The organism is Vibrio sp. HB236076 (genome assembly GCF_040957575.1).
Classification (GTDB): domain Bacteria; phylum Pseudomonadota; class Gammaproteobacteria; order Enterobacterales; family Vibrionaceae; genus Vibrio.
In genome coordinates this window covers 2537550-2652892 of sequence record NZ_CP162601.1, presented here as the reverse complement: position 1 = coordinate 2652892, position 115343 = coordinate 2537550, and the positions used below count along the sequence as shown (strand labels likewise).

104 protein-coding genes, 19 tRNA genes, 2 rRNA genes and 1 other RNA gene (1 of these 126 only partly in view) are annotated in these 115343 nt (G+C 45.8%); 72 read left to right on the top strand and 54 right to left on the bottom strand.

Annotated features, from left to right (window positions below; genetic code table 11):
- The first annotated feature begins 11 nt into the window (after positions 1–11).
- From AB0763_RS11700 to AB0763_RS11685, 4 genes are all read left to right on the top strand, one after another.
- Positions 12–87, top strand: a tRNA-Ala gene (locus AB0763_RS11700).
- A gap of 324 nt (positions 88–411) precedes the next feature.
- Positions 412–3302: ribosomal RNA gene (locus AB0763_RS11695) — 23S ribosomal RNA — on the top strand.
- Between the two features lie 116 nt (positions 3303–3418).
- Positions 3419–3534 (top strand): 5S ribosomal RNA (rrf, locus tag AB0763_RS11690).
- A gap of 82 nt (positions 3535–3616) precedes the next feature.
- Positions 3617–3693, top strand: a tRNA-Asp gene (locus AB0763_RS11685).
- A gap of 1157 nt (positions 3694–4850) precedes the next feature.
- Here the strand turns inward: AB0763_RS11685 and AB0763_RS11680 are convergent.
- The 17 genes from AB0763_RS11680 to mutY all read right to left on the bottom strand — a co-directional run bounded on the left by AB0763_RS11680 (position 4851) and on the right by mutY (position 16492).
- Positions 4851–6950 (bottom strand): TonB-dependent siderophore receptor, encoded by a 2100-nt coding sequence (locus tag AB0763_RS11680; RefSeq protein ID WP_306100523.1) that lies wholly within the window; start codon positions 6948–6950, stop codon positions 4851–4853.
- Positions 6951–7109: 159 nt separating this feature from the next.
- Positions 7110–8270, bottom strand: a complete 1161-nt coding sequence (locus tag AB0763_RS11675) for a DUF1835 domain-containing protein (RefSeq protein ID WP_306100524.1) — start codon at positions 8268–8270, stop codon at positions 7110–7112.
- Between the two features lie 20 nt (positions 8271–8290).
- Positions 8291–8800, bottom strand: a complete 510-nt coding sequence (locus AB0763_RS11670; RefSeq protein WP_306100525.1) for a phosphatase PAP2 family protein — start codon at positions 8798–8800, stop codon at positions 8291–8293.
- A gap of 510 nt (positions 8801–9310) precedes the next feature.
- A tRNA-Asn gene (locus tag AB0763_RS11665) sits at positions 9311–9386 on the bottom strand.
- Positions 9387–9411: 25 nt separating this feature from the next.
- Positions 9412–9487: transfer RNA gene (locus AB0763_RS11660), tRNA-Thr, on the bottom strand.
- A gap of 37 nt (positions 9488–9524) precedes the next feature.
- Positions 9525–9600: transfer RNA gene (locus AB0763_RS11655), tRNA-Asn, on the bottom strand.
- Between the two features lie 26 nt (positions 9601–9626).
- Positions 9627–9702, bottom strand: a tRNA-Thr gene (locus AB0763_RS11650).
- A gap of 188 nt (positions 9703–9890) precedes the next feature.
- A tRNA-Phe gene (locus AB0763_RS11645) sits at positions 9891–9966 on the bottom strand.
- Positions 9967–10285: 319 nt separating this feature from the next.
- The gene (locus AB0763_RS11640) at positions 10286–12211 is read right to left on the bottom strand and encodes a monovalent cation:proton antiporter-2 (CPA2) family protein (protein WP_306100526.1); all 1926 of its coding nucleotides are present in this window, start codon (positions 12209–12211) and stop codon (positions 10286–10288) included.
- Entirely contained in the window at positions 12208–12825 is a 618-nt protein-coding gene (locus AB0763_RS11635) for an NAD(P)H-dependent oxidoreductase (protein WP_306100527.1), read from the bottom strand. The genes AB0763_RS11640 and AB0763_RS11635 overlap by 4 nt, the downstream gene beginning before the upstream one ends.
- 455 nt (positions 12826–13280) lie before the next feature.
- Positions 13281–13356, bottom strand: a tRNA-Asn gene (locus tag AB0763_RS11630).
- A gap of 175 nt (positions 13357–13531) precedes the next feature.
- Positions 13532–13607: transfer RNA gene (locus AB0763_RS11625), tRNA-Phe, on the bottom strand.
- 7 nt (positions 13608–13614) lie between these two features.
- A tRNA-Thr gene (locus tag AB0763_RS11620) sits at positions 13615–13690 on the bottom strand.
- Positions 13691–13766: 76 nt separating this feature from the next.
- Positions 13767–13842 (bottom strand) — tRNA-Phe (locus tag AB0763_RS11615).
- A gap of 127 nt (positions 13843–13969) precedes the next feature.
- On the bottom strand, positions 13970–15091 hold the full coding sequence (mltC, locus tag AB0763_RS11610) for a membrane-bound lytic murein transglycosylase MltC (RefSeq protein ID WP_306100528.1): 1122 nt from the start codon (positions 15089–15091) through the stop codon (positions 13970–13972).
- A 51-nt stretch (positions 15092–15142) separates the two neighbouring features.
- Complete coding sequence (locus AB0763_RS11605) at positions 15143–15415, bottom strand: oxidative damage protection protein (RefSeq protein WP_306100598.1); 273 nt, start codon at positions 15413–15415, stop codon at positions 15143–15145.
- Between the two features lie 9 nt (positions 15416–15424).
- Entirely contained in the window at positions 15425–16492 is a 1068-nt protein-coding gene (gene mutY / locus AB0763_RS11600; protein WP_306100529.1) for an A/G-specific adenine glycosylase, read from the bottom strand.
- Between the two features lie 182 nt (positions 16493–16674).
- On the opposite strand from mutY, the gene trmB reads away from it, so the two are divergent.
- The gene (gene trmB / locus AB0763_RS11595; RefSeq protein WP_306100530.1) at positions 16675–17394 is read left to right on the top strand and encodes a tRNA (guanosine(46)-N7)-methyltransferase TrmB; all 720 of its coding nucleotides are present in this window, start codon (positions 16675–16677) and stop codon (positions 17392–17394) included.
- Between the two features lie 93 nt (positions 17395–17487).
- Entirely contained in the window at positions 17488–18408 is a 921-nt protein-coding gene (gene glsB / locus AB0763_RS11590) for a glutaminase B (protein ID WP_306100531.1), read from the top strand.
- Positions 18409–18451: 43 nt separating this feature from the next.
- On the opposite strand, the gene AB0763_RS11585 is transcribed toward glsB, so the two are convergent.
- The 6 genes from AB0763_RS11585 to AB0763_RS11560 form a co-directional block, all read right to left on the bottom strand.
- Complete coding sequence (locus AB0763_RS11585) at positions 18452–20770, bottom strand: EAL domain-containing protein (RefSeq protein ID WP_306100532.1); 2319 nt, start codon at positions 20768–20770, stop codon at positions 18452–18454.
- Positions 20771–21029: 259 nt separating this feature from the next.
- Complete coding sequence (hemW, locus tag AB0763_RS11580) at positions 21030–22190, bottom strand: radical SAM family heme chaperone HemW (RefSeq protein ID WP_306100599.1); 1161 nt, start codon at positions 22188–22190, stop codon at positions 21030–21032.
- A gap of 1 nt (position 22191) precedes the next feature.
- Positions 22192–22794 (bottom strand): XTP/dITP diphosphatase, encoded by a 603-nt coding sequence (locus tag AB0763_RS11575; protein ID WP_306100533.1) that lies wholly within the window; start codon positions 22792–22794, stop codon positions 22192–22194.
- A 197-nt stretch (positions 22795–22991) separates the two neighbouring features.
- Positions 22992–23543 carry a YggT family protein gene (locus AB0763_RS11570; RefSeq protein ID WP_306100534.1) on the bottom strand — a complete coding sequence of 184 codons (552 nt, stop codon included), beginning with the start codon at positions 23541–23543 and terminating at the stop codon, positions 22992–22994.
- Between the two features lie 39 nt (positions 23544–23582).
- Positions 23583–24401, bottom strand: coding sequence for a pyrroline-5-carboxylate reductase (gene proC, locus AB0763_RS11565; RefSeq protein ID WP_306100535.1), 819 nt, complete (start codon positions 24399–24401; stop codon positions 23583–23585).
- Positions 24402–24445: 44 nt separating this feature from the next.
- Positions 24446–25147, bottom strand: a complete 702-nt coding sequence (locus AB0763_RS11560; RefSeq protein WP_306100536.1) for a YggS family pyridoxal phosphate-dependent enzyme — start codon at positions 25145–25147, stop codon at positions 24446–24448.
- Between the two features lie 23 nt (positions 25148–25170).
- On the opposite strand from AB0763_RS11560, the gene AB0763_RS11555 reads away from it, so the two are divergent.
- On the top strand, positions 25171–26193 hold the full coding sequence (locus AB0763_RS11555) for a type IV pilus twitching motility protein PilT (protein ID WP_306100537.1): 1023 nt from the start codon (positions 25171–25173) through the stop codon (positions 26191–26193).
- Between the two features lie 195 nt (positions 26194–26388).
- On the opposite strand, the gene ruvX is transcribed toward AB0763_RS11555, so the two are convergent.
- The 7 genes from ruvX to metK form a co-directional block, all read right to left on the bottom strand.
- Complete coding sequence (ruvX, locus tag AB0763_RS11550) at positions 26389–26811, bottom strand: Holliday junction resolvase RuvX (protein WP_306100538.1); 423 nt, start codon at positions 26809–26811, stop codon at positions 26389–26391.
- A gap of 49 nt (positions 26812–26860) precedes the next feature.
- Positions 26861–27424, bottom strand: a complete 564-nt coding sequence (locus AB0763_RS11545) for a YqgE/AlgH family protein (RefSeq protein WP_306100600.1) — start codon at positions 27422–27424, stop codon at positions 26861–26863.
- 61 nt (positions 27425–27485) lie between these two features.
- The gene (gene gshB / locus AB0763_RS11540; RefSeq protein ID WP_306100539.1) at positions 27486–28433 is read right to left on the bottom strand and encodes a glutathione synthase; all 948 of its coding nucleotides are present in this window, start codon (positions 28431–28433) and stop codon (positions 27486–27488) included.
- Between the two features lie 12 nt (positions 28434–28445).
- Complete coding sequence (gene rsmE, locus AB0763_RS11535) at positions 28446–29177, bottom strand: 16S rRNA (uracil(1498)-N(3))-methyltransferase (protein WP_306100540.1); 732 nt, start codon at positions 29175–29177, stop codon at positions 28446–28448.
- 98 nt (positions 29178–29275) lie between these two features.
- Positions 29276–30001: an endonuclease gene (locus AB0763_RS11530; RefSeq protein ID WP_306100541.1), complete on the bottom strand. Its 726-nt coding sequence runs from the start codon at positions 29999–30001 to the stop codon at positions 29276–29278.
- Positions 30002–30071: 70 nt separating this feature from the next.
- Positions 30072–30569 carry a SprT family zinc-dependent metalloprotease gene (locus AB0763_RS11525; RefSeq protein ID WP_306100542.1) on the bottom strand — a complete coding sequence of 166 codons (498 nt, stop codon included), beginning with the start codon at positions 30567–30569 and terminating at the stop codon, positions 30072–30074.
- A gap of 274 nt (positions 30570–30843) precedes the next feature.
- The gene (gene metK / locus AB0763_RS11520; protein ID WP_306100543.1) at positions 30844–31998 is read right to left on the bottom strand and encodes a methionine adenosyltransferase; all 1155 of its coding nucleotides are present in this window, start codon (positions 31996–31998) and stop codon (positions 30844–30846) included.
- A gap of 400 nt (positions 31999–32398) precedes the next feature.
- Here metK and epd point away from each other — a divergent pair, with 400 nt between their 5' ends.
- The 4 genes from epd to mscS all read left to right on the top strand — a co-directional run bounded on the left by epd (position 32399) and on the right by mscS (position 37087).
- A complete protein-coding gene (gene epd, locus AB0763_RS11515) occupies positions 32399–33424 on the top strand; it encodes an erythrose-4-phosphate dehydrogenase (RefSeq protein ID WP_306100544.1) in 1026 nt (341 codons plus the stop codon).
- Between the two features lie 149 nt (positions 33425–33573).
- On the top strand, positions 33574–34737 hold the full coding sequence (locus tag AB0763_RS11510; protein WP_306100545.1) for a phosphoglycerate kinase: 1164 nt from the start codon (positions 33574–33576) through the stop codon (positions 34735–34737).
- A 233-nt stretch (positions 34738–34970) separates the two neighbouring features.
- The gene (fbaA, locus tag AB0763_RS11505; RefSeq protein ID WP_306100546.1) at positions 34971–36047 is read left to right on the top strand and encodes a class II fructose-bisphosphate aldolase; all 1077 of its coding nucleotides are present in this window, start codon (positions 34971–34973) and stop codon (positions 36045–36047) included.
- A 182-nt stretch (positions 36048–36229) separates the two neighbouring features.
- Positions 36230–37087, top strand: coding sequence for a small-conductance mechanosensitive channel MscS (gene mscS, locus AB0763_RS11500; protein WP_306100547.1), 858 nt, complete (start codon positions 36230–36232; stop codon positions 37085–37087).
- An 80-nt stretch (positions 37088–37167) separates the two neighbouring features.
- Here mscS and AB0763_RS11495 read toward each other — a convergent pair whose 3' ends face one another.
- Complete coding sequence (locus tag AB0763_RS11495; protein WP_306100548.1) at positions 37168–37794, bottom strand: LysE/ArgO family amino acid transporter; 627 nt, start codon at positions 37792–37794, stop codon at positions 37168–37170.
- 97 nt (positions 37795–37891) lie between these two features.
- Here AB0763_RS11495 and AB0763_RS11490 point away from each other — a divergent pair, with 97 nt between their 5' ends.
- Positions 37892–38794 carry a LysR family transcriptional regulator ArgP gene (locus AB0763_RS11490; RefSeq protein ID WP_306100549.1) on the top strand — a complete coding sequence of 301 codons (903 nt, stop codon included), beginning with the start codon at positions 37892–37894 and terminating at the stop codon, positions 38792–38794.
- Positions 38795–38909: 115 nt separating this feature from the next.
- A complete protein-coding gene (locus AB0763_RS11485) occupies positions 38910–39602 on the top strand; it encodes an SIMPL domain-containing protein (protein WP_306100601.1) in 693 nt (230 codons plus the stop codon).
- A 95-nt stretch (positions 39603–39697) separates the two neighbouring features.
- Here AB0763_RS11485 and serA read toward each other — a convergent pair whose 3' ends face one another.
- The 5 genes from serA to AB0763_RS11460 form a co-directional block, all read right to left on the bottom strand.
- The gene (gene serA, locus AB0763_RS11480; protein WP_306100550.1) at positions 39698–40927 is read right to left on the bottom strand and encodes a phosphoglycerate dehydrogenase; all 1230 of its coding nucleotides are present in this window, start codon (positions 40925–40927) and stop codon (positions 39698–39700) included.
- A 272-nt stretch (positions 40928–41199) separates the two neighbouring features.
- Positions 41200–41856: a ribose-5-phosphate isomerase RpiA gene (gene rpiA / locus AB0763_RS11475; RefSeq protein ID WP_306100551.1), complete on the bottom strand. Its 657-nt coding sequence runs from the start codon at positions 41854–41856 to the stop codon at positions 41200–41202.
- A 69-nt stretch (positions 41857–41925) separates the two neighbouring features.
- Positions 41926–42519: a 5-formyltetrahydrofolate cyclo-ligase gene (locus AB0763_RS11470; RefSeq protein ID WP_306100552.1), complete on the bottom strand. Its 594-nt coding sequence runs from the start codon at positions 42517–42519 to the stop codon at positions 41926–41928.
- 4 nt (positions 42520–42523) lie between these two features.
- Positions 42524–42707: non-coding RNA, 6S RNA (gene ssrS / locus AB0763_RS11465), on the bottom strand.
- Positions 42708–42712: 5 nt separating this feature from the next.
- A complete protein-coding gene (locus AB0763_RS11460) occupies positions 42713–43024 on the bottom strand; it encodes a cell division protein ZapA (protein WP_306100553.1) in 312 nt (103 codons plus the stop codon).
- Positions 43025–43262: 238 nt separating this feature from the next.
- Here AB0763_RS11460 and AB0763_RS11455 point away from each other — a divergent pair, with 238 nt between their 5' ends.
- The 3 genes from AB0763_RS11455 to AB0763_RS11445 are packed head-to-tail and all read left to right on the top strand — an operon-like array spanning position 43263 to position 46251.
- Positions 43263–43841 (top strand): UPF0149 family protein, encoded by a 579-nt coding sequence (locus AB0763_RS11455; protein ID WP_306100554.1) that lies wholly within the window; start codon positions 43263–43265, stop codon positions 43839–43841.
- 9 nt (positions 43842–43850) lie between these two features.
- Positions 43851–45023, top strand: a complete 1173-nt coding sequence (gene ubiH / locus AB0763_RS11450) for a 2-octaprenyl-6-methoxyphenyl hydroxylase (protein ID WP_306100555.1) — start codon at positions 43851–43853, stop codon at positions 45021–45023.
- A 16-nt stretch (positions 45024–45039) separates the two neighbouring features.
- Positions 45040–46251 (top strand): FAD-dependent 2-octaprenylphenol hydroxylase, encoded by a 1212-nt coding sequence (locus tag AB0763_RS11445; protein ID WP_306100556.1) that lies wholly within the window; start codon positions 45040–45042, stop codon positions 46249–46251.
- 48 nt (positions 46252–46299) lie between these two features.
- On the opposite strand, the gene AB0763_RS11440 is transcribed toward AB0763_RS11445, so the two are convergent.
- The 3 genes from AB0763_RS11440 to ygfZ all read right to left on the bottom strand — a co-directional run bounded on the left by AB0763_RS11440 (position 46300) and on the right by ygfZ (position 48509).
- Positions 46300–46509: a DUF1107 domain-containing protein gene (locus tag AB0763_RS11440; protein ID WP_306100557.1), complete on the bottom strand. Its 210-nt coding sequence runs from the start codon at positions 46507–46509 to the stop codon at positions 46300–46302.
- A gap of 570 nt (positions 46510–47079) precedes the next feature.
- Positions 47080–47544 carry an aminoacyl-tRNA deacylase gene (locus AB0763_RS11435; protein ID WP_306100558.1) on the bottom strand — a complete coding sequence of 155 codons (465 nt, stop codon included), beginning with the start codon at positions 47542–47544 and terminating at the stop codon, positions 47080–47082.
- Positions 47545–47546: 2 nt separating this feature from the next.
- Positions 47547–48509, bottom strand: coding sequence for a tRNA-modifying protein YgfZ (gene ygfZ / locus AB0763_RS11430; RefSeq protein ID WP_306100559.1), 963 nt, complete (start codon positions 48507–48509; stop codon positions 47547–47549).
- 160 nt (positions 48510–48669) lie between these two features.
- Here ygfZ and AB0763_RS11425 point away from each other — a divergent pair, with 160 nt between their 5' ends.
- Together AB0763_RS11425 and AB0763_RS11420 are read left to right on the top strand one after the other, a co-directional pair.
- A complete protein-coding gene (locus tag AB0763_RS11425; RefSeq protein ID WP_306100560.1) occupies positions 48670–48930 on the top strand; it encodes a succinate dehydrogenase assembly factor 2 in 261 nt (86 codons plus the stop codon).
- Positions 48914–49336: a protein YgfX gene (locus AB0763_RS11420; RefSeq protein ID WP_306100561.1), complete on the top strand. Its 423-nt coding sequence runs from the start codon at positions 48914–48916 to the stop codon at positions 49334–49336. The genes AB0763_RS11425 and AB0763_RS11420 overlap by 17 nt, the downstream gene beginning before the upstream one ends.
- Before the next feature lie 83 nt (positions 49337–49419).
- Here the strand turns inward: AB0763_RS11420 and nadB are convergent, their stop codons facing one another.
- On the bottom strand, positions 49420–51054 hold the full coding sequence (gene nadB, locus AB0763_RS11415) for an L-aspartate oxidase (protein ID WP_306100562.1): 1635 nt from the start codon (positions 51052–51054) through the stop codon (positions 49420–49422).
- A 354-nt stretch (positions 51055–51408) separates the two neighbouring features.
- Here nadB and rpoE point away from each other — a divergent pair, with 354 nt between their 5' ends.
- The 11 genes from rpoE (at position 51409) to acpS (ending at position 60462) form a co-directional block, all read left to right on the top strand.
- Entirely contained in the window at positions 51409–51987 is a 579-nt protein-coding gene (gene rpoE / locus AB0763_RS11410; protein ID WP_306100563.1) for an RNA polymerase sigma factor RpoE, read from the top strand.
- Positions 51988–52012: 25 nt separating this feature from the next.
- Positions 52013–52624: an RseA family anti-sigma factor gene (locus tag AB0763_RS11405; protein WP_306100564.1), complete on the top strand. Its 612-nt coding sequence runs from the start codon at positions 52013–52015 to the stop codon at positions 52622–52624.
- Positions 52621–53583 carry a sigma-E factor regulatory protein RseB gene (gene rseB / locus AB0763_RS11400; RefSeq protein WP_306100565.1) on the top strand — a complete coding sequence of 321 codons (963 nt, stop codon included), beginning with the start codon at positions 52621–52623 and terminating at the stop codon, positions 53581–53583. The genes AB0763_RS11405 and rseB overlap by 4 nt, the downstream gene beginning before the upstream one ends.
- Positions 53580–54050: a SoxR reducing system RseC family protein gene (locus tag AB0763_RS11395; RefSeq protein ID WP_306100566.1), complete on the top strand. Its 471-nt coding sequence runs from the start codon at positions 53580–53582 to the stop codon at positions 54048–54050. The genes rseB and AB0763_RS11395 overlap by 4 nt, the downstream gene beginning before the upstream one ends.
- Positions 54051–54160: 110 nt before the next feature.
- Positions 54161–55954 carry a translation elongation factor 4 gene (gene lepA / locus AB0763_RS11390; protein ID WP_306100567.1) on the top strand — a complete coding sequence of 598 codons (1794 nt, stop codon included), beginning with the start codon at positions 54161–54163 and terminating at the stop codon, positions 55952–55954.
- A gap of 87 nt (positions 55955–56041) precedes the next feature.
- Entirely contained in the window at positions 56042–56941 is a 900-nt protein-coding gene (lepB, locus tag AB0763_RS11385) for a signal peptidase I (protein ID WP_306100568.1), read from the top strand.
- 20 nt (positions 56942–56961) lie between these two features.
- Complete coding sequence (gene rnc, locus AB0763_RS11380) at positions 56962–57642, top strand: ribonuclease III (protein WP_306100569.1); 681 nt, start codon at positions 56962–56964, stop codon at positions 57640–57642.
- A complete protein-coding gene (gene era, locus AB0763_RS11375; protein ID WP_306100570.1) occupies positions 57632–58594 on the top strand; it encodes a GTPase Era in 963 nt (320 codons plus the stop codon). Before rnc ends, era begins: the two co-directional genes overlap by 11 nt.
- A gap of 28 nt (positions 58595–58622) precedes the next feature.
- Positions 58623–59348: a DNA repair protein RecO gene (gene recO, locus AB0763_RS11370; protein WP_306100571.1), complete on the top strand. Its 726-nt coding sequence runs from the start codon at positions 58623–58625 to the stop codon at positions 59346–59348.
- A complete protein-coding gene (gene pdxJ, locus AB0763_RS11365; protein WP_306100572.1) occupies positions 59345–60076 on the top strand; it encodes a pyridoxine 5'-phosphate synthase in 732 nt (243 codons plus the stop codon). The genes recO and pdxJ overlap by 4 nt, the downstream gene beginning before the upstream one ends.
- A 5-nt stretch (positions 60077–60081) precedes the next feature.
- Positions 60082–60462, top strand: a complete 381-nt coding sequence (acpS, locus tag AB0763_RS11360) for a holo-ACP synthase (protein ID WP_306100573.1) — start codon at positions 60082–60084, stop codon at positions 60460–60462.
- 71 nt (positions 60463–60533) lie between these two features.
- Here the strand turns inward: acpS and barA are convergent, their stop codons facing one another.
- Complete coding sequence (gene barA, locus AB0763_RS11355; protein WP_306100574.1) at positions 60534–63323, bottom strand: two-component sensor histidine kinase BarA; 2790 nt, start codon at positions 63321–63323, stop codon at positions 60534–60536.
- A 164-nt stretch (positions 63324–63487) separates the two neighbouring features.
- Between barA and rlmD the strand changes: the two genes are divergently transcribed.
- From rlmD to rpoS, 13 genes are all read left to right on the top strand, one after another.
- Positions 63488–64804, top strand: a complete 1317-nt coding sequence (gene rlmD, locus AB0763_RS11350; RefSeq protein ID WP_306100575.1) for a 23S rRNA (uracil(1939)-C(5))-methyltransferase RlmD — start codon at positions 63488–63490, stop codon at positions 64802–64804.
- A gap of 47 nt (positions 64805–64851) precedes the next feature.
- Positions 64852–67074 (top strand): GTP diphosphokinase, encoded by a 2223-nt coding sequence (gene relA / locus AB0763_RS11345; protein ID WP_306100576.1) that lies wholly within the window; start codon positions 64852–64854, stop codon positions 67072–67074.
- Positions 67075–67098: 24 nt separating this feature from the next.
- Positions 67099–67896 carry a nucleoside triphosphate pyrophosphohydrolase gene (gene mazG / locus AB0763_RS11340; protein WP_306100577.1) on the top strand — a complete coding sequence of 266 codons (798 nt, stop codon included), beginning with the start codon at positions 67099–67101 and terminating at the stop codon, positions 67894–67896.
- 173 nt (positions 67897–68069) lie between these two features.
- The gene (locus tag AB0763_RS11335) at positions 68070–69707 is read left to right on the top strand and encodes a CTP synthase (RefSeq protein WP_306100578.1); all 1638 of its coding nucleotides are present in this window, start codon (positions 68070–68072) and stop codon (positions 69705–69707) included.
- 76 nt (positions 69708–69783) lie between these two features.
- Positions 69784–71085, top strand: coding sequence for a phosphopyruvate hydratase (eno, locus tag AB0763_RS11330; protein WP_306100579.1), 1302 nt, complete (start codon positions 69784–69786; stop codon positions 71083–71085).
- A gap of 417 nt (positions 71086–71502) precedes the next feature.
- Entirely contained in the window at positions 71503–71784 is a 282-nt protein-coding gene (gene ftsB / locus AB0763_RS11325; protein ID WP_306100580.1) for a cell division protein FtsB, read from the top strand.
- On the top strand, positions 71781–72485 hold the full coding sequence (ispD, locus tag AB0763_RS11320; RefSeq protein ID WP_306100581.1) for a 2-C-methyl-D-erythritol 4-phosphate cytidylyltransferase: 705 nt from the start codon (positions 71781–71783) through the stop codon (positions 72483–72485). Before ftsB ends, ispD begins: the two co-directional genes overlap by 4 nt.
- Positions 72482–72967 (top strand): 2-C-methyl-D-erythritol 2,4-cyclodiphosphate synthase, encoded by a 486-nt coding sequence (gene ispF / locus AB0763_RS11315; protein ID WP_306100582.1) that lies wholly within the window; start codon positions 72482–72484, stop codon positions 72965–72967. The genes ispD and ispF overlap by 4 nt, the downstream gene beginning before the upstream one ends.
- Positions 72967–74001, top strand: a complete 1035-nt coding sequence (gene truD, locus AB0763_RS11310; protein ID WP_306100583.1) for a tRNA pseudouridine(13) synthase TruD — start codon at positions 72967–72969, stop codon at positions 73999–74001. Before ispF ends, truD begins: the two co-directional genes overlap by 1 nt.
- The gene (surE, locus tag AB0763_RS11305; protein WP_306100584.1) at positions 74001–74759 is read left to right on the top strand and encodes a 5'/3'-nucleotidase SurE; all 759 of its coding nucleotides are present in this window, start codon (positions 74001–74003) and stop codon (positions 74757–74759) included. Before truD ends, surE begins: the two co-directional genes overlap by 1 nt.
- On the top strand, positions 74759–75385 hold the full coding sequence (locus AB0763_RS11300) for a protein-L-isoaspartate(D-aspartate) O-methyltransferase (protein ID WP_306100585.1): 627 nt from the start codon (positions 74759–74761) through the stop codon (positions 75383–75385). The genes surE and AB0763_RS11300 overlap by 1 nt, the downstream gene beginning before the upstream one ends.
- 73 nt (positions 75386–75458) lie before the next feature.
- On the top strand, positions 75459–76325 hold the full coding sequence (locus AB0763_RS11295) for a peptidoglycan DD-metalloendopeptidase family protein (RefSeq protein WP_306100602.1): 867 nt from the start codon (positions 75459–75461) through the stop codon (positions 76323–76325).
- Positions 76326–76394: 69 nt separating this feature from the next.
- Complete coding sequence (gene rpoS / locus AB0763_RS11290) at positions 76395–77387, top strand: RNA polymerase sigma factor RpoS (RefSeq protein ID WP_306100586.1); 993 nt, start codon at positions 76395–76397, stop codon at positions 77385–77387.
- 78 nt (positions 77388–77465) lie between these two features.
- Here the strand turns inward: rpoS and mutS are convergent, their stop codons facing one another.
- The gene (gene mutS / locus AB0763_RS11285; protein WP_306100587.1) at positions 77466–80057 is read right to left on the bottom strand and encodes a DNA mismatch repair protein MutS; all 2592 of its coding nucleotides are present in this window, start codon (positions 80055–80057) and stop codon (positions 77466–77468) included.
- Between the two features lie 206 nt (positions 80058–80263).
- The gene (locus AB0763_RS11280; protein ID WP_306100588.1) at positions 80264–81736 is read right to left on the bottom strand and encodes a methyl-accepting chemotaxis protein; all 1473 of its coding nucleotides are present in this window, start codon (positions 81734–81736) and stop codon (positions 80264–80266) included.
- 288 nt (positions 81737–82024) lie between these two features.
- On the opposite strand from AB0763_RS11280, the gene AB0763_RS11275 reads away from it, so the two are divergent.
- From AB0763_RS11275 to recX, 3 genes are all read left to right on the top strand, one after another.
- Positions 82025–82534, top strand: a complete 510-nt coding sequence (locus AB0763_RS11275; protein ID WP_306100589.1) for a CinA family protein — start codon at positions 82025–82027, stop codon at positions 82532–82534.
- A 119-nt stretch (positions 82535–82653) separates the two neighbouring features.
- The gene (gene recA / locus AB0763_RS11270) at positions 82654–83703 is read left to right on the top strand and encodes a recombinase RecA (protein WP_306100590.1); all 1050 of its coding nucleotides are present in this window, start codon (positions 82654–82656) and stop codon (positions 83701–83703) included.
- Between the two features lie 162 nt (positions 83704–83865).
- On the top strand, positions 83866–84324 hold the full coding sequence (gene recX, locus AB0763_RS11265; protein ID WP_306100591.1) for a recombination regulator RecX: 459 nt from the start codon (positions 83866–83868) through the stop codon (positions 84322–84324).
- A gap of 40 nt (positions 84325–84364) precedes the next feature.
- Here recX and AB0763_RS11260 read toward each other — a convergent pair whose 3' ends face one another.
- The gene (locus AB0763_RS11260) at positions 84365–85591 is read right to left on the bottom strand and encodes an OFA family MFS transporter (RefSeq protein ID WP_306100592.1); all 1227 of its coding nucleotides are present in this window, start codon (positions 85589–85591) and stop codon (positions 84365–84367) included.
- A gap of 416 nt (positions 85592–86007) precedes the next feature.
- Between AB0763_RS11260 and alaS the strand changes: the two genes are divergently transcribed.
- The 19 genes from alaS to luxS all read left to right on the top strand — a co-directional run bounded on the left by alaS (position 86008) and on the right by luxS (position 99502).
- On the top strand, positions 86008–88596 hold the full coding sequence (alaS, locus tag AB0763_RS11255; protein WP_306100593.1) for an alanine--tRNA ligase: 2589 nt from the start codon (positions 86008–86010) through the stop codon (positions 88594–88596).
- 144 nt (positions 88597–88740) lie between these two features.
- Entirely contained in the window at positions 88741–89925 is a 1185-nt protein-coding gene (locus AB0763_RS11250) for an aspartate kinase (protein WP_306100594.1), read from the top strand.
- 114 nt (positions 89926–90039) lie between these two features.
- Positions 90040–90237, top strand: coding sequence for a carbon storage regulator CsrA (csrA, locus tag AB0763_RS11245; protein WP_004415691.1), 198 nt, complete (start codon positions 90040–90042; stop codon positions 90235–90237).
- A 247-nt stretch (positions 90238–90484) separates the two neighbouring features.
- A tRNA-Ser gene (locus tag AB0763_RS11240) sits at positions 90485–90577 on the top strand.
- Between the two features lie 22 nt (positions 90578–90599).
- A tRNA-Arg gene (locus AB0763_RS11235) sits at positions 90600–90676 on the top strand.
- A gap of 14 nt (positions 90677–90690) precedes the next feature.
- Positions 90691–90767 (top strand) — tRNA-Arg (locus AB0763_RS11230).
- Positions 90768–90823: 56 nt separating this feature from the next.
- Positions 90824–90900 (top strand) — tRNA-Arg (locus AB0763_RS11225).
- Positions 90901–90951: 51 nt separating this feature from the next.
- Positions 90952–91044: transfer RNA gene (locus AB0763_RS11220), tRNA-Ser, on the top strand.
- A 67-nt stretch (positions 91045–91111) separates the two neighbouring features.
- Positions 91112–91188, top strand: a tRNA-Arg gene (locus AB0763_RS11215).
- A gap of 58 nt (positions 91189–91246) precedes the next feature.
- Positions 91247–91323, top strand: a tRNA-Arg gene (locus AB0763_RS11210).
- Positions 91324–91381: 58 nt separating this feature from the next.
- Positions 91382–91458, top strand: a tRNA-Arg gene (locus AB0763_RS11205).
- A gap of 219 nt (positions 91459–91677) precedes the next feature.
- On the top strand, positions 91678–91929 hold the full coding sequence (locus AB0763_RS11200; protein ID WP_306100603.1) for an OadG family protein: 252 nt from the start codon (positions 91678–91680) through the stop codon (positions 91927–91929).
- Positions 91930–91933: 4 nt separating this feature from the next.
- Positions 91934–93736: a sodium-extruding oxaloacetate decarboxylase subunit alpha gene (oadA, locus tag AB0763_RS11195; protein WP_306100604.1), complete on the top strand. Its 1803-nt coding sequence runs from the start codon at positions 91934–91936 to the stop codon at positions 93734–93736.
- A gap of 16 nt (positions 93737–93752) precedes the next feature.
- The gene (locus AB0763_RS11190) at positions 93753–94886 is read left to right on the top strand and encodes a sodium ion-translocating decarboxylase subunit beta (RefSeq protein WP_306100605.1); all 1134 of its coding nucleotides are present in this window, start codon (positions 93753–93755) and stop codon (positions 94884–94886) included.
- A gap of 120 nt (positions 94887–95006) precedes the next feature.
- Positions 95007–95957 (top strand): NADP-dependent oxidoreductase, encoded by a 951-nt coding sequence (locus tag AB0763_RS11185; RefSeq protein ID WP_306100606.1) that lies wholly within the window; start codon positions 95007–95009, stop codon positions 95955–95957.
- A gap of 2 nt (positions 95958–95959) precedes the next feature.
- A complete protein-coding gene (locus AB0763_RS11180) occupies positions 95960–96385 on the top strand; it encodes a YqaA family protein (RefSeq protein ID WP_306100607.1) in 426 nt (141 codons plus the stop codon).
- Between the two features lie 394 nt (positions 96386–96779).
- Positions 96780–98348 carry a glutamate--cysteine ligase gene (gshA, locus tag AB0763_RS11175; protein ID WP_306100608.1) on the top strand — a complete coding sequence of 523 codons (1569 nt, stop codon included), beginning with the start codon at positions 96780–96782 and terminating at the stop codon, positions 98346–98348.
- Between the two features lie 20 nt (positions 98349–98368).
- On the top strand, positions 98369–98956 hold the full coding sequence (locus tag AB0763_RS11170) for a hypothetical protein (protein ID WP_306100609.1): 588 nt from the start codon (positions 98369–98371) through the stop codon (positions 98954–98956).
- Positions 98957–98983: 27 nt separating this feature from the next.
- Positions 98984–99502 carry an S-ribosylhomocysteine lyase gene (luxS, locus tag AB0763_RS11165; protein WP_306100610.1) on the top strand — a complete coding sequence of 173 codons (519 nt, stop codon included), beginning with the start codon at positions 98984–98986 and terminating at the stop codon, positions 99500–99502.
- 83 nt (positions 99503–99585) lie between these two features.
- Here luxS and AB0763_RS11160 read toward each other — a convergent pair whose 3' ends face one another.
- Together AB0763_RS11160 and AB0763_RS11155 are read right to left on the bottom strand one after the other, a co-directional pair.
- Entirely contained in the window at positions 99586–100869 is a 1284-nt protein-coding gene (locus AB0763_RS11160) for an HlyC/CorC family transporter (protein ID WP_306100611.1), read from the bottom strand.
- Positions 100870–100968: 99 nt separating this feature from the next.
- Positions 100969–101763 (bottom strand): inner membrane protein YpjD, encoded by a 795-nt coding sequence (locus AB0763_RS11155; RefSeq protein WP_306100612.1) that lies wholly within the window; start codon positions 101761–101763, stop codon positions 100969–100971.
- 215 nt (positions 101764–101978) lie between these two features.
- Here AB0763_RS11155 and ffh point away from each other — a divergent pair, with 215 nt between their 5' ends.
- The 5 genes from ffh to rplS all read left to right on the top strand — a co-directional run bounded on the left by ffh (position 101979) and on the right by rplS (position 105594).
- The gene (gene ffh, locus AB0763_RS11150; protein WP_306100613.1) at positions 101979–103361 is read left to right on the top strand and encodes a signal recognition particle protein; all 1383 of its coding nucleotides are present in this window, start codon (positions 101979–101981) and stop codon (positions 103359–103361) included.
- Between the two features lie 243 nt (positions 103362–103604).
- Complete coding sequence (rpsP, locus tag AB0763_RS11145) at positions 103605–103853, top strand: 30S ribosomal protein S16 (RefSeq protein ID WP_117233716.1); 249 nt, start codon at positions 103605–103607, stop codon at positions 103851–103853.
- Between the two features lie 21 nt (positions 103854–103874).
- A complete protein-coding gene (rimM, locus tag AB0763_RS11140; protein WP_306100614.1) occupies positions 103875–104429 on the top strand; it encodes a ribosome maturation factor RimM in 555 nt (184 codons plus the stop codon).
- Positions 104430–104455: 26 nt separating this feature from the next.
- Positions 104456–105199, top strand: a complete 744-nt coding sequence (gene trmD, locus AB0763_RS11135; RefSeq protein WP_306100615.1) for a tRNA (guanosine(37)-N1)-methyltransferase TrmD — start codon at positions 104456–104458, stop codon at positions 105197–105199.
- A 41-nt stretch (positions 105200–105240) separates the two neighbouring features.
- The gene (gene rplS, locus AB0763_RS11130) at positions 105241–105594 is read left to right on the top strand and encodes a 50S ribosomal protein L19 (protein ID WP_306100616.1); all 354 of its coding nucleotides are present in this window, start codon (positions 105241–105243) and stop codon (positions 105592–105594) included.
- Positions 105595–105717: 123 nt separating this feature from the next.
- Here the strand turns inward: rplS and yacG are convergent, their stop codons facing one another.
- From yacG to nadC, 8 genes are all read right to left on the bottom strand, one after another.
- Entirely contained in the window at positions 105718–105903 is a 186-nt protein-coding gene (yacG, locus tag AB0763_RS11125; protein ID WP_306100617.1) for a DNA gyrase inhibitor YacG, read from the bottom strand.
- An 18-nt stretch (positions 105904–105921) separates the two neighbouring features.
- Entirely contained in the window at positions 105922–106659 is a 738-nt protein-coding gene (zapD, locus tag AB0763_RS11120) for a cell division protein ZapD (protein ID WP_306100618.1), read from the bottom strand.
- A 27-nt stretch (positions 106660–106686) separates the two neighbouring features.
- Positions 106687–107301, bottom strand: coding sequence for a dephospho-CoA kinase (gene coaE, locus AB0763_RS11115; protein WP_306100619.1), 615 nt, complete (start codon positions 107299–107301; stop codon positions 106687–106689).
- A gap of 2 nt (positions 107302–107303) precedes the next feature.
- Positions 107304–108173 carry an A24 family peptidase gene (locus AB0763_RS11110; RefSeq protein ID WP_306100620.1) on the bottom strand — a complete coding sequence of 290 codons (870 nt, stop codon included), beginning with the start codon at positions 108171–108173 and terminating at the stop codon, positions 107304–107306.
- Positions 108174–108206: 33 nt separating this feature from the next.
- A complete protein-coding gene (locus tag AB0763_RS11105) occupies positions 108207–109421 on the bottom strand; it encodes a type II secretion system F family protein (protein WP_306100621.1) in 1215 nt (404 codons plus the stop codon).
- Positions 109418–110863, bottom strand: coding sequence for a GspE/PulE family protein (locus AB0763_RS11100; protein WP_306100622.1), 1446 nt, complete (start codon positions 110861–110863; stop codon positions 109418–109420). Before AB0763_RS11100 ends, AB0763_RS11105 begins: the two co-directional genes overlap by 4 nt.
- Positions 110863–111360 (bottom strand): pilin, encoded by a 498-nt coding sequence (locus tag AB0763_RS11095; protein ID WP_306100623.1) that lies wholly within the window; start codon positions 111358–111360, stop codon positions 110863–110865. The genes AB0763_RS11100 and AB0763_RS11095 overlap by 1 nt, the downstream gene beginning before the upstream one ends.
- Positions 111361–111512: 152 nt before the next feature.
- On the bottom strand, positions 111513–112403 hold the full coding sequence (nadC, locus tag AB0763_RS11090; RefSeq protein WP_306100624.1) for a carboxylating nicotinate-nucleotide diphosphorylase: 891 nt from the start codon (positions 112401–112403) through the stop codon (positions 111513–111515).
- A 93-nt stretch (positions 112404–112496) separates the two neighbouring features.
- Here nadC and ampD point away from each other — a divergent pair, with 93 nt between their 5' ends.
- The 3 genes from ampD to aceE all read left to right on the top strand — a co-directional run.
- On the top strand, positions 112497–113075 hold the full coding sequence (gene ampD, locus AB0763_RS11085; RefSeq protein ID WP_306100625.1) for a 1,6-anhydro-N-acetylmuramyl-L-alanine amidase AmpD: 579 nt from the start codon (positions 112497–112499) through the stop codon (positions 113073–113075).
- Positions 113076–113360: 285 nt separating this feature from the next.
- A complete protein-coding gene (gene pdhR / locus AB0763_RS11080) occupies positions 113361–114125 on the top strand; it encodes a pyruvate dehydrogenase complex transcriptional repressor PdhR (protein ID WP_306100626.1) in 765 nt (254 codons plus the stop codon).
- 53 nt (positions 114126–114178) lie between these two features.
- A protein-coding gene (gene aceE / locus AB0763_RS11075) for a pyruvate dehydrogenase (acetyl-transferring), homodimeric type (protein WP_306100627.1) crosses the window boundary here: on the top strand, positions 114179–115343 show its 5' end (the start). The gene runs 1496 nt beyond the window's last position; only the first 1165 of its 2661 coding nucleotides appear in the window; it begins with the start codon at positions 114179–114181; its stop codon lies off the right edge, out of view.

The window sequence follows — 115343 nt, the reverse complement described above, 5'->3', positions numbered from 1 at the left end:
TCGATTTCATTGGGGCTATAGCTCAGCTGGGAGAGCGCCTGCCTTGCACGCAGGAGGTCTGCGGTTCGATCCCGCATAGCTCCACCATCTTTAAACGCATTACTACTATGAGTAGAAATGAGTGTGTTTAAAAATGGTTTCTCTTTCATTAGAAAGACAATCATGCTCTTTAACAATTTGGAAAGCTGACAAAACAATCTCTTTGAGATTGTTTGTAAAAGTTCTCAATTATCTCTTTAAAGAGATAACCAACACACAATCAAGTGTTCTTGGGAAAGCATAGCGATATGTTTTCAAAATTGAGTCCGGCAATATCGAGTTCGTGACATGTATAAAAACACGAACACACCTTGGTGACTAACCGCTTTACTTGTAAAGCACATCAACTCAAAAGACTCTTTTGGGTTGTATGGTTAAGTGACTAAGCGTACACGGTGGATGCCTTGGCAGTCAGAGGCGATGAAGGACGTACTAACTTGCGATAAGCGTAGATAAGGCAGTAAGAGCCACTTGAGTCTACGATTTCCGAATGGGGAAACCCAGCTGCATAAGCAGTTATCATTGTGTGAATTCATAGCACAATGAGGCGAACCGGGGGAACTGAAACATCTAAGTACCCCGAGGAAAAGAAATCAACCGAGATTCTGGAAGTAGCGGCGAGCGAAACCGGATTAGCCCTTAAGCTTCTTATGCGTCAGGTGAAGTGTCTGGAAAGGCACGCGATACAGGGTGATAGCCCCGTAACCGACAGCGCATATTCAGTGAAATCGAGTAAGGCGGGACACGTGATATCCTGTCTGAACATGGGGGGACCATCCTCCAAGGCTAAATACTCCTGACTGACCGATAGTGAACCAGTACCGTGAGGGAAAGGCGAAAAGAACCCCTGTGAGGGGAGTGAAATAGAACCTGAAACCGTGTACGTACAAGCAGTAGGAGCAGGCTTTGTCCTGTGACTGCGTACCTTTTGTATAATGGGTCAGCGACTTATATTCAGTGGCAAGGTTAACCGTTTAGGGGAGCCGTAGGGAAACCGAGTCTTAACTGGGCGCTCAGTCTCTGGATATAGACCCGAAACCAGGTGATCTAGCCATGGGCAGGTTGAAGATTGAGTAACATCAATTGGAGGACCGAACCGACTAATGTTGAAAAATTAGCGGATGACTTGTGGCTAGGGGTGAAAGGCCAATCAAACCTGGAGATAGCTGGTTCTCCCCGAAAGCTATTTAGGTAGCGCCTCGGACGAATACTACTGGGGGTAGAGCACTGTTAAGGCTAGGGGGTCATCCCGACTTACCAACCCTTTGCAAACTCCGAATACCAGTAAGTACTATCCGGGAGACACACGGCGGGTGCTAACGTCCGTCGTGGAGAGGGAAACAACCCAGACCGCCAGCTAAGGTCCCAAATTATAGCTAAGTGGGAAACGATGTGGGAAGGCTTAGACAGCTAGGATGTTGGCTTAGAAGCAGCCATCATTTAAAGAAAGCGTAATAGCTCACTAGTCGAGTCGGCCTGCGCGGAAGATGTAACGGGGCTAAGCTATAAACCGAAGCTGCGGCAATACAGTTTACTGTATTGGGTAGGGGAGCGTTCTGTAAGCCGTTGAAGGTGAGTTGTAAAGCTTGCTGGAGGTATCAGAAGTGCGAATGCTGACATGAGTAACGATAATGGGGGTGAAAAACCTCCACGCCGGAAGACCAAGGGTTCCTGTCCAACGTTAATCGGGGCAGGGTAAGTCGACCCCTAAGGCGAGGCTGAAAAGCGTAGTCGATGGGAAACGGGTTAATATTCCCGTACTGCTTATAATTGCGATGGGGGGACGGAGAAGGCTAGGTGGGCCTGGCGATGGTTGTCCAGGTTCAAGTGCGTAGGCTAAGGAATTAGGTAAATCCGGTTCCTTATTAGGCCGAGACACGACGTCGAGTCACTACGGTGATGAAGTCATTGATGCCATGCTTCCAGGAAAAGCCTCTAAGCTTCAGATTATAAGCAATCGTACCCCAAACCGACACAGGTGGTCGGGTAGAGAATACCAAGGCGCTTGAGAGAACTCGGGTGAAGGAACTAGGCAAAATGGTACCGTAACTTCGGGAGAAGGTACGCTCTTGACGGTGAAGTCCCTTGCGGATGGAGCTATTAGGAGTCGCAGATACCAGGTGGCTGCAACTGTTTATTAAAAACACAGCACTGTGCAAAATCGTAAGATGACGTATACGGTGTGACGCCTGCCCGGTGCCGGAAGGTTAATTGATGGGGTTAGACTTAGGTCGACGCTCTTGATCGAAGCCCCGGTAAACGGCGGCCGTAACTATAACGGTCCTAAGGTAGCGAAATTCCTTGTCGGGTAAGTTCCGACCTGCACGAATGGCGTAATGATGGCCACGCTGTCTCCACCCGAGACTCAGTGAAATTGAAATCGCTGTGAAGATGCAGTGTACCCGCGGCTAGACGGAAAGACCCCGTGAACCTTTACTACAGCTTGGCACTGAACATTGACCCTACATGTGTAGGATAGGTGGGAGGCTTTGATGCATGGGCGCCAGTTCATGTGGAGCCATCCTTGAAATACCACCCTTGTAGTGTTGATGTTCTAACTTAGCCCCATTATCTGGGGTGAGGACAGTGCCTGGTGGGTAGTTTGACTGGGGCGGTCTCCTCCCAAAGTGTAACGGAGGAGCACGAAGGTGGGCTAATCACGGTTGGACATCGTGAGGTTAGTGCAATGGCATAAGCCCGCTTAACTGCGAGAATGACGGTTCGAGCAGGTGCGAAAGCAGGTCATAGTGATCCGGTGGTTCTGAATGGAAGGGCCATCGCTCAACGGATAAAAGGTACTCCGGGGATAACAGGCTGATACCGCCCAAGAGTTCATATCGACGGCGGTGTTTGGCACCTCGATGTCGGCTCATCACATCCTGGGGCTGAAGTCGGTCCCAAGGGTATGGCTGTTCGCCATTTAAAGTGGTACGCGAGCTGGGTTTAGAACGTCGTGAGACAGTTCGGTCCCTATCTGCCGTGGGCGTTGGAGAATTGAAAGGGGCTGCTCCTAGTACGAGAGGACCGGAGTGGACGAACCTCTGGTGTTCGGGTTGTGTCGCCAGACGCATTGCCCGGTAGCTAAGTTCGGAATCGATAACCGCTGAAAGCATCTAAGCGGGAAGCGAGCCTTGAGATGAGTTCTCCCTGGCGCTTAAAGCGTCCTAAAGGGTTGTTCGAGACTAGAACGTTGATAGGCAGGGTGTGTAAGCGTTGTGAGGCGTTGAGCTAACCTGTACTAATTGCCCGTGAGACTTAACCATACAACACCTAAAGGGTTTTTATCGGACTCGATAAAGAAACTTGATTGTGTCGAGAACACAAAACAGCTTTCCAGATTTAGTTATCTTGCCTGACGGCAAGATAACGCCATATTTTGCTTGGCGACCATAGCATTTTGGACCCACCTGATTCCATGCCGAACTCAGAAGTGAAACAAAATTGCGCCGATGGTAGTGCGGGGCTTCCCCATGTGAGAGTAGGACATCGCCAGGCTTTGATATTCCTTCTTGATGTATCAAGAAGACACAAGCTAAAGCATGTAAAGTAAGACTTTAGACTGTGAACAATTTGTAGTGGAGCGGTAGTTCAGTTGGTTAGAATACCGGCCTGTCACGCCGGGGGTCGCGGGTTCGAGTCCCGTCCGCTCCGCCACTTTTTAAGAAAGCCTGATTCGCAAGAGTCAGGCTTTTTTTTCGTTAACAGTAGTTCAAGCGGTAGTTCAGTTGGTTGCTATTATTTAGAACAAGCCGGCCTGTCACGCCGGGGGTCGCGGGTTCGAGTCCCGTCCGCTCCGCCACTTCTTTAAGAAAGCCTGATTCGCAAGAGTCAGGCTTTTTTTATTTCTAAAATAAGATCGCTGCGCTGCAAGATCGTTTCACTTCAAGGACGCTGCGCTCAAGTGGCAAGGTAAGATCAGTGTTGTACAGTGTAAAACAGTCCGCTTCGCTTAACACAGTGAAAGACAGGTCATGTGTTGAGACTGTCCTACACTGTGTTTCACTGTTTTATACTGTCTCATACTGTTTTAGTCTTAGGGTTTTCTTTTTACTTGGAACGAAGTGATCTTGTGACTTGAAGCGAAGCGATCTTGCCACTGTCTTTTACTGTGTTTCACTGTTTTATACTGTCTTATATTTTGGTTTTACCTAACTCAAATGGGGTCGGATTTGCGAAATAGACTGACTGACAGCGTCCTCTGTATTATGCGGATCCGACCCCTAGAAGTGATGAACCCAATAGGCAAAGAATGACTTTTAGTGTTGGTTGTCATCATGTACTGCAATGGTTAAGGTCAGTCTTTGTTCTTTGCCAAAGTGCGTTTCGAGTCAAGGGGTCGGATCCACAACAGTTAGGCGCAGAGGGTGAGTACTGCGATCCCGCGAATCCGACCCCAGGATGATTTCTTCCCACTCGTTTTTCTCAGGAACCCATCAATTTCTTGAACCACAGTGTAGGGCAGTGAAAGACAGATCGCTGCGCTCAACACAGTGTAAGACAGGTCATGTACTGAGATTGTCCTATAGTGTATGTCACTGTTTTATACTGTCTCATACTGTCTTTTACTGTTTTAGTTTTAGGGTTTTCTTTTTACTTGGAACGAAGTGATCTTGTGGCTTGAAGCGAAGCGATCTTGCTACTTTTCACGGGCTTTTGTCTTGCCATGATCTAAAAGCAAAAAGATCATGATGTTCTTTTTGGGTGACGAAACCTTTGAGAGCGCTATTTTATAGGCTTATCATTGGGTAAAGTTAGGCAATAAAAAAGGCAAAGTCGAAACTTTGCCTTTGATAGTGAAAAAGAAACGATACTTAGAAGCTATAAGCGGCTTTTAAGTAAATACGACGGCGTTCACCGACGATGGCTCCTGATTCTGTCGTAAATCCAGCAATGGCGTATTCTTTATCAAAGAGGTTTTTGACATTGGCTTGGAATTTCCAATCTTGCCATTGTGTTTGCCAAGACATATCGTAAACCGTGTAAGATTTGATGGTATTGTCATCACGGTCTTTTTGTTTACTGGCGTAGCTAGCACCAAATGCAATAGATGAGTCTAAAGCGGGAATCTCATGTCGCGTCCATACGCCGAGCTGATTATGTGGTGAATTAGACAGTGCTCGCGCCTCGTTTTCATTATCCGTCGTCGATAGGTCATTGTAGGTATAGCTGACATTGGCTACCCACAATGGTGTGATTTGAGCGAGAACGTCCATTTCAAAGCCTTGACTACGGATATCACCGATCGCGTAGATCAAGTCGTCATCATCGGTATACGCGATGTTTTCTTTAACGATATGGTACAACGCGGTATTGATATTAATACGGTTATCAAATAAGTAACTGCGTGCGCCAATTTCAATCTGTGTATTTTCTTCCGGGTCGAGTAACCCATCGGCAGCATCGACTTGGTCAGACGCATCTTGAGGGGTCATACCCAAGGAGTACGAGGTGTAAGGTTTAAACTGCGGATTGACTTCATAGGTGGCGCCAACGCGAGCAGAGTAGCCCCAATCGTGATAATACGCATTGTCACTGCCATCATCGTGATCAACCACTTTTTGTTCCATGAAATCAGCACGAGCACCAAAGACGAGGTTTAACTTATCCGTTGCCTGCCATTGATCTTGAGCGTAGATACCAGCTTGGTTGACGTCAGTAGAGCGATCGCGGTTAAGAGTTAACACATAGCTACTGATGTCATCATCATAAGCGGGATCTGACAAAGATAAGTAAGACGGACTTTCAGCACCGCTATCCGCGCTCGTTGTACCAGAGTAATAGAAGACTTCATCTTCGCTAGCAAAGTGATAGTCACTGCCAACTACCACGGTGTGAGCGCCGAAATCACCTACGAGATAAGAGCCAAGATCAATGCCTTTATAGTAGCGAACTTGATCTTGATAACGGCGAGAAACTGAGTCTACTTCTCCATCATCATCGGTATCGACCAGGGCTCTTGCTTGGTGGAATTTGATGGTTTCTTTTGTTTCATAAGCGCGAAAAGCAAAGTGGCTATCTAACCAATCATTAACCTCATGATCCACATGCGCTTGAACGATGTTTGCTTGGAATTTTTGGTAATCATCGGGTTCATTACTGCTCCAAGAGCTATCTGCTAAGAAGTTACCACTAGAGTCAATGGGTACACCACGCAAGCGCTCACCTAATTGATAGAAGTAGGAGTATTGAAGGGTTAATGTTGTGTAGTCATTGATATCCCAAGCGTAACCCACATCCAAGATTTGGTTTTCTTCTTCAACGTTATTGCGATAAGAGTCTTCGCCACTTGAGTAAAGGCCAATACGGTAACGTTGAGAGCCGTCCTCATTAGCAGGCCCCGAAGATTCAAAGCTGCCACTTAAGAAGTCTTTGTTCCCCCCGGTAATTTCTAAGGTCGTTTCTGGTGTGTAAGTCGGTTTTTTGGTGACGTAGTTGATGACCCCACCGGCTTCGCCCGCACCGTACAATGAACCTGAAGGCCCTTTCAGTACCTGCACTTGATCAATATTAAATAGCTGAGGAATAGTAAAGGTTCTGAAAGGATCGCCTTTTAAGCCATCGTAAAGCACTTCACTTTCTTGCTCAAAGCCACGGATTTTGACGATGCCGTAGTTAAAATACGAAACGCCAGACATAGAGCGGAAAAGATCGGTGACTTCATTCGCTGCTTGATCTTCAATTAAATCGTGCGTCAGGATCTGAATGGATTGTGGAGTTTGATCTATGGTGGTGACGGTGCGTGTGCCCAATGATGCTTCATTGGATTTGTAAAGTGTGAGCGCGCGTCCATGAACTTCAACAACATCGGTTTCTTGTTCGTTGTTTGACGTAGAATCTGCAGCGAAGACTTGAGGCGATAAAGCCAGTAGACCACAAGCCTGCATGGCGATGACGGATTTTTTCAATAACATAGCGATAAATAGTAATCAGAATAGATAAATTATCGCTATGATATGCTCAATGAGAATGAGTTACAATAAGGTTTTCAAGTTTAACTAATAGTTCAATTTAAAATGATCTAGTAAGCCTTTGGAATTATTATTAAAGTCAATTTATTGTTGTTGAGATAATTATTTATTAGGTAGAGAGGTCTGAACCATACTGTGAAGATCATTATGATCCCATGCCCAATGGCTCGTGGCAGATAAGTCGATACCACCGACCGAATAGGGTTCGATATCGAACGAATTGTCCTTTGGTGATTTTAGCTGGTAATAAGTCTCTTTTGAATGATGTTCGATGACTAAATGCGGCCATAAAGGCTTGATGCAGGCATGTAGCATCGTATCACCGAGGTAGGGCAGAGGATCTTTTTGTTGCCATTGGTCAAATAGTTGTGACCAGGTTAGGGGACGGGTGGCTTGTCTTAGGATATCGATGACTATGGTTTGTGTTTTGGTTAATCGTGAATCGCAATGTGGCAATTCTTGTAGATGCCTTTTGATTACGGCTTGTAGGTTAGGAAAGGCACTGGCTAAATCTTGTTGATAGAGTGCAATGAGAGGTTTGGGTGTATTTGCACAAAAGGCGGGCCAAATCTGCTGAGCCAGTGTTATATGTTGTTCTTGTAGTGGTTGTTTATGTTCACGCCACAAATAACGAAAAGCGTACCTTGGTAACTGACCTAAACCGATAAATCGTTGTAATCCTGGAAAGTGATTGACTTCAATATATTCAATTTCAATGGCCTGTTGTTTGGCAAAGTGAGTTAAGGCTTCAAGCCACATGAGTTGGTCGTAATTGTCGTGTTCAAGCCAAAATACCCGTCTGCGGTATCTCGGTGAGCAGAGTGTCTCTAGAGCCTGTCGTTGTTGACGTTGAATTTCTTTTTCTTGTTGTGCTTGAGTGCCGTTATCCACTTTTGGCAGCAGGTGTTTGCCAATAAAGTGAGCTCGTTGTAGATGGTGTTGACCCTCGTTATCACTTAAAGGCCCCATGCAAAGCGGATCAATCAAAGCAAGATAATCACCGACAAAGTCTGGTGGGGTAAAGTAGGGTTTAATATCAGTACCACAGCGAATGTGAAGGGTGTATGGGTCATCTAACGGCACATCAGGTGGCTGTTTATATTGGCTTAATTTGTGGCAGTGCTCTACGGCTTGTTGCCAAGAAGAAAAGCCCATTGATTCCAGCTTAAAAGTCGTCTCCTTTCCTTGCATTGGCTCGGATTGTCCAAAACTGACCTCAAAATGTTTTTTTAAAGTATCGAGTGTTAAATCAAAGGGATTCATGATATCACCTCAATCTTAATTCACCATTGATAGCTAAGGTTTAATCCCTGGCTATCACCATCACTCCAAGGTGAAACGGCGATGTTTACCCCTGCCGGTGACGTAAAGTAGACTCCGCTTAATACACCAATGGCTGCTCCTGCCAGTACATCGTGCCAATGATGTTTATTTTGTTTCACTCTTGCATAACCAACAAGACTTGCCAGTGTATAGCTAGGTAGCCCAATTTGCCATCCATAACGTTGTGAGAGTGTGGCGGCGGCAGCAAAGGCATTGGCAGTATGACTAGAAGGAAAACTGTCGAAATCACTTTTATCTGGCCTTTCTGCGGCTATGGAGTATTTTCCAACCCAGACCACGGCACCACTCGTGAGTAAGGTTAAACCCGCCTGTTGTAACCCTTGCCAGTCTTGATAGTACGTGGGCAGAGCCAATGAGGTCACCAGTAAGCCATCTGCGCCAATGTCACTGAATGTTCCCCAATCGGTTTTGGCGAAACAAGAGGTGGTGAGTCCGATGAGACTTGTCATTAATATGAGCTTTTTCAAGTTTTTACGTCCTTGTCCTTCCTTTTGACAACCATTCGAAACCCTTTGATTAGCTTTGCCAAGTTTTGCGCTGAATTTTTGTGAGCTATTGTTGAAAAATGATTTTAATTCAATGGCTTGTTGAATGGATTTAGCATGATGGATTTAATTTTTATATTGAATGTTTGACTTGAGAGGACAGGGCTGACTGGGGACCAAGTTGGGGGCGCCCAGCCCTGCGGCATGACTTTGGCACAAAGTCCGTTGCAGTAAGCGTATAAGTTGCAATTGAGTGACGTGATCTTTAGATATAAAAAAACCACTTCGAGGTGAAGTGGTTTTTTTAATGTGGCTCCCCCTGCGGGACTCAACGGGGGCGCCTAGCTGGGGGCGCCCAGCCCTGCGACATGACTTTGGCACAAAGTCTGTTGCAGTAAGTGTATAAGCTGCAATTGCGTGACGTTATCTTCAGATATAAAAAAACCACTTCGAGATGAAGTGGTTTTTTTAATGTGGCTCCCCCTGCGGGACTCGAACCTGCGACATACGGATTAACAGTCCGCCGTTCTACCAACTGAACTAAGGGGGAATAAACTGTTTTCTCAAAAGAGAAATGGTGCCGACTACCGGAATCGAACTGGTGACCTACTGATTACAAGTCAGTTGCTCTACCTACTGAGCTAAGTCGGCGCCGACGAACATAAGCGAATACTTACATTCTAAAAAGTGGCTCCCCCTGCGGGACTCGAACCTGCGACATACGGATTAACAGTCCGCCGTTCTACCAACTGAACTAAGGGGGAACAAATTGTTTTCTCAAAAAGAGAAATGGTGCCGACTACCGGAATCGAACTGGTGACCTACTGATTACAAGTCAGTTGCTCTACCTACTGAGCTAAGTCGGCACAAACCTTTTTTTTTGCGTTTTAACGCTTGTTGATGTTTTTTACAAAACTTAAAGTGTTGCTCTTTTTTAAAACACCAATCTAAAATATGGTGCCTCGAGGCGGAATAACGGGCCCGCCTAGGGCACTGACCGATGTTTTTCAACAAACTAAATACGTTGCTCTATCTTAAACACCAATCCTAAATATGGTGCCTCGAGGCGGAATCGAACCACCGACACGAGGATTTTCAATCCTCTGCTCTACCGACTGAGCTATCGAGGCAACGGGGTGTATTAAACGGTTTTTCGGTCTCTAGGTCAACACTAAAATACAAAAAAAAAATCGTTTGCTGATTTTCTGTGCGTAGTGTGGTGTTTTTATTCGTTTTACTTACAAAGTGACCGGATATTAAAGGCTATTTTGTATGGTGTTGATAGTTTAACAAGAAAAACTGCGCTTGATTGTTACTGTTAAGTAGTAAAAACACCGCTCTATTTACAATTATCAACGGGGGGATGACTAGGTGTTGTGCATGTCATTGGCTTTTCACTTGCTCCAACCGCCGCCGTTTGCTCTAAATCGGCTGTTGGAGCATTGTATTTTAATCACATTCTTGTTGTAGATCGTCAGCATAGCCTTTTGGTGGCGGTGTCCAGCCCCGCTCTGACCGAGCGAGTTTATCGTGACGATCTTTTTTCATTTCTTGCGCCATTTTCTCTTCTAGCTGAATAAAGAGTTGTAAAAAGTTATTGTCGTAACGCTCCTCACCGCTGTCTTGTTGCCAAGCTTGATAGAGTAAGTCTGACTTTTTAGTTTCAACTCTTTGGTAAGTGGATTTTTGTTGCTCGATGTAAAACGGGTGAATACCAAGCGCTGCCATTGTATGGCCGCCCATTTCTAGCGCAGAGTGATAGGTTTCAGATTCGATGATGTCTGCGCCTGCTTGTCTTAAACGGTAGCCATGACCTCGATCAAACGCTCTGGCAATAATAAAAACATCAGGGTAGGTATGCTTAACGTATTTAACTAATTCTACACTCGATTCTTGGTTATCGATGGCAACGACGAAGGCTGCGGCCTGTTCTATGCCCGCGGTGTGTAACATATCTGGCCTCGTCGCATCACCAAAATAAGCTCGAGTGCCAATTTTTCTCATGTTATCAACTTGGTTTGCTTGGTGGTCTAATACGACCGTATTGATGCCATTAGATACCAGTAATCGATTGATTATCTGACCAAATCGCCCAATACCAGCAATGATAACGGTTCCTGCTTCTTCGATATGGTCACTTTCTCTTTGATTATTTTTCCCTTCAACTCGCGGCAAGATCACTTTGTCAAAAAAGATAAACATCGCCGGTGTTAAAAACATCGATAAAGTGACCACTAATGCCAATTTTTGTGACAGAGCGAGAGGCAGCACATGATGCTGAGTGGAAAAGCTCAGTAATACAAAACCGAACTCACCGGCCTGAGCAAGACTTAATGTGAATAACCAACGATTACTTCCTTTGATGGCAAAGAGAAAACTTAACAGCAGTAGAACAAGGGCTTTGAGTAACATAACGCCGACAGTGAGGCCAATAATGACAAAAAAGTCATTGAATAAAAGAGAAAAATTAATACCTGCGCCGACAGTGATAAAAAACAACCCTAGCAATAACCCCTTAAACGGTTCGATATTAGACTCTAGCTCGTGGCGAAATTCGCTATTGGCTAATACCACACCGGCAAGGAAGGTACCTAATGCTGGTGAAAGACCGACTAAACTCATGAGTGCGGCAATGCCGATGACGAGCATTAATGCCGTCGCGGTAAAAATTTCTCTAAGCCCTGAACTGGCAACGTATTTGAGTAAGGGCCGAGAAAGGTAGTGACCACCTACGACGACGAGGGCGATGGCCGCGGTGATGACAATGCCGTAGGCCCAACCAGGAAGCCCGGCGACCAAGCTGAGCTCCTCATGATGAGAAGCGGCCGAGTCGACTGCCGTCTGAGCTTGTTCTACCAGCTCGGGGAGAGTGAGAAGGGGAATAAAGGCCAACATGGGGATCACGGCAATATCTTGAAATAACAATACAGAAAAAGCATTTTTCCCGCCTTCAGTACGGGTTAAGCCTTTTTCATTAAACGTTTGTAAAACGATTGCTGTTGAAGAAAGGGCAAAAATCAACCCAATTGCCAGTGCGATACTCCAGGTTTGTCCGCCATACATGGCGAGTATCATAATCACCAGGGTAGTGACAGAAACTTGTAACCCACCAAGGCCAATAAGGCGATTGCGCATGGCCCAAAGTACTTTGGGGTCTAACTCTAAACCAACCAAAAAGAGCATCATGACGACGCCAAACTCGGCAAAATGCTGGATCGTTGCTGTTTCTTCACCCACCAAGCCAATAATAGGGCCAATGACAACACCGGCAATCAAATAGCCTAGCACTGACCCCAGTCCTAGCTGTTTTGCTAAAGGGACGGCGATAACCGCCGCGATAAGATAAATAAAAGCCTGTAAAAATAGACTCGTCATAACGTTTCCTTGGCAAGTGCTGAGAGAGTGGGGGCGAGATCGGCGATAGGGCGTACTTGGTTAATATCCAGGGTGTTATCAACGAGCGACCTAAGCAGCAATTGATAGTTTTGTTTATGCTGGTTGAGTCGTTGTTCTTCAACAGCGGTACGAGCACCAAAGAGGGTGAGTGGGGCGATGTAAGTGATGCCGGTTAACGAGGCCATTTGTTCGATTGGCGCGAGGAGTTGACGGATGGTGAAGTGGTTATAGCCATGTGCCTGATAGGCTTCTTCTTTTCCTCCTGCCGATACCACACAAGTGAGTATTTTACCCGCTAGAGCATTGCCTTCAGTACCATAAGCAAAACCATATTCTAGAACTAAATCTTGCCATTCTTTTAAAATAGCCGGTGTGGAATACCAATAGAGTGGAAACTGGAAAACAATGACATCATGTTCTTTTAGTCGCTGTTGTTCTTTGTCGATGTTGATATTGAACTTTGGGTATTCTGCGTATAAATCGACACAGGTTACGCCCTCAATCTCTTGGGCAGCTTCAAATAGTGGCGTGTTGATTTCAGAACGGTGCTGAGAAGGGTGAGCAAAAAGAAGCAAGACTTTTTTGTTCTTCATAGGACCTCGAGAAGGGATTATCACAGGGTGATCATTCTTTTTTGATTGGTAAAAATGTAACCGATTTGAACGCTTCTCGCCAGTTGAATCTGTTTATAGCCTTTGCAAATAAATGGCCTAAATTGACTCTCTGTGTTGCGTTAATCGTGCTGTGTCGTGGGACTGGCTGGGTATTGATCTGTTAGGCAGCATGACTTTGGCACAAAGTCCGTTGCAGTAAGCGTATAAGCTGCAATTGAGTGACGTTATCTTTAGAGATAAAAAACACTTCGAGGTGAAATGTTTTTTAATGTAGCTCCCCCTGAGGGACTCAACGGGGGCGCCTAGCCGGGGCGCGCAGCCCTGCGACATGACTTTGGCACACAGTCCGTTGCAGTAAGTGTACAAGCTGCAATTGGGTGACGTTATTTTCAGATATAAAAAAACCACTTCGAGGTGAAGTGGTTTTTTTAATGTGGCTCCCCCTGCGGGACTCGAACCTGCGACATACGGATTAACAGTCCGCCGTTCTACCAACTGAACTAAGGGGGAATAATTTTAAGTCACAAGCTAGGCTATTAACACCAGTCTGGACTCTGATTAATGTTGATAACACCAATCTTAATAATGGTGCCTCGAGGCGGAATAACGGGCCCGCCTAGGGCACTGACCGATGTTTTTCAACGAAAGCAATAGACTCTTCTATCTTAAACACCAATTTTAATAATGGTGCCTCGAGGCGGAATCGAACCACCGACACGAGGATTTTCAATCCTCTGCTCTACCGACTGAGCTATCGAGGCAAATAAATGGTGCCGACTACCGGAATCGAACTGGTGACCTACTGATTACAAGTCAGTTGCTCTACCTACTGAGCTAAGTCGGCACACTTATATGCTTTTTGGTGCCTGCTTGAGGCACTGACGGATGTTTTTCATTAGCTAAAACACCAATCTTAAATATGGTGCCCGGAGGCGGAATCGAACCACCGACACGAGGATTTTCAATCCTCTGCTCTACCGACTGAGCTATCCGGGCAACGGAGCGCTATTAAACGGATTTTAGGCTCTACCGTCAACTGTTTTTTTGTTTTTTTTAATAAAAATGACTTGTTTGGCTGTTTTTTGCGCTCTTTGTGCGGTTTTTATTCTGTTTTGAGTGTGAGTTAAAATTCTTTTTTGAATTGCGTCACTTTTTCTAAATAACGACGAGATTCTCTATTAGGGTGTTTATGCGTTAATGCCCAAAATACCTGGCTAGGCGTTAACTGATTGAGTTGGTGAAATGCTTGAGTACGATTGCGATTGAATGTGTTAAGCACGCCGCCGGTTCCGCCGTTATAAGCGGAAATCATACTGTATTGAAGCGATAAAGGGTTTTTAACTGATTTGAGATAACGATTTTTCAGCAGATAAAAATACGCTGTTCCTGTGTCTATATTATTCTCCGGGTTAAATAAGTACTGCGGACTGGGTTGCCCACTGCGTTGCTTCACTAACTGAAAGACATCTCGCCCCGCGGTTTTAGGTACCACTTGCATGAGGCCATAAGCATTGGCCCAACTGACAGCGTAAGGGTTAAAACTACTTTCTGTTTTGATGATAGCAAAGATAAGATCTTCGGCTATGCCATACTTACTCGCCGCTCTGCGAACAAGGTTGGCGTATTGATATCGGCGGATCTCTGTCTGATTTTTCACCATGGACAGATCGACATAATAGGCCTTTTTAAAATCAACAAGCTTGGTTTTTAAGTGGTTGTCTATCAAATAGTCTGCAAATCGACTCGCTCGCCAACGCCACTGGATGGCTTGCCCATCTTGATCGAGTACTTGCTTGTAGAGAAAAGGTCGGCCTTTTAAGGTGATATCTTTAGAGGAAAATAAGTCGACTTGGGCTGGGTCATAGGGGGTGAGTAAAGTGGTGATTATCGCTTGTTTAAGATGATCTTTTGGTCGTGTTGAGGCGATGGTTTCAATGGTGATTTTACCTAGAGAAAAATTGACATCAGCGCGACTATTATAATCATCTATATATTTGACGTAATTGCGCTTACCTGCCAGCTTTAGTGAGTTTTGCCCCCATTTTTGTTTGATGTTACTTGAAAATTGCTGCATCAGATCATCTAAGGCCTTGGTATCTTTTTGATACTGGCCTGGCAGTTCGGCGAGGTTTTTGGCAAAGCGGTTGGTTGGCTCGTAGTTTATGGCGTATACACTCTCAACCATTTCACGACTACAGCCACTGAGAAATGTGCAAAAAACAAGCAATAAAAAGGGTGTTTTCATATCAGTTAGCAATAAAAAATGACACCCTTACGGATGTCATTAATGGGGATGCTACTCACTTGGAGGCGTATAGCCATCAATCTGTACATCCTGCCCTTCAAAAAGGAAGTTGACCATGTTTTCTTCGATCAACTTGCGATGTTCAGGATCCATCATATTGAGCTTCTTTTCGTTGATCAGCATGGTTTGTTTATGCTGCCACTCAGCCCAAGCTTGCTTGGAGATATTATCAAAAATACGTTTGCCCAATTCGCCAGGGTACAGTTGAAAGTCGAGCCCTTCAGCTTCTTTTTGTAATCGAGCGCAAAATACCATACGGCTCATCATGTCTCCTTAGTCGAATGACGTGTCATTCAAATGATAGTGTAAATTATCGAGTAACGATTTGACCGGTGCGGCCAAACCAATCGAGTTTGGTTGGGACAAGTTATACCAAAGTCCTTGGTTGGCTTCCATTACCATTGTTGGTTGAGTGGATAAATCCAACAAAATTGGCGTGATGTCGAGATGATAATGGCTAAAAGTATGGCGAAAGCTGATTAGAGTTTGTTTGCTTTGCACGTTTTGATCGCGAATGCCAAATTGATCTACGATGTGATCTATTGCAGATTCGTGGTGTTGCGGGAAGCAATAAAGCCCTCCCCAAATACCCAATTGCGGCCGTTGCTCGAGCCATACTTGACCTTGATAATGCAAGATGACAAACCAAGTTGCTTTGATGGGCTTTTCTTTTTTGGGTTTTTTACCTGGGTAATCAAGAGGGTTGCCTTGTGCTAAAGCCTCACAGTGATGGCTAACCGGGCACAAATTGCACTTAGGTCGACTGCGAGTACACACCATTGCGCCCATATCCATCATCGCTTGATTGTATTTGTCGACCTCAACTTCAGGTGTATGAGTTTCCGCAACTTGCCAAAGGGCATTTTCAACCGACTTTTGGCCCGGCCAGCCCTCAATGGCAAAACAACGAGCGAGGGTGCGTTTTACATTGCCATCTAATATGGCGTGTGGCTGCTTGTAAACGGACGATAAGATCGCAGCTGCAGTTGAGCGGCCAATACCCGGTAAAGCATTCATTTGCTCTATCTCTAGAGGGAATTCTCCTCCGTAGGTGCTGACGACGATTTTAGCCGCTTTGTGGAGGTTTCTCGCTCGGGCGTAATACCCTAATCCCGTCCAAAAGTGCAACACTTCATCTTGCTCTGCATCAGCGAGATCCTGGACGGTGGGAAAGCGTTCGAGAAAACGTTCAAAGTATGGAATCACGGTCGTTACTTGAGTTTGCTGTAACATTATTTCTGACAGCCAAACTCGATAGGCGTTTTTGTTTTGTTGCCATGGTAGGTGCTTGCGACCATAAGCGTCATACCAGGTTAAAATTGCTTTGGCAAAAGGCGTCACGACATGCTCTTTTAAATTATAATGATCGATATTGATAGGGGATACTGTATCAGGAAACCTCGATGTGAGCACAGGGTTAAAGTTAAGACTAATTTTTACTTTGATTGATGAGATAACACTTGCACCGATGGCAATTCTTTGGATAATTCCCCGCTCTGATTAATCAATGTGCAGGCAAAATCATGAGTGAAGTGACCACTAACGAATACACCGATGATGGTAAGTTGATCCGCAAAGTTCGCAGTTTTGTTCGTCGCGAGGGTCGTTTGACCAAAGGCCAAGAGGCTGCGATGAATGAATGTTGGCCAACCATGGGGATTGATTATCAAGCTCAGCTGCTCGATTGGCAACAGGTGTTTGGCAACGATAACCCTGTCGTATTAGAGATTGGTTTTGGCATGGGCGCGTCATTGGTAGAGATGGCGAAAAATGCACCAGAGAAAAACTTCATCGGAATCGAAGTCCACAGCCCTGGTGTGGGAGCGTGTTTATCTTCAGCGCGTGATGCAGGGGTTAAAAACCTCAGAGTCATGTGTCATGATGCCGTGGAAGTGTTTGCACATATGATCCCTGATAATAGTTTGCACACACTACAACTGTTCTTTCCAGATCCTTGGCATAAAAAACGTCACCACAAGCGCCGTATCGTCCAACTTGAGTTTGCTGAAATGGTTCGCCAAAAGCTGATTCCCGGGGAAGGGGTGTTCCATATGGCAACGGACTGGGAAAACTACGCAGAACATATGATTGAAGTGATGAACCAAGCCCCTGGTTATCACAATACAGCGACGGATGGGGATTATGTCCCGAGGCCTGAAGACCGACCTTTGACCAAGTTTGAGGCCAGAGGTCAGCGATTAGGTCACGGTGTTTGGGATATTAAATACCGCCGAGTCGAGTGATTTAATCGCGATTTGAATCTGAACAATAAGCCAACATCTCATGTTGGCTTTTTTCGCTCAGAGAGTCTGGACACATATTTTAGGAATGCACAAATGACGCCAAGTAATGCCTTATTAACCAATATTCTTGATGAAGTCAGGCCTTTGATAGGTCGTGGCAAGGTCGCTGATTATATTCCCGCATTGGCCCGAGTGGCGAATGACAAATTAGGTATTGCAATTTTTACCAATCAAGGTGAAGTCTTTTGTGCTGGTGATGCCCACGAAAGCTTTTCTATTCAGTCGATTTCTAAAGCCCTTAGTCTAACGTTAGCGATGCAAATCTATCGCAGTGATGAAATTTGGCATCGCGTTGGTAAAGAACCGTCTGGTCAAGCGTTTAACTCTTTGATTCAATTAGAAGTAGAAAAAGGCATTCCGCGTAATCCCTTTATTAATGCCGGGGCAATTGTTGTCGCTGATCTCCTCGCGAGCCGTTTGTCTGCACCGAGGCAAAGGCTGCTAGATTTTGTTCGTCAATTGGCTGCTCAAGAGCAAATTTGCTACGACAAAGTGGTGGCCGCCTCGGAAATGCAGCACAGCGATCGCAATGCGGCCATTGCTTATCTTATGCGCTCATTTGGTAATTTTGACAATGATGTGTTAACGGTACTGAATAACTACTTTCACGCCTGTGCACTAAAAATGAACTGTGTTGAATTAGCGAAAACATTCAGTTATTTGGCCAACAAGGGCCGTTCGGTGGTGACTGGTGAGCAGGTGGTTTCGGCCACGGAAAGCAAACAGCTCAATGCGCTGCTGGCCACCTGTGGGCTTTATGACGGTGCGGGTGAATTCGCCTACCGGGTTGGTATGCCAGGAAAGTCTGGGGTTGGCGGCGGTGTCATTGCGATTGTCCCCGGAGAAATGACGATTGCGGTTTGGTCTCCCGAGCTCGATCCGTCTGGTAACTCACTGGCAGGGACTCGAGCTTTAGAATTGTTATCGCAAAAAATTGGCCGTTCTATCTTCTAAAAAACGCACTAGAGTGAGGCGTTATTCATTGGATAACGCCTTATCATTTATTTGTTTTTACCGTTGAAAAATGGTTTTGTATCAGTTGATCCATCTCTAGCTTATCAATTGGTTTGCTAAAATAAAAACCTTGGTAGCGGTCGATGCCTAATTGGTTGAGTAAATTGAGCTGCTCTTTTTCTTCGACACCCTCAGAGACCACTCTAAGTTTAAAATTGCGCGCAAGATCAACGATTGATTTCACCATTAGGTGAGCATGGGCACTCTCGGTGACATCATTAATAAAAGAGCGGTCGATTTTAATTTCATCGATTGGCAAAGAACGCAAGTAATTGAGAGAGGAATAGCCAGTACCAAAATCATCTAATGAAACCGAGATTCCGTATTGTTTTAAGCGAGTCAGTTTTTCAGTCGCGTCATCAATGTCTTGAATGAGTACGGACTCGGTCACTTCAACAATCAGTTTACTGTGATCAATTTGGTGCTCTTCCACAAGTTCGATAAAATCTTCAACAAAATGCTTTTGCCAGATTTGCTTTGCGCTGAGATTCACGGCGAGCTCTAAATGCTCCGTTGTTGGGTTTTGCTGCCACTGTTTTAGTTGCTGACAAGCTTGGTTAATGACTTGGTCACCAATTAACAAAATAAGATTGCTTTCTTCAGCGATATTAATGAAAGAAAAAGGAGAGAGCACCCCTAACTCTGGATGCACCCATCGGACTAAGGCTTCTGCGCCAATAATGCGCTCTTGACCATCAAATTTGGGTTGTAAATAAATGGTGAATTCACTTCGGGTGATGGCTTTGTGCATCGACTTTTGTAATTCACTGGTTTGGTTGAACTCATTTTGCAGGGTAATATCACAAATTTTAACATTGTGCCCGCCTAAAGATTTTACGTGATACAGAGCCGTGTCAGCCAATTGGAGAATTTCTCCAGCGGTGTGTTGGTCAGACTTAAATACCACTCCACCAATACTCGCGGTGATGGCGTATTCAATACACAGTTGCTGAACTTTACTTGTTAAGCGGAACGTTTTTGAAATTTGGGCAATAATCTCATCGGCAAATGCTTGGGTTTGCGCTGTTGCTTGCTGTTGAGAATTCGATATTAAAGGCAGTACTGCAACAAACTCATCTCCGCCAAAGCGAGCAACAATCGTTTGATTCTCTGTCCTTTGTGCTAACACTTGAGTGATTCTTTGGGCGATATTTTGCAGTAACATATCCCCCATATGATGACCATAACTGTCATTGAGGAGTTTAAATCTGTCGAGATCAATAAACATCAATGCGCTATACGTGTTTTGTGCCACGCTGTCTTTGATGACTTGATTAAGTTCGATATCAAGCTTGACTCGGTTGATTAGGCCAGTTAATTGATCGTGGTAAGCGTAGTATTGTATTTTTTGTTGATTTTGTTTTTCATTGGTAATGTCTTGAACAATGCCGGCTAACCACAAGGGTTTATTGTCTTGGTCAAACTCAGCCACTTGACCGCGATCCCATACCCAAATGATATTTCCATCGGGCTTTTGCATTCTAAATTCAATATTATAAGGTCGGTTGTGCTTAACAAGTTCATCGAGTGCTTGAAAAACACTGGCTCTATCTTCGGCAAGAATACATTGTTCAAACTCTTGAAATGAGTTGTCACTGCGCTTGATACCCGTAATGGATTCCCACTGCGCGTTATGTAGGACTTCGTTGGTTTGCGTATTCCATTCCCAAAGGCCCTCTTGAGAGACATCGAGTACATGCTCAAGGCGTTTTTTATTGCGCTCTGCTTGCTCTTTCAGTTGGCTTATTTCTGTGATGTCTTTAGCAATGACTAAAATTTTGAGTTGTTTGTTGATATCGCGAAAAGGAATCTTAATGGAGTGAAAGCAGCGATGTTCACCCGTGTTAACATCGGTTGATGACTCATAGACATTTTCCTTTTCAAAGCGCGTCATAATGCCTTGTACATTATTTCTTAGAAAATCGGCTTGTTCTTTGTTGTGGGTAAAATCAAAGTCATCTTTGCCGACCATCGCTTCAGGGGTGGTTTGATAAAGGTCAGCAACGGTCTTGTTGCCGTAGAGAAACTTGCCGTCATAATCTTTAAACACCACCACATCCCCGACAGAGTCAAGTAAGGTTTGAGCAATTGACGTGTTTTGGTGAACATACCTTTGGATGGCAATGAGTAGAGAGAATGTTGAAACAGCAAAAAGCCCGCCAATAGTCATGACACTGGCTAAACTTGAAAATTCGATAGCAAAAGTAAGGTGGAGCCAAAATATGGCTACGACAGTGAAAGTTACTTGGAAGGCGGCGAGCCATTTAATCTTATGCCAAGAGAAGCCAAAAACATCGTACATCTATCATCCTTGCAAAGGGTCAAGCCTGAGGCTTGAGTAAAGAGTATTAGCGTAAGAAACACATATCATACCAGACAATTATGGATGCTGTTTTACAATAGTGAAAATGGTCCGCTTACAATTGTGACTTTGCTCTTTGTTCTATCAAGAAATTAGAAATGAGAAGATTTAATTTGTGATCTTGGTCTTTTTTTAGTGGCGAATAAATCAAGGCCATATCAATTATATTTTATTGATATGGCCAAGCGGCATCATTAGGTTAGGAATCTTTTAAAAAAGCCCCGACCACATCATTAAAAAACAATTTACCCTTTTGGGTGATTTGCCAAGTCTGCTCGCTTTGCACAAGGAATTGTTGTTGGATTAATGTGTCCATTATCGGTGTGATTGATGCTATGGGCAGCCCTGTTCTTTGACTAAACTCTTCTTTGGGACAAGGTTCGAGTAATCGAAAACGATTCATGAAATACTCAAACGCTCGGTCTTCTAGAGGGACACTGTGTTCTTGATCTCGATAAGGCTTTACCATGTTATTGTGAGCGGCAAGATAGCCTTTAGGGTGTTTTATTTTCGTGGTGCGAACGATGTCACCATCGGAAAAACTGATTTTTCCATGGGCACCACAACCAATGCCCAAATAATCGCCAAAACGCCAATAATTTAGGTTGTGTTGGCACTGATAGTTTTCTTTACTGTAGCCAGAAATCTCATATTGATGGTAACCAGCCGCGAGCAGTTTTTGATGGCCTTGCTCAAAAATATCCCACAACTGATCATCATCGGGTAAAACCGGCGTCTTGTAGTAGAACATGGTGTTCGGTTCGATGGTTAACTGATACCAAGACAAGTGAGGTGGATTGAGTGCGATCGCTTGATCGATATCCGCCATGGCTTCTGAGAGGGTCTGATCGGGCAGGCCGTGCATTAAATCGAGATTAAAACTATTTAAGCCAATTTTATGGGCTAATTGCGCAGCTTGAATGGCTTCTTGTTGGCCGTGAATTCTCCCTAACCGAGTGAGTTGATGTTCGTGAAAGCTTTGTACGCCAATAGAAATGCGAGTCACTCCTGCTTGGCGGTAACCGACAAATCGCTTTGCTTCTACCGTACCTGGATTGGCTTCCATGGTAATTTCTATCCCCGGGGTAAAGGGTAAGAGTTGCTCAATACCAGTGAGCAGTGAGGCGATACCCTGTGAAGAAATTAAACTCGGTGTACCACCTCCGATGAAGATGCTGTGTATTGGTCGCTCAATACGGTATCTTTCGATATCTTGTGATAAGTCTTCAAGCAGCGCTTCAATATATTGCGATTCCGGAATCGAATGTTTGAGCTCGTGCGAATTAAAATCACAATAAGGGCACTTTTGTACGCACCAAGGTATGTGGACGTAGAGGCTCAGTGGCGGTGGAGTTAGCATATTATCCAAGACGCTCTTGTTTCAATATATTAAAAAGTTGTTGCAATGCCTGACCGCGGTGGGAGTGGCGCTTTTTTTCTTCTGGGGACAGTTGGGCTGAAGCGCATTGTAACTCCGGCAGCCAAAAGACGGGGTCATAGCCAAATCCGTTGTCGCCTTGGCGTTCATGTAATATCTCACCTTGCCATTTGCCATGGCAAATAATTGGAGTTGGGTCATTTTCATGACGCATTAGGACTAAGACACAGTGAAAGCGCGCTGTGCGTTGACCCGAGGGAACGTCTTTCATCTGTGCGAGTAATTGATTAATGTTGTCCTCGTCACTTGCGTTTTCGCCAGCATAACGAGCGGAGTAAACGCCGGGAGCTCCGGCTAACGCATCGACTTCTAAACCGGAGTCATCGGCGATAGCGGCAAGGCCTGTTTCTTTGGCTGCATGGCGCGCTTTGATAATCGCATTTTCGACAAATGTACTTCCGGTTTCTTCGGCATCTGCCAAATTAAAGTCACTTTGCGCAATGACTTCAAAACCAAAATCACTTAAAAGAGATGACATTTCACGAACTTTGCCGGCATTACCAGTAGCCAGGACAATTTTACTCATAATAAACCTACTTGATTAACCACAGTGTTTCGACCCTTTGTTCGGCCTGCGAACAGTTTACCAGTTATAAAAGTCTGGAGTAAGCCTAAGGCAAGTTTTAACAAGGGCTAGGGGCGCATCGATATTTTTACCGTTGGCATTAAAAACAAAAAGCCATCAAACGATGGCTTTATGCTATTCACAAAATGGGGTTGTACTTACAACATACGCCACACAGGGAACCAACCACTGATTAAAATGTTGAGAAATTGCAGCACGATAAACAATACCAATACACTTAAATCCAAACCACCTAGTTCAGGAAGAACGCGTCGAATAGGGGCTAACAAAGGCTCGGTTAACTGGTGCATCACGTATTCCATCGGGCTGCGACCTTGGCTGACCCAGCTGAGGATAGCGCGAATTAACAAGACCCAGAACAACAAACTGCCCGCGGCTTTGGCCAGTGATAATACCCCCACAAACAACAGAGAAGGCGTGAGACTAAAACTGCCACCTGCGACCATCATCAATGCCGTAAACTTTAGGACTGAAAGCACATAAGCAAATAGGATGGTTGCCATGTCGATATTGCCAAGTGAAGGAATGAATCTTCTCAATGGCCCGACAATAGGTTGAGTCGCTTTCACGACAAATTGAGAAAACGGATTGTAAAAATCCGCTCGCGCTGCCTGCAGCCAAACTCGCAATATGACGACCATAATGTAAAGATCAAACAGAGTTTGTATTAAAAAACTCATCGCATTCATAGGTGACCCTTTTGTTGATGCCCGTACTGGGCTTGCTTATTAAAACAATTCTTGCATTTCTTCTGCGCGAGTGACCGCGGCTTTCATTGCAGTGGCGACAATATCACAAAGTTGTTGTTGTTCAAAAACGGCTAAGGCTTCCGCCGTCGTCCCGCCTTTAGAAGTCACTTGCTCTCTCAAGGTACTAATGGGGGTACTCGGGTTACTCGACACCATGTGTGCCGACCCTAGTGCCACTTGAGTGACGATTTTTCGTGCCATTTCAGGGGTAAAACCTTGTTCAATGGCTTGTTTCTCAATACTTTCCATGAAGTAGAAAAAGTAAGCCGGCGCGCTGCCTGCCGCCGCAATGATGTTGTTGATCCCCGACTCGTGTTTCACCCAACAAATATCCCCGACAGAAGCCATTAGGCTTTCGGCAAACGCTGACCACTCTGGCGCAATGTCGTCATTGGCATAAAGCCCGCTCAATCCTTTGCCGATCAAGGATGGCGTGTTCGGCATCACGCGCACGAGTTGCAACGTTTGTTGTGTCCAAAGTGGGTATTTAGTCGATAGAATACCAGCAGCAATAGTGATAATGAGCTTTGACGAAAGATCGACCGAAGCCAATTGTTCACAGACGCCTTTCATCATTTGTGGCTTCACAGCTAAAACGATGACATTGGCTTGTTCGGCTGCTTTGAGGTTGTCTGTGGTCACGGAAATTTTGTACTTTTCTTCAAGCTTTGCCAGTTTCTCTTCGCTTCTCCCGGTGGCAATAATACTGTGCTCAGGGTAGCCGCTATTGAGTAGGCCTGAAATAATAGCTTGAGCCATATTCCCTGAGCCAATAAACGCGATCGTTTTTTGCTGCATAATAGTCATGTTCCTTATTTTAATAAAATGGCGTATCTCTAAGGTTAGCGATAATCTCGCGCACCAAACAGGGCCGTGCCAATTCTGACAATTGTACTGCCGCACTCGATTGCGGCTTGTAAATCCCCACTCATGCCCATCGAGAGGGTATCGACCTCAGGGTAGTGGGCTTGTAGCGCTCTAAATTGCTCCGACAAATGACTAAATGCTGCCTTTTGTTGCTGGTAATTTTCGACGTTGGCCGGTATCGACATCAAGCCGCGTAATTTCAGATTCGGTTGCGAGGCAATAAAATGGGCTAAGGGCAGTACCTCTTGACTGGTTACACCGGATTTGGCCGCTTCTAAACTGGTATTCACCTGAATTAATACATTGAGTGGCGACATGGACTCGGGTCGTTGCTCACTTAATCGTTTGGCAATTTTTTCTCTGTCGATGGTGTGAACCCAATCAAAACGCTCCGCTACTGGACGGGTTTTATTGGACTGTATTGGGCCAATAAAATGCCAAGTTAACGGTAAGTTTGGGTGGTGGTTACGAAAATAGTCGACCTTCTCGATCCCTTCTTGTACGTAATTCTCACCAAAACAAGTTTGATTTGCTGTGATCGCTTGCTCAATTGCACTAATGGGTTTGGTTTTACTGACTGCCAGCAGTTGCACGGATTGTGGTTGGCGCCCAAACTTTTGTTCAGATTCAGTGATCAAGTCGCGAAGGTGTTTAAGGTTGTCTTGAATCGTCGTCATAATAGCTCTACTTGAGGAATAATATGAATTTCACCGAGTTACTGAGAAGCAGTGTAAATCAAAACGCCTCGGATGTGCACTTTTCTAGTGGTGAGCCCGTTCGAGTGCGTCTCAACGGGCAATTGACTATCTTAGAGGATAAAGTGTGGCAGTCACAAGACTTGGCGGTATTGAGTCAAAGCCTTTTTAGCCAAGAACAACAACGCCAACTGGTCGAACAAAAAGAGTTAGATACGATTTATCACCAGGCCGAACTAGGGAGGTTTCGCGTCAATGCTTTTTACCAGCAGAGGGGGTTATCGATCGTATTAAGGTGCATTGCCGATTCGATTCCCAAACTCTGTCAGCTCAATGCACCCAGTGCGATAGCCCAAATGACAAGGGCACAGCAAGGCTTGATTTTGGTTACTGGGCCGACCGGATCTGGCAAGTCGACGACATTAGCGGCTATGGTTGATGACATTAACCGCACACAACAAAAACACATTATTACGATTGAGGATCCTATCGAGTTTATTCACCACTCGCAGCAAAGCTTAATTTCGCAGCGACAATTGCAACGAGATACGTTAGGTTTCACCGCGGCGTTAAGGGCAGCATTACGAGAAGACCCCGATGTTATCCTCGTCGGAGAGTTGCGCGATAAGCGCAGCATTCAGTTAGCGCTAACCGCGGCTGAAACCGGGCACTTGGTGTTGGCAACATTGCATACTCGCTCTGCCTGCCAAGCCGTGACTCGTATTGTCGATGTCTTTGATCAAGAAGAAAAGTCCATGATCCGAGTTCAGTTATCGGAGTCACTTAAGGGCGTTGTGGCTCAACGCTTGCTCAATAGTACCCAGCAGAAAAGAGTGGCGTGTTATGAAGTGCTGATGGCGACATCGGCCATTCGCAATTTGATCCGCGAAGGGAAAGTGAACCAAATGTATTCGATGATGCAAACCGGGCGAGAGTGTGGAATGCAAACGCTTGAGCAAAGTGTGGCTCAGCATATCGAGCAAGGAATATTGCCCCCTGAGGCGTTGAAAGCGTTGGATTGTGATTAACACGACTCTTACTAAATAGCGGGTTACCCTAGTTGGTTAAAAAGATCGCTAACAGGGCTGAGAAAATCAATTTACTAAGGGCGATATATCGGTGATTGATTCAATCAATCAGCGTGAAATAGCGGTGAGTTGAACCACCACTGACGTTGAGAGGACGACGATGGTGGCCGATAAGTACACGATGTGGTTGGCGGTTTATTGATATTGCTTTTCAAACCAACTTTCTAAAATCACAACCGCCGATTGGCAATCGACATTGCCTTTTGTTAGCGCTCGGTAACCACCGCGATCAAATAAGTCTGCTCGGGCCTCAGCGGTCGATAAACGTTCATCGTGCAACTCGACAGGCAAACCAAATCGCCCGTGTAAACGATTGGCAAACTTTTTTGCTCTAGGGGTAATCGTTTCTAGCTCTTTGCCGTGTAAATCAGTGGGCAGCCCGACGACTAATAAATCGGGTTGCCACTCTTTGATTTGCTTTTCTATGTCGTCCCAGTTCGGAATGCCGTCCTTGGCTTTAAAGGCTTTTAACGCAGCGGCGGTGCCTGTGATAGTTTGACCTATTGCACTCCCGATGCTTTTGGTGCCATAGTCAAAAGCCATGATGGTGTCTGACATGTTATTTTCTCTTGTTGTTTTTAATGCGTATCGTCGTTGAACATAAGCGCTAGGCCTCGCCAACTTGAAAAGACAATTTAGCGGGCTCGACGCCTAATAAACCGAGTGCTTTTTCCCAACGTTTTTCTATCGGGGTATCGAAAATGATCTGAGGATCGACTTCAATCAATAGCCAGTGATTGTCCATTAATTCTTGTTCAAGTTCCCCTGCCTCCCAGGCCATGTAACCCAATGCGATGACGTAATGACTTGGCTCTTCCTCTGTACCGAGCACTTCTAAAAGATCTTTTGAGGAAGTAATGGTGATGTCTTTGGTCATTTTGACACTGGCTTGATATTCATCTTTCGGACAGTGGACGATAAAGCCGCGATCTTGTTCTGTCATCCCCCCTAAAAGCACGGGCTGAGATAAGCTTTGCGGTTTGTTTTGTGGATAAATAGGCTCTACATCTGCCTTGATTAGCATTTCTCCAATGGTGAGGTCATTGGCTTGGGTGAGTTCTAACCCCATTGAGCCTTTTTCGTTGTGCTCACACATATAGATAACAGAACGTTCTAAATCAGAATTTCTCATTGTCGGCATCGCAACAAGAAAGTGATTGGTTATATTCATCATATCTAACTCCTTGTTCTTAAGAGGGGTAGAGCCTATATCGAGGTTGATTCCTAGACGTTTATTGCTTTACGTAACGCTCGATGGCATCCATGAGTTTACCGGTAATCGAGATGTCAAAACTGGCTTCAATTTCTCTAACACAAGTTGGGCTAGTGACGTTAATCTCTGTAAGCTTATCACCGATTACGTCTAAACCAACAAAGATCAGGCCTTTTTGTTTCAAAATTGGAGCGACGGTCTCAGCAATTTTACGATCGGTTTCACTAATTGGACGAGCTTCACCTCGGCCGCCAGCCGCTAAGTTACCGCGAGTTTCCCCTTCGGCAGGAATACGGGCGAGACAGTAAGGCATGGGTTCACCATCGACCACTAAAATACGTTTGTCGCCATTGCTGATATCTGGGACAAAAGTTTGTGCCATTGCATAGTGTTGACCGTGACCGGTGAGGGTCTCAATGATCACCGAAACGTTCGGATCACCTTGTTTGACGCGGAAAATAGAAGCACCACCCATTCCATCGAGCGGTTTCAAAATTACGTCACCGTGTTGCTCTCTAAAGGCTTTAATTTTCTCGGCACTGCGAGTGACCAGTGTGGTTGGTGTGAGTTCAGGAAACCAAGCGGTGAAGAGCTTTTCGTTGCAATCTCTTAAACTTTGCGGCTTGTTTACCACTAACGTTCCTTGTTCTTCCGCCCGCTCTAAGATGTAGGTCGCGTAGATATACTCAGTGTCAAATGGTGGGTCTTTACGCATAAGAATGGCATCTAGCTCAGACAAAGCAATCGATTGTTCACTTTGAACTTGGTACCACTGATCCGGGTTTTCCGCTACGGTGATGATTTTGGTATCGGCCAGGGCCACGCCTTGCTCTAGGTGCAAATCCTGCATTTGCATGTAATGGATTTGGTAACCACGACGCTGAGCTTCTAACATCATAGCAAAGCTGGTGTCTTTTTTGATAGTTATGGACTCAATAGGATCCATAACAATACCGATTTTAATCATAAAATACTCCTTTTAGCCCAAATCGCCAAAGCGGACTTGTAGGGCTGTGATGGCGGTTAATGCGGCGGTTTCAGTTCTCAATACTCGTGGTCCGAGTAAGGTTTCAGCAAATTGATGATCGCGTGTCATCGTAATTTCTTCTGCCGATAGACCTCCTTCCGGGCCAATCAACAGCCGAATGTGTTGTGATTTTTCAGGTAAGGTGTTGATTGAATATTCCGCTCTGGGGTGCAAATTGAGCTTCAAAGCGGCAGAGGGTTCTTGACACCATTGTTCAAGTGTCATGATCGGCCGAATTTGAGGGATGATATTACGGCCACATTGCTCACAGGCACTAATGGCAATCTTTTGCCACTGAGATAATTTTTTTTCAAAGCGCTTGGCATCCAATTTGACCCCACAGCGTTCTGAAATGAGCGGTGTGATCGTATTAACGCCAAGTTCAACCGACTTTTGAATGGTAAATTCCATTTTGTCACCTCGAGAGATAACTTGTCCGAGGTGCAAGTTGAGCGGTGATTCTATATTGTGATCGAGTCGTTGTTGAACGTCGACACAGGCGCTTTTTTTGGTTACTTCACTCAAAATGGCGGGAAATTGAGCGCCAGAGCCATCAAAAAGTAACACTTCTTGACCCACTTGCATGCGCAGTACCCGGGAGACGTGTCCTGCTGCGTCATCACTTAACACTAAGGTGCCAAGTTGCTCAATCGGTTCGGGGTGATAGATACGCGGGATTCGCATAAGACCGGCTTCCTAAATACATTTAAGTTATTAACATGGATGCATCAATGGCAAAAAACAAGTCTCTTGCCACTGAAAAACTGGCAGTACGGCAGACATTATTCTTGTAACTGCAGACAGGCTTTTTGCACAAATGGGTTGTGGTTGCCTTGTATATCGGCAATTTTTATTTCGCGTTGGCACTCCCATTCGCTAGGGTGATATTGTCTGTTCCAAGCCTGCATTAGCTTACTCTGACTTGACGATAGCTTAAAGCCATAAGTTTGGCTCATGTATAAATACGTCCGAGCTATGGCGCCACGTGAAGATTCTGGTGGCATCACTTTGCGCCCCTTAAAATTGACTTGCATCGTACATTGCCCATAACTGACACCGTCCATGCCATTCCACTGGCTAAAGTTGTAATTCGAACGATCGCCGTTTACTTCACCGATAGCTGGAGTAAGGTTGTGCATATCTGACTCCATCTTCTTAAAATCTTGATCGTAGCGCGCGCAATATTTACGGCCGCCTTTTTGCCAGCATTGTAATTGATGACCAAACTGCCAAGCAGGGACCACGTGCTCCCATTCAATGCGATTGGCGCGCTTGGGTTGCTTACGCACTTGGTAACCACAAGCGGCCAAGTCGGGAATGCCTTTTCGGCCTTGCCATTGAATCGGACAACCACAATAAAAAGAGGTGGTGTGTTGTGGGTAAATTTTAGTCGCGAGTAAACGCTTGGCCGTTGCGAATGAGGCTGGGTGCTCAGCAAGAGCTTGAAAACTCAATCCGGTGCCGAGTACAGCAATGGATGAAAATAGTATCGAGTGGCGCAAAATCATAAAGGTCTCGTTGAGAAAAACTCGTTGGTGAATCAGTGAGTGGTGATGTGTCGTTATCGCTTTATCTCTATCATGTTGGGGTTAAGGGCTGCTGACAATATCGACAATAGTATTGTGCTTGCTGGCGCACGATTTTATTGTGCCTGCGAATGGTCAATTGGTGTGAGCGGCATTGGCAACGATAGTTAAACAGTTTGCCCTGTACGGATTGAACATCGAACTTATGGGTGGTAATGGCGGGAATGCCGAGCACTTTCTCCATCATATATTGCCATTCTGCACCGTGGGGCTTAACGCGACCAAAGCATTGGTAGGTTAGTAAATGGGCAAGCTCATGAGGAATGACTTGCTCGAAATATTCGGTCTGGTTTTCGAGCAATAATATGGGATTGAGGCGGATGATCCCTGGTTGTAACAATGCTTGCCCTGCCGACTTTCCCTTCAAATCAAAATGGATGGGCGGCGGGGAGACCGCTTGCTGAAGTGTTTCACTGGCTTTTCGACACCAAGCTTCAAGGCTGTGTTGTACAGCATCAATCAATGCAGAAGGAAGAGTAGGGACAGTCATAAATACGCTTATACGTGGGTCGCTCTGTTATACCAATCTGTACCAGTATATGGTGAATGATAGCGCAGGAAAAAGTGTCACAACAAGGCAAAAGACAAATCGCAGCAGAGAGTCTACATACCATGTTCTTAACCTTGTGACTGAGTGTTTAATTCACTTGGGGGACCAACTATTTCACTAGATTAGTAGTCTATGTGAATCGATAAGTGACCAACAATAAAAAAGCCCTTACTTCAATGCAAGGGCTTTTTACCGTCTAAATTCGGCTTAAAACTTATTTTAAGTTGGCAAAGTCACGCAATGCTTGCGCTTTGTCAGTGGCTTCCCATGGGAATTCTTCACGGCCAAAGTGACCGTAGGCAGCGGTTTTCTTATAAATAGGCTGCAATAAGTTCAACATCTCTTGCAGGCCATATGGACGAAGGTCAAAGTGATGGCGAACGGCGTCGACAATGACATCTGTTGACACTTTTTCGGTACCGAACGTTTCAACCATGATAGAGGTTGGGTCGGCAACACCAATGGCGTAAGACAACTGAATTTCACAGCGATCCGCAAGGCCAGCGGCAACGATGTTTTTTGCCACGTAACGCGCAGCATAGGCGGCACTGCGGTCTACTTTTGATGGATCTTTACCTGAGAACGCGCCGCCACCGTGACGCGCTGCGCCGCCGTAGGTATCCACAATGATTTTACGACCAGTCAAACCACAGTCGCCCATCGGACCACCGATAACGAAACGGCCTGTTGGGTTAATGAAGTACTTAGTGTCTTTATCTAACCATTCTGCAGGTAACACGGGCTTGATGATTTCTTCCATGACGGCTTCGCGTAGATCGGCCGTGGAGATTGAGTCACTGTGCTGTGTCGATAAAACTACTGCATCGATACCGGCAATAACGCCGTTTTCGTATTTAAAAGTCACTTGAGATTTCGCATCCGGACGCAACCAAGGTAGGGTGCCATTTTTGCGTACTTCTGATTGGCGTTGTACCAAGCGATGAGAATACGTAATCGGGGCGGGCATGAGCACGCTGGTTTCATTGGTCGCATAACCAAACATGATACCTTGGTCACCGGCGCCTTGTTCTTTAGGATCGGCTTTGTCAACACCTTGGTTGATGTCTGGTGACTGCTTGCCAATGGTATTAAGCACAGCACAAGAGTCGGCGTCAAAGCCCATGTCTGAGTGCGTGTAGCCAATATCGCGAACCGTTTGGCGAGTTAACTCTTCAATATCAACCCAAGCAGAGGTGGTTACTTCACCGCCAACCATGACCATACCGGTTTTAACGTAAGTTTCACAGGCTACACGCGCTTTGGGATCTTGTTCAAGAATCGCATCAAGAACCGCATCTGAGATTTGATCTGCAATTTTATCTGGATGACCTTCTGAAACCGATTCAGAAGTAAACAGGTGCTTAGCCATGAGAGCTCCACTTAAATTAATCATGAGGGCGATGGGACGTTACTCAACCATCAATACAAAAGTTTGTAGGTGTTTCTACATCTAGACGGCTATTTTAAATTTCGTTCGCTGAATTACAAGTCTTTTCTTTTTTTGTGCGGAGAAAAAGGGCAAATCGTTTTTACGCATCAAGCTTCGCACTGTGGGGATAAGGAGAAGTGAGACTCATTGGCATTGTTAACATAATAGCTTAGATACTTATTTTAAAAGAAAAAAGTCGTCGTGTTCTCAAACGCTTTTCACTCCATTGTTGGCCAGTGGAACCGCAAGGTGGGGATAACTGGCTTTTCATTCAACAAACTACTGATGCCAACTTAGGGATAGGGTAAACTAAGCGCAATCAGGTGTAGAGGAAAAGATAATGTTAAAAGTGGCGATCAATGGATTTGGCCGTATTGGCCGTAATGTATTGCGGGCGGTCTATGAAAGTGGGTATTCAGAACAAATCCAAGTGGTGGCAGTCAACGAGTTGGCACAACCAGAAGCGATGGCTCACTTGTTACAGTACGACACCAGTCACGGTCGCTTCGGCCTAAAAGTTTCTCACGATCAAGAGCATTTGTATATCGAGCGCCCCGATCAGGGACGAGACGTCATTCGTGTATTGCATCTCGATGAGATCCAACGCTTGCCTTGGCGAGATTTAAACATTGATATTGTCTTAGATTGTACCGGGGTTTACGGCAGTAAAAGCGATGGTTTAGCGCATATTGCCGCGGGGGCTAAAAAGGTTCTCTTTTCTCATCCTGCAGCCCAAGATATTGACAACACAATTATTTTTGGTGTCAATCAAGAAACGTTATTGCCTCAACACACCGTGGTCTCTAATGGATCCTGTACGACAAATTGTATTGTTCCGGTGATCAAGGTACTCGATGAGGCATTTGGCATTGATTCAGGGACGATTACCACAATACACTCGTCAATGAATGACCAGCAAGTGATTGACGCTTATCACACCGATTTGCGACGCACTCGCTCTGCCAGTCAATCTATCATCCCGGTAGACACGAAATTACACAAAGGCATTGAGCGCATTTTCCCCAAGTTTTCAAATAAGTTTGAAGCGATTTCTGTGCGTGTTCCCACGGTGAATGTCACTGCGATGGATCTCAGTGTCACCATCCAGTCAAATGTCACGGTCAATGATGTAAATCAAACCATTATTCAAGCCGCTCAGTGTACACTGCAGGGCATCGTTGATTATACTGAAGCACCGTTAGTTTCGATTGACTTTAATCACGACCCTCATAGTGCTATCGTCGACGGTACTCAGACTCGAGTGAGCAATGGACGCTTGGTCAAGATGTTGGTGTGGTGTGATAATGAGTGGGGGTTTGCTAACCGTATGCTCGACACGGCATTGGTTCTATATCACTGCCGATAATAGTTTTATCAAAAGGGAAATTATTTATTTTCCTTCTTGAAATAAATCGGTAACATCGCCATATCGATAAGCATAACAATTTTTTCACATTGAACAGATTGGCTGTTCAATGCACAAAACTTAATGACTTTAATACGAGAGGACAAACCATGTCTGTAATTAAAATGACTGACCTGGACTTAGCAGGTAAACGCGTATTTATCCGTGCTGATCTAAACGTGCCAGTAAAAGATGGCAAAGTAACTTCTGATGCACGTATTCTCGCATCTCTACCCACCATCAAGCACTGCTTAGCAGCGGGCGCAAAAGTCATGGTTACTTCTCACCTAGGTCGCCCAACTGAAGGTGAATACGCAGACGAGTTCTCTCTTCAACCGGTAGTGAATTACCTCAACGACGCTCTTGAGTGTGATGTAAAACTTGCCAAAGATTACTTAGACGGCCTTGAGCTTAACGCGGGTGAGCTTGTTGTTTTAGAAAACGTTCGCTTCAACAAAGGCGAAAAGAAAAACGAAGAAGCACTTTCTAAACAATACGCGTCATTGTGTGACGTCTTTGTTATGGATGCTTTTGGTACGGCTCACCGTGCTCAAGCCTCTACTCATGGCGTTGGCATGCATGCCCCGATTGCTTGTGCTGGTCCTCTTCTTGCCAACGAACTTGAGGCCCTAGGTAAAGCGATGGATAACCCAGCTCGCCCAATGGTTGCGATCGTTGGTGGTTCTAAAGTGTCTACCAAGTTAACCGTCCTTGAGTCCTTGTCTAAAATTGCCGACCAACTTGTCGTTGGCGGTGGTATCGCAAACACCTTTATTGCTGCAGCAGGCCACAATGTGGGTAAATCACTGTATGAAGCTGACCTTGTCGATACGGCGAAGAAGCTGATGGATGAGTGTGCAATCCCTGTGGCAACCGATGTTGCTTGTGCAAAAGCATTTGATGAAAACGCTGAAGCGGAAATCAAGCACGTCTCTGAAGTTCAAGATGACGATATGATTTTTGACCTTGGCCCAGAATCAACCGCAGCATTGGCTGAAATCTTAAAAGGGGCGAAAACCATTTTGTGGAACGGCCCTGTGGGTGTGTTTGAATTTAAAAACTTTGAAGCTGGAACCAAAGGGATTTCAGAAGCGATCGCTGCTTCAGAAGGTTTCTCTGTCGCTGGCGGTGGCGATACGCTGGCCGCGATTGATCAGTTCGGTATCAAAGCTGATGTATCTTACATCTCTACAGGTGGCGGTGCATTCTTAGAGTTCGTCGAAGGCAAAGCGCTTCCTGCTGTTGAAATGCTAGAAGCACGCGCAAAGGCGTAATGTCACAAAGCGGGTTAAGCCCGCTTTGTTTTTATTGATTAGATTCAATCGAACAAAAGGGCACTGGCGCTAGGTCTGAACCCCTGCCAGTACCCGGTTGCTTTTTGAGAACTTGCTGCAATCCTGAGCGGGTTTTGTTAGAATATCTGCGAAACTCAACTGGGTTGTAAGCCAAGTTAGTACAATTAATCTGTTTTATACATTAAAACAACTGATATATAGGGATCACGTCCATGTCTAAGGTCTTTGACTTCGTAAAACCTGGTGTTATCACTGGTGATGACGTTCAGAAAGTATTTGAAGTTGCAAAAGAAAACAACTTCGCTCTTCCTGCAGTAAACTGTGTAGGTACCGATTCTATCAACGCTGTACTTGAAGCTGCTGCGAAAGTGAAATCTCCGGTTATTGTTCAGTTTTCTAACGGCGGCGCTGCTTTCTTTGCTGGTAAAGGCGTTAAACTTGAAGGCCAAGGTGCACAAATTCTAGGTGCAATCGCTGGTGCTAAGCACGTACACACGGTTGCAGAAGCGTATGGCGTTCCTGTTATTCTTCACACTGACCACGCAGCGAAGAAACTTCTTCCTTGGATTGACGGCCTACTTGACGCAGGTGAAAAGCATTTTGCAGAAACAGGTAAGCCTCTTTTCTCTTCTCACATGATTGACCTATCTGAAGAATCTCTAGAAGAAAACATCGAAATTTCAGCTAAATACCTTGAGCGTATGGCTAAAATGGACATGACTCTAGAAATCGAACTAGGTTGTACTGGTGGCGAAGAAGACGGTGTTGATAACTCTCACATGGATGCTTCTGAGCTGTACACCTCTCCAGAAGACGTTGCTTACGCGTACGAAAAACTAAACGCGATCAGCCCGCGTTTCACTATTGCCGCTTCTTTCGGTAACGTACACGGTGTTTACAAGCCTGGTAACGTGGTATTGACACCAACTATCCTTCGCGATTCACAAGCGTATGTCTCTGAGAAGTTTGGTCTACCAGCAAACTCTTTGAACTTCGTATTCCACGGCGGTTCTGGTTCTTCAGAAGCTGAAATCCAAGAGTCAATCGGTTACGGTGTTATTAAGATGAACATCGATACCGATACACAGTGGGCTACTTGGGATGGTATTCGTCAGTACGAAGCGGACAACCACGACTACCTACAAGGTCAAATTGGTAACCCAACAGGCCCTGATGCGCCAAACAAGAAATACTACGACCCACGCGTTTGGTTGCGCGCAGCACAATCATCAATGGTGACTCGTCTAGAGAAAGCTTTTGCTGATCTTAACGCGGTAGACGTTCTGTAATTTATTTCCAGTAAATTTGCTTAAAATCCCACTTTAGTCATAAAGTGGGATTTTTTTTTGTAAAATGTTGGTGAGATTTTTTAAATCACTAGTTCGATTAGTACTTTACCGTTACTCTAATCATCTTATTTGGCATAAATGGATGTGCCGTGATTGTTTTATATTTTTAGGGGATTACAACTATGGCCGGAGAGTCAATAGACGTTACAAATATCGCCGATCTCGGTGGTGTCAACCAGTGGTTAACCGACAATTCTGATTTGCTGATCCAATATGGCGTCAATATTATTTCAGCAGTTTTGATTTTGTTTATCGGTAATATTATTACTAAAGCGATTGCGGGGAGTTTAGCTAAGCTATTACAGAAGCGCAAAATGGACAAAGCTGTCGTAGAATTCTTACAGGCAATTGTTCGTTACACCTTATTTATCATTGTTTTGATTGCCGCTCTTGGTCGTATTGGCGTACAAACCGCCTCAGTGGTTGCGGTTATCGGTGCGGCGGGTTTAGCCATTGGTTTGGCACTGCAAGGGTCTTTGTCAAACTTCGCGGCGGGTGTCTTGATCGTCAGCTTCCGTCCGTTCAAGTCGGGGGATTATGTTGAAGTCGCTGGTGTTTCAGGCTCGGTTGACTCGATTCAAATTTTCCAAACTTACCTTAAAACACCCGATAATAAACTGGTTGTCGTGCCAAACTCTTCGATTATTGGTGGAGCGATCACCAACTACTCTCGCTTTGATACCCGTCGTATGGATTTGGTCATTGGCGTGTCTTATAAAGCGGATCTGGCCAAGACAAAACAAGTGCTGCAAGATATTGTGGCCAAAGAGGAGCGTTTGCTCAAAGATCCAAAGCCAACCATTGGTGTCCACACGTTAGCAGATTCTTCAGTCAACTTTGTGGTTCGCCCTTGGGTTAAACGCGATGATTATTGGGGCGTTTATTATGACCTGATGCAAGCGATCAAAGAGGGCTTGGATGAAAATGGCATTGAAATTCCATTCCCACAAATGGATGTTCATCTCGACCGACTCGATTAATCGATGTTGAGAAAAGTTATCGAGGCCAATTAGGCCTCGATTTTTTTGTACTTTACGTAAACGTTATGACTAAATTAGCACTAATCGAGACGTTCTAATAAATGTTGTAACAGTGAAAAAGCGATAATAAACATCACCGCAGCGATAAACAGGTCGATGCTTTTTCTGACTTTTGGGCGATTGAGCTTATGAGATAACTTGGCTGCAGCGATGGAGAGCGTAAAAAACCAAGTGAATGACGCTAATATTGTCCCCAAGGCAAAAGATAATCGGTCGTCACCTTCAAACTGCCCCCCAATCGACCCCAATACGACAACCGTATCGAGATAAAGGTGCGGATTAAATACAGTCACTGCGAGTGCTCCAGCAATCACAGTGCGGCGGCTTAAAGCCAATGTATTCGCATTCGACATAGTTTGAGTTGACTTTAGCGCACTTCTTATCGACAGCCCCCCATAAACCAATAAAAATAGGATACCGGCAATGGTTAGGCTATTGAGTAGGATTGGATGACTCGCGATCAAGGCTCCACCTCCAAATATACCAACGGAAATAAAGAACATATCCAGTAAGCTGCAAGTCGTCGCCGTGGTCAGGTGATGTTGTTTTTTTATTCCTTGATTTAAGACGAAGGCATTTTGAGCACCGATGGGTAAAATCATGCTCGCTCCTAGGCCAAAGCCTTGCAATATCAACAATGTATTCATATTTATCTCAATATGGTGTTTACAATTGCTCAAACTATAGCGATCAGGATAATATAAGTGTAATTAATTATTTTAATCTTATATAAGTAGTATTGATATGAGCTGGCGTGGTTTTGATTATAAATGGTTAGAAGCCTTGGACGCTGTGATCACGCAGGGCGGCTTTGATACTGCCGCACAGTTTTTGTGTTTATCACAATCGGCGGTCTCCCAACGTATTAAACAATTGGAATTGTGGCTCTCGCAGCCCGTTGTGGTTCGGACTCAACCACCCGAAGCGACCGCTGCAGGACAGCAATTATTGAGTTTTTATCATCAAGTTGGTTTGCTGGAGCAAGATGTGTTGCCGAATTTAATCGGCATCGAACAGCGCCAAGTGGTCAGCCTGTCGTTGGCAACCAATGCGGATTCTTTGGCGACTTGGTTAATGCCGGCACTGCAACCGATACTATCGGCGGGCAAAGTTGCACTGAATTTATTGGTCAGTGATGAGTCCCATACATTGGAAAAGTTGAGAAGCGGTCAAGTTGCTGGAGCGATCAGTTTGCAATCTGATGCTTTGTCGGGGTGTATTGCGGAATACCTTGGTAAGATGAACTACGTTTGTGTGGCGACCCCAACATTCTTCGAGCAATACTTTTCAGAGGGGCTTAATGCACAAACGGTGATTGAGGCGCCTGCGGTTGTATTTGATCAATATGATCGCTTACATCAAGATTTTCTGAGTTATTATTTTCATACCGATCGTCGCCCATTGGTTGAGCATAAAGTCGCGAGCTCTGAAGCATTTGTGAAGTTAGCGCTTGCCGGTGTTGCTTATTGTTTGATCCCTAAACTGCAAATTGAAACGGAGCTGGCCACCGGTCAATTGGTTGAAATCGACCCCGAGCGCAGATGGCAGAGGAAGTTGTATTGGCATCATTGGCACATGGAAACGCGAGGTCTAAAAGCGATTTCCGTAGCGATTAAGAACCACAGTGCAAAGGTGTTAAGCCAGTAGAGATGGGCTATCGTCAACTTCAGTCAGTTTTTTGTTAGAAATGTAAACTGATGACTCAAGCACAGCTATTTTCTCATATTATCAGTCTATGGAGCGAGGAGTCTGAGTTATGAGAATTCTGTTATTTTTGATTGTGTTTGTGACGTCAAGTGTGTCTTGGCCAAGTTTTTCCCAGGATGTCCCTTTCCCTCATTTGTCGATCAATGGCTACGGTTTAATTAAAGTTGCCCCCGATAGTGCACATTTTCGCGTTCGGGTTGTAGAGTCCACCATGAACGCAGAGCAGGCAAAGCAGGCGGTCGATAACTCAGTCAATACCGTTACCCGTGCCTTGATGAAAGCCGGAATGTCGAGAGCCGACATTAGCAGCTCTAACTTATCGGTGACGCCTCAATATCACTATCCGAAAAGTGGTGAAGCGGAATTAGTTGGCTATCGCGCGACAAGGATAATGACAGTGGAGGTCGCTGAAGTAGATAAATTGGACCAATACCTAAACGTTGCCTTGTCTAACGGGATGAATCAAGTGGATAATGTTCAACTCAAAGTGAAGCGAGAGTCTGAGTTTAGGCAGCAAGCACGAATGTTGGCAATAGAAGATGCTAAAAATCAAGCTGAAGTATTGGCCAAAGGCTTTGGCTATCGACTAGGTGGTGTTTGGGAGATCAACTACCAGCAGCCTAGAAACTTACAACCCATTGTTCAACGCCAGTCAACAGCGCGCTCCTCAGCGGCCCAGTTTAATGATCCGACTATTTCGATTACTGATCAAGTCAGTGTCGTTTTTAAGCTTGAAGCGCCACATTAATCCGTAATGAACCATGACGGTCAATGTTATTAAAAAGCCCCAGTGTTCAAACAACACTGGGGCTTTTCGATTTATGTTAGCGTCCTAAGATGGAATTAGTGAAGGATGCGAGCACGAATCGTACCTTCGATACCTTTTAGCTTTTCAAGTGCTTCTTCTGAACGCTCAGTTTCAACATCGATGACTACATAACCGATATTCGCGTCAGTTTGTAGGTGCTGACCGGCAATGTTAATTTCTTCTTGAGCGAAGATGGTGTTGATTTGAGTCAAAATACCAGGGCGGTTTTTGTGGATGTGCAGCAGACGTGAGCACTGACGCAGTTGTGGCAAAGACACTTCTGGGAAGTTGACACTCGAGAGTGTAGAGCCGTTGTCTGAGTATTTAGCCAGTTTACCTGCTACTTCCAAACCTATGTTTTCCTGCGCTTCTTGCGTTGAACCACCGATATGTGGCGTAAGAATAACATTGTCAAACTTCAACAGTGGTGACTCAAATGGGTCGGCATTGGTTTTAGGTTCAACAGGGAATACGTCGATCGCGGCACCAGCAAGGTGACCGGACTCTAACGCTTGTGCTAGGGCAGGGATATCAACCACGGTACCACGAGCCGCATTGATGAAGATCGAGCCTGGTTTCATTTGAGCGAACTCTTCTGCACCCATCAAGTTCTTTGTTTCTGCGGTTTCAGGTACGTGCAAAGAAATGACATCACACTTGTTGAGTAACTCAGTCATGGTGTTGACTTGCATGGCATTACCAAGTGGGAGTTTGTCTTCTACGTCATAGAAGTAAACATTTAGACCCAAGTTTTCAGCAATAACACTTAATTGAGTACCGATATGGCCGTAACCAATGATACCGAGCGCCTTTCCACGAGCTTCAAAGGAATGATCGGCGCTTTTTTGCCAAATACCGCGATGGGCAAGCGCATTTTTTTCTGGGATACCACGAAGAAGTAGTAAGATTTGACCCAATACCAACTCAGCCACACTACGTGTGTTAGAAAACGGCGCGTTAAATACAGGAATACCACGCTCGGCGGCTGCAGCCAAATCAACTTGGTTGGTGCCGATACAGAAACACCCAATCGCCACGAGCTTTTCAGCGGCATCAATGACTTCTTTTGTCATATTGGTACGTGAGCGGATCCCGATAAAGTGAGCGTCTTTTACCGCTTCGAGTAGCTCAGGCTCAGCCAGTGAACCTTTGTGATATTCAATATTGGTGTAACCGGAAGCTTGAAGTTTTTCCACTGCTGTTGGGTGAACCCCTTCAAGTAATAAGATTTTTATTTTATCTTTTTCCAGCGAATATTGTGCCATTGTCCTCGTCCTTAAAAATAGAAATTGTTTTGTTTAGCGCCAATTGAGTAAAAACGGCTTAAAATGAGGCTTTTGGGCGAAAAAAGCGTTAAGCAAACGTTTTCCTTGTGCGTCTCGTCATCAATAAAATAACAAAAAAATGTGATTTGAGTAAGAAAATTTAGCGCTAAAGGCCAATTTTCTTCATTATTTTGTCACGTAAAATCACCTTGATTTGTCTTAGGTACGTTGCATCTTGTAACTTCCTAAGACAAAACAATGATAAAGGTGCGCTATTGTTCCACTCGGGGTCCCTGTGGTGTACCTGTGATCACAATGTCGGCACCTCGTTGAGCAAATAGTCCAACAGTGACCACGCCTGCAATGGCATTGATTTGGCTTTCTAATTGCTTCGGTGAGTCAATTGATAATCCGTGTACGTCTAATATTTGGTTACCGTTGTCGGTAATAACGCCTTGGCGATATTTTGGCTGGCCGCCGAGTTCAACCAAGCAGCGCGCCACGTATTCTCTCGCCATGGGGATGACTTCGACAGGGAGAGGAAATTGGCCGAGCACGTCCACCGCTTTTGTATCATCGACAATACAAATGAATTGCTTGGCAATCGCGGCAACGATTTTCTCTCGGGTTAGTGCTGCGCCACCGCCTTTTATCATTTCTTTTTGCGGATTTATTTCATCGGCGCCGTCGACACAAACCGCGAGCTCGGTGACGTCATTGGCATCAAAAACGGTAATGCCCAGAGCCTGTAAGCGCTCAGTGGATGCTGATGAGCTTGATACTGCCCCTTTAATTTGCTCCTTTATACTGCCCAGAGCGTCGATAAAGTGATTGACGGTTGAGCCACTCCCTACACCAACAACGGTATTTGGGGTCACAAATTCAAGTGCTGCCCAACCAGCGGCTTTTTTCATTTCATCTTGAGTCATGAGCTTGCTTCTTCCTTTCTAAAACAGCAAATCAAATAGAGAGAGTATTGTGCAAGCGATTATAGCGACTTATTGGTTTATTTCCCATTGCCAGATTTGGCTAGGCGTCACGATCTTAGGCAAAGGCACATCCCAAGCCTCGGTCGGCAGCGTCTCGACCCATTGATTATCGTGTGCAATACCTAGTGGCTTGGGACCTAAGCCTTGGTGAAACCAAGGAGCAAGCGTGCGGTCATAATAGCCCCCACCCATGCCGAGGCGTTGGCCTTTATCGTCAAAAGCCACTAACGGTGTACAAATGACGTCGAGGTATTTGATAGGACAAATATCATTTTTGGCTAACTTCGGTTCTAGAATACCATAACGATTAGCAACCATACGACTATCAGGACGGTAGTGTAGAAAAAGCAGTTGACCTTTTGAGAAGGGGTGAATCACAGGTAAAAAGAGGTTTTTACCCTGTTGCCATAACCATTCAATTAAAGGTCTGGTCTCTAATTCGCCATCAACGGATAAATAAAGAGCGATATTTTGATGTTGGAATTCCTCTACGCGCTGACATTGTGTCACGAGTTGTCTGGCTGCGTCTTGTTGCTCTTGTGATGATAACTGCGCGCGACGTGCGCGAATGATTTGACGTATCGATTGACGTGTATTTTGCATGAGAGGATACCCCAGAGTGCCGTTGAGGATCGTGGCCCTTGAACCAGCTGGTTCAAGGCGGATCAGCAGTGATTACCGTAGGCTTCTCAGTTCGAGCTGAGCTTGCTCAATAGTAACCAAATACTAACCCTTGTGTATTGCTTATCGGCTCAGGGACTTAAACCCAATCACAAACACCCCAGGGTAAATTCGGTTATTTTTGCTGTCCATGCCCTGTCTTTGACAGGCTACTATCCAATAAAAGTGTTAGCTTTTCAATGCGTTGAGCTAATACTTGTTGTTCTTGCGATGCTTCTTTGTCTTTGCTGCGCAACTCGTAAACGGCGTTTAGAGCGGCAATCGTTAGAAGCTGTAACTCATTAGTCACCTTACTACGATCAGACATTTGTTTCAAACGAGAATCTAAATCTTGCGCTGCACTTTTCAATGAAGCTTCTTGTCCTTCTGGACAGTTTACTCGGGTAATTTTACCTAAAATTTCAATGTCTACCGCGTGGTTACTCATGTAGAAAACTCTTCAATGCGCATTGGATGACAAACCGTACTTGGCTGTCACGAAAACTATAGGGACTTGAGTACAAATATTCAAGCTTTTCTCTTTAAGGTCAATCGTCAAATGTACCAATGAGTTAGTAAATGTGCAATTTGTTTGAAATCTCGGCAGTATTCTTAACTCGATCGATTTCGTCTCGTCCTCGACAATGGTAATATTTGATTCTATTTACCGACAAAGAAAATCGATTATGACTACAAAGACTTTGCCTGATTACGATGGTTTGAACATGACATTGCGCCGAGCGAGTCTCGCGGTCACTGGCGCCGAGCTTCACGGTATGCTGATGGGCTTCGTCGTGGGTGGGATCACCCCACAAGATAACGCTTGGCAGCCAGTCTTGTTTGACTACACCAATGAGGGAATGGGCTGGCCATCTGATGCGCTGGCTCAGGCTGCAACTATGATGGAAGTGATTGTTCAAGAGCTTAAAGCCGACGAGTTTAGTGTGTCTTTGTGTTTGCCGGCCGATGATGAGAAAACGGCATTATCGCAACGCGCCGAAGCCTTAGCAGAATGGACGAACAGTTTCTTGGCGGGGTTAGGACTGTCTGGTTCTTCGCTTGATGCGTTAGACAATGTCGGTAAAGAGTGTTTATCGGATCTCAAAGAAATCGGCAAGGTGGTGGTTGAGTCATTGGATGATCAAGTCGACGATGAAGATACACAGCAAGCTTTTGATATTGTCACCGAGCATGTCAAAGTGTGTGTACTGACGTTGTTTACTGATCTCGGACGCCAGGCACCGAAGGCAAAAACAATTCACTAAGGAGCGCGGGTGAAGCACTATGATATCGTCATCTCTGGTGGGGCGATGGCGGGTTCAACATTGGCTTTGGGATTAGCGCACTTAGACAAGCAGCACCGCAAGATTGCGATTGTTGAGTCATTTGAAATCAGTGATAGCCACCCTGGTTTTGATGCGCGTTGTATTGCTCTGTCACACGGTACGGTAAATTTACTCAAAAAATATCAACTTTGGTCAGAGATCGAACCTCACGCGACGGCAATTGAACGCATTCACGTTTCAGAGCAGGGGCGTTTGGCGATGACCGATATTGATGCCCAGCAAGAGCGAGTTGATGCTTTGGGCCACGTGGTTGAGTTACAGGTGATTGGTCGCCTTCTTCGACAGCGTTTAGATCAGTGCGCCAATATCGATTTTTTGTGTCCTAATCAGATTGTTGGTCTCGACCGACACCCCGATAGTCTTACCCTTGAGTTAGACGATGGCCAGCAACTGGTCACTTCTTTGCTGGTTGCCGCTGACGGAGGTCAGTCAAAAGTGGCTGAGCTTTGCCGTTTGCCGGCGGACGAAGAAGATTTTAAGCAGCACGCGATCATCGCCAATGTGTCAACGGATACACCACATGCGGGGTGCGCATTTGAGCGTTTCACTCCACAAGGACCTATCGCGCTATTGCCGATGAGTGAAAACCGCTTATCGCTTGTTTGGTGTATGCCACCTGACATCGCTGCTCAACGATTGGACCTGGATAACAAGGCGTTTTTACAGCAGTTACAAAAAGAGTTTGGTTGGCGATTGGGTCGTTTTGAACAAGTAGGCCAACGACATTGTTATCCACTTGTCTTAAAGCAGCGTCATGCGTTTACGTCGCACCGAGTTGTGTGCGTGGGCAATGCCGCTCAAGCGTTACACCCCATTGCTGGTCAAGGTTTTAACTTGGGGATTCGAGATGTCGCGTCACTGATTGAAGAGTTGCTATCGAGTGAAGACTTTGGCAGTGCATCCTTGTTACAACGCTACCAACAACGACGTATAAAAGACAAGCAGTCCACGGTTGGATTGACGAGGAATTTAGTCCATTTATTTTCAAACGATCTGCCATTAATGAGGTTAGGTCGTGATATTGGCTTAGTGGCACTTGATAAATTACCCGGTATCAAACATCCACTGCTTACCCTTACATTGGGGCGCGGTGATCGCTAGGAAAAGGAAAAAAACTATGATGCAAAGCGTAGATATCGCAATCATCGGCGGTGGTATGGTAGGGCTATCACTTGCGTTAGCTCTTAAAGACAGTGATTTGCGCGTTGCGGTTATCGAAGGGAAAGACCCGAATTTAGATTTAACTGAGATACCCGATAATCGCGTGTCTGCGTTGAGCCGCTCAAGTGAAGTGATATTGAAAAAACTCGGCGTATGGCAGGGGATCACTAACCGGCGTTGTGCGCCCTATCAAGCGATGGAAGTTTGGGAAAAAGACAGTTTTGCAAAGATTGATTTTCGCGCCGAGCAATTGTCGCAAGCCAATCTGGGACATATTGTCGAGAATCGAGTGGTTCAAGCCGCTTTAATGGATCGTTTGATGCAACAAGATAACGTGTCGTATTTTTCTCCAGTACAGTGTCAAAGTGTGGCTGTCGGCGAAGGTGAAGCATGGTTGAGCCTGAACAACGGACAAACTCTGACTGCCAAACTCGTGGTTGGTGCCGATGGCGCGCATTCTTGGTTGCGTACGACACAAAATATCCCCTTGACCCAGTGGGATTACGGGCAAAATTCGATTGTCGCGACAGTACAAACGGCTCAATCTCATGATCATATTGCAAGACAAGTTTTTACCCCAAGTGGTCCCTTGGCTTTTTTGCCATTAGCAGATGTGAATTTGTGTTCTATCGTCTGGTCTACCGATGAGCATCAAGCTGAGCAATTGATGAATTGTGATATTGAGACGTTTAATCGCCGGTTAAGCAGTGAATTTGATTTGCGGCTCGGGCTGTGTGAAGTGGTCGGTGAGCGCAATATGATTCCGTTAAAAATGCGCTATGCACGCAGTTTTGCCAAAGACCGCATTGCTTTGGTGGGGGATGCCGCCCATACCATTCACCCACTGGCTGGCCAAGGGGTGAATTTAGGTCTACTGGATGCGGCGAGCTTAGCGCAAGAGGTCTTAGCTCTTTGGCAGCAAGGTGAAGACATTGGTCGTTTGAAAAATCTGCGCCACTACGAGCGTTGGCGCAAGTCCGAAGCGGCCAAAATGATTGCGACCATGCAAGGGTTCAAAGAGTTGTTCTCTGGTGCTAACCCGGCAAAGAAATGGTTGCGTGGGGTGGGGATGAACCTCACTGCTCATTTGCCAGGCGCAAAAGGGTTATTAATGAATCGCGCATTGGGATTGTCGGGTGAGTTACCCGCGCTAGCTCAAGAAAAATAGCGGGATAAAAACGCGCTTTACCTGAGTAAAGCGCGCTTTAAAAGAGCACTATGCATGTTGCAATGTTCTTAATTTACTGATTTCTTGATTGATTTCTTTAACCGCTTTGAAATGCTTTATTTGCGCTTCTTGCGGTAACATTACCTTTCCTTGGTCAAAGTCCAGTTTGCCAATGCCATCAATATAGATACAGCCTTTGAATAAACGAGTCACGTGTTTAGCGACCATGCTGGGCGTGTAACGTTTAAACAATCTCATATTGAATTCCTTTTTTCTATCCTTGTTGTAACGCCGCTATCCTAGCGATTTGCGAAACAAAATGATGCGAACTTGTGCAAGTTTTTGCTTAAAAATACGAGATTTTTAGGGTTTTGTGTTGAAGTTGGCATAATTGCTAATGCGTAATGTTGTTTTTATTGCTTAACTTAGGATAAAAATGAGACCTAATACTAACTTGAACAACATTTAGGTTGAAAGCCGCGTAGGACAAATAGTTGTTAACAAGGAAAATAGTTTTTATAAAAGAAGAGCAAAAAGCGACGTTACTGTTGATTGCCTTAATGCCGTCGTTGACGCGGTCGAATAGTGATTAACCAATGGGTTCGAATGTGAAAAGTAAAAAAAAAGCCTACCGCAGGTAGGCATAACACAAATAAGGATATAAGTTTGAGCGAATGAAATTAAGCACTGACTGTTTAATGTCATTCTCTCTAGTCATCACACAAGGTGAGACCAAGCCAGAGCCGAAACAAAAAGTGACGGACTAACTTCGACAAGATGTTAGTTTAATCTGGATTTCCATTGATAGCAAACGTTTGCTACGATCTTTTAACGACATATTGGGTGTACTATTGGTTGGCAAAGCGATAGTAAATCTCGTTTGTTGAGCAAAAGCCCAGCCATTAATGAGCCGCTACTGATCGTTAATTGGTCATATTCGAGCAATTCACAACTAAAAACAATCGGGATATCTTGGCACCACATCATTGGCACTAACGTCCCTGGGGCAAAGCCAGTCAATGAACGCAATTTTTCGGAATTTACACAAGTTAACCGACGAGTTTGCAGACGTTCTCTCACTTTTTGCGGCGAGACCTGACGATCTCCAGGGACGCAAGCTAAGACTAATTGTCCAGCGGGATCACACAGCAAAATCGTTTTTACCATCTGTTGCTCACGGATACCGCGCTCGCGGGCGGTATCAGCAATCGTCACTGTCGCTTTACTGTGTTTGAGCAGTTGATAATCGATCTCCTGCTCGTCTAACCACTGTGTGATCGGTGTTGTAAACACGCTTATTCTTCTGTCAACGAGTAAGGTAAGTCCATGATAGACCACTCTAACTCAGGTTGCTCAGCAAGGCGTAAGCGAGTGTCTTGTTCTAGGTTATTGGGTAAGACAACCAAACCAATAGCACCTTGGGTCTCAAAGCGATAATGAATCAATAGCTCACCGGCACCTCGCCAGTTTTCACCGACTTGTCGCTCTAAGGTCAACGAGCTGCTCGCTTGTAGGGTGCCAGTGGTTTTTACCGGATACAGCGCGCGCTTATTGATGCCGCGGTATTTAGCTCGCGCGACAATTTCTTGGCCGGTATAGCAACCTTTTGTAAAACTAATCGCACCGAGTAAGTGTAGGTTGAGTGCCTGAGGAATGTGTTGGTTTTGCTGGCTTTTAGGTAGACGTGGTAAGCCCGCCTCGATATCAAAGCGATCCCAAATCGACGCGGTAAACTTGGTTTCAACCGCATTGAGGTAGTGTTCGAGGTGTTCAGGTTCAACGAGCAACATCCAGCGCTGTGAATCGATTTTGACGGCGGTTCCCCCTAGGACCGAGCGCACATCGGCGCGAGTTTCAGTCTGGGCATCGATAAAGTCTTGCACGTTTTGACCCATCAAACCCATTACGATGTGTTGGCTTTCTTCGATGGTGACCTTAGAAAATACCGCGTATTTTTTGATCTCGGTTAACTCGGTCGCTAAACCATCGGCGTCTTGAACCATGGCCAAGCCTGCTTGGTGGTGAAACAAGCGAAAGACACTCCACACTTTTCCTTTGGCATCGCAATGCGCGCCGAGCGTCGATTGTTCGCGATCAAGCGAAGTGACATCACAGGTGATTTGACCTTGTAGGTAGCTGCTGGCATCTTCGCCGACAAGTGTGATCGCTTTATACTGGTCTAAGTTTACAAGAGCGAGTTGAGGGAGGGCGGATTGCTCATCGAGAGGGGAAGGGTGAAACTGTTCTGACCATTGCATAAATCGTTACCTATCATTAATAATCAATTTGAATGCCTATGGTAATGCGGATTGGAAATTTTGTCAGCTTGAATCCGGAGTGTGAGCTGACGCACTTTTGATGGTCAGTAAGCCTTGGTACACTCGGAGTGAATAAAATAACCATAAAGGATGAGCATTCATGTATACAGCAGAAGAAAAGGCAAGAATAAAATGGGCTTGTCGTCGAGGCATGCTAGAGCTTGATGTTGTGATCATGCCTTTCTTTGACGAGTGTTTTGACTCACTAAACCAAGACGAGCAAAGAGAATTTGTCGCCTTGCTCGAGTGTGATGACCCGGACTTGTTCAGCTGGGTGATGGGACACGGTCGCAGTGAAAACTTAGGTCATGCGGCCATGGTGGATAAAATTGTGGCGTACAATCTTGGCAAAGTCCGTTAATTTACAGGTTGAATATTCCTCCCAAGCGGGGTGGGCAAATGTAATCGTGTGTCTGATGCTAGCGCACGCGCTAGTGGTTTGCGATCTCCCTTTGTTGGCCACTTTGATACTGTTGAGTATTATCGCTCAATCCTTGTCTGAGCATCGTTTACTGCCTAAGCCGTTTGATGGTCATCTGAGGGTGCAAGGGGGGAGGTTGGTCAGGATACGCCAAAAGAGCGATTCATCGGCGACCGTGTTCACCTTACTCAACGCCTACCTTGGCTTGCGCTACTTTCTGTTGGTGTTAGTGTTAAGCGATGGAAAGACCTGTTATTTGTGGCGTGACAGTTGCAGCGATGAGCAATATCGGCGGTTGATTTTATTTCTGAAACAAAGCTTTCGAGAACGTAAAAACAATGAATAAAATCCGATGCAATCCCCTTTTCGCTGAGAAAGGAAAAGGGGATATTGCGTTTTAAGTGTGCGAGTTAACCGATTAAACCGCTGTTAAGACCCTGGGGTTAGAGGCGTTTTTTTACTCGGGGTTAAGATCGTCGGGCCACTATTTGGCAACATTTGTGGGTAGTCGAGAGTGTAATGCAAGCCGCGACTCTCTTTTCGTTGCATCGCACAATTAACCATTAATTCGGCCACTTGTAATAAGTTTCTCAGCTCGAGAAGATTATTGGATACGCGAAAGTGCTGGTAATACTCTTGAACCTCACGTTGCAATAACTCAATGCGGTGTTTCGCTCTTTCCAAGCGTTTATCTGTTCGTACGATTCCCATGTAGTCCCACATCAGCAAGCGCAATTCATGCCAGTTGTGCTGAATGACCACTTCTTCGTCAGAATCACTGACTTGGCTTTCGTCCCATTTCGGCAGCGGGGGGGGCATCGAAGTGTCGGCTAATTTTTTGACGATATCTTTAGCAGCAGAGCGCGCGTAGACAACGCATTCAAGCAAGGAGTTGGATGCCATTCGGTTGGCGCCGTGCAAGCCGGTGTAACTGACCTCGCCGATGGCATAAAGGTTGTTAAGGTCGGTTTGTCCCTGCAAATTCACCATTACCCCACCGCAGGTGTAGTGAGCAGCAGGTACGACAGGGATCGCCTCTTTGGTCATATCAATACCGAGATCCATCAGGCGAGCATAAATGGTTGGGAAATGCTTAGTAATAAACTCAGCCGGTTTGTGGCTGATATCGAGATACATGCAATCAGCGCCTAATCGCTTCATTTCGAAATCGATCGCTCGCGCAACAATATCTCTGGGCGCCAACTCTTCCCTGTGATCAAAATCAAGCATAAAACGCGAACCGTCCGGGCGTTTTAGGTAAGCCCCTTCTCCTCGCAACGCTTCGGTTAAAAGGAAGTTACGCGACTCAGGGTGATACAAACAGGTTGGGTGAAATTGGTTAAACTCCAAGTTAGCGACTCGACACCCGGCACGCCAAGCAATGGCGATACCATCACCGGATGAAACATCGGGGTTGGATGTGTATTGATAGACTTTAGAAGCGCCACCGGTGGCGAGAACAACAAATTTTGCTCTGACCGTTTCCACGTGTTCTTGTTTGCGGTTCCAAATATAAGCGCCGATGACTTTATTGGCATCACCACCGATTTTATCTTCAGTGATCAGATCCAGTGCGTTGTGCGCTTCGAGAATGTGAATATTGGGGTGATTATTGGCGTTGTCTTGCAATGAGGTCTGCATCGCCATTCCCGTCGCATCTGCTGCGTGAAGAATCCGTCTGTGACTGTGTCCACCTTCTCGAGTTAGGTGGTATTTAGGGTGTTCTTCATCGTCATTGTCGTCGTCGAGATCAAAGGGGACACCGCCATCAATGAGCCACTGTACACAGCGCTTGGCATTCTCCGCAATAAAACGAACAGTCTTATCTTCACATATTCCGCCACCGGCAATGTGCGTGTCTTCGATGTGTGAATCGACGCTGTCGTCCTCATCAAATACCGCTGCAATACCACCCTGTGCATAAAACGTTGATCCTTCACTACGCGGACCTTTACTCAGAACCATTACTTTACAATGATTGGCGATTCGCAACGCGAGTGATAAGCCAGCGGCGCCACTGCCGACGACGAGGACATCACAGGCATGTTCATGTTGTAAGTTCATAAAACTGTCTTTTTTCCCAGTTATTATTAGCGTATCAAGTGCTGCGCACTTCCCGTTGTATGTCTATTACTTACCGCCAAATATCATTTATCGCGATAAAGTCATTCCTTATTGTGACCATTCTCTGGTTGCTATTGATTTTCTTTCACTGACTGATCACAATAATTAAACGCGTCTATTAGAGCACATTTACGCTACGATATTGACAAAAAAATGACCTGATAAGGAACTTTCCTATTCAGTTTGAGTCACAATAGTGCTCAAGTAAGCAGTGGTGTCAATACTACATCTCACATAAATGAAAACCCCATATCTATTGTCGGTGGGGCGCAACTGATAGGAGTATCCGCTCGAATGAACGAGCAGCTAACCGATCAAGTATTGATTGAGCGAGTTCAGAGTGGAGATAAGCAAGCGTTTAACCTTTTAGTGACTAAGTACCAAACTAAGGTGTGCAATCTTATTTCCCGCTATGTTAGTAATCCTGGTGATGTGCCAGATATTGCCCAAGAAGCGTTTATAAAAGCGTATCGAGCTATCCCTAACTTTCGAGGTGAAAGTGCTTTTTATACTTGGCTATATCGCATCGCTGTGAATACGGCAAAGAATCATATTGTTGCTCAAGGGCGCCGCCCTCCCGCGACAGATGTTGATGCTGAAGATGCTGAATATTATGAAAATGGTAACGCTTTAAAAGAAATATCGAACCCAGAGAACCTGACGTTGTCCAACGAGTTGAAACAGACGGTCTTTGCCGCGATCGAAGCACTACCTGAAGATTTGAAAACGGCGATTACGCTTCGTGAGCTTGAAGGCCTGAGTTACGAGGAAATTGCTGAAGTAATGGATTGTCCAGTTGGCACTGTACGTTCGCGTATTTTTCGTGCTAGAGAAGCGGTAGAAAAGAAGATTCGTCCTCTTTTACACCGTTAGTCACGTTTTAACTAAGGTGAATAGAATGGCTGATAAAGAAAAAATTTCAGCGCTCATGGATGGCGAATTGTTGGATCATTCTTTGATTGAACAACTAACCCAATCCTCTCAAGACCAAGAGGTTTGGCAGGATTACCACACCATCGCAGATATTATGCGTGGAGAGACGCCGAGCAGTGTCGAGTGGGATATTGCCGGCAAGGTTGCACTGGCGTTAGAGCAGGAGCCGGCCCATCAAAACATTGCGTCGTTGGCGAGTTCTGCTGAGTTAGAGTCACAACCTGTGCCAACTCAAGTGCGACGTCACTTACCTAAATGGTTAAACCCACTTGGCCAAGTTGCGGTAGCGGCTTGTGTCTCTATGGTGGTAATTTTTGGCGTTCAACAATACCAAGGTGAAGAGGCCAACTCGGTCACAGCGAGCACTTCGGATGTCCCTGTCTTACAGACCGTCCCTTTGTCCGGAAGCGCTGAGCCGGTAAGTTGGACTCGATCTGCAGCGGAAAAGTCAAGCAGTCAAACCAGCTTACAAGAACAGCGTAAACGTATACACGCCATGTTGAGTGATTATGAATTGCAGTTGCGTTTAAACAGCGTATCGCCGAGTCAAGAGATGAATGCATCGGAAGGTCAATGAAAAAAATGTTAGCCAGCGTCTGTGCGCTGCTCTCTATGAATGCGTTTTTAGCCCACGCGGATGAGACAACAGCTGAAGACTTATTGCAAAAAATGAGTGAAGCGACACAGACGTTAAATTACGAACTTTCCTACATATTGATCCGAAAAAACAGCATTGAGCCACTGTTGTATCGACACTCTGTCGATGACAAGACTCAACTGGCTCATTTAGTGTATCTCAGCGGTCCCTATCGCGAGGTGATTCGGCGTGGCGATGAAGTGAGTTATCGAGAGACCGGTGTCGAGCCTTTTTCTATTCACTCTGGGAAAATGGTCGCTCCTATCATGCCGATACTCGGGACCGACATTGAGCAATTACACAAGTACTACGATTATATTAATGTCGGCCGTGCTCGTGAGGCGGGAGCGACGTCACAAGTACTGAGGATTGTTCCTAAAGACGGTTTGCGCTATTCGTATGTATTGTGGATAGACGACACGCATTACTTGCCGTTGAGAGCCGATTTAGTCGACCGAGATGGTGAGGTCTTAGAGCAATATCGCACCATTACTTTTGCCGTTAACCCTAAGCTGGCTCAGTTGATGCAACCTTTGTCTTCGGTTGAGCTACCGCCAGTATTGGCCATGCCTAAAGGCCAGTCAGCCAAAACTCATTGGCACGTCAATTGGATACCCGATGGCTTCACGGCGCAAAAAGTCAGTCGCTATCGTCTGAACGACACACAACAGCAAGTTGAGAGTCAAATTTACAGTGATGGGCTGTTTAATTTCTCTGTTTATGTTGCCAAACGCGATGAACACTCATTGCGCGGGCAGTACATCCGCCAGGGGCGCCGCACTTTGCACAGCATGGTCATTGGGCACCATCAAGTCTCTGTTGTTGGTGATATACCACCGACAACCGCTCAGCGCATTGCTCAGTCGGTTGTATTTGATCAGCAAGGTGACCAGCAATGATGACCGCGTTAGCGAGGGTACAAGAGGTTAAAGAAACCGAACAAGGCTGGTGGGTTGAACTGGCTTGTCAGCAGCAAAGCAGTTGTAACAGCTGCCAGTCACAAAAAAGTTGTGGTACAGGCATGGTTTCAAAAGCCATCGGTAATAAGACGCTGATTTGGCAATTAAATACCTCGCTATCTGTCAAGCATGGTGATGTCGTCGAAATTGGTATTGGCGAAAAAAGCGTGCTCTCCTCGGCGCTTTTAGTGTATTTAACGCCATTGCTGTTTATGATGGTGGCGGCCGTGCTGTCGCAGTGGTGGTTGGCACCCCTGATGGGGACTGGTGAAGGTCTTACTATTCTTATCAGTGCCTTAAGTGGTTTTGTCGGCATGAAAATTGCGCAAAAATTAGCACGCCCGTTCGAGAGCCATTCCAACAGTGAAGTCAGCTTAATTCGCGTTTTAGGCCAACAGATTGTCTAATTTATGATGCGTAGTCAGCAGAAATTGGGTAGAATCGGCCAACTTATTGCCCATCAGTTTAACGATGGGTGTTGTCCTTTTTATAATAAGAGTTAAGTCGCCCCAAATCTATGAAGCACATTCGTAACTTTTCGATCATTGCCCATATTGACCATGGCAAATCAACCCTATCTGACCGTTTAATCCAAGTTTGCGGTGGGTTGACTGACCGTGAAATGGCAGAACAAGTTCTTGATTCAATGGATCTTGAGCGTGAACGCGGTATTACCATCAAAGCACAAAGCGTCACTTTGGATTACAAAGCCCGTGATGGTGAAACCTACCAGCTTAACTTTATCGATACTCCGGGACACGTCGACTTCTCTTACGAAGTATCTCGTTCTCTAGCCGCTTGTGAAGGGGCTCTATTAGTCGTTGATGCCGGCCAAGGAGTTGAAGCTCAGACCCTGGCAAACTGCTATACCGCCATCGAAATGGATCTCGAAGTGGTTCCTGTACTGAACAAAATTGACTTGCCAGCAGCGGATCCTGAACGCGTAGCTGAAGAGATCGAAGATATTGTTGGTATTGATGCGATGGACGCGGTGCGCTGTTCTGCGAAGACGGGTATTGGTGTTGACGACGTTTTGGAAGAAATTGTTAAATCCATTCCCGCGCCTGAAGGCGATCCTGAAGGTCCGCCTCAAGCGCTTATCATCGACTCTTGGTTTGATAACTACCTTGGCGTGGTTTCTTTGGTCAGGATCAAAAGTGGTCGCTTGAAGAAAAACGACAAGATCAAAGTGATGAGTACCGGCCAAGTCTGGGGCATCGACCGCATCGGTATTTTCACGCCTAAGCAGGTCGATGGCGAAGTGCTTAACACGGGTGAAGTAGGTTGGGTTGTTTGTGGCATTAAAGACATACTCGGTGCTCCGGTAGGCGATACCTTGACTCTGGCTAAAAACGGTTGTGAAAAGCCGCTACCTGGCTTTAAAAAAGTCAAACCACAGGTTTATGCAGGCTTGTTCCCTGTTTCTTCTGATGATTACGAAAGCTTTCGCGATGCCTTAGGTAAATTGAGCCTAAACGACGCTTCGCTGTTTTATGAGCCAGAAAATTCAGCCGCTCTAGGTTTTGGTTTCCGCTGTGGTTTCCTCGGTATGCTTCACATGGAAATCATTCAAGAGCGTCTGGAAAGAGAGTACGATCTCGACTTGATCACAACGGCGCCAACTGTGGTTTATGAAGTACAGAAAAACGACGGTGAAATCCTGTACGTTGATAGCCCAGCAAAATTGCCAGCCATCAATGATATCGACCAAATTCGCGAACCGATTGCACGCTGTAATATCCTAGTACCTTCCGACTACTTAGGAAACGTCATTACCCTTTGTGTTGAAAAGCGCGGTACGCAAGTCGATATGGTTTACCACGGTAACCAAGTGGCCTTGACGTACGATATCCCGATGGCGGAAGTGGTATTGGACTTCTTTGATCGCGTCAAATCGACTTCTCGTGGTTACGCCTCACTGGATTATAACTTCCAGCGCTTTGAAGAGTCGGACATGGTTCGCGTTGATGTGATGCTCAATGGCGATCGCGTTGATGCGTTGGCGATGATCACTCACAAAGATCAATCGCAAACTCGCGGCCGTCAATTGGTTGAAAAAATGAAAGAATTCATTCCTCGCCAAATGTTCGATATTGCGATTCAAGCCGCCATCGGCAACCATATTATTGCCCGTTCAACCGTGAAGCAGTTGCGTAAAAACGTGGTCGCCAAGTGTTACGGTGGTGATGTGAGTCGTAAGAAGAAACTGTTGAAGAAACAAAAAGAAGGTAAGAAACGCATGAAGCAAATTGGCAATGTTGAACTGCCACAAGAAGCTTTCCTTGCCATTCTGCACGTTGGTAAAGATTAACGCTCGCTAGACGATTAAGCGCGTTGTCATTCACAAGTGAAAGGGTTTCGGCTCTTTCACTTTCTCATTTTTAAGATAAGGGAAGTCATGGCGAACATATTTTCACTGATTTTGGTTATTGTTACCTTAGTAACGGGTATTTTATGGGCGTTGGACAAATGGGTTTGTGCCAAAAAACGTCAGCAAAAGTTGGCTCAAGTGGAAGCGCAGACTCAGCAGGGCTTAGACCAAACGACAGCCGATAAAATAACGGCTCAACCTTGGTGGGCAGAGCAAAGCGCGTCTATCTTCCCTGTGATCGCTTTTGTACTTATCTTGCGCTCTTTTATCTACGAACCCTTTCAAATACCATCGGGATCGATGATGCCGACATTATTGGTGGGGGATTTTATCTTGGTGGAAAAATACGCCTATGGTCTGAAAGATCCGGTGTTACACAAAACCATGATAAAAACCGGTGAACCCGAGCGAGGTGATGTCGCGGTCTTTCGCTACCCAGTCAATCCTCAGATTGATTACATCAAGCGCATTGTCGGTTTGCCGGGCGATACCATTCGTTACAGTGCCAACAAACAACTTTGTGTACAGCCGAAAGGCGAAGCTCAGTGTGAAACCGTCACTCTTAGCCATGTACAGGAAAGTCCGTTTAAACAGGCAGGATTGCCCCTTTTACAACTGGAAGAAAAATTGGGTGACGTGAATCACAATATACTGATTAACCCAGTCATCCCCAATCAAGATGCTCATTATTACCCAAGGCCAGGTGTGAGTGAGTGGGTTGTTCCTCAAGGCCAATACTTTGCCATGGGTGATAATCGCGACAACAGTGCGGATAGTCGTTACTGGGGATTTGTTCCAGAAGAAAACTTAGTCGGTAAAGCGGTCGCAATTTGGATTAGCTTCGAATTCGATCGAGATGACAACAGCATTTTACCGTCTTGGATTCCAACCGGTGTCCGTTTTAATCGGATTGGCGGTATCCATTAAATTAACGAAATCGAGAGAACATGATATCTCAAATTAAACAGTTAGAAAAAAAACTCGGCTATGAATTTCAACAGGCCGAGTTGATTTCATTGGCACTGACTCACCGCAGTGCCAATAGTAAGCACAACGAACGTTTGGAGTTCTTGGGCGATTCAATTTTAAGTTTTGTTATCGCAGATGACTTGTACCACCGTTTCCCTAAAGTGAATGAAGGGGATATGAGCCGGATGCGAGCGACCCTAGTTCGCGGCCATACATTGGCGGAATTAGGGCGCGAGTTTGAGTTAGGAGAGTACTTAAAATTAGGTCCAGGTGAGTTGAAAAGTGGCGGTTTTCGCCGTGATTCTATTCTCGCAGATGCGGTTGAAGCCGTGATTGGTGCAATTTATTTAGACAGTGATATCGAAACGGTACGCGGCATTGTTTTACACTGGTATGCATCACGCCTAAACGCGATTGAACCTGGCGTTTCGCAAAAAGACCCGAAAACGCGTCTACAAGAGTATTTACAAGGCAGAAAAAAACCATTGCCTTCGTATACAGTCGCTAAAATTAAAGGGGAAGCACACAACCAAGAGTTTACGGTTGAGTGTCAAGTAACAGGTATGGAACAGCCTGTTGTTGGTAAAGGTACCAGCCGTCGCAAGGCAGAACAAGCGGCTGCACAGATAGCACTTGAGCGGTTACATCATGGCGGATAAAGAATTTGATATCGATGCGTTTTTTGCGTCGTCACAAAAAGAGTCAACACCCGAGAATCAACACTGTGGTTTTATTGCCATTGTCGGTCGTCCTAACGTAGGTAAATCAACCTTGTTAAACCATATTTTGGGGCAAAAAATATCGATCACTTCACGCAAACCTCAGACGACACGCCACCGTATAATGGGGGTAGAAACCGATGGGGATTACCAAGCAATTTACGTTGACACCCCTGGGTTGCACATTGAAGAGAAACGCGCGATTAACCGCTTGATGAATCGTGCGGCCAATTCTTCTCTTAGTGATGTTAACTTAGTTTTTTTCCTCGTTGATGGCACGCATTGGACCGAAGATGATGAGATGGTCCTCACTAAGCTGAGCAAATCTCAGTTTCCGGTGGTGTTGTGTGTCAACAAGGTCGATAACGTAAAGGATCGCAACGAAGTTATGCTCCACATGATGGAGCTGTCAAAAAAAATGGACTTTGTCGATGTGGTGCCTATTTCGGCTAAACACGGTAAGAATACGGATGTATTGCGCAAGCACGTTCGCGATTACTTGCCCAAAGCGACCCATCACTTTCCTGAAGAGTATGTGACGGACCGTTCACAGCGCTTTATGGCATCGGAAATTTTGCGTGAAAAGTTAATGCGCTTTACCGGTGATGAACTGCCGTACTCTGTAACGGTCGAAATTGAGCGTTTTGATTACAACCCAGAAACCGATGGTTTTCATATCAATGGCTTAATTTTGGTTGAGCGTCTCGGTCAAAAGAAAATGGTGATCGGTAAAGGCGGCGAAAAGATCAAGACCATTGGACGAGAAGCGCGTTTGGACATGGAAGAGTTATTCGGCCGTAAAGTGTATTTGGAAACCTGGGTGAAAGTGAAATCAGGTTGGGCCGATGACGAACGAGCCTTGCGCTCTTTGGGTTATATCGACGACCTTTAATATTTACCATCAGTGAGGCTATCGCATTATGTCGGAGGGATTACAACGTTGTTTTGTGCTCCATCGCCGCCCTTACAGCGAATCGAGTTTAATTCTTGACGTGTTCAGCGAAGAGTACGGTAGGCTCACATTAATGGCGAAAGGCGCGAGGGGGAAGCGTTCCACCTCGCGAGGGGCGCTTCAACCTTTTACTCCTTTGTTACTCAAGTGGTCAGGTAAAGGGGCAATGAAAACATTGCGTCAAGCCGAAGCCATCAGCTTGGGCTTACCTCTTAGCGGCATCCATTTGTATTCTGCTTTTTACGTCAATGAATTGTTGTCGCGATTGTTGCGCCAAGACATTGCGATGCCCGGCCTATTCCACGATTACTTGCAAGCGTTAACGGAGTTAGCGCAAGAGCAAAACCCAGAGCCCGCGTTGCGTCGCTTCGAGTTGGCTTTGCTCTCTGGGATGGGGTACGGCGTGGACTTTTTACATTGTGCAGGTACTGGTGAGCCCGTGTCTCCGACGATGACATACCGATATCGAGAGCAGCAGGGGTTTATTGCTTCTGTTCGCCACGATCAATTAACTTTTTTAGGGGCTGAACTGATTGCCATTAGTGAGCGACGATTTATGACGCCAGAGCAATTAAAAGCAGCCAAGCGTTTTACACGTATTGCCTTAAAACCCTATTTGGGTAGTCAACCATTGAAAAGCCGAGAGATGTTTCGGCAAGGATTCATTCCAAAAATACGGAGTATTGAAAAATGACCTCAATTTATTTAGGCGTCAACATTGATCACATTGCGACGATCCGCAACGCTCGTGGTACGAAATACCCCGATCCCGTTCACGCTGCCGAAGTCGCAGAGCGCGCTGGAGCGGATGGTATTACGGTACATCTGCGTGAAGACCGCCGACATATACTCGACCGAGATGTTCGCCTATTGAAGGAAACCATTCAAACTCGCATGAACCTGGAAATGGCCGTCACGGACGAAATGGTAGAGATTGCGTTGCAAACACAACCTGAGTACGTTTGTTTAGTTCCAGAGAAACGTGAAGAGCTCACCACCGAAGGCGGCCTAGATGTTGTTGGCCAATTGGAAAAAGTGAAGAGTGCCACCGCCAAATTGTCTGCTGCGGGTATCAAAGTGTCATTATTTATTGATGCCGATCGCGAACAGATCAGCGCAGCAAAACAATGTGGTGCGCCATTTATTGAGTTGCACACCGGTCACTATGCCGAAGCGAGTTCAGAAGATGAGCGTCAAGCAGAGTTGAAAAAAATTGCGGCGGGCGCCAGTTTTGCTCACGACCTTGGCTTATACGTCAACGCAGGGCATGGTTTGACGTATCACAATGTGGCGCCAATTGCCGCTTTACCTGAAATCTACGAACTTAATATTGGTCATGCGATTATTGGTCGTGCGGCTTTTGATGGGTTAGCGAAAGCCGTGGCAGATATGAAAGCGGTCATGATTGAAGCGAGAAAATAACCGCGATGGCCATCATAGGGTTGGGTAACGATATCGTTGAAATCGAGCGTATTGAGAAAGCGTTAGGCAAGTTAGGAGTGCGTTTTGCCGAGCGTATTTTACACCCTGACGAGCGTGCGCGTTATGTGAGTAGTAAAACCCCCCATCGTTATCTCGCCAAGCGCTTTGCGGCGAAAGAAGCCGCGGCAAAGGCCCTAGGGACAGGTATCGCAAAAGGGGTTGGGTTTCACGATTTTATTGTTGATAATGACAGCGCAGGTAAGCCATTCCTCACCTTGGTTGGTCAAGCGCACGTCTTGGCCAATCAACTGGGGTATCGCACTACCCATTTAAGTCTTTCCGATGAGCGCCATTACGCGTTGGCAAATGTGATCATCGAATCTTAAGCTTCCCTGTCATTTAGGGTTAGCAATGATGGCAATTCTGTTGCTCAAGAGCTTTGGCTCTTGAGCGCTATTTAGGAGTGATGCCCGTGATGAGTTTGTTGGGTATAGTTCGGAGCCTCAAGCCTGACTTTGTCGATTTCATCTAGCAATTCAAACAGTTCTGGCTCCACATCCTGAATTAACTTCCCTTGCTTTAAGGTCTCTTCTATGGTTTTGGATAAGCTTTTCAAGCGCGGTACGCCAGAATAAGCACAACTGCCGTGTAGCTTGTGGATGTATTGCAGTAAGTGCATTGCCTCCAATTGTCCGGCTAATGACGCTTCAACCGCTTGTTCTATATCGGCAAAGCTATCCACCAACATCATCAACATATCACGGGCGAGATCGTCTTTATTGGCGGCTTGTTTCAAGGCTTGGGGCCAATCAATCGAGTGCTTATCTAGCGTGGTAAAGTGCCCAAGTTGACTCCCTTCGGGTAGATGGATCGGTGAAATCGCGGTTTGGTCGAATTGAGGGTTCCAATGTTGTAATACCTGCTCAAGAACATGTTCTTCAATCGGTTTGGTGAGGTAGTCATCCATGCCTTTTTTGAGTAATCGATCCCTTTCTCCGGCCAGGGCATGAGCCGTCACGGCAATGACCGGGGTATGAGCATTTTGTCGTCCTTGTTTGATCGTTTGACAGGCCGTGACGCCATCCATATTCGGCATTTGAATATCCATAAATATCAAATCAAATGTTTGTTGTTCAGCGATAGTGACCGCTTCGGCACCATCTCGAGCGGTTACTACGTGATCAACGCGCTCTTTGAGCAAAGCAGAAATTAATTTAAGGTTCGCCGGGTTGTCATCAACGGCTAAAACTGTCAACGGCAAAGTCTCGGTACTCATCGGTATTTCAGCCGGTAAACGATTGGCGTGAATAGGCTTTTGTGGAGCGCTAAGCGCTTGTAATAATTTCTTCTTACCAAGTGGCTTCGTCAAACTTTTCACCGGGTATTGAGCGATGATCTTATCCGCCATCGCGAGACTAGTGGTCGGTGTCACTAGAATAACTTCAGAACAAAGCTGTTGTGCTTTCTCAATCATTTCTTCAACGGCACCAGGGAGATACGTCTGATTTGGCGATAAGCAAAGCAGTAAATGATCAACGGGATCGCAGCGGGTTGGCAAGGCATCTTGGTAACTGACTTGCATGCCTTCTTCGTTGAGCAGGGTTTGGGTTATGGAAGCAGATTGAATATTACCATCAATCAATAAGACTTGCTGGCCTTGCAGTGCCTCGGTATTTAGAGGATCTGACATTGGCATGTCGCTGACGTGCAAGTGTAAGGTGAACCAGAACGTCGAACCTTGGTGTAGACGACTGGTTAAACTAATTTCTCCGCCCATTTGGCTAACCAGCTTTTGCGTGATCACTAACCCAAGTCCGGTGCCTCCGTAACGACGTGAAATACTGGCATCCGCTTGACTAAAGGCTTGGAAAAGTTGAGATTGTTGGCGTTCAGAAATACCGATACCCGTATCTTTGACCATAAATTGTAATTCAATATTATTCTGCTGCTGGCCTTTTAGTTCGACACTGATGTCGATATTGCCATGTTGGGTAAATTTGATCGAGTTACCCACGAGATTGGTGAGTATTTGTTGAATTCGCAGCGGATCACCAACTAAAGCCGGGGGGATTTTGCCATCGAGTTTTAACGTCAGTTCAAGGCCTTTTTCATGAGCGCTCGCCGCTTGCAGAGCCACCACTTCTTCGAGACTTTCTCTAAACTCAAATGGAATGTTTTCTAAGGCGAGTTTACCCGCTTCAAGTTTGGAGAAGTCCAAGATATCATTGATAATATTCAATAGATTCTTTGCTGACTTTTCAATTGTTTGAAGGTAATCGGTTTGGCTGTTGGTCAGCTGGGTTTTCAGAATTTGGCGCGTAAATCCGATGACCCCATTTAATGGGGTGCGCAGTTCATGTGACATGTTGGCCAGAAATTCGGATTTGACTCGTGCGGCTTCCTGCGCGCGCTTTTTGGCAATGTCGAGCTCGACGTTCTGGATTTCTAATTGCTCTAGAGTCTCTCGCAGGTCAGAGGTGGCTTGATCAATGCTATTTTGCATTTCGATGTGGTACTCCGACAAGGAGATCGCCATCGCATTAATGCCTTTTTTTAACTCATCGAGTTCACCGTGCATATTCTCATCGATGCGTGAGTCGAGGTGGCCGCGCCTGATGCGATCAACGACATTGCGCATATGACTGATCGGTTTTGTGACTTCATTCATCAAGCGAAAAGCAAACATCGCGGCTAAGCCAATTCCGAGTATTAATACCAAGAAAGCGGAAAAAATTTCTTGGTATTGCTGTAAGCGCAAAGACGACAAGTCCACTTCGATAGCCAAGTAGCCAATCGCTTGATTGGCGGCACTATTAGGACCGTTGTAATCATTTTCTGAAATGATAGGCACACGTAAAATTAAGGTGTTTTCGCGTAACTCTGAATGACTGACATTGGGGATGGGTTTGTTTTTAGGGTACATCAAGGTTTCAAAATTGGGGTGAAAGTTTGATGTCACGAACAGTTCATTGTGAGCGTCAAAGACCGCGATACTACGAATAAGTTTAGAGTTTTTTCGATGAGCGTAGCTAATTAGGTGACGTACCGCTTCTCGGCTTTCCGACAGTAGGTGCGGTTCACTGGCAATGGCAAGTGGCTCGGCGATACTCGTCCCGGTAGTGATGACTTGAGTTTCGAGATCGCGATATCGATTAAACGAGAAAAAAGAGCTCAAAATCAAGCCGATAATCAAAGTCGGGGCTAGGGTCAGAGTAATGACTCGAGCGCGTAAGCCATAGTTGGTCATAATTACCTAATTACATTCAATGTCTGGATATGGGAAAATAGGCCATAACAGAGTGGCGTTTGACAAGTGACAATAAGAATAATCAAGTCAAGGCCTACACTCAATGCCAGTCGGCCACTTTAGTGATGCCGACAGGCTATCTTTTTACTGCAATGAGTATAAGCATGGTCAGATTTTATCAACCTCCGAAAAAACAGTCTGCTTCTAGCAAACATCAATCTTTGACGATTGAACGCTTGGATCACCACGGTGCGGGCATTGCCTATCAAGGGCAGTACCCTATTTTTGTGGACGGCGCTTTGCCTCAAGAAGAGGTGGTTGTGCAGGTGACTGAGAAAAAAAACAAGTACGCTCGCGCCCGGCTGATCAAAGTGAACACCGCCAGTCGCGAACGCGTTGCGCCGACATGCCCTTATTACGAGCAATGTGGCGGCTGTGATTTACAACATCTATCTTACTCCGCTCAGCAACAGCACAAGCAAGAAACGTTAAAGCAGCTGATGCAAAAGTTTGCGGGTGCACCGGCGAGCTTATCACTAGAGCCTCTCATTGCCGGGGAAGCTTGGCATTATCGCCGTCGTACCCGTTTGAGTGCTTTGAGTAAACAGGGGCGCTTTCACTTGGGGTTTCGGCAGCGAAAAAACAACACTGTCATCGATATTGAGCACTGCCCAGTGTTAGATGCCAGATTGAATACGATCCTCGCTGAACTCAAGGCGATGATCGTCGCTTTAAAATTTACTGCTGCCGTTGGCCATATAGAGTTGGTATTAGCGGATAATGGGCCATGTATTCTTTTTAGACTGGTCAAAACATTGCCTGAACCCACCGCTCAACGAGTGCGCGATTGGTGTCTAGAGCGCGGTGCTCAACTGTTTTTTGACTTCGGGGAAGGGGTGGTTGAGCCCAAGTTGTCCGATTGGCCTTTTTATCAGGAAGCGGGGGCAAAAATTCCGTTTTTACCAGGGCAATTTATTCAAGTAAACCAGAGTGTCAATCAAGCCATGGTGTCACAAGCGATAGACTGGTTAGCGCCAACGGCGCAAGATACGATTTTGGATCTGTTTTGCGGTTTGGGGAACTTTAGTTTACCACTTGCCACGAAAGCTCGTCATGTCACTGCGGTTGAAGGGGTAGCAAGCATGGTAAAAGCAGCGCAAAACAACGCTCGGCAACAAGGTTTTGACAATGTCGACTTTTATCACGCCAATCTCGAATCCCCGTTATCGATGCATTCTTGGGCAAAAGGAACGTTCGATAAAGTATTGCTCGATCCAGCAAGGGCCGGCGCGGCAGGGATTGTCGAACAATTGGCGCAACTCGGCGTAAAAAGGGTGGTTTATGTTTCCTGTAATCCTGCTACCCTAGCAAGGGATAGTCAGCAACTCTTTGAACAAGGGTTTCGCTTAGAAAAGCTCGGTGCGTTAGATATGTTCCCCCACACGAGCCACTTAGAATCAATGGCTTTATTTACGCGTTAACGGAGCTGACCTGTTAACGCGAGTCGAACAAAAAATTAGGAATTGACATGGTTGCGGTACGAAGCGCACATCTAAATGCTGATAAACAATTTGACCTTGAACAATGGGTCGCACAGTTTGATCTTGAGTCTTCTGTGTCTTCGCATTTGATTCGCGTTTATCGCTATTGCGAAGAAGGGGTGGCAGACCATCCGGATGCGGAACTCTTGTTGTGGCGCGGCAGAGAAATGATCGAGATCTTAGTGACGCTATCGATGGATCGAGCCACATTACAAGCCGCTCAACTGTTTCCCCTCGTCTCTAGTGGCGCATTGAGTCGTGAGCGTCTTCAAGAAGACTACTCAAGTGAAGTGGTCAAATTGATTGATGGCGTAGAAGAAATGGCGGCGATCGGACAGCTCAATGTCAACCTAGAGGGAAGTGCGGCTTCTGAGCAAGTCGACAACGTGCGGCGCATGTTATTGGCCATGGTCGAAGATTTTCGTTGTGTGGTGATCAAATTAGCCGAGCGTATTGCCAATCTCATTGAGGTGAAAAAAGCGCCCGATGAGGTGAGAAGAGCGGCGGCGCGCGAGTGTACAAATCTTTATGCGCCATTGGCGAACCGTTTGGGAATTGGTCAGCTTAAGTGGGAAATTGAAGATTACGCCTTTCGTTATCAGCAACCGGAAACCTACAAGCAAATCGCAAAACAGTTGTCTGAACGTCGTATTGTACGTGAGCAATACATTCAAGACTTTGTCGCTAATCTAAGCCAAGAAATGAAGCAATCTGGCATTAATGCTGAAGTGTACGGGCGTCCGAAGCACATTTACAGTATTTGGCGTAAGATGCAAAAGAAAAGCCTCGCCTTTGATGAGTTGTTTGATGTGCGCGCGGTGAGGATCATCGCCGATCAGCTGCAAGATTGTTATGCCGCTTTGGGACTGGTACACACGCAATACAAGCACCTGCCCAACGAGTTTGACGATTACGTCGCCAACCCCAAACCCAATGGGTATCAATCGATCCACACTGTTATTTTGGGGCCGGAAGGCAAAACCATTGAAATTCAGATCCGAACCAAGCAAATGCACGAAGAGTCAGAGCTTGGGGTTGCGGCACACTGGAAATACAAAGAAGGGTCGAGCTCAGGGCGCAGTGGCTATGATGAAAAAATCACTTGGCTGAGAAAATTGCTCGATTGGCAAGAAGAAATGTCCGACTCTGGTGAAATGCTCGATGAGCTTCGCAGCCAGGTATTTGATGATCGCGTTTATGCCTTTACCCCTAGAGGGGATGTGGTCGATTTACCGATGGGCGCGACGCCACTCGATTTTGCATATCACATACATTCTGAAGTAGGGCACCGCTGTATTGGTGCCAAAGTCGATGGTCGCATTGTGCCTTTTACCCATAAGTTATCGATGGGCGATCAAGTGGAAATCATTACCGCGAAAGAGCCAAACCCTTCTCGTGATTGGCTCAATCCGGCTTCGGGTTTTGTTCATTCAGGCCGTGCTCGTGCTAAGATCAACGCTTGGTTTAGAAAGCAAAGCCGCGAGAAAAACCTCGAAGCCGGCCGCGAGATCCTCGAAGCCGAATTGATCAAAATCGGCGCGACGTTAAAAGATGCCGAAGCGTATGCTTTAAAGCGTTTTAATGTTAACTCAGCGGATGAGCTCTACGCCGGAATTGGCAGTGGTGATCTTCGTATTAATCAAGTCATCAATCACATCAACGCCTTGGTGAATAAGCCGACCGCTGAAGAAGAAGATCTACAAGCGCTGGAAAAAATTCAGGATGCCGGACAGCGTTTACACCAAACCAGTCGTCCTAAAAAAGACGCTGTGGTGGTGGAAGGGGTCGATAACCTGATGACTCACCTCGCGCGATGTTGTCAGCCGATCCCCGGTGATGACATTAAAGGCTACATAACCCAAGGGCGTGGAATTTCTGTTCACCGTCACGATTGTGAGCAATTAGACGAGTTACGCCACCATGCTCCAGAGCGCATTATCGATACGGTTTGGGGGCAGGGTTTTGTCGGCTCATACGTCCTCACCGTTCGGGTTGAAGCCTTAGAGCGAACGGGGCTGCTCAAGGATATATCTTCGGTGTTGGTCAATGAAAAAGTCAAAGTCATCAATATGAAAAGCCGAACGGATTATCGTCGTCAACTCAGTATTATGGACTTTGACCTCGAGGTGTCGAACCTTGAGATTTACCAGCGTATTGTTAAACGCATTGAGCAAGTCAAAGACGTGGTGCTGGTTAAGCGCTTGGGCTAGAGAAAAAGAGAAAAGTTGATCAGTATGGACGAACAAATCACTAAATTGCGAAGTATTATGGCGCAGTTGCGCGATCCTGAGAAAGGCTGCCCATGGGATCTAAAACAAGATTTCGAAAGCATTATCCCACATACCATCGAAGAAACTTATGAAGTGATTGATGCTATTTTGCAACAAGATTGGCACAACCTAAAAGAAGAGTTAGGCGATCTGCTTTTTCAGGTGATTTTTTACAGCCAATTGGCGCAAGAGCAAAAGCGATTCGATTTTGATGATGTCGTTGCGGGTATCAACGACAAATTGATTCATCGTCATCCCCATGTGTTTGCCGATCCCGAATTAAAAGCTGCAGTGGATCTTGACCAGCAATGGGAGAGGCTAAAGGCAGTAGAAAAAGCAAAAAATGGCCAGCAACCTCAACAGTGGCTCGATAGCGTGCCTCGTTCATTACCAGCACTGTCACGGGCCGTTAAATTACAGAAAAAATGCGCTAAAGTTGGCTTCGATTGGTCGACATTAGGGCCGGTGGTGGATAAGGTGCAAGAAGAGATTGACGAGGTCATGGACGAAGCGCAGCAAGTCACCCCCGATCAAGACGCGATTGAAATGGAAGTGGGGGATTTACTTTTTGCCACTGTGAATCTCGCGCGTCATTTAAAGGTGGATCCCGAAGTGGCACTCGCCAAGGCCAATCAAAAGTTCACCAATCGCTTTCATCAAGTTGAAGCTTTTTTGACTCAAAATGAATCGAGTTTAGAGCAAGCTAACCTTGAACAAATGGAAGCGGCCTGGCAACAGGTCAAGCAAAAAGAAAACCTTTAGGCGATGGTGCCAATACCAATTTATTCGTCTGTGGTGTGCTTTTGATTTTGAGCAAGGAATAAATCCGTCCTCTGTGGTAGATTTCACGTTGTGACGATGAGGGTCTTCGGGTATAATTATCTCCCGTCCAGAAGAAATTTCATTTCCCTCATTCAACCAATTTCAGGTTAAACATGACGACAAACTATATTTTTGTTACTGGCGGGGTTGTATCCTCTCTAGGTAAAGGTATTGCAGCTGCCTCATTGGCCGCTATTCTCGAAGCTCGTGGTCTCAAAGTGACGATGATGAAGCTTGACCCATATATTAACGTTGATCCAGGCACAATGAGCCCGACTCAACACGGTGAAGTCTTCGTTACGGAAGATGGGGCAGAAACCGACCTAGACCTTGGCCATTATGAGCGTTTTATTCGCACCAAAATGACCAAGCGCAACAATTTTACTGCAGGTCGTGTTTACGCTGATGTTTTGCGCAAAGAGCGTCGTGGTGATTACCTAGGGGCGACCATTCAGGTTATCCCTCATATTACCAACTCGATCAAAGATCGCGTGATTGCCGGTGCTGAAGGCCAAGACGTCGCGATCGTCGAAATTGGTGGTACGGTCGGTGATATCGAGTCTTTGCCTTTCATGGAAGCGATTCGTCAATTGGCGGTTGAAATTGGCCGTGAACGCGCTCTGTTTATGCACTTAACCTTGGTGCCTTACCTAGCGGCAGCTGGCGAAGTGAAAACCAAACCAACTCAACACTCTGTTAAAGAATTACTGTCTATTGGTATCCAGCCAGACATCCTAGTTTGTCGTAGCGACCGCGTTATTCCCGCGAATGAGCGCAAGAAAATTGCGTTGTTCTGTAACGTCTCAGAAAAAGCGGTTATTTCGATGAAAGATGTGGATTCTATCTATAAGATCCCACAGCTTATCAAATCACAAGGCCTAGATGACCTAGTATGTCAACGTTTTGGTATCGAGGCTCCAGAAGCCGATCTTGCTGAGTGGGAACAAGTTATTTACGCGGAAGCGAATCCACTTGGCGAAGTGACGATTGGCATGGTCGGTAAGTACATTGAATTACCGGATGCGTATAAGTCTGTCAACGAGGCATTAAAGCACGCAGGGTTGAAAAACCGTCTCACTGTCCACATTAAGTATGTAGACTCTCAAGATGTTGAGAGCAAAGGCGATGAGATGTTTGAAGGGCTCGATGCTATCTTGGTGCCTGGCGGTTTTGGTGACCGCGGTATTGAAGGTAAGATCCAAGCGGCAAAATACGCTCGTGAAAACAAAATTCCTTACTTGGGCATTTGCCTAGGTATGCAAGTGGCTTTAATTGAATACGCTCGCAATGTCGCCGGCATGCCAGGTGCGCACTCGACTGAGTTTGATAAAGAGACGCCATACCCAGTGGTTGGTTTGATCACTGAATGGGTTGATGAAGCCGGTAATGTTGAAGAGCGCTCTGAAAAATCGGACCTTGGTGGTACCATGCGTTTGGGCTCTCAGTTATGTCATCTTGAGGAAGGCTCAAAAGCGTTTGATGTGTATGGCAGTACGACAATTTATGAGCGTCATCGTCATCGCTATGAAGTCAACAACCAATTGCGCCCGCAAATTGAAAAGTCAGGCCTGAAGGTCTCGGGCTTATCTGCGGATAAAAGCTTGGTTGAAATGATTGAAAACCCAGATCATCCGTGGTTTGTTGCAGCTCAGTTCCACCCTGAGTTTACTTCGACACCTCGCGATGGTCACCCATTGTTCAGCGGGTTTGTTAAAGCGGCTGGTGAGTACCAACGCGAACAATCTGAATAATGACAAATCAGGGCAGGGGCATGAGGCCACTGCCCATTTATTTTGACATTTATTTTTTAGAATGAGAGGAAACATAATGTCTAAGATCGTTAAAGTTCTAGGTCGTGAAATTATCGACTCACGTGGTAACCCTACAGTAGAAGCTGAAGTTCATCTTGAAGGTGGCTTTGTTGGCATGGCAGCGGCGCCTTCTGGTGCATCAACAGGTTCTCGTGAAGCACTTGAACTTCGTGACGGTGACAAGTCTCGTTTCCTTGGTAAAGGTGTACTAAAAGCTGTTGAAGCAGTAAACGGTGCAATCGCTGAAGCTTTGGTTGGTAAAGACGCAAAAGACCAAGCAGCTGTTGATGCAGTGATGATCGACCTTGACGGTACTGAAAACAAGTCTAAGTTTGGTGCGAATGCAATCCTTGCGGTTTCTCTAGCAAACGCAAAAGCGGCAGCGGCAGCAAAAGGTATGCCTCTTTATGAGCACATCGCTGAGCTAAATGGCACTCCTGGCCAGTTCTCTATGCCTCTACCAATGATGAACATCATCAACGGTGGTGAGCACGCGGACAACAACGTAGATATCCAAGAGTTCATGATTCAACCTGTTGGCGCTAAAACGCTTAAAGAAGGCCTACGTATCGGTGCTGAAGTCTTCCACAACCTTGCTAAAGTTCTCAAAGGCAAAGGCATGAGCACAGCAGTAGGTGATGAAGGTGGTTTCGCGCCTAACCTAGAATCTAACGCTGCAGCCCTTGCGGCAATCAAAGAAGCCGTTGAGCTTGCAGGTTACGAGTTAGGTAAAGACGTTACTCTCGCGATGGACTGTGCCGCTTCTGAGTTCTACGACAAAGAAGCTGGTAACTACAACATGAAAGGCGAAGGTAAAATCTTCTCTTCTGAAGAGTTTAACCACTACCTAGCTGGTCTTGTTGAAGAGTACCCAATCGTGTCTATCGAAGACGGCCTAGACGAGTCAGATTGGGATGGCTTTAAGCACCAAACTGAACTACTTGGCGGTAAAATCCAGTTAGTTGGTGATGACCTATTTGTTACTAACACTAAGATCCTAGCTCAAGGTATCGAAAAAGGCGTTGCTAACTCTATCTTGATCAAGTTCAACCAAATCGGCTCTCTAACGGAGACATTGGCTGCGATTAAGATGGCGAAAGATGCTGGTTACACAGCAGTTATCTCTCACCGTTCTGGTGAAACTGAAGATGCAACTATCGCTGACTTGGCTGTTGGTACTGCCGCTGGCCAAATCAAGACCGGTTCTATGAGCCGCTCTGACCGTGTTGCTAAATACAACCAACTTATCCGCATCGAAGAAGCGTTAGGTGAACGCGCTCCTTACAACGGTCTTAAAGAAGTAAAAGGTCAAGCGTAATTCGCACGTGACTTTTGGTTGATAAACGCCCCGTTTACGACGGGGCGTTTTTTTTTGAGCGCAACACGATTGAACTGAATCGTGGATTAAAATCTTGATAATTCCGTAAAGAACCTCAAGTGAAAAAACGCTAACTACTGATTGCTTAAAAACACAGTTTGCCATGTTTACAAGCTGTTTTCCTAGGCTATCAGTACTCACAGACCTAACCTGATTGGTATAATACCTAGAGGTAAATAGGTGATTGTGTTATATATATGAGGCAGTATCATACCTAGAAAATCATACCGCGCCCCTCTAAAGCACACTCAAGTACGTCTTAAATAGACGATTAAAATGGGTACTTGTCTCAGCGCTGTGTCTTAAAGTTACTTACACTGGCCACGCTTAGTCGTCGGCACGACGGAAGGAGAAAAGATGCGATTATTTACCCTGGCCTTGATTGTTGTACTCGGGTGGTTACAAGTCACATTATGGGTTGGAAAAAACGGTGTTAGTGATTACTACTCAGTAAAGAAAGATATCGTGACTCAAGAGCAAGTGAATGGCAATTTGCGTACTCGCAATAGTGAAATGTACGCTGAAATCGACGATCTCAGTCAAGGTTTAGACGCCATCGAGGAAAGAGCACGCAATGAGCTTGGCATGATCAAAGAGGGAGAAACCTTTTACCGAATCTTGAGTGAGGATCACCAATGAGGGAGTGTTATCAACCTTGTATTGCGGTTATCCCTGCGGCCGGAATTGGCTCGAGAATGCAAGCCGATCGCCCCAAGCAATACTTAACATTATTTGGTAAAACCGTATTAGAGCATACCGTTAACAAGCTTTTAGGCAGTGGTTTATTTACCCATATTTTGATCGCGGTAGCCAAAGACGATCCCTATTTTGATGACATGGCCATTTCTGAACACCCTCAAGTGATAAGGGTTGACGGTGGTCGTGAACGAGCCGATTCTGTCTTGTCTGCTTTGTGTTACGCGGCGAGTCATTTATCTGCACATTGGGTAGCGGTTCACGATGCTGCTAGGCCTTGTATCCAAATTGATGATATTAAAAAAGTTCTCAATCAAGCTGAGCAACATGGTGCCATATTAGCTTGCCCTGTGAGAGATACGATGAAGTGGTCTGAGGATAAAAACGCCATTGAATACACGCTAGATCGCCGTCAAATGTGGCACGCAATGACACCTCAGGTTTTTCCGTTGTCGACATTAAAACACGGCCTTGAAAAAGCACTCAGTAACGGCGTATTAATCACCGATGAGGCCTCTGTTTTTGAGTGGCTAGGCCACAAACCTTTATTGGTCACGGGGCGTAGTGATAATATTAAAATAACTCAACCTGAAGACTTGGCACTGGCTGAGTTTTACTTATCTCGAGAGAAGGAAACCGCATGATTCGAATTGGTCATGGCTTTGATGTACACAAATTTGGCGGCACTGGCCCGGTGATTATTGGTGGTGTTGCGATTCCTTTTGAGCAAGGCCTGATTGCGCACTCTGATGGCGATGTTGCATTACACGCTTTGACGGATGCTTTACTCGGTGCGATTGCTGCAGGCGACATCGGTCGGCATTATCCGGATACGGATGAAGCCTTTAAAGGCGTCGACAGTCGAGAGCTACTGCGCGATGTTTATCAAAAAGTAAAGCAGCAAGGGTTCGTGATTGGCAATGCTGATCTGACGATTCTCGCTCAAGCCCCTAAGATGGCACCTCATATCGATGCCATGTGTTCGGTGATCGCGCAAGATCTTGAAACCGATATTGGCAATGTTAACGTGAAAGCCACAACGACCGAAAAATTGGGCTTTGTTGGTCGACAAGAAGGGATTGCAGCAGAAGCGGTCGTGTTATTAGTGAAACAGGATTCGTTTTAATGCCACATTTAGAATTTGCTTACTTATTGGGTAAGCCAAGTGCAAGCGCACAGCTCAAAGCTGAGCCTGAGCATTTTCGAGTCAGTGAGCAATTGGGCTATGACCTGACTGGAGAGGGCGAGCACTGGATGGTTCGCCTTGAAAAAAAAGGGGAAAACACCAGTTTTGTGGCTAACGAGCTAGCGAAAGCCTGCGGCGTTAAGTCAAAAGACATTGGCTGGGCTGGCTTAAAAGACCGCCATGCGGTTACCGAGCAGTGGTTTAGCGTGCACTTACCAAAAGGTGACCCAGACATCAGTGACTTCTTGGCTCAATATCCCCATATTAAATTTATTGAGACAACACGTCACAACAAAAAATTAAGGCCAGGTGAGTTGGCTGGTAATCAGTTTGTCCTGACACTGACACAAGTGACGGATATGGCTTCTGTCGTCGAGCGTTTAGAAAAAATTCAACGGTTAGGCGTGCCTAACTATTTTGGTGAGCAGCGCTTTGGTCGTGAACGCAATAATGTGCTTGAAGCACGCCGCTGGGGAAAAGAAAACGTTCGTACTCGCAACGCCAATAAACGCAGCCTGTACCTGTCTGCGGCGCGTTCTTGGATATTTAACCGTATTCTCTCAGAGAGGGTGTTGCAAAATGGCTTTACTCAAGTTTGGCTAGGCGATAATCTAAACTTGGTAGAGCAGTCAGAGTTGGTGATGGATAATCTCGATGCTTATCAATCCCTTGTTGATGCAAATAAAGCGTGGATTACTGGCGCTTTAGCGGGTGATAACGCTTTGCCCACTCAGGCTGACTGCTTGGCATTAGAGCAAAGTATCGTAGATGATGAACCCGATTTGATGGCTTTGATTCGAGGTAATCGCATGCAACACGACAGGAGAAATCTTGCTGTTAAAGTTGATAATCTATCTTGGACGTTAGTGGACGATACTTCAATAACACTCTCTTTCGATTTGCCTTCAGGCAGTTATGCTACATCCGTGGTTAGGGAGTTGGTGAACGAAATACCTGTGGAGCGACAGTATTAATGACAAACAAACCGCGTATTTTGATCAGTAATGACGATGGTGTTCATGCCAAAGGTATTCACGCTTTGGCTAGTGCTTTAAGTGAGTTTGCTGAGATTGTGATAGTCGCCCCTGATCGCAATCGCTCTGGAGCTTCTAACTCGCTGACTTTAGAGCAACCACTGCGTGTTCAGCAATTAAATACCCACACTTATAGTGTACAAGGCACACCAACCGATAGTGTTCATTTTGCACTGAATGAACTGATGGCGGATCACTTACCAGATTTAGTGATCAGTGGCATCAATCACGGTGCTAATCTCGGTGATGATGTCTTGTATTCTGGTACAGTCGCTGCGGCGATGGAAGGCCATTTTCTCAATGTGCAATCGATGGCTTTTTCGTTGGCTGGAGAGCAGAATTTTGACAGTGCAGCAAAGATTGCCTGTCGCATTATCAAACATCATTTATTATCGCCACTGGGTCAACGTCATCTGCTGAATGTAAATATACCCGATCTGCCTTATCCACAGTTAGGCCCGATTGCGGTCACTCGCTTAGGAGCAAGGCATCATGCCGAGCCGATGATCAAGCATCAAGACCCTCGCGGCAAAACCATTTACTGGCTCGGCCCTCCAGGCAAAGAGCAGGACGCTGGTGAAGGGACCGATTTTTTTGCCGTAGAGCACGGTATGATCTCTGTCACACCAATGCAAGTTGATTTAACCGCACACGATAGCTTACAAGGGCTATCTCATTGGTTTGAGAGTGAGTCTTGATGAGATACCCTTTGAGTGAGCCACTGACCGAGTTTTTACGAGCTAATGGGATTGAAAACTACGATGTCTTACACGCGATGGGCAAGGTGCCACGAGAGCACTTTGTCTCTCAAGCGATGAAGCATCAAGCTTACGATAACAATGCCTTGCCAATAGGTTATGGTCAGACGATTTCCCAACCCTACACTGTGGCTAGGATGACTGAGTTACTCCAGCTTCAACCGGACAGTCGAGTGTTGGAAATTGGTACGGGGTCGGGGTATCAAACTGCGGTGCTTGCTAATATCGTCGAGCATGTTTTTTCTGTCGAGAGAATTAAGTCATTACAGTGGCAGGCCAAAAGGCGTTTAAAGCAACTTGATATTTATAACGTCTCCACTAAGCACGCGGATGGTTGGTTGGGATGGCCTGCGAAAGGGCCTTTTGATGCGATCATCGTGACGGCGGCGGCGGCATCGATCCCCAAAGCGCTATTGACACAACTTGCTGATCAAGGAAGATTAGTGATTCCTATTGGTATCGAGGAACAACAATTAGTGACCGTGGTGCGCCTCGGTGACCGGTTTGAAACGACAATGTTGGAATCGGTGCGCTTTGTTCCACTCGTCGCAGGTGATCTTGCTTAATGAAAGGACCATGAAAATTAAACATAAAATAAAGCCCGGCAGGTTCATTGGTGTTTTAGCGGTCATTTTAGCAATGGCCGGCTGCGCCCAACACAACCCTGCGCCTGTTACCAACCTTGCAAGGGATTACTCCGATGTACAGCGGGGGAGTTATCGTGGCAGTTTTTATCAAGTGCGCAAAGGGGATACACTTTATTTTATTGCTTATGTTACGGGTAAAAATATTGATGACATAGTTTCTTACAATAACCTAAAGAAACCATATACTATTTTTCCTGGTCAGAAACTTAAGTTATGGCATCCCAATTATCAACGACCTTCATACGGAAAGTCCGAAAAAATCAGTTTAGATCCAAGTGTTTCGGTTGGATCAATCCCTAAAGTGGCCAATGTAACGCCGTCGCTCCCTTCCCCTGCGAAAAAAACGACAACGCAAAAAAATAATGTAACGCCTCCAAGATCAACAAGCAAAAATCAGAAGCCTGTCGTTGAAGCAAAAAAAACAAAAGAGTATGTTGATCATAAGAAATCAGTAAAACCAGTTTCACAACCATCAAAGGAAGAAAACCAAAAAATATCCAAGTGGTTGTGGCCAACGAAAGGGAGGGTGGTTAACAAATTTACCGTCGGTGAACAGGGAAATAAAGGCATCGATATTGCTGGCCAAAGAGGTCAGGACATCGTGTCAACGGCTTCAGGGACTGTGGTCTATTCAGGTAATGCCTTAAGGGGTTATGGCAACCTGGTCATCATTAAACACAATGATGATTACCTCAGTGCCTACGCACATAACGATCGCCTTCTAGTTAAAGAAGGGCAAAATGTGAAAGCAGGGCAAAAGATTGCCACGATGGGCAGCTCTGGTTCACGGAATGTTATGTTGCATTTTGAAATACGTTATCAAGGTAAATCAGTGAATCCAAATCGCTACTTACCTTAGTTCATTTGATGTGAATGTGCGTATCAACTAGCAATTTAGGTCATTTGCTAGTCGCCATGGGGAGGCGTTATGACAACAAATAATACATTATTAAAAAGCGACGATTTGGATTTTGAAAACAATATGGACATGGTTTCAACATCCCGTTTTGATATTGACAATACAGACAAAACAACCAAAGCCGATATTGAAGAGGTGGAAGTCACCTCGAAGATAATGGATGCCACGCATTTGTACCTCGGTGAAATCGGTTTTTCACCCTTATTGACTGCTCAAGAAGAGGTTTTTTATGCACGACGGTCATTGAGAGGTGATAAAGTTGCCCGTCAGCGAATGATAGAGAGCAACTTGCGTTTGGTGGTTAAAATTTCTCGCCGCTACATTAACCGAGGCTTAGCGCTTTTAGATTTAATTGAAGAAGGCAACCTGGGGTTAATCCGCGCGGTTGAAAAGTTCGATCCTGAAAAAGGGTTTCGTTTTTCAACCTACGCAACATGGTGGATTCGTCAAACGATAGAACGCGCTCTAATGAATCAGACTCGTACTATCCGTTTGCCTATCCACATTGTCAAAGAGTTGAACATTTACTTGAGAACCGCTCGTGAGTTGTCTCAAAAGCTTGAGCATGAGCCAACACCAGAAGAGATTGCTCAACAACTCGACATTTCAGTGGCCGAAGTCACCAAAATGATGCGTCTAAATGAAAGGGTAACATCGGTCGATATTTACATCAGTAATGGCGATGGTAATGAAAAAGCGTTACTTGATGTTATACCCGATGATCATAACTCAGATCCTGAGGTGACCACCCAAGATGACAATATGAGCCAAGTGTTGACCGTTTGGCTCGATAAACTCAGCGACAAGCAAAAAGACGTATTAGCGAGACGCTTTGGGTTGTTTGGCTATGAACCAGCGACTCTTGAAGAAGTTGGCCGAGAAATTGGCTTAACGCGTGAAAGAGTGAGGCAGATACAAGTTGAAGGTCTACGCAGGCTAAGAGAAATATTGATTGCCGAAGGTCTAGATATCGAAAGCTTGTTTGATTTCCACCAAGAGTAATTGCTTGGAACTGAAAAATGGCAATGGGATAATCCATTGCCATTTTTTTATGGATATAAAATTCAATTAAGCCAATGATTATAGTAATTGCTTCAAGCGATACAAGGTTTCTAGAGCTTGTTTCGGGGTAAGATCATCCGGTTGTATCTCTGATAGTGCTTGCTCGATTTCACTTACCTCTGGCAGTAAGGTCAGTTGTCTTTCCTCTCGTTCTGTCTCGTCTTGAGCGGTTTGCTTTGCTGGCGCTTCAAGGTGGCTGAGCTGTTCGAGCTGTGACAATTTTTGTTTTGCTTGATGAATCACACGTTTAGGAACGCCAGCCAGCGCCGCCACAGCCAAGCCATAAGACTTACTCGCTGCCCCTTCTTTGACTTCATGCATAAAAGCAATGCTGTCTTTGTGTTCTTTTGCCTCGAGATGGACATTGACAAGGTGCGAGTAAACCCCAGCTAGCTCTGTTAACTCAAAATAATGGGTCGCGAACAGTGTCATTGCACCAATTTTGTTTGCCAGCCATTCAGCACTGGCCCAAGCCAGTGATAACCCGTCATAGGTACTGGTTCCCCGGCCAATTTCATCCATCAAAACCAGGCTTAACGGACTGGCATTATGCAAAATATTGGCGGTTTCAGTCATTTCAACCATAAAAGTAGAGCGACCTGAAGCAAGATCATCAGACGCGCCAATACGCGTAAAAATACGATCAATATCGCCAATCTTTGCTTTGTCTGCTGGAACAAACGCGCCGATGTGAGCCATCAGCACAATTAACGCTGTTTGTCGCATGTAGGTGGATTTACCCCCCATATTCGGACCGGTAATCACCAGCATTTTGCGTTGTTCATTAAGGGTGACAGGGTTAGCGATAAATGGCTCATTAAGGACCTGTTCGACCACAGGGTGACGTCCGGCAATAATGTCGATGCCCACGTCGTCAGTCAGTTGTGGTCGACAATATTGTAGAGTATCGGCGCGCTCGGCGAGGTTCTGTAACACATCTATTTGCGCAATCGCTTGTGCCAGAGTCTGGAACTGCTCAATTTTCGGCATTAATTGATCAAAGAGCATTTCCCACAACTGTTTTTCTAACGCGAGCGCTTTGGATTTTGAGTTAAGCACCTTCTCCTCGTGTTCTTTGAGCTCAGGAATGATGTAGCGCTCGGCATTTTTCAATGTCTGACGACGTATATAGTGCGGCGGTGTTAGATGGCTTTGGCCGCGGCTCACTTGAATGAAGAAGCCGTGAACCGCATTGTATCCCACTTTTAAAGAGTCAATGCCGTGTTGCTCTCGCTCGCGCTCTTCAAGTTGCTGTAAGTACTCGGTTGCGCCTTCCGCCAGTGCTCGCCACTCATCGAGCTCACGGTTGTAGCCATCCGCTAACACCCCGCCGTCGCGCAATACCACAGGAGGATTGTCTTTGATAGCTAACTCTAGCAATTGGCACTCTTCGACCATCGGGGCTGCTTGTTGGGTCAATACTTGTAAGTGATCCTGTTGTAACGGAGCGAGTAATTCGGCTAAGTCGGGCAGTTGTTGTAAGGCCTGTCTGAGCCTAGCGAGATCTCTTGGCCTTGCAGAGCGCAAGGCTAAGCGAGCAATAATTCGCTCTATATCACCAATTTGCTTCAATATTGGTTGTAGGTCGATGAACAAGGAATGTTGTTTCATTTCCTCAATGGCATCGAGTCGTTGATTGAGAATAGCACGTTCACGAGTGGGTTGATGGAGCCAGCGCTTTAACATCCGACTGCCCATGGCGGTTGCGGTATTATCTAATACCGCGGCCAGGGTATTCTCTTGCCCTCCAGAGAGGTTTTGTGTGATCTCTAGGTTGCGACGCGTTGCCGCATCTAAAATGACCGAACGGTCTTGGCGGTCGTAAGTCAGTGAGCGAATATGGGGGAGCGCACTGCGCTGAGTATCTTTGACGTATTGGATCAAACAACCAGCAGCGCACAGCCCTAATGACGCTTTTTCTACGCCAAAACCAACCAAATCACGTGTATTAAATTGCTGATTAAGCTGTTGTTTTGCTGTATCAAGTTCAAATTCCCAAACCGGACGGCGACGATTGCCTTGTCGGTGTTCCATCAGGTACGGAAATGGAAAATCTTCGGGAAAGAGCAGCTCTCTAGGTTGAGTTCTTTGCAGTTCGGCCATCATGGCCTCTTCGCTGTCTGGTTCGCAGAGCTGGAAACGACCCGAAGTCATGTCTAAAGTGGCATAGCCAAACTTTTCGTCTTGGCAATAAATCGCGGCAATTAAGTTATCGACCCGCTCAGAGAGCAAAGCTTCATCGGTCACGGTTCCTGGAGTGACAATTCTGACTACTTCGCGTGCGACAGGGCCTTTACTGGTCGCAGGATCACCGACTTGTTCGCAAATGGCCACAGATTCACCCAGTTGAACTAATTTGGCTAAATACCCTTCAACCGAATGGTAGGGCACACCCGCCATCGGAATCGGTTCACCCGCTGAGGAGCCTCGTTTGGTTAGTGATATATCAAGTAATTGCGACGCTCTTTTGGCATCGTCATAAAAAAGCTCATAAAAGTCGCCCATGCGGTAAAACAGCAAGATATCCGGGTTTTCCGCCTTGAGCTTTAGGTATTGCTGCATCATGGGGGTATGAGATGATTTATCTTTATTGGTCACTTTTTGAGTCATGTTACTTGATCATTAATGCGTTAGTTTGACGGCGCCGTTTGGCCCCAAGTTCAGCATTCTGCGTAGGGCTTTGCGAGTGAAGATGGGTAAATATGGCGTTTTATGAAAAGTGCTAAGCATAGCAACCTTGACGTGAGGGAGCAATCTGCCTGATAGGGGATAGAGGTTTAGCAGTGATGAAATCATATTCACCACTGCTAAGAAAATCACCGTCCGTGGTAGGACAGTTTTTGGCTCAGCGTCACTAGTTGTTCGATATTGTGGCTGAGCGTCTCGGTCGATTGCTTTTGATTGTTAGATTGATCAGCCACCACACTTGAAGAGCGGTAGACATCGGCCATGGTTTGGTTGATTTGTTCCAGTGCGGTGTTTTGCTCCGTTGCTGCAGACGTGATCTGATACATTTGGGCATTGATATCATTGATGTCTTTGGTAATGTCATGCGTGAGCTCGAGTGAATGAGTGAGGGATTGAGCCACAGACTCTGACAGTGAGGCCATGGTATCAATCGTCGCTGTCGACGAATTAATATTGCTATTGAGCTGCTGTAAAGAATGCGAAATTTCTTCTACGCTTGCGTTGGTTCTTGTTGCCAACTGCCTGACTTCATCAGCGACCACGGCAAAGCCTCTACCAGACTCACCCGCTCTGGCAGCTTCAATCGACGCATTCAACGCGAGCAAATTGGTTTGCTCTGAAATATCAGTAATGGTTTGTAAAATGCGATGAATCGCTTGAACATCGTCGACCACTTGTTTGATGTTACTCTTGGTTCTGTCGACGCCTTGTGTCAACGTTTGTAAATCATTCTGGCAGACGTTGGAAGCAACGACAGATTTGTCGGTTAATTGCTCGGCGTGCTCGGTACTATCACTACAGGCTTGCATCGACTCACTGACACTGCTAAAGGCATTGCCGAGTTCTTCTATTGCCGTGGCGACCATTTCCGTGCTTAGCGCATTGGCGGAGACTTCTTTGTCGATCACATGAATATCGTTGACAAGATTGTCTGAAATGCTTTTTAAACTCGCGATGGTTTGGTGTTGAACTTGAGCGGTATTTTGTAATTGCACGATGATTTGATTAAACTTTTGATAAAACTCATCGTCATCAAGTAAATCCACATTGAGGTTGAGCTTGTCTTTTTCTACGACCTTATCCACGACTTGAGTCACATACTGTATTCTTTTTATACTGCGATTGAGTACGATACAACCATACATAGATACGGACGCTTGCATAATGGCGTAAAGGCAGTGCTCTACCACCATAGAAAAGTGGTTTTCATCGGTGGGGAAAATGTAAACGGGCAGCCCAGAAAATTGCATAAAGAAAAAGCCAACGTGGTGCAAAGCTGCAGCGATTAAAGCGTGTAAAACAATGACCCAATCGTTGTAGAGAATTAACACCCCAATTAAGATAAAGACTTCAAAGTGAAGCATAACCATACCTTGGCTCTGATGGATGTGGAGCGCTACTAATCCATAGAGTAAGTAAGGCAAAATATGGCGACACTTTGGGGTGTTCAAGCCCAGGATTGCTGCGGTAAGCCCTCCTCCAATTAACAAGCTATAACCACTGCTTTGATAGAGAAAAAAGTACACTAACGTTAAAAGCGCGAACGGAACGGCAACAATATAAGTGGTGTTTTGAAAAGACAGTTGGCGTGACAACAGCATAGATAGCCCCATTAAAAATGCTTATAGCAAAAAGTGTCGAAAAAGTGGACTCGAACTACGGAAAAGATTGCCTGTCCACTATTATGTAAGCCAAATGAGTTTGGTATTGTATTAGTATAGTAGTTTTTATTTAGAACAGAGTACGTTATGTAAGCCGCATAAAAAAATATATACGTGATACTCTGAGAAAGAGATCAAACTTTTGACTGTTTTCACTTTTTTTATTTTTTCATCTATTGCCATAGTGAATCACAACGGCACGCTTTTAATGGTATTTGAGCAATAATCATGACAACTTTTGAACTGAGTGAGCGTTTAGGGCAAGCGCTCGTTTTAAATCAATCAACAGTAACGACAGCGGAGTCTTGTACCGGTGGTGGGATTGCGTCTGCGATTACGGATACTCGCGGCAGCTCGGCTTGGTTTGAGCGCGGCTTTATCACTTATAGTAATCAGGCCAAAATAGAGTTGTTATCCGTTTCAGCTCAGACACTATCAACCTATGGCGCAGTGAGTGAAGCCGTTGCCGTTGAAATGGCACAAGGCGCGCGCTCTGCAGCTCACGCAGACTTCGCTGTGTCGGTCAGTGGGATAGCAGGGCCCGATGGCGGCAGCCCAGAAAAACCGGTTGGTATGGTGTGCTTTGCGATAGCTTGTGTTTCAGGGCCTGTCAGTTGGACGGCTCATTTCTCGGGCAATCGTCGTCAGGTACGAGAAGCGGCAGTACATTGTGGATTAGAAAAATTACTCCAAGTGCTGACGCGTCAAAATGGACGAGACTCGACAAAAGCACAATAAAATTTATCATAACACTGGACGCTGTATGAATAACCAGTATAATGTAAGTTATTCAGTCGGTGATAATACCAGACACATACACAGCTTCATCGATATGCGGTGAATAATCGGAGAAAGTGATGGACGATAATAAACAAAAAGCACTGGCAGCAGCGCTTGGTCAAATCGAAAAACAATTTGGTAAAGGCTCGATCATGCGCCTGGGTGATAACCGAGCCATGGATGTTGAGACCATTTCGACTGGCTCACTTTCTCTCGATATCGCCCTTGGTGCTGGTGGTTTGCCAATGGGACGTATCGTCGAGATATACGGCCCGGAATCCTCAGGTAAAACGACATTGACGTTGGAGTTGATTGCTGCAGCGCAACGCGAAGGAAAAACCTGTGCCTTTATCGATGCCGAGCACGCCCTTGACCCGGTATACGCGAAAAAATTGGGAGTCGACATTGACGCCTTATTAGTTTCTCAGCCTGATACCGGTGAGCAAGCGTTAGAGATCTGTGATGCTCTAGCTCGTTCTGGGGCGATTGACGTCATGGTTGTCGACTCAGTTGCGGCTTTGACACCCAAGGCCGAGATTGAAGGCGAAATGGGTGACAGTCACATGGGTCTACAAGCTCGTATGTTGTCACAAGCGATGCGTAAGTTAACCGGTAACTTAAAGCAATCGAACTGTATGTGTATCTTTATCAACCAGATCCGTATGAAAATTGGTGTGATGTTTGGCAACCCAGAAACCACAACGGGTGGTAATGCACTAAAATTCTACGCTTCTGTTCGCTTGGATATTCGCCGTACTGGCGCTATCAAAGAAGGCGATGAAGTGGTTGGTAATGAAACGCGTATTAAAGTGGTTAAGAATAAGATTGCAGCGCCATTTAAAGAAGCAAACACGCAAATTATGTACGGGCAAGGCTTTAACCGCGAAGGTGAGTTGATCGATTTAGGCGTGAAACATAAATTGGTCGAAAAAGCGGGGGCTTGGTACAGTTACAATGGCGATAAAATCGGCCAGGGTAAAGCCAATGCGTGTAAATTTATGCGTGAAAACCCAGAAGCCGCACACGTACTCGACAGAACATTACGCGATATGTTACTTGCGCCGACTAAGCCGGCTGACAATGTTGAAGTGGACAGTGCAAGCCCACAAGCGGAAGATGAATTCTAATCGCCAGTTTTCAAGAAAAGCCCTGCCTTCGCAGGGCTTTTCTTTTTGTATCCTTGACGAGCCATTTTACCTGTAAAGTCGAGTCGAGATAGAGTGACATGACTATGATTCGATAGCGGGTGAAATGTGGGAGGCAATTATCAATCTTAAGTGGGAAAAACAATGAGAAAACAACGTACTAAAATGAATGCGAGTGAATACGCTGTTTATTTGTTGAGTCGACGCGATCACGGCGTTGCTGAGTTGCAACAAAAAATGCAGCTTAAGGAGTACGCGCCACAAGAGATCGCAGCGGCGATGGAGAAATGCCAAGAATATGGTTACCTTGATGACAAGCGTTTTGCTCGAAGTCAGGTGAGGCAGCATATCAATAAATGCCATGGCGAGCGGCGTATTCGTCAAGAACTGAATCTCAAAAAAGTCAGTGTGGACGATATTGATGCTGCACTGGAAGAGGAAAATACTGACTGGTTTGCTTTGGCTCGCAGGGCGGCAGAAAAAAAGTTTTCGGTCTTTGACATCAAAGACCGAAAATTATATCAAAAACAAGTTCGGTACTTACAATACCGTGGGTTTGATTTTGAACAGATAAAATACGCGCTAACTCCCTCAGAGGATTGATCCTCAAGTGAAGGCTGAGATTGATCTTGTGCGATAACACTTAACGAGCCGTTGGTGCCCAAGTCTCTACCGGCAGTGTTTCTTGCTTGTACTGTGGTTTTTGAATCACAACAGAAATGATCAATGCGACAAAAAGTAGTGCCATGATTAGGTAGAAGGTGCTGATAAAACCACCGAATACCGCAGCGACAATTGACCCCATTAAACTGCCTATACCAAACCCAAGATAGATCACGCCATAGTTTTTGGTCAGGTGACTCAAGCCAAAAAAATCACTGATTAACGAAGGAAAAACCGTGATCGTACCCCCAAAACTAAAAGCGATACAGGCGACAGACAAATAAAAGCTGTAAACATCACCGGGAAAGAAGATAAGGGCTGTAATGCCAATGAAGCTTATCGTTAACGCGATACTCACGACTCTTATTCTGGCTATTTTATCGGAAAGTACACCCATAACTAAGCGACCGGTCAAATTGGCAATGGCAATGATCGCCAATGATGCTGCTGCCAGTGACCCGTTTAAATGAGCGTAGTTTTCGCCAATGTCTTTAGCAACGCCAATCACATACAAGCCACTGAGACAGTTCGTGATAAAGATAATACTGAGCAGCCAGAACTGTGGGGTTCTCAGTGCCTGGGCTAATGTAAATTGCCCGGTGGTAAATGTATCCCCATCGCCGGGTAAGTTAAGCGGCGCGTCTTGAATGAGCGCGGCGCCAGTGACCGTGATCAGCATCACCACACCGCCCCATAAGATAAAGGCTTGATGCAAAGAAACGTGGTTGAGTAAAGCCAGATTGATGAATTTGAAGCCAAGGCTGCCTAAACCATAAGCCCCGATGGCACACGCAGACGCCAACCCTGGGGATTTGGGAAAAAACTTGACGCAATTTGATAAGGTAATCAAGTAGCCAGCACCATCTGCAATGCCCAGTAGCAGTCCTGCCGACAAATATAACACCCATAGGTTAGGGGCGTAAGCGGTAGCGATCATACTCAAAAGAAACAATAATCCGGCCGCCCTAGTGACACGCCGTACACCAAACTTTTCTTGCATTTTTGCAGCTAGTGACGATGTGATCGCTAATGACAGCGTCATCATACCAAAGGCAAAAGCCACTTGATGGAGTGGTTGATGAAGTTTGTTCGCAAGCGGGAAATTGAACAAGCTCCAAGTGTAGACAGAACCAAGCGCAAACTGCACCGCGACAGTGCCGATCAAAGTCCACCATTTTGCATCAATGGCGGTGTGATTGTTTCTCATTTTGTACTCCTCGAAAATAGGCCATGTTCCGTTGAAAATTTTCATCATGACTCTGCTTTTATGGTTTAGGGCGGTGGGGGGCGACGAACTAAAAGGTGAAGTTATTGCTTTAAGGCACCGCTGTGGCACTTAACTCTCAAGTTTTGTGTGTTGGCTACCCTTGACGAAAAACGTAATAAAATGGATTTATTGGGGTTTTAAGCAACGCGAACGGGTAACGTAAATACCACAAAATACAAACCTGTGTGCATATGAGGATGTTAACCAGGTTAGAAAGCAAAAAAGATGCGATAGCGCAAATAAATACAGATTAGACGGGATATCTTGCCATTTTTTTGCAGAAGGCTAGTCGCTGGCGTCGCCATGATCTACAATACGGCCAAATTTTATCAGGTAAAAATTTCAGGAAGAGCTGCATGTACATGAGCACTGATGAGGTTCGCAACGCGTTCCTTAAGTTCTTTGAAAGCAAAGGACACCAAATCGTTGACAGTTCATCGTTGGTCCCACATGACGATCCAACCTTGTTGTTTACTAACGCAGGTATGAATCAGTTTAAAGACTGTTTTCTCGGCTTAGAAAAACGCGATTACACTCGAGCCACCACAGCCCAGCGTTGTGTTCGTGCCGGTGGTAAACACAACGACCTTGAAAATGTCGGCTTTACTGCGCGACATCACACCTTTTTTGAGATGCTTGGCAACTTCAGCTTTGGCGATTATTTCAAACAAGATGCGATTGCGTTTGCGTGGGAGTTTCTGACACAGGTACTCAAACTTCCTGAAGAAAAACTGCTTGTGACGGTTTATCAGACCGATGATGAAGCCTTTGATATCTGGAATAAGCAGATTGGTATTCCTGCCGATCGCATTATTCGCATCGGTGACAAAGAAGGTGGACAACCATACGAGTCAGATAACTTTTGGCAAATGGGTGATACTGGCCCATGTGGTCCTTGTTCTGAGATCTTTTACGATCACGGCGAACACATTTGGGGCGGTCGTCCTGGTACGCCAGAAGAAGATGGGGACCGATTTATCGAGATCTGGAACAACGTATTCATGCAGTTCAATCGCCAAGCGGATGGAACAATGGAGCCTCTTCCTAAGCCATCTGTAGACACGGGTATGGGCATTGAGCGCATCTCTGCGATTATGCAAGGGGTACATTCGAACTATGAAATCGATGTGTTCCAAAAGTTGATTAAATCTGCGGCAGAAGTGATTGGCTATCAAGATCTCACAAACCAATCTTTGCGTGTTGTTGCCGACCATATTCGCTCTTGTGCTTATTTGATCGTCGATGGTGTGATGCCATCTAATGAAGGCCGTGGTTATGTGTTGCGCCGTATTATTCGCCGCGCGGTACGACACGGTAATAAGCTGGGCGCTCAAGGGGCTTTCTTCTACAAACTGGTGGCACCGCTCGCGGAAATCATGGGGAGCGCCGGACAAACCTTGGCGCAACAGCAAGAGCTAGTCGAGAAAGTATTGCGAATTGAAGAGGAAAACTTTGGTCGTACTCTTGAGCGCGGTATGACGATTTTAAACGACGCACTCGACCATGTTGGAGACAATAAAGAGCTCGATGGTGAGACCGTCTTTAAACTGTATGATACCTATGGTTTTCCTGCTGATTTAACCAATGATGTTGCGCGTGAGCGCGGCTTTGTTATCGATCAGGACGGCTTTGAAAACGCGATGGAAGCACAGCGACAACGCGCTCGAGAAGCAGGTCAGTTCGGTACTGATTACAATACGTCGTTAAAAATTGATGCGCAAAGTGAGTTTTGTGGCTACCAAGCTTCTGAAGGCCAAGGCAAGGTTGAGGCACTGTATCTAGACGGTCAACAAGTTGAAAGTATCACCGCGGGCGATCGCGCTATCGTGGTTCTGGACCAAACGCCGTTTTATGCTGAATCGGGTGGCCAATGTGGTGATGCTGGTGTGCTATTGACAGCTTCTGGCGAATTTAACGTTGAAGACACTCAAAAACAAGGCGGCGCTTGGTTGCACTATGGTGTACTCCAACAAGGTGTTTTAGCGCTGTCTGATACGGTAGAGGCAAAAGTCGATGCCAAGCGCCGCTCTGCTATCTCATTAAATCACTCGGCTACGCATTTATTGCACGCAGCATTGCGAGAGGTTCTTGGTGATCACGTCGCACAAAAGGGCTCGTTAGTGAAAGCGGAAGGCTTGCGTTTTGACTTTTCTCATCTCGAAGCAATGACGGATGATGAAATTAAACAAGTTGAGCGCTTGGTTAATGAGCACATTCGTTTCAACCACAGTGTTGAGACTGAAATTATGGATCTTGAAGCGGCGAAAGCCAAAGGTGCGATGGCATTATTTGGTGAAAAATACGATTCGCAAGTTCGCGTCTTGACCATGGGTGAGTTCTCTACCGAGCTTTGTGGTGGTATCCATACTAAGCAAACGGGTGACATCGGTTTGTTTAAGATTGTGGCAGAAAGCGGTATTGCTGCAGGCATTCGACGCATTGAAGCGGTGACAGCGGACGCTGCGCTTGACGTGGTTGAAACCCAAAGCCAGAACTATGAAGCGAAATTAACCGAAGCGGCTAGTAAAGCGAAAGCGTTAGAAAAAGAAATTCAAACGTTGAAAGCTAAGCTCGCATCGCAAGCAAGTGCCAATTTAATCAACAACGTCAAAGAGATCGAAGGCGTTAAGGTGCTTATTGCTCAATTAGACGGCGCGGACAATAAATCGCTGCGTTCGATGGTTGATGATCTGAAAAACCAAATTGGCTCAGGCATTGTGTTATTGGGCAATGTGGCCGAAGACAAAGTCGGTTTGATCGCGGGTGTGACCAAAGACCTGACCTCACAGGTTAAGGCGGGTGAGTTAGTCAATCACGTCGCACAACAAGTGGGTGGTAAAGGGGGCGGCCGCCCTGATATGGCACAAGCCGGGGGCAACGACGCATCTGCGCTTCCTGCTGCCTTGGCTTCAGTAGACGCTTGGTTAACCGCTAAATTAGCGTAACACACGGTATTGAATAAGTTATCTATGTAATAAGCCAAGTGGGTTACCACTTGGCTTTTGTTCTATAAGTAATAACCCTATCTAGTGAGACACTCGGTTGTATCGTGTGTTTTTCGGATAGCGTTTTTGGAAGGTGGAAAGCGAGTGAAAAAAACGCTCATTGTGCAAAAGTTCGGTGGAACATCGATGGGAACGTTAGAAAGTATCCAACGAGTTGCAAAACATGTCCTTAATGCAAAAGCATTGGGTCATCAGGTCGTGGTCGTCGTTTCAGCGATGGCAGGTGAAACCAATCGATTGTTGTCATTAGCTAAAAATATTGATCCTGTTCCGCATGCTCGTGAACTCGATGCGTTATTGGCCTGTGGTGAACAGATGTCAATGACATTACTCGCGATGACTTTGCAGCAGCAGGGCGTTGCTGCAATTTCACTAACCGGCCAGCAAGCGGGTATCTACACCAATGACCAGCACAATGATGCTACCATTTCTCATATTGATATCGCTAGAGTTGAGCGAGAGTTGGACCAAGACCAGATCGTTATTGTGGCTGGTTTTCAAGGTGTGAACGCTCTCGGTGATATCACTACCTTAGGGCGAGGTGGCTCAGATACGAGCGCGGTTGTACTTGCCGGGTATTTGTCGGCCGCTGAATGTCAAATATTTACCGATGTCGATGGGGTTTATTCTTGTGATCCACGGCTAGTAAAGAGCGCACAACGTTTTGATTGTATTGATTTTCCTACCATGACCATGATGGCTAGGGCTGGGGCTAAAGTTCTGCACTTACCCTGTGTGGAATACGCACAGCAACACAGTGTACCACTGCGGGTATTGTCGACTTTTGACAATCATGTTGGCACCTTAGTCAAAGGTGAACAAATGAACCCAAGTACCAGAGGGATTAGTGTTCAAAAAGATCTGAGCTTACTGTCTTTTGCTCATCATGAGCGTTTGGCTGTGGAAAAACAGTGTCAAATTCTTGCAATAGATATATTCCAATATCTTGAAAATAAAGAAACTTGCTCTATTGTTATTAAACGAGATTGCGTTGATCGTTTACTTCTTGCTCGGGCTGTTCAACACGTTGAACGGCAAGAGGTGAGTTTAGTTAGCTTAATCGGCTCAGGGGTAGAGCGGCATCGAGCCGCCATCGTAGAGCTCTTAGAGCGTGATTGCATGGACAACGTTGCGCTACAGGCAAGAGACAATCTCGTGGCGGTACTCATGACCCCATCGAAACTCGATAGTGTCGCCAATATGTTACATCGAGTTTATGTCGAGTCGTTAGCAATTGATGCAAATGATTGCGCATTATCGACCGTTTAGACTATGTAAAAACGGTTTCTGGCTTATTTTCTGCCAGTTTGCGGTTTACCTAAATCTAACTTTTAGTAGATAATAGCTAAAAGCAATATTAAGAGATCACTCAAGGAGCATCGAATGCTAATTTTAACTCGCCGCGTGGGCGAAACTTTAATGATTGGTGACGAAGTCACTGTTACGGTTTTAGGTGTGAAAGGAAACCAAGTACGCATTGGTGTCAATGCACCTAAAGAAGTTTCTGTTCACCGTGAGGAAATCTACATGCGTATCCAAGCGGAAAAAGGCAACGGCAATGTTGCATCAGGAAATTACTAATGCATAAAGGGCTAGCTGCAAAGCTGGCCTTTCTTTTGTACAGGGTTTCACTTCAGTACCAAGTGATGTGATTTAAGCGACCTGAGGTTAGCGCATCAAGTTTATCTTATCGCGAGCAAAATACATAAAAAGCTTAATTAATCATCGCATTGGTTATTTTGACAACGCTTGATGGCCATTTGTAACTTTTTTCAAAGAAAGTGTTTGACATATTTTCGGTAAAACGTAATATGTGCCTCCGCAAGACGGTGAGGTGGCCGAGAGGCTGAAGGCGCTCCCCTGCTAAGGGAGTATACGGTTTGTAGCCGTATCGAGGGTTCGAATCCCTCCCTCACCGCCATTCTTGCACAATGTGTTAATGTGCGTCCGTAGCTCAGCTGGATAGAGTACCTGGCTACGAACCAGGCGGTCGGAGGTTCGAATCCTCCCGGACGCGCCATTCAACACAACAGCGCGCTCGTAGCTCAGCTGGATAGAGTACCTGGCTACGAACCAGGCGGTCGAAGGTTCGAATCCTTCCGAGCGCGCCATTATTTTTGAAGTTACAATAAAATCGATACGTCGGTTTTTATACCCGAATTGTTGCGCGCTCGTAGCTCAGCTGGATAGAGTACCTGGCTACGAACCAGGCGGTCGAAGGTTCGAATCCTTCCGAGCGCGCCATTCATTCTTTAGCTTGATTATTTTAAGCTTTTGAATACAATGGGATACAACGGTGAGGTGGCCGAGAGGCTGAAGGCGCTCCCCTGCTAAGGGAGTATACGGTTTGTAGCCGTATCGAGGGTTCGAATCCCTCCCTCACCGCCATTTATTGACGTTAACGTCAATTTTTTTGGTCCCAAAAAATAGAATGTGATTTGATTCACATTATCGCGCGCTCGTAGCTCAGCTGGATAGAGTACCTGGCTACGAACCAGGCGGTCGAAGGTTCGAATCCTTCCGAGCGCGCCATTATTTTTATCAGTTACAATAAAGTCGATACGTTCGGTTTTTACATCAGAATTGTTGCGCGCTCGTAGCTCAGCTGGATAGAGTACCTGGCTACGAACCAGGCGGTCGAAGGTTCGAATCCTTCCGAGCGCGCCATTATTTTTATTAGTTACAATAAAATCGATACGTTCGGTTTTTACATCAGAATTATTGCGCGCTCGTAGCTCAGCTGGATAGAGTACCTGGCTACGAACCAGGCGGTCGAAGGTTCGAATCCTTCCGAGCGCGCCATTCCTTTAAAGCCTCATCATTTGATGAGGCTTTTTTATTTCCTCGATTAAACTTTCTGTGACTTTGTTAGAGTTTTACATTTTTATTCTGTGAGCTGGCTTGAAAAGGATTCAGATAGATTGCTACCAGCTATTGTTCCTAATTTACTGATTCGCTATGTTATCTTGACTATAGTTTGTTCACTTTGAGCAACTCGTTTTCAAGGGACAGAGGTCAGATATGGAAAGCTTATTGGTCGATGCCGCCGTACTTATGTTGACAGGCATGGGGGTCGTATTTACGTTTCTCACCGTATTGGTGTTTTCTACACAAGGGCTGTCTCGATTCGCTCAATGGCTAAAACCAGAAGACACGCCTGACTCTCTACGCTCTCAAACCGTGCCGACTCAGTCAACTTCTCAAATTGATCCCAATGTTGTTGCTGCGGTCAGCGTAGCCTTACATCAACATCGACATAATTCAAAAGGATAAGTTTATGTCTCACTCATTGGCTTTAACCGATGTCGTATTAAGAGATGCGCATCAGTCGTTATTTGCAACCCGTCTACGTATCGAGGACATGCTTCCTGTTGCCAAGCAGCTTGATGATATGGGGTATTGGTCTTTGGAAACTTGGGGAGGCGCTACGTTTGATGCCTGTATCCGCTATTTAGGCGAAGATCCTTGGGAAAGACTGAGAACGCTTAAAGCCGCCATGCCGAAAACCCCAATGCAGATGTTGTTAAGGGGGCAAAATTTATTAGGTTATCGTCATTACGCTGATGATGTTGTGGCAAAGTTTGTCGAACGAGCACATGTCAATGGCATGGATGTCTTTCGTATTTTTGATGCGATGAACGACGTGCGCAACTTTCAATCCGCGGTTAAAGCCGTAGTCGAGAGTGGCGCTCATGCTCAGGGCACTCTGTCCTATACTTTGAGCCCTGTCCATAACTTAGACACCTGGCTTGACCTTGCAAAACGCTTGGAAGATCTTGGTTGTCACTCTTTGTGCATCAAAGATATGTCTGGGTTACTCAAGCCTTATGACGCTTATGAATTGATTAAACAGCTAAAAGCAACTTGCGATATTCCTATTGCACTGCATTGTCACGCGACAACAGGGCTCTCAACCGCAACCGCCGTGAAGGCCATTGAAGCCGGTGTGGATATTCTCGACACCGCTATTTCATCCATGAGTGGTACTTATGGTCATACTCCAACTGAGACGATCGTAGCGATGCTCGAAGGGCAAGAGCGTGATACTGGGCTGGAACTCGCGAATTTTGAGCCAATTGCCAAGCACTTTCGCACAGTAAGAAAAAAATACGCTGAGTGGGAAGGGCAATTAAAAGGTATCGATGCGCGTATCTTAACCGCCCAAGTACCTGGTGGAATGCTAACCAATATGGAAAGTCAGCTCAAGCAGCAGGGGGCGCTTGATCGTATGGATGAAGTACTGGCTGAAATCCCCCGTGTTCGTAAAGAGCTTGGGTTCATTCCTCTGGTGACACCGACTTCGCAAATTGTTGGTACTCAGTCGGTTATTAATGTTCTTACTCAAGAGCGTTATAAAACCATTACTAAAGAAACGGCGGGGGTATTAAAAGGAGAGTATGGAGCAACGCCAGCGCCTGTTGATGCCGATTTACAAGCTCGAGTGTTAGAAGGCAACACGCCAATGACCGACAGACCGGCCGATCACATCGCCGATGAATGGTCATCACTTAGCAGCGAGGTGAGCGCGCTTTCGAAAGAGCATGGGTTTGCACTGGGAAAAAACGTCGAAGACGATGTGTTAACTTATGCCTTGTTTCCACAAGTGGGGCTGGCGTTCTTACAACATCGCGATGACGAAAGTTACTTTGAGCCCAAACCGAACGGTGCGGCAGAAGCGGCTCCGAGTGCGGAAACTGAGGGGCGACAAGCCGCGGTGTCGTCAGCCGAACTGCCGAAGTCTTATCACGTTAAGGTTAATGGGCAAGCTTATCAGGTTGAAATTAGCGAGAGTGGTGACGTTTCCTCCATGGCGAGTATTCCCTCAACACAGCCTACGCCTGCTCTTACCCCAGTAGCGACAAACAGCGGTGAGCCCATTGCAGCGCCACTGGCGGGCACGATTTATCAAGTGATGGTAAAACCTGGCGATCAAGTGGCAGCAGGCGATGTATTACTGGTTTTAGAAGCGATGAAAATGGAAACTGAAATTCGCGCTCAACGCGCTGGTGTCATTGCCGGCCTTGATGTGAAAGAAGGGGATAGTGTTAATGTGGGTCAGCAGCTGTTGCTATTGAGTTAGTCGGAGAGGGCGATACATGGATGGGTTATTAACGCTATGGTCTGAAACGGGCATTGCGCATTTTACTTTCAGTCAGTTAATTATGATGTTGGTAGGGTTTGGCTTGTTGTATCTGGCGATTGGGAAACGCTTTGAGCCATTATTATTGCTTCCAATTGGTTTTGGTGCCGTTCTGGCCAATATTCCCAATGCGGGATTTACTGACCCAGGTGGTTTGTTGTACTACGTCTACTACATTGGCATTGACTCTGGGGTATTCCCTTTGTTGATCTTTATGGGCGTCGGTGCCATGACCGATTTTGGTGCTTTGATCGCTAACCCCAAAACTCTGTGGTTAGGTGCTGCGGCTCAGTTTGGTATTTTCGCAACGTTATTTGGGGCGATTTTGCTCAACTCGGTACCCGGGATGGCTTTTTCCATGCCAGATGCCGCTTCGATTGCCATTATTGGTGGCGCGGACGGCCCGACTGCCATTTTCTTAGCGAGTCGTTTATCTCCTGACTTACTTGGTGCGATTGCCGTAGCGGCTTACAGTTATATGGCTCTCGTTCCAATTATACAACCGCCGATCATGAAATTGTTAACCAATGAACAAGAGCGCAGTATTGAAATGGCTCAGTTGCGCCATGTTTCTCGTTTGGAAAAAGTGTTCTTTCCACTTGCGGTACTCTTTTTAACGATTTTGTTTTTGCCGTCGGCGACCCCTCTTGTTGGCATGTTCTGTTTTGGTAATTTAATGCGCGAATGTGGTGTGGTTGAGCGTTTGTCAAAAACCGCGCAGAATGAGTTGATCAATATCGTCACTATTTTCTTGGGGCTAGGCGTTGGTTCAAAGCTACAAGCTGAACAATTTTTGTCGTTAGAAACGCTAGGGATCCTTGCCTTGGGGGCGGTGGCGTTCAGTATCGGGACAGCGGCTGGCGTATTAATGGCGAAAGTGTTGAATCGCTTTTCTTCTACGCCAATTAACCCTTTGATTGGCGCAGCGGGTGTGTCCGCGGTTCCGATGGCAGCTCGGGTCGTCAATAAGGTTGGCTTAGAGTCAAATCCTCATAACTTTTTGCTGATGCATGCAATGGGGCCCAATGTGGCTGGGGTTCTGGGCTCTGCGGTAGCGGCGGGGATATTGTTAGCCTTAGTCGGAGGGTAGTCACTATCTGTGCCAAATAAGAGAGTGATACAGAGGGAGTGGCTAGCACTTGCAGTGGTTTACTGATTGATAGACAATGAAATTTATAGTCAGTATTTGATATGATCACAGGGAAATGAGATGGTAAATAAACAGATAATGATCACTGAGTTTGGTGATGCGGATGTTTTGTCAATTCAAGAGAGTGATGTTCCATCTCCCTCTACTGGTGAAGTCTTGATCAAAGTGGCGTTTGCCGGAGTGAATCCCATTGACGTTAAAACCCGTGCAGGCTTAGGTTGGGCGGCGGAGCAGAACCGAGATAAGCTACCTTGGGTTCCGGGTTACGACGTATCGGGAACGGTGCTAGAGCTTGGTGACGGTTGTCAGCGCTTTCAAATCAATGACAATGTTGCGGGCTTTATCGGTTTTCCCTTACAAGGTGGCGGTTACAGCCAGTACCTGTGTGTACCAGAACAAGCTTTAAGCCGAGTTCCCGATGCGGTCACTCTAGAAGCCGCTTGTGTATTGCCATTGGCCGGACAAACAGCAGGGCAAGCGCTGACCAAAGCGCAAGTTAAAGAAGGCGATCAGGTGTTGATCTTAGCCGGGGCGGGTGGCGTTGGTCATTTGGCGTTGCAAATTGCCATTGCGGCTAAAGCGGAAGTCTACACCACGTGCAGTGAATCCAATCTTGATTACTTATCAACCCTAGGCGCTCATGCGATCAATTATCAATTTGCCCCGGTTTCAGAACGGCTTGAAAACATCGATGTCTTAATCGACTTGGTTGGCGGTGACGTGGCATTAGATGCGTTAAAATGCCTTAATGATCAAGCAAGGGTTGTCACGGTTCCGACTTTAAGTGCTAATCTTATTTGTGAAAAAGCCCAGCTTCTTGGCTTTGAAGCGAACGGAATGCTCGTTGAGCCGGATCCTCAGCAACTTGATACTTTGCTGTATATGGTCAGTGTTGGGCTACTCAAAACTGAAATTCAACATATATATTCCTATCAAGAAGCGGTTATTGCCCATCAAGCGATCGAAACGGGTCACACCCGAGGTAAGATCTTACTGGCCATGCAAGATTAACCATGCTGGATGAATTGGCTCAGTGGTGGCCTTGGTCACCATTGGTGTGGCTATTTGTCAGTGGTTTTTTGAGCTCTACCTTGCTACCTGGCGGCTCTGAATTATCGCTTTGGGTCTTACTTGGCAATGATGATTATTCTGTTCTATCGTTATTACTGGTGGCGACATCGGGTAATACGTTAGGTGGGATGGTCAATTATCTTATCGGTTACTTTTTTCCTTATTCCCATCAGAAGACCAAGGCATCCCGTGCCTGGGATTGGGTACATCGCTATGGTGTCTGGAGTCTATTACTGAGTTGGTTGCCCCTAGTCGGTGACCCTTTGTGCTTGATCGCTGGGTGGTTGCGCTTACCGGTATTCTATAGCGTTATTGCTATCGCACTCGGCAAAGCAATGCGCTATGGTGTCATTATTGCCAGTTATTAGTGGATGCCGTATGGTCAATATCGCGCTTTATAGGTCGGGTTCTCTTCGTTGGTAAAAAAGACCATCTCCGTACTGAGGTATCACGAGGTGATTAACGGTTACGTCTCGCATTTTTGTAACAAACAGTTCGTCTTCTGCTCAGGCTTTTATTTCGCCGTGATTGACTGAATATTAAACCTAACGAGTATTGGTCAAACAAAATCAGTCATCTTTGTTAAATAAGTACTGATAAATGCAATCGTGACTTGAAAAACAGTTGTTGAAGTCACACCTATGACAATGGCAAGATAAATCTAAAATAACGCAGTTTCACGGTACGTTGAAGTGATACTCAATAATATTAATCACCCTGCCCATAACCATTACTTGGGCTGAAACAGAAGCGAATCCGATTTTGACAAATTTTTCAGATAAACTTGGTCTTATCGCCCAGCAGTCAGAAGCACTAACTCAGTTAGGGCGTGGCGTTGAAAGAGAAACGTTGCGATATGATGCAAACGGCCATTTGTCTTTGACTTCTCACCCTGAAAACCTAGGCTCAGCTTATACCAATCAATATATTACGACAGATTTTTCCGAGTCATTATTAGAGTTTATTACTCCAGTAAGCAGTAGTATTCCCGATTTGATGGCTCAATTGAGCGATATTCATCACTTCACTCAATCACAACTTGGCAGCGAAAAAATGTGGCCGCTGTCGATGCCTTGCTATATTCAAGATGAGCAAGCGATTCCCCTTGCGCAATACGGCACCTCAAATGGCGCTAAAATGAAAACATTGTACCGAGAGGGACTCAAGCGTCGCTATGGTAGTTTGATGCAAGTCATTTCAGGGGTGCACTTTAATTTTTCTTTTCCTGAGTCATTTTGGGATGCGCTTTGGGGTGAGCAAAGTGAACAGCAAAGGCAAGAGTCTAAATCAGCGGCTTATTTTGGTTTGATCCGAAATTACTATCGCTTTGGTTGGCTGATCCCTTATTTATTTGGTGCCTCACCGGCATTGTGCTCATCCTTTGTCAAAGGAAGAGAGGGAGAATTCGATTTACAATCACTAGGTGAAACGCGTTTCTTGCCTTACGCGACTTCTTTGCGTTTAAGCGATTTAGGTTATACAAATAGCGCTCAGAGTGCACTGAAAATTGGTTTTAATTCTATTGAAGAGTACCTATCTGGATTAGATCAAGCGATTCGTACCCCCTCTGAAGAATTTGCCAAGATAGGAATTAAAGAAGGCGGCGAATACCGTCAGCTCAACAGTAACGTGTTACAAATAGAAAACGAGCTCTATGCGCCAATTCGTCCTAAACGCGTCGCTAAAAATGGTGAAAAACCATCGCAATCACTCAAGCGTGGTGGTGTTGAATACATCGAAGTTCGCTCGTTAGATGTCAACCCATTTAGTCCAGTCGGCTTAAGTGAAGATCAAGTGCGCTTTTTAGACCTATTTTTAACCTGGGCGGTCTTGTCTGATTCAAGTCCGATGACAGACAGTGAGTTGGAGTGTTGGCGTAGCAACTGGCGTAAAGTGGTTGTTGAAGGCCGCAAACCAGACTTGATGTTAAAAATTGGTTGTGACGGTGAGCAGTTGACTTTAAACACCTGGGCACACCGAGTCTTTGATGAGCTTGAAATGATTGCGGTAGAGATGGACCGTCTCCAAGAGGGGCACGACTATCAAGAGGTTTGTCAGCGTCTACGCACTTGGATTGATGACCCGAGCCAAACCCTATCCGCCAAGTTGCTCGATATGATTTTACAACAAGGTGGACTAGGTGCTGTCGGGTGTCAATTAGGCCAGCAATACCAGCAAGATAACTTGCAACATACCATGACATTTTACACCCCAGAGCAGATGAAAGAGGAAGTATCTCGGTCTTGGCAAGAGTTAGCCAATATAGAAGCTCAGTCCAACCTCCCGTTTGACGACTTCTTAGCCGATTACTTTCAGTATTTGAGGCAATAGTTTTGTATTGGCGCCGTTTTGTGACCGTTTTAATTACGTTGGTTGTGGTGGGGTGTGCAAATTCCCCCCCAAAACAACAAGATGATCTGTGTCTTATCTTTGAGCAATACCCTGAGTGGTATGAAGATGCGGTAGAAATGGAACAAAAATGGGGTACGCCAATACAAATTGCGATGGCTTTTATAAAACAAGAGAGTGCTTATCGCCACGATAGTCAACCACCGAGGTATTACGCACTGGGTTTTATTCCTTGGGGAAGACTCAGTAGTGCATACGGTTATGCTCAAGCTCAAGATGGGACGTGGGATGACTTTCAAAACGCGACCGGCCATGGCGGTGCAAGAGATAACTTCGATGACGCGTTAATGTTTATCGGTTGGTACACCAATCAAAGTCGCAAGAAACTGGGTTTATCACTTTGGGATAGTTACCATCAATATTTGGCTTATCACGAAGGGTGGACTGGGTATCAACGGCGCTACCATAACAACAAGCCACCTTTATTACGCGTGGCAAAGAAAGTTGAAACGGTGGCCAACAATTACGGTTGGCAACTCAAACAATGCCGAGCCAAATTAGAAGACCAACGCAATAGCAGTTGGTGGTAACAATAAAGAATAACAAGGAGAAAAGTGATGCCTTTATTAGACAGTTTTACCGTTGACCATACACGAATGCAGGCACCTGCTGTTCGAGTTGCCAAAACCATGACAACCCCAAGCGGGGATACCATTACGGTATTTGATTTGCGCTTTACCGCACCGAACAAAGACATTTTATCGGAGAAGGGAATTCATACTCTCGAGCATTTATTTGCTGGTTTTATGCGTCAGCATTTAAATGGTGAACAGGTCGAAATCATTGATCTTTCGCCGATGGGCTGTCGTACCGGTTTTTACATGAGTGTGATTGGCCAGCCTGCAGAAGCGCAAGTCGCGACAGCTTGGACGGCCGCGATGCAAGATGTAATTAAAGTGAAACAGCAAAGCGACATTCCAGAGCTCAATGAGTACCAATGTGGTACGGCGTCAATGCACTCTCTTAGCGAAGCTCAAGAGATCGCAAAAGCGATTATCGAGGCCGGTATTCAAGTGAATAAAAATGAAGACCTCGCCTTGCCTGAGAGCATGCTTAAAGAACTCAAAGTCGATTGATATAAAATAAAAAGCCTTCAATTTGATTGAAGGCTTTTTTAAGTGCTTTGACAACAAAGTGACCAGTGCAATACTTGATGCGTTTAACCTAAGGCGCGTATCGACTTTTTCTTTGGCCAGACTTTGACTTGTTTAATGCGATTTTCTTCCATTTCTACCACTTCCATCCGCTGCCCTGCAATACGCAAGCTGATCACCGCATCGGGAATGTCTTCTAAATGCTCTAACAGTAGACCATTCAACGTTCGTGGACCATTGGTGGGCAGCTTCCAGCGCAGCCCTTTATTGATATCGCGAATATTGGTGCTGCCTTCAATCAGGAAAGTACCGTCAGCTTGCGGGGTAATTTCATCGGACAGACTCGGTGAAATTGAGGTTGTGAACTCACCAACAATCTCTTCGAGGATATCCTCGAGAGTGATCAGGCCAATAATGTCGCCGTATTCATCCACAATCAGACCAATGCGTTCTTTTTTGCGTTGGAATTTGAGCATTTGTACATTCAATGGCGTCCCTTCGGGAATGAAGTAGACTTCATCGGCTGCCTTGAGCAAGGTTTTCTTGTTGAACTCGTTTTTTTCCAACATTAAGCGGTACGCTTCACGTGAGCGTAACATACCGACCGCTTCATCAATACGATCGCGGTACAACACAATACGCCCATGTGGAGAGTGGGTTAATTGGCGCTGTATGGACTTCCAGTCATCATTGATATCAATCCCAGTGATTTCATTTCTTGGTACCATGATGTCATTGACGGTGACGTGTTCCAGGTCAAGTATGGAAACCAACATATCTTGGTGGCGGCGCGGAATTAAAGCGCCAGCCTCATTGACCACAGTGCGAAGCTCTTCTGAGCTCAAGTTATCTTCGCCATTGTGATCGGCTTTGACGCCCAACAAGCGGATAAAGCCATTAGTGATGAAGTTCATCGCGATCACAAGCGGAGCTAAGACTTTCATCAGTAATGCCAACAAAACGCTACTGATGTAAGACACTCGCTCAGGGTAAAGAGCGGCGAGCGTTTTTGGCGTGACTTCTGCAAAGACTAAAACAACGACGGTCAACACCCCAGTGGCAATCGCCACGCCGTAGTCACCATAAAGGCGCATACCGATGATAGTTGCAATCGCTGAAGCCAAGATATTGACGAGGTTGTTGCCGATTAGAATAAGGCCAATTAATCGGTCTGGGCGGTTTAATAATTTTTCAACTCGTTGCGCACTTTTATCACCTTGGTTAGCCAGGTGTCTGAGGCGATAGCGGTTGAGAGACATCATGCCGGTCTCTGAACCTGAAAAGTAAGCTGAAATAAAAATGAGACAAGCGAGTAATGTGAATAATATACCCGTAGAGATGTCGTCCAAAAGCGTGAATTCCTTTGTCGTTAAAAATGAACCGAAGTTACTAGTGTTTATAGGGTTGTTGAGCGAAAATTACAAGCCCAAGCAGGAAGAATGTGCGACTTAACGCAAAATGACTTCACTGACAAAACGGCTGCCAAAGTAACCCAATGTTAGAATCGCACTGCCGGAAACACAGAACCAGGTAACGAGACGCCCACGCCAACCACGTTGATAATGTCCCCACAACAAGATCAGATACACCAACCAAGCGACAAAAGACAAGATGGCTTTATGCGCATTTTCCTCGGCATAGATACCTTGCACGAACAAATAGCCAGTGAGTAGTGTACCGGTAAGTAAAACCGTACCTGCGATTAAAATTTTAAAGAGTTGCCTCTCAACCAACATCAAGGGTGGCAAATTGGGGTTAATTGCCAATGCCTTTTTGCATTTTAATTTGTGGTCAAGCCAAGCTAACTGAATGGAGTACAAGGCGGCAACAATAAGAATACAATAGGACGTTAGGGCCAAACCAATGTGGAGTAATAATTTGGCGTCATCTTGTAAATGCTTCCCCACCGTCACTGGCGTGAAATTGGCCGCGAGTAAATTGACAACGGCAAAGGCGTAAACAATGGGTAACATAAACCACAAGCGGTTTTTGAGCATAGAGCTACTCATAGCAAAACTGATGATAAAGCTCATGAGAGAAGCCACGTTAAGGATACTTAAATTATTCACCGAATCAGCAAAAATCAGATCGAACATCAACCAAGCGTGAAAAACCAATGCCAGCATGGCACAAGTAAAAACGGTTTTGACTTTGATCCCAGTTTGGTGCGCCAAAGCAGGAACAATATTGGCAATGGCGAGCAAATAAAAAGCCGATGCTGCTAAAGCGATGAAGTTATCCATGAATGTTCGCTTACTCTTATTGTTACGATAAAAACTCAAACCACCATCATAGCAAGGAGTGCGCCTAGATACCTATAAATTCTTTATATCGATCGGGTGAAATTTAGGTGTTCTATCCCCATATCAATTTGTATGGAATACAGAGATGGGTATGACTTCCAGTTTGGCTAGGTTATACTCAATGCATTGTCGCAGAACGAAGCGAAGAGAGCAGCATGTTTGATAATTTAACGGATCGTTTATCCAAAACGCTGAAAAACATCAGCGGTAAAGGTCGGCTGACCGAAGATAATATAAAAGAAACCTTGCGCGAAGTGCGAATGGCTTTACTTGAGGCCGATGTTGCCTTGCCGGTGGTTCGCGACTTTGTCAAACGCGTCAAAGAGGGCGCCGTTGGGGTTGAAGTATCGAAATCACTGACCCCAGGCCAAGAGTTTATTAAAATTGTTCAGGCCGAGCTAGAAGCGGTGATGGGTGAGTCAAACGAAGCGCTCAATTTGGCCGCCCAACCGCCAGCCGTTATTCTGATGGCGGGTTTACAAGGTGCCGGTAAAACCACCAGTGTCGGTAAACTGTCGAAATTGCTGACTGAAAGAGATAAGAAAAAAGTGCTGGTGGTCTCCGCCGATGTTTATCGCCCTGCAGCGATCAAACAGTTGGAGACCTTGGCATCGGATGTTGGCGTTGACTTTTTCCCGTCGAGTCCTGATCAGCAGCCCATTGATATTGCCAATGCGGCAATCGACCACGCGAAACGCAAGTTTTACGATGTTCTACTTGTCGATACCGCAGGGCGTTTAGCCATTGACGAAGATATGATGGCTGAAATTCAGCAGCTTCATCAGGCGATCAACCCCGTCGAAACGCTCTTTGTCGTTGATGCGATGACAGGTCAAGATGCGGCGAACACCGCAAAAGCCTTTGGTGATGCCTTGCCATTAACCGGTGTGGTTTTGACTAAGGTTGATGGCGATGCTCGTGGTGGTGCGGCGTTATCTGTTCGACATGTCACGGGTAAACCCATTAAGTTTTTAGGGGTTGGTGAAAAAACCGATGCCCTGGAGCCTTTCCACCCAGATCGCGTTGCTTCGCGAATTTTGGGCATGGGAGATGTGCTTTCTTTAATTGAAGACTTACAGCGCAATGTCGATCAAGATAAAGCCGAAAAACTGGCCAAAAAATTCAAAGAGAAGAAAGGCTTTGATTTGGAAGATTTTCGTGAGCAACTCGGTCAGATGCAAAACATGGGTGGCATGATGGGTATGATGAATAAACTACCTGGCATGTCTCAACTGCCTTCGGATGTGAAGGACAAAGTTGACGATAAAATGTTTAAGCAAATGGAGGCCATCATTAACTCCATGACAATGAAAGAAAGACAACACCCTGATGTGATTAAAGGATCGCGCAAAAAGCGTATTGCTGCTGGCTCTGGAACTCAAGTTCAAGACGTCAATCGCCTATTGAAGCAATTCACACAGATGCAAAAAATGATGAAGAAAATGCAAAAGGGCGGCATGAAAGGCATGATGCGCAATATGCAAGGCATGATGGGTGGCATGGGCGGTGGCGGTGGTTTTCCACCGTTCGGACGCTAATTGATACTCGCCTTTTGCCCATCTGGTCGAAGGGCACAAAACTCTAGTGAAAATGAAAGTATGCTAACGCTTTCTATCCCCGTTACGCTTGAATGGAATATTTGGCTAAAAAATAACGCCAAGACTTGCAAAACCCATCAATAAGAGTAAAATTCGGGGGCTTCAAATTGGCACGAGACCCCAAACAGCCATTAACGCGCTTTTTGGGGTTAATTTTATTATTGAGAAAGCAAAGAGGACGACATGGTAACCATTCGTTTGGCACGTCACGGCGCTAAAAAGCGTCCATTTTATCAAATCGTAGTAGCGGACAGCCGTAATGCGGCAACTGGCCGTTTCATCGAGAAAGTAGGTTTCTTTAACCCTACTGCAACTGGTCAAGAAGAAGGTCTACGTTTAGACCTCGATCGCGTTAACCACTGGGTTGGTCAAGGCGCATCACTTTCTGATCGTGTTGCTAAACTAGTGAAAGACGCTCAAAAAGCGGCTTAATTCTTCGGAAGTCATTAGTTTATGTCGATGCAAGGTAAAGAAACAATGAGCTCATCAGCAGACAAAGTCGTGGTCGGTAAGCTGGGTTCGACGTATGGAATTCGCGGGTGGCTTAAGGTTTTTTCCTACACAGACAATGCGGAAAGTATTTTTGATTATCGTCCTTGGTTCATTAAGCAACAAGGAAAATGGGTTGAGTTAAACGTCGAAAGCTGGAAGCGCCATAACAAAGGTATGGTCGCTAAGTTAGACGGTGTAGAGATGCGTGAAGACGCTCACTTACTGACTAATGCTGAGATCGCCATTAACCCAGATGTATTGCCGGAACTGTCAGAAGATGAATTCTACTGGCGCGAATTATTTGGTATGCAAGTAGTGACGACAAACGGTTACGACCTCGGTGTGGTAAACGATATGCTCGAAACTGGCTCCAATGATGTTTTGGTCGTACAAGCGAATATTAAAGATGCTTTTGGCAAAAAGGAGCGGTTAATTCCGTTTCTTGAAGAGCAAGTGATCAAAAACGTTGATCGCAATGCTCAACGGATCGAAGTTGACTGGGATCCTGGGTTTTAATTTCAAAATCATTAATGGGTGAACCAATGTGGGTTGGCGTTATTAGCCTTTTTCCCGAAATGTTTCGCAGCATTACGGATTTTGGAGTGACTGGCCAAGCGGTTAAAAAAGGATTGTTGAATGTTCAGGTGTGGAATCCACGCGATTACGCGCTAGATAAGCATCGAACAGTTGATGATCGCCCCTATGGTGGTGGACCAGGCATGCTCATGATGGTACAGCCTTTGCGCGATGCCATTACGGATGCAAAAGCCGCAGCACCGGGAAAGACGAAAGTCATTTATCTCTCGCCACAAGGTCGCAAACTCGACCAACAAGGCGTTGAGGAACTGTCGCAAAGCGATAATTTATTATTGATTTGTGGCCGTTACGAAGGGATAGATGAGCGCATTATTCAGTCTCACGTTGACGAAGAATGGTCAGTGGGAGATTTTGTAATGACGGGAGGAGAACTTCCGGCAATGACGTTGATTGACTCTGTCTCTCGGTTTGTACCTGGAGTACTCGGTGATATCGCGTCTGCTGAAGAAGACTCTTTTGCTAACGGCTTGTTAGACTGCCCGCATTACACGCGCCCTGATGTGTTAGATGGATTGCCCGTACCAGAGGTATTGCAGTCCGGTAATCACAAGGCAATCCGTCGCTGGCGACTTAAACAGTCGTTAGGTCGCACTTGGCTTAGAAGACCAGAGCTCCTGGAAAACCTAGCTCTGACTGACGAACAGGAACAATTACTGGCGGAGTTCATTAAAGAATACCGCGAACAGTAACCTATTTTATTTAGTATCAGTTTATTCTAGGAAATATAGAAATGAGTAATATCATCAAAGCTCTTGAGCAAGAGCAAATGAAGCAAGACCTACCAACTTTCGCACCAGGTGACACTGTTGTGGTTCAAGTTAAGGTAAAAGAAGGTGACCGTGAGCGTCTACAGGCGTTCGAAGGTGTCGTTATCCGTAAACGTAACCGCGGTCTACACTCTGCTTTCACAGTTCGTAAGATTTCTAACGGTGAAGGTGTTGAGCGTACGTTCCAAACTCACTCTCCAGTTGTGGATAGCATTGAAGTGAAACGTCGTGGTGCAGTACGTCGTGCCAAGTTGTACTACCTACGTGATCGTTCAGGTAAAGCGGCTCGTATCAAAGAGAAGCTTACTAAGAAGTAATGCTATCGCAAATAGCGTTCTCATAAAAAAGCGGAGCTCAGGCTCCGCTTTTTTTATTTTTGTTGCATTATCACTTAACGGCAGGACCTGCAATCAGCAGGGGATCACAGCTTAAATTGGTCGCTATTCAGACCAACCGTCAGCATCAGACATATCTGGCGCGCCAGGAATACTTTTTTCTTCATCTGCCCACTCACCAAAGTCGATCATTTGGCACTGTTTACTGCAAAATGGTCGATAGGGGCTAGTGCTATCCCAAGTGACCGCTTGCTGACATTGGGGGCATTTAACGTGAATGATTTTCTTCATGTGTTTGTATGGTTCTCTTTAACTGCAGACCGCTAATTCAAAGTCGATATCTTGAGTGCTTGCTTGCCCATCGTCAAAATTAATGAACTTAATCGCAAAGCGATTTTTGTGACCAGATATCATTGGATAGGCACCAAAATGGCTTGGGATGGCGAGGCGTAAAATATTGGCCTCACTGGCATCACTTTGAAAGAAACCCGCTTGAGCCATTTTCTGTTGATAATGACCCGTCTCTCGGCATAGTTTTAACCACAATTGTAAGGCACCACTCAACCCGGTCAAGCTATCGAGCCAACGTTGAGAGTCTTGTTCTTTTTTTTCTTCTTCACCTAGCCAAAAATGTAAGGCTGGAAGATCAAAGCAACACGCTCCTCCTGGTAGGCTAAAGCGTTGACGAATGGAGCTTAAAAAGCCGTCTTCTTTTAATTGTTGGCCAATACGAGGCTCACTCATTAATTGACGATGAGCATGATCAATGTCATCGAGCAATTGCGTTAACATTGCTTGATCGACACCATCGACACCGATCCAGAGCCGATACATTTGACGTTGCTTTTCCAAATCTTTGGCCAGTTCACTTTTAAGGTGAATTTGCTCAAAAATTTCTAATAGGTCGAACAGAGAGCGAAAGAATATTTGGTATTGATAGGCATCGTTAAGTGGCGCAGAGGTTTGCGCTTGCTTTAGGAGGTGTTCGACTCGCAAATAAATGCGAGTTTTTTCATTTAAAGGGTGTTCGAAATTATGGGTATTCATCTTCGCAAGCCTTAGTGTAACTCCCTGCTATTGTCGCGCATTTTGGGTCGCCATATCTAGATACAACTGATGAAGTAATGTGATTTGTTGCAAAAGTTCAGTTATATCTGCTTGATTATTAATCACGTCATCGGCGACGGCGAGTCTTTGTTCACGACTTGCCTGAGCGTCAATAATACGTTGTGCTTGCTCGGAGCTTACACGATCGCGCTGAATGACTCTTTGCCGTTGGCAATCTGTGTCGATATCCACAACCAAAACCCGCTCGCACAACGACTGTAAATGGTTTTCGACTAATAATGGCACCACTAACAATGTGTAGGAAGAGGTGGTTTTTTCTAAGTCTGCCAACATTTTTTCTCGAATCATAGGGTGAAGCAATTGATTTAACCATAACTTGTCATCCTGAGATTGGAAAACTCTCTCTCTTAATGCTCGGCGATTTAAATGGCCATCTGAGTCGAGAATGTCTGAGCCAAAATGTTCTTTTATGGCACTAAGCCCAGGAGTGCCCGGCTCGACAACTTGACGGGCGATTACGTCTGCATCAACGATATCGATCGCAAAGTGTTGGTGAAATAAATTGGCAACCGTGGTTTTACCACTGGCGATACCGCCGGTTAATCCAATGACATAACTCATAATCAATACCCCAAAATCAAGTGAGTGTAAGCCGATACAATGTCTTCTCCCCAGAGCAGGAGTAATGCCCCAGCAAAGGCTAAGCTTGGCCCAAACGGCATCGGTTGCTGTATATCCCCTTGGTGTTTACGCAGTAAAATCAGTGCCAAAAACAGCCCCGAAAATGAAGCAATTAATAAAATAGGCAGTAAATACAGGCTGCCGACCCAAGCCCCTAACGCCGCCAGCAATTTAAAATCTCCGTAGCCAAGCCCCTCCTTTCCAGTGATAAGCTTAAATGCCCAATACAAGGTCCACAGCACCAAATAACCCGCCATCGCACCGAGTAGGGCGTGTTCTAACGACACGGGAGATATGCCTAAGTAGGCCGCTAAAAGCCCAGCCCACATGAGCGGTAAAGTGATGGTGTCCGGCAACAGAAAAGTATCCCAATCGATCAAAGCAAGGACGAGTAAACTGTAAATCACGCCGCAGTAAGCAAAAGCGAGTAGTGTCCAATCGTACTTAAGAAAAATGGCAAGGGTTAACATCGCACTGATTCCTTCGACCAGCGGATAACGCCAACTGATTTTACTTCGGCAAGCATGGCAACGCCCGCGCAGACACAAAAAGCTGATGAGAGGAATGTTGTCGCGAATGCGTAACGGAGTTTGACAATGAGGGCAATGAGAACGGGGCAAAGACAAGGATAAAACGGGCTCTTGTGATTCTGAAACCTCGCTTGGAAAGCAGTTGCGCAGTTCTTGTCTCCATTGGTTTTCCATTATTTTCGGCAGCCTTACAATGATAACATTGAGGAAGCTGCCAATAATTAACCCGAATAGACTCGATAGGGCGATAAACCAAATAGGTGAGGCGGAAAAATAAGTCATAGTTGAAATCATGTTTAAAATCAGAGCCAAGGGTTAGATTATTACATTCATTAGATTAAAGATAGGCATATAAAGGGCCATAATCATGAAAGCAATAAGCGCACCCAAACCTAAGATCAATGTCGGTTCAATCAGGCTTATGATGCGCTGGGTTTTTTGTTCGATTTTGATTTGGTAGTTTTTCGCCAGTTGAGTCAACACTCCGGCTAAGTCACCGCTATTTTCCCCCAATTCGACCATGGCGATCATGTCATCGGGAAAGTGGTGCTTGGTCAATTGTGTGGAAAAAGCGTGCCCTTGCTCTAGAGCTTGGACGATGGCGGTGATTTTCTCTTGCTCAATCGGGTTGTGTACTGTGTCTTGTAGTGTTTTTAATGCTTGGCTCAACGCAATCCCCGCAGACAGCGTTATGGCGAGCGTGGCGCACAATTGACTGTAGTATTGAGTGGCCATTAAGTTGTTGAGCAAGGGGGTGACAGAGAGTGCTTTTGCCACTAGCCGTTGCAGTGATGGGATATAATTGAGCATCAGCTTAAATGAAAAAAATAAGCTGACAAACGCCAAGAATCCCCAAAGGCTGTATTGGGTTGCCCAGCCACTTATCGCCAGTAATTTCATCGTCAACCAGGGAAGATCGTGATCAAACTGGGCAAACATTTGAGCAAAGGTTGGCACCATTTTTGTTAGCATCAAATAGGTAATAAGCAGCGCAACTGACAATACGATAAGAGGGTAGCGCAAGGCTTGAGCGAGTTTTTCTTGTCGTTGTTGTCGGCCTTGATAATACTTTGCGAGACGTTGACACATTAGGTCAAGTTGGCCGGTTTGCTCTGCGATGTAGAAGTACTGATAGTCGCTCTGCGGCCAAGTCGGCGTGCTGATTTGTAAGGCTTGAGAAAAAGAGCACCCGTTTTCTAAATGCGTGATCCACTGCTGGAGTAATTGCTGGCAATGCTGACGTGTTTGTTGTTGTTTTAAGAGTTTTAGGCTAGGCAGCAAGGCTAAACCGGACTGCAGCAACAACGTTAATTGACCAATCAATTGAGTGCGATCGCGGGGGCGTACGGAATGACGATAGTATTCCCAGCGTGAGACTGGGCGCTTTTTCACCTCGTGAACCGTAATACCTTGTATGGCGAGAAGGCGGGTTATGTCTTGCTCATTGTTGGCTAATTGTCGACCTTGGTGAAAATTCAATTGCCGATCAAAGCCCTGCCATTCAAACCAGGTGGCTTTGCGATGCTTCATGATGCTTCTCTCCCTGCCAGGTGATGTAGACCTAAAACGCGATCGACCTCGGCGTGTGAAGTGAGGCCTTGTTCTAATGCTTGTTGGGCACTTTGTTGTAACGTCCACCACGATTCTGCTGCGATATCTGTCTTGCGGTCACATGCTTTTAAAGCACTTTGGTCAATGATTTCATACAGAGCAAGTCGACCGTGATAGCCATGCTGGCAATTGGCGCACCCCTCAGGGTTGGCCTGAAAATAGGTGCCAGGGCGATGGAAATGCCCATCGCCAGACGCGGGGGGCGAGCCACTGTGAATACGACAATCGGGACAAAGGCGACGGACTAAGCGCTGCGCAACAATCACAAGCAGTGTTTCGTCAAGGAGGTATTTCGCTATGCCCATATCGATCAGGCGGTGGCGACTGGCGAGTACGCCATTGGTATGTAATGTCGATAAGACCAAATGACCCGTTTGTGCCGCGCGAACGGCGGTCTTTGCCGTTTCTTCGTCGCGGATCTCACCCAGCATTATCACGTCAGGATCTTGCCTTAGCATGGCTTTGAGCGTGCGAGCAAAGTCGAGCCCAATGGCGTTTTGTGTGGCAACTTGATTGATACCAGGGATGGCCATTTCTATTGGATCTTCAACTGTGGTGATATTGCGTTGTGGGTGATTGAGTTCACGCAAAGCCGAATATAAGGTGACGGTTTTGCCACTGCCTGTCGGGCCGGTAATGAGGATCAATCCCTGAGGTTGATACAAGGCTTGCTTGAGTAAATCAAAAGCCAGCGAGGGTAGGTTTAACTGCTCTAACCCCCAATGAAGCATGTTTTGATTAATCAATCGCAAGACAATTTTCTCACCGTACAGGGTGGGTAGAGTCGCAATGCGAATATCAATATTCTCACCTCGAGAGGGTTGATAAGGGAGTCGGCCGTCTTGTGGGCGTCGTTTTTCTGCCAGATCCAATTCGGCAAGTACCTTTAATCGCGCGCACAGTTGCTCGTGTTGTTCTCGTGTTACTCTTTGCTGAGTGAGCAATAATCCTTGTTGTCGCCAGCGAATTTGCCCGTATTCTTGCAGTATTTCGATATGGATATCAGAAACTTGCTGAGTAATGGCCTGTTCGAGCAGCCGCTCAAAAGCGGTGAGGTTGTTGGACAAGGCTTGGTGGCGCTCTTGTGGCGGCTCGTTAATTTCCCGGTCGTGATGGGACAAGGCTTGTCGATAGTCTTGGTATTGGTACTGGGTTAGCGTCTGCCATTCAATATCTTGATGACAAATAAACGCCAGTTCTTTGAGTTCACTGTCAGTGGCTTGAAAAACGCCGCCCAAGCGCAAAGCCTTGGGCGTTTGTTGAATGGGGATCACAGGTTTGGCTAAGTGCTCGAGCTTTTTTAACCAATAGGACAAAGTGCGTTCGGGTAAGTCCTGGTCGTGATATGAGTGAGTCGGCATCAGTCATCCCCTCCGCTTTGAACTGGGCATGCATCGGTGGCTAGGTCGTCGTCACTGGCGAGACACTGCCAGCCAACATCATTGCGCAGCATCGTGATGGTAGTACCTGCCGTATTGGCGCCAGACTCACCAAAGGTAAAAGTCATTTGATTGTCACCGCTGATACTCAGCACACCGCTGCTAAGACGGTTGGCTTGAGTACCCAGCGCAGCAAACACTTCGTTTTGTTTTTCAGTGGTAAGCGCTCCCGAGTTTTGATAATAAATCTCTGCCGGGGCTGTTAACGCTCGAAGTGTTGCGACGACAGCAGCCGTTTCGCTGCGCTTGAGGTAGTTTTGGTAAGAGGGCAAAGCAATAGAAGCAAGTGCGCCAATGATGGCGACGACGATCATAAGCTCAACCAGGGTAAAGCCACTTTGGAAGCGAACTATGGTCGGCAGGCGGTGGGAAGAGTGTTTGTTAAGCGCCGATGGGCGAGAGGGGTTAGGGACTGTCATGATTTTTCCTTACTCGTTTTTGGTCTCAAGGAGACTTTAGAAAGGCAAAATCGTATCTTCGAGGGGCGGCGGCAAGAGTTGCCAGAAAAGAGCATAACAACTGGCACTTTGTTACGCTCTCTAAGGTGTAGACCCTGTGACTTAAACGGGATTTACGACTGAATTCTCATCGATAAATCCATGGCTTTTAGATGCTTAGTTAAAGCGCCAACCGAAATGTAGTCAACCCCAGTTTCTGCGTATTCGACTAACGTTGCTTTGGTGATGTTACCTGAGTTTTCCAATGCAGCACGGCCAGCGTTTATCTTTACAGCTTCTTTCATCATCTCGGTGGTGAAGTTATCAAGCATAATGATATCAGCACCTGCATCAATGGCTTCAGAGAGCTCTTGCAAAGATTCGGTTTCGACTTCGACGTATTTATTCGCGTGGTTGCGTTTTGCTGTCTCGATCGCTTGTCGGATCCCGCCACAAGCAATGATGTGATTTTCCTTGATCAAGAAAGCATCAAAAACACCGATGCGATGGTTGACACCGCCGCCACACTTTACGGCGTACTTTTGGGCATTGCGCAAGCCCGGGATGGTTTTGCGAGTATCGAGTAATTTACATGATGTGTGGGCAATCAATTGGCTGTATTCATGCGTAACCGTTGCGCAGCCCGAAAGGGTTTGAATGAAATTCATCGCCGTGCGCTCTCCGGTAAGTAGAGCACGGGCGGGGCCTGATAGAGTGCAAAGCGTTTGATTTTCTTCGACAGCATCACCGTCGTTGACATGCCATTCAATCTCTATTTGTTGACCGAGCTGCTTAAAGACCTCATCGGCCCAAGCTTGACCACAAAAGATACCTTTCTCACGGGTGATAATCGTGGCAACATGTTTCACATCGGCAGGAATCAACGCGGCGGTGATATCGCGATCTGCATCGACTTGACCACCTAAATCTTCTTCGAGTGCTTGACGTACCGTTCTTTCAATGTCGAAGGGCAGTTGTTGACTGAGGTAGCGAAAGCGTTCTTGATTGTTGTGTGAGTTTTTCATGGTATTTGGGCTAGAGGTTAACAGTAGATGAAAAGTGAATCATACCTTTGCCCAATAATAATTTCAGCAGTTAATTTGTAGTAGAGAACTCAGATGCCTTTTTCGATTCAACAAGGTTGGTTAACCCCAGCTCATCATCGTCCATCGCCTTTTTACAACGCACGTCCAGAGGGAACAGAGATTGACTTACTCGTGATCCACAACATCAGTTTGCCCCCTGGTCAGTTTGGTGGTCCTTATATCGAGCACTTATTTCTCGGCACGTTGGACCCCAACGCGCACCCATTTTTTGCCGCTATCGCACATTTACAAGTGTCTGCTCATCTCTTGATAAGACGCGATGGCGAAGTAGTGCAATTTGTTGATTTTAATCAACGAGCATGGCATGCGGGCCAATCACAGTTCGCGGGCCAATCTCAATGCAACGATAACGCCATCGGTATTGAACTCGAAGGCAGTGATTGGGTCGATTACACTGAGGCTCAGTACCGAGTGTTGGCCGATGTCAGTCATGCGATATTAACCGAATTTCAGGCGATCACTCCGGAGAGAATTACCGGACATCAATACATTGCCCCATTGAGAAAAACTGACCCTGGCCTTTGCTTTCAATGGCCTAGGTATCGGCGCGAGGTAAAACTTCGCCAGCGAGATGCGAGTCGCAACAAGTAAGAATTTAACAAAAAAGCAACAAAGTTTGCAGTGAGAATCGTTCATTAGTCATATTATATCAGTAAAATTCAGATTAAATGGCATTGAGTAAAGCCGGGTATTAAACCGGTGTGAATGAGATTATTAACTTCATCAATCAAAGCGGGCTCTGGGTTAACGTCGTGTTTATAAACGAGGTGAAATAAAGTTTTAACTGGACACAGATGCTGAAATTATGTTAATTTTTAATATCATTTATAAATTGGTCTTACCAATTTACATTCATGGTGAAAAGAACAATAAATTATGGCTTACCAACGGATTCGTCAGCCGAAAATTTCTGATGCAATTGAACAAGAATTAGAACGGTTGATCGTTGAAGGGACATTAGGTCCAGGTCAGCGTTTACCACCGGAAAGGGAATTAGCAAAACAGTTTGATGTTTCTCGTCCTTCGATTCGCGAAGCAATTCAGCGCCTAGAAGTGAAACGTTTGCTGACTCGTCGACAAGGTGGTGGTACTTTTGTAAGTGAAGAAGTGTGGACGAATTTTTCTGACCCGCTTCTCAATTTGTTGTCGACCCACTCTGAAACACAATTAGACTTGCTGGAATCCCGCCATGCAATGGAAGGGATTTCGGCGTATTTTGCTGCGCTCAGGGGAACAGAAGAAGACTTCGTTCGCATTCAAGCTTGCCTGTCACGTATCAAAGATGCACAAGACAAAAAAGACATAGAAGAAGAAGCCTCACAGGTAATGAGCTTTTTGGTTGCTTTGACCGAAGCGGCACATAACGTTGTGTTGCTTCATATCGTCCGAAGCTTAGCGCCTTTGTTACAGCAAAATGTATTAGAGAACTTAAAACTTTTGCACCGCCGTCAAACTGTGGTGGAAAAGGTTAGTAAGCACCGAGCCAGTATTGTTGAGGCCATTGTCTCTGGCCAGCCTGAAGAGGCGAGAGAGATGTGTCACACCCATCTGGCTTTTATTGAAGAAACATTGTTGGATTTGACGCGAGAAGAATCTCGACGTGAGCGATCTTTGCGACGAATTCAGCAGGGCAATGATTGATAAGATAATTGCTTAATTACAAGTAGATCCAACCAATAGAAGGATAGATCGCCATGTCTGATATGAAGCATGACGTAGATGCACTGGAAACCCAAGAGTGGTTAGAAGCTCTGGAATCAGTCGTACGTGAAGAAGGTGTAGAACGCGCTCAATACATTCTTGAAGAAGTATTAGAAAGAGCTCGTCTTGATGGTGTCGATATGCCAACGGGTATCACCACTAACTACATCAACACTATTCCTGCTGATCAGGAGCCTGCTTACCCAGGTGATACCACACTTGAACGTCGTATTCGTTCTATCATCCGATGGAACGCGATCATGATCGTTTTACGTGCCTCGAAAAAAGACTTGGAACTCGGTGGTCACATGGCCTCTTACCAGTCTTCAGCTGCATTCTACGAGACCTGCTTCAACCACTTCTTCCGTGCGCCAAACGAGAAAGATGGTGGTGATTTGGTTTATTACCAAGGTCATATTTCTCCTGGCGTTTATGCCCGTGCCTTCATCGAAGGTCGTTTGACTGAAGAGCAGCTTGATAACTTCCGTCAAGAAGTGGATGGCAAAGGTCTTCCTTCATACCCACACCCTAAATTGCTACCTGAATTCTGGCAATTCCCAACGGTTTCTATGGGTTTAGGTCCAATCGCTTCTATTTACCAAGCGCGTTTCCTGAAATACCTTGAAGGTCGCGGCTTAAAAGAAACCAATGAGCAACGCGTTTACGCTTTCCTTGGCGATGGCGAGATGGATGAACCAGAATCACGTGGTGCAATTTCTTTCGCCGCTCGTGAGAAGCTCGACAACCTGTGCTTCCTAATCAACTGTAACTTGCAGCGTCTCGATGGCCCTGTAATGGGTAACGGTAAAATCATCCAAGAGCTCGAAGGCTTGTTCAAAGGCGCTGGCTGGAACGTGGTTAAAGTTATCTGGGGCAACAACTGGGATTCGCTATTGGCGAAAGACACCACAGGTAAATTGTTGCAATTGATGAACGAAACCATCGATGGCGACTACCAAACCTTTAAATCTAAAGACGGTGCTTACGTACGTGAACACTTCTTTGGTAAATACCCAGAAACTGCAGCACTCGTTGCTGACATGACTGACGATGAAATCTTCGCGCTTAAGCGCGGTGGTCACGAGTCATCTAAACTGTACGCTGCGTTTAAAAATGCGCAAGACACCAAAGGTCGTCCAACGGTTATCCTAGCGAAAA

What these genes read in the sequence shown, in the direction of transcription:
- rnc (WP_306100569.1), top strand. Translation starts at nt 56,962, where the DNA reads ATGATATCTCAAATTAAACAGTTAGAAAAAAAACTCGGCTATGAATTT.
- AB0763_RS11155 (WP_306100612.1), bottom strand. Translation starts at nt 101,763, where the DNA reads ATGGATAACTTCATCGCTTTAGCAGCATCGGCTTTTTATTTGCTCGCC.
- pdhR (WP_306100626.1), top strand. Translation starts at nt 113,361, where the DNA reads ATGGCTTACCAACGGATTCGTCAGCCGAAAATTTCTGATGCAATTGAA.
- metK (WP_306100543.1), bottom strand. Translation starts at nt 31,998, where the DNA reads ATGGCTAAGCACCTGTTTACTTCTGAATCGGTTTCAGAAGGTCATCCA.
- ampD (WP_306100625.1), top strand. Translation starts at nt 112,497, where the DNA reads ATGCCTTTTTCGATTCAACAAGGTTGGTTAACCCCAGCTCATCATCGT.
- csrA (WP_004415691.1), top strand. Translation starts at nt 90,040, where the DNA reads ATGCTAATTTTAACTCGCCGCGTGGGCGAAACTTTAATGATTGGTGAC.
- rpoS (WP_306100586.1), top strand. Translation starts at nt 76,395, where the DNA reads ATGACAACAAATAATACATTATTAAAAAGCGACGATTTGGATTTTGAA.
- AB0763_RS11095 (WP_306100623.1), bottom strand. Translation starts at nt 111,360, where the DNA reads ATGACAGTCCCTAACCCCTCTCGCCCATCGGCGCTTAACAAACACTCT.
- ispD (WP_306100581.1), top strand. Translation starts at nt 71,781, where the DNA reads ATGAGGGAGTGTTATCAACCTTGTATTGCGGTTATCCCTGCGGCCGGA.
- AB0763_RS11395 (WP_306100566.1), top strand. Translation starts at nt 53,580, where the DNA reads ATGATGACCGCGTTAGCGAGGGTACAAGAGGTTAAAGAAACCGAACAA.
- lepB (WP_306100568.1), top strand. Translation starts at nt 56,042, where the DNA reads ATGGCGAACATATTTTCACTGATTTTGGTTATTGTTACCTTAGTAACG.
- AB0763_RS11490 (WP_306100549.1), top strand. Translation starts at nt 37,892, where the DNA reads ATGAGCTGGCGTGGTTTTGATTATAAATGGTTAGAAGCCTTGGACGCT.
- ftsB (WP_306100580.1), top strand. Translation starts at nt 71,503, where the DNA reads ATGCGATTATTTACCCTGGCCTTGATTGTTGTACTCGGGTGGTTACAA.
- mscS (WP_306100547.1), top strand. Translation starts at nt 36,230, where the DNA reads ATGGCCGGAGAGTCAATAGACGTTACAAATATCGCCGATCTCGGTGGT.
- surE (WP_306100584.1), top strand. Translation starts at nt 74,001, where the DNA reads ATGACAAACAAACCGCGTATTTTGATCAGTAATGACGATGGTGTTCAT.
- ffh (WP_306100613.1), top strand. Translation starts at nt 101,979, where the DNA reads ATGTTTGATAATTTAACGGATCGTTTATCCAAAACGCTGAAAAACATC.
- oadA (WP_306100604.1), top strand. Translation starts at nt 91,934, where the DNA reads ATGTCTCACTCATTGGCTTTAACCGATGTCGTATTAAGAGATGCGCAT.
- AB0763_RS11640 (WP_306100526.1), bottom strand. Translation starts at nt 12,211, where the DNA reads ATGACGAGTCTATTTTTACAGGCTTTTATTTATCTTATCGCGGCGGTT.
- ruvX (WP_306100538.1), bottom strand. Translation starts at nt 26,811, where the DNA reads ATGTCAGACACCATCATGGCTTTTGACTATGGCACCAAAAGCATCGGG.
- AB0763_RS11495 (WP_306100548.1), bottom strand. Translation starts at nt 37,794, where the DNA reads ATGAATACATTGTTGATATTGCAAGGCTTTGGCCTAGGAGCGAGCATG.
- AB0763_RS11510 (WP_306100545.1), top strand. Translation starts at nt 33,574, where the DNA reads ATGTCTGTAATTAAAATGACTGACCTGGACTTAGCAGGTAAACGCGTA.
- AB0763_RS11295 (WP_306100602.1), top strand. Translation starts at nt 75,459, where the DNA reads ATGGCCGGCTGCGCCCAACACAACCCTGCGCCTGTTACCAACCTTGCA.
- AB0763_RS11560 (WP_306100536.1), bottom strand. Translation starts at nt 25,147, where the DNA reads ATGACGACGATTCAAGACAACCTTAAACACCTTCGCGACTTGATCACT.
- AB0763_RS11460 (WP_306100553.1), bottom strand. Translation starts at nt 43,024, where the DNA reads ATGAGTAACCACGCGGTAGACATTGAAATTTTAGGTAAAATTACCCGA.
- serA (WP_306100550.1), bottom strand. Translation starts at nt 40,927, where the DNA reads ATGGCACAATATTCGCTGGAAAAAGATAAAATAAAAATCTTATTACTT.
- recX (WP_306100591.1), top strand. Translation starts at nt 83,866, where the DNA reads ATGAGAAAACAACGTACTAAAATGAATGCGAGTGAATACGCTGTTTAT.
- rplS (WP_306100616.1), top strand. Translation starts at nt 105,241, where the DNA reads ATGAGTAATATCATCAAAGCTCTTGAGCAAGAGCAAATGAAGCAAGAC.
- relA (WP_306100576.1), top strand. Translation starts at nt 64,852, where the DNA reads ATGGTTGCGGTACGAAGCGCACATCTAAATGCTGATAAACAATTTGAC.
- rpoE (WP_306100563.1), top strand. Translation starts at nt 51,409, where the DNA reads ATGAACGAGCAGCTAACCGATCAAGTATTGATTGAGCGAGTTCAGAGT.
- rimM (WP_306100614.1), top strand. Translation starts at nt 103,875, where the DNA reads ATGTCGATGCAAGGTAAAGAAACAATGAGCTCATCAGCAGACAAAGTC.
- AB0763_RS11585 (WP_306100532.1), bottom strand. Translation starts at nt 20,770, where the DNA reads ATGTACGATGTTTTTGGCTTCTCTTGGCATAAGATTAAATGGCTCGCC.
- ygfZ (WP_306100559.1), bottom strand. Translation starts at nt 48,509, where the DNA reads ATGCAATGGTCAGAACAGTTTCACCCTTCCCCTCTCGATGAGCAATCC.
- hemW (WP_306100599.1), bottom strand. Translation starts at nt 22,190, where the DNA reads ATGCTAACTCCACCGCCACTGAGCCTCTACGTCCACATACCTTGGTGC.
- truD (WP_306100583.1), top strand. Translation starts at nt 72,967, where the DNA reads ATGCCACATTTAGAATTTGCTTACTTATTGGGTAAGCCAAGTGCAAGC.
- mutS (WP_306100587.1), bottom strand. Translation starts at nt 80,057, where the DNA reads ATGACTCAAAAAGTGACCAATAAAGATAAATCATCTCATACCCCCATG.
- AB0763_RS11275 (WP_306100589.1), top strand. Translation starts at nt 82,025, where the DNA reads ATGACAACTTTTGAACTGAGTGAGCGTTTAGGGCAAGCGCTCGTTTTA.
- era (WP_306100570.1), top strand. Translation starts at nt 57,632, where the DNA reads ATGGCGGATAAAGAATTTGATATCGATGCGTTTTTTGCGTCGTCACAA.
- AB0763_RS11530 (WP_306100541.1), bottom strand. Translation starts at nt 30,001, where the DNA reads ATGATTTTGCGCCACTCGATACTATTTTCATCCATTGCTGTACTCGGC.
- AB0763_RS11280 (WP_306100588.1), bottom strand. Translation starts at nt 81,736, where the DNA reads ATGCTGTTGTCACGCCAACTGTCTTTTCAAAACACCACTTATATTGTT.
- AB0763_RS11605 (WP_306100598.1), bottom strand. Translation starts at nt 15,415, where the DNA reads ATGAGCCGTATGGTATTTTGCGCTCGATTACAAAAAGAAGCTGAAGGG.
- AB0763_RS11335 (WP_306100578.1), top strand. Translation starts at nt 68,070, where the DNA reads ATGACGACAAACTATATTTTTGTTACTGGCGGGGTTGTATCCTCTCTA.
- AB0763_RS11425 (WP_306100560.1), top strand. Translation starts at nt 48,670, where the DNA reads ATGTATACAGCAGAAGAAAAGGCAAGAATAAAATGGGCTTGTCGTCGA.
- recA (WP_306100590.1), top strand. Translation starts at nt 82,654, where the DNA reads ATGGACGATAATAAACAAAAAGCACTGGCAGCAGCGCTTGGTCAAATC.
- mltC (WP_306100528.1), bottom strand. Translation starts at nt 15,091, where the DNA reads ATGAAAACACCCTTTTTATTGCTTGTTTTTTGCACATTTCTCAGTGGC.
- ispF (WP_306100582.1), top strand. Translation starts at nt 72,482, where the DNA reads ATGATTCGAATTGGTCATGGCTTTGATGTACACAAATTTGGCGGCACT.
- recO (WP_306100571.1), top strand. Translation starts at nt 58,623, where the DNA reads ATGTCGGAGGGATTACAACGTTGTTTTGTGCTCCATCGCCGCCCTTAC.
- AB0763_RS11555 (WP_306100537.1), top strand. Translation starts at nt 25,171, where the DNA reads ATGAATTTCACCGAGTTACTGAGAAGCAGTGTAAATCAAAACGCCTCG.
- AB0763_RS11635 (WP_306100527.1), bottom strand. Translation starts at nt 12,825, where the DNA reads ATGAAGAACAAAAAAGTCTTGCTTCTTTTTGCTCACCCTTCTCAGCAC.
- AB0763_RS11100 (WP_306100622.1), bottom strand. Translation starts at nt 110,863, where the DNA reads ATGCCGACTCACTCATATCACGACCAGGACTTACCCGAACGCACTTTG.
- AB0763_RS11445 (WP_306100556.1), top strand. Translation starts at nt 45,040, where the DNA reads ATGATGCAAAGCGTAGATATCGCAATCATCGGCGGTGGTATGGTAGGG.
- AB0763_RS11190 (WP_306100605.1), top strand. Translation starts at nt 93,753, where the DNA reads ATGGATGGGTTATTAACGCTATGGTCTGAAACGGGCATTGCGCATTTT.
- AB0763_RS11525 (WP_306100542.1), bottom strand. Translation starts at nt 30,569, where the DNA reads ATGACTGTCCCTACTCTTCCTTCTGCATTGATTGATGCTGTACAACAC.
- trmB (WP_306100530.1), top strand. Translation starts at nt 16,675, where the DNA reads ATGAGTGAAGTGACCACTAACGAATACACCGATGATGGTAAGTTGATC.
- AB0763_RS11455 (WP_306100554.1), top strand. Translation starts at nt 43,263, where the DNA reads ATGACTACAAAGACTTTGCCTGATTACGATGGTTTGAACATGACATTG.
- AB0763_RS11570 (WP_306100534.1), bottom strand. Translation starts at nt 23,543, where the DNA reads ATGAATGCGATGAGTTTTTTAATACAAACTCTGTTTGATCTTTACATT.
- acpS (WP_306100573.1), top strand. Translation starts at nt 60,082, where the DNA reads ATGGCCATCATAGGGTTGGGTAACGATATCGTTGAAATCGAGCGTATT.
- AB0763_RS11470 (WP_306100552.1), bottom strand. Translation starts at nt 42,519, where the DNA reads ATGCAAAATACACGTCAATCGATACGTCAAATCATTCGCGCACGTCGC.
- AB0763_RS11105 (WP_306100621.1), bottom strand. Translation starts at nt 109,421, where the DNA reads ATGAAGCATCGCAAAGCCACCTGGTTTGAATGGCAGGGCTTTGATCGG.
- gshB (WP_306100539.1), bottom strand. Translation starts at nt 28,433, where the DNA reads ATGATTAAAATCGGTATTGTTATGGATCCTATTGAGTCCATAACTATC.
- lepA (WP_306100567.1), top strand. Translation starts at nt 54,161, where the DNA reads ATGAAGCACATTCGTAACTTTTCGATCATTGCCCATATTGACCATGGC.
- AB0763_RS11575 (WP_306100533.1), bottom strand. Translation starts at nt 22,794, where the DNA reads ATGAGTAAAATTGTCCTGGCTACTGGTAATGCCGGCAAAGTTCGTGAA.
- eno (WP_306100579.1), top strand. Translation starts at nt 69,784, where the DNA reads ATGTCTAAGATCGTTAAAGTTCTAGGTCGTGAAATTATCGACTCACGT.
- rsmE (WP_306100540.1), bottom strand. Translation starts at nt 29,177, where the DNA reads ATGCGAATCCCGCGTATCTATCACCCCGAACCGATTGAGCAACTTGGC.
- epd (WP_306100544.1), top strand. Translation starts at nt 32,399, where the DNA reads ATGTTAAAAGTGGCGATCAATGGATTTGGCCGTATTGGCCGTAATGTA.
- yacG (WP_306100617.1), bottom strand. Translation starts at nt 105,903, where the DNA reads ATGAAGAAAATCATTCACGTTAAATGCCCCCAATGTCAGCAAGCGGTC.
- zapD (WP_306100618.1), bottom strand. Translation starts at nt 106,659, where the DNA reads ATGAATACCCATAATTTCGAACACCCTTTAAATGAAAAAACTCGCATT.
- fbaA (WP_306100546.1), top strand. Translation starts at nt 34,971, where the DNA reads ATGTCTAAGGTCTTTGACTTCGTAAAACCTGGTGTTATCACTGGTGAT.
- coaE (WP_306100619.1), bottom strand. Translation starts at nt 107,301, where the DNA reads ATGAGTTATGTCATTGGATTAACCGGCGGTATCGCCAGTGGTAAAACC.
- rpsP (WP_117233716.1), top strand. Translation starts at nt 103,605, where the DNA reads ATGGTAACCATTCGTTTGGCACGTCACGGCGCTAAAAAGCGTCCATTT.
- AB0763_RS11680 (WP_306100523.1), bottom strand. Translation starts at nt 6,950, where the DNA reads ATGTTATTGAAAAAATCCGTCATCGCCATGCAGGCTTGTGGTCTACTG.
- AB0763_RS11545 (WP_306100600.1), bottom strand. Translation starts at nt 27,424, where the DNA reads ATGAATATAACCAATCACTTTCTTGTTGCGATGCCGACAATGAGAAAT.
- rseB (WP_306100565.1), top strand. Translation starts at nt 52,621, where the DNA reads ATGAAAAAAATGTTAGCCAGCGTCTGTGCGCTGCTCTCTATGAATGCG.
- rlmD (WP_306100575.1), top strand. Translation starts at nt 63,488, where the DNA reads ATGGTCAGATTTTATCAACCTCCGAAAAAACAGTCTGCTTCTAGCAAA.
- AB0763_RS11405 (WP_306100564.1), top strand. Translation starts at nt 52,013, where the DNA reads ATGGCTGATAAAGAAAAAATTTCAGCGCTCATGGATGGCGAATTGTTG.
- glsB (WP_306100531.1), top strand. Translation starts at nt 17,488, where the DNA reads ATGACGCCAAGTAATGCCTTATTAACCAATATTCTTGATGAAGTCAGG.
- AB0763_RS11185 (WP_306100606.1), top strand. Translation starts at nt 95,007, where the DNA reads ATGGTAAATAAACAGATAATGATCACTGAGTTTGGTGATGCGGATGTT.
- nadB (WP_306100562.1), bottom strand. Translation starts at nt 51,054, where the DNA reads ATGAACTTACAACATGAACATGCCTGTGATGTCCTCGTCGTCGGCAGT.
- AB0763_RS11200 (WP_306100603.1), top strand. Translation starts at nt 91,678, where the DNA reads ATGGAAAGCTTATTGGTCGATGCCGCCGTACTTATGTTGACAGGCATG.
- AB0763_RS11110 (WP_306100620.1), bottom strand. Translation starts at nt 108,173, where the DNA reads ATGACTTATTTTTCCGCCTCACCTATTTGGTTTATCGCCCTATCGAGT.
- trmD (WP_306100615.1), top strand. Translation starts at nt 104,456, where the DNA reads ATGTGGGTTGGCGTTATTAGCCTTTTTCCCGAAATGTTTCGCAGCATT.
- AB0763_RS11675 (WP_306100524.1), bottom strand. Translation starts at nt 8,270, where the DNA reads ATGAATCCCTTTGATTTAACACTCGATACTTTAAAAAAACATTTTGAG.
- AB0763_RS11440 (WP_306100557.1), bottom strand. Translation starts at nt 46,509, where the DNA reads ATGAGATTGTTTAAACGTTACACGCCCAGCATGGTCGCTAAACACGTG.
- alaS (WP_306100593.1), top strand. Translation starts at nt 86,008, where the DNA reads ATGTACATGAGCACTGATGAGGTTCGCAACGCGTTCCTTAAGTTCTTT.
- AB0763_RS11260 (WP_306100592.1), bottom strand. Translation starts at nt 85,591, where the DNA reads ATGAGAAACAATCACACCGCCATTGATGCAAAATGGTGGACTTTGATC.
- barA (WP_306100574.1), bottom strand. Translation starts at nt 63,323, where the DNA reads ATGACCAACTATGGCTTACGCGCTCGAGTCATTACTCTGACCCTAGCC.
- AB0763_RS11300 (WP_306100585.1), top strand. Translation starts at nt 74,759, where the DNA reads ATGAGATACCCTTTGAGTGAGCCACTGACCGAGTTTTTACGAGCTAAT.
- AB0763_RS11670 (WP_306100525.1), bottom strand. Translation starts at nt 8,800, where the DNA reads ATGACAAGTCTCATCGGACTCACCACCTCTTGTTTCGCCAAAACCGAT.
- nadC (WP_306100624.1), bottom strand. Translation starts at nt 112,403, where the DNA reads ATGAAAAACTCACACAACAATCAAGAACGCTTTCGCTACCTCAGTCAA.
- pdxJ (WP_306100572.1), top strand. Translation starts at nt 59,345, where the DNA reads ATGACCTCAATTTATTTAGGCGTCAACATTGATCACATTGCGACGATC.
- mazG (WP_306100577.1), top strand. Translation starts at nt 67,099, where the DNA reads ATGGACGAACAAATCACTAAATTGCGAAGTATTATGGCGCAGTTGCGC.
- AB0763_RS11180 (WP_306100607.1), top strand. Translation starts at nt 95,960, where the DNA reads ATGCTGGATGAATTGGCTCAGTGGTGGCCTTGGTCACCATTGGTGTGG.
- luxS (WP_306100610.1), top strand. Translation starts at nt 98,984, where the DNA reads ATGCCTTTATTAGACAGTTTTACCGTTGACCATACACGAATGCAGGCA.
- rpiA (WP_306100551.1), bottom strand. Translation starts at nt 41,856, where the DNA reads ATGACTCAAGATGAAATGAAAAAAGCCGCTGGTTGGGCAGCACTTGAA.
- proC (WP_306100535.1), bottom strand. Translation starts at nt 24,401, where the DNA reads ATGCAGCAAAAAACGATCGCGTTTATTGGCTCAGGGAATATGGCTCAA.